The sequence below is a fragment of the Mesorhizobium sp. WSM3879 genome (assembly GCF_002294915.1).
Lineage (GTDB): Bacteria > Pseudomonadota > Alphaproteobacteria > Rhizobiales > Rhizobiaceae > Mesorhizobium.
This window is the reverse complement of sequence record NZ_NSFZ01000004.1, coordinates 330536-442172: the sequence shown is the minus strand read 5'-3', so window position 1 is coordinate 442172 and position 111637 is coordinate 330536. Positions and strand designations below refer to the sequence as shown.

110 protein-coding genes, 1 tRNA gene and 2 pseudogenes (1 of these 113 only partly in view) are annotated in these 111637 nt (G+C 63.5%); 69 read left to right on the top strand and 44 right to left on the bottom strand.

The annotated features are described in order from the left end of the window. The first annotated feature begins 221 nt into the window (after positions 1 to 221). The 3 genes from CK218_RS12110 (at position 222) to CK218_RS12100 (ending at position 3231) form a co-directional block, all read left to right on the top strand. Positions 222 to 740 carry a hypothetical protein gene (locus tag CK218_RS12110; RefSeq protein WP_179294479.1) on the top strand — a complete coding sequence of 173 codons (519 nt, stop codon included), beginning with the start codon at positions 222 to 224 and terminating at the stop codon, positions 738 to 740. A gap of 118 nt (positions 741 to 858) precedes the next feature. After that, positions 859 to 1926, top strand: a complete 1068-nt coding sequence (locus tag CK218_RS12105; RefSeq protein WP_095827831.1) for an aldo/keto reductase — start codon at positions 859 to 861, stop codon at positions 1924 to 1926. A gap of 36 nt (positions 1927 to 1962) precedes the next feature. Continuing rightward, the gene (locus CK218_RS12100; protein ID WP_095827987.1) at positions 1963 to 3231 is read left to right on the top strand and encodes a cysteine desulfurase-like protein; all 1269 of its coding nucleotides are present in this window, start codon (positions 1963 to 1965) and stop codon (positions 3229 to 3231) included. A 1-nt stretch (position 3232) separates the two neighbouring features. On the opposite strand, the gene CK218_RS12095 is transcribed toward CK218_RS12100, so the two are convergent. The 4 genes from CK218_RS12095 to CK218_RS12075 all read right to left on the bottom strand — a co-directional run bounded on the left by CK218_RS12095 (position 3233) and on the right by CK218_RS12075 (position 8004). Further along, on the bottom strand, positions 3233 to 4261 hold the full coding sequence (locus CK218_RS12095) for a histone deacetylase family protein (RefSeq protein ID WP_095827830.1): 1029 nt from the start codon (positions 4259 to 4261) through the stop codon (positions 3233 to 3235). Continuing rightward, positions 4258 to 4755 (bottom strand): GNAT family N-acetyltransferase, encoded by a 498-nt coding sequence (locus CK218_RS12090; RefSeq protein WP_095779627.1) that lies wholly within the window; start codon positions 4753 to 4755, stop codon positions 4258 to 4260. Before CK218_RS12090 ends, CK218_RS12095 begins: the two co-directional genes overlap by 4 nt. Positions 4756 to 4979: 224 nt before the next feature. Then, a complete protein-coding gene (locus tag CK218_RS12080) occupies positions 4980 to 6362 on the bottom strand; it encodes an aspartate aminotransferase family protein (protein WP_095827828.1) in 1383 nt (460 codons plus the stop codon). Between the two features lies 1 nt (position 6363). After that, complete coding sequence (locus tag CK218_RS12075) at positions 6364 to 8004, bottom strand: N,N-dimethylformamidase beta subunit family domain-containing protein (protein WP_095827827.1); 1641 nt, start codon at positions 8002 to 8004, stop codon at positions 6364 to 6366. A gap of 144 nt (positions 8005 to 8148) precedes the next feature. Here CK218_RS12075 and CK218_RS12070 point away from each other — a divergent pair, with 144 nt between their 5' ends. The 3 genes from CK218_RS12070 (at position 8149) to CK218_RS12060 (ending at position 9274) form a co-directional block, all read left to right on the top strand. Continuing rightward, entirely contained in the window at positions 8149 to 8397 is a 249-nt protein-coding gene (locus CK218_RS12070; protein ID WP_066995224.1) for a ParB N-terminal domain-containing protein, read from the top strand. A gap of 129 nt (positions 8398 to 8526) precedes the next feature. Continuing rightward, positions 8527 to 8922 carry a GFA family protein gene (locus CK218_RS12065; protein ID WP_095827986.1) on the top strand — a complete coding sequence of 132 codons (396 nt, stop codon included), beginning with the start codon at positions 8527 to 8529 and terminating at the stop codon, positions 8920 to 8922. A gap of 139 nt (positions 8923 to 9061) precedes the next feature. Then, positions 9062 to 9274, top strand: coding sequence for a hypothetical protein (locus CK218_RS12060; protein ID WP_095827826.1), 213 nt, complete (start codon positions 9062 to 9064; stop codon positions 9272 to 9274). 40 nt (positions 9275 to 9314) lie between these two features. Here CK218_RS12060 and CK218_RS12055 read toward each other — a convergent pair whose 3' ends face one another. Next, entirely contained in the window at positions 9315 to 10226 is a 912-nt protein-coding gene (locus CK218_RS12055) for a hypothetical protein (protein ID WP_066995234.1), read from the bottom strand. Between the two features lie 188 nt (positions 10227 to 10414). Here CK218_RS12055 and CK218_RS12050 point away from each other — a divergent pair, with 188 nt between their 5' ends. From CK218_RS12050 to CK218_RS12035, 4 genes are all read left to right on the top strand, one after another. Further along, complete coding sequence (locus tag CK218_RS12050; RefSeq protein WP_095827825.1) at positions 10415 to 11287, top strand: undecaprenyl-diphosphate phosphatase; 873 nt, start codon at positions 10415 to 10417, stop codon at positions 11285 to 11287. A gap of 54 nt (positions 11288 to 11341) precedes the next feature. After that, on the top strand, positions 11342 to 12127 hold the full coding sequence (locus CK218_RS12045; RefSeq protein ID WP_095827824.1) for a phosphodiester glycosidase family protein: 786 nt from the start codon (positions 11342 to 11344) through the stop codon (positions 12125 to 12127). A gap of 212 nt (positions 12128 to 12339) precedes the next feature. After that, the gene (locus CK218_RS12040; protein ID WP_095827823.1) at positions 12340 to 13479 is read left to right on the top strand and encodes a GH25 family lysozyme; all 1140 of its coding nucleotides are present in this window, start codon (positions 12340 to 12342) and stop codon (positions 13477 to 13479) included. Between the two features lie 138 nt (positions 13480 to 13617). Next, positions 13618 to 14100, top strand: coding sequence for a DUF2314 domain-containing protein (locus CK218_RS12035; protein ID WP_095827822.1), 483 nt, complete (start codon positions 13618 to 13620; stop codon positions 14098 to 14100). Positions 14101 to 14301: 201 nt separating this feature from the next. On the opposite strand, the gene CK218_RS12030 is transcribed toward CK218_RS12035, so the two are convergent. Both CK218_RS12030 and CK218_RS12025 read right to left on the bottom strand, forming a co-directional pair. Beyond that, positions 14302 to 14673, bottom strand: coding sequence for a VOC family protein (locus CK218_RS12030; protein WP_095827821.1), 372 nt, complete (start codon positions 14671 to 14673; stop codon positions 14302 to 14304). A 160-nt stretch (positions 14674 to 14833) separates the two neighbouring features. Continuing rightward, positions 14834 to 18625 carry a vitamin B12-dependent ribonucleotide reductase gene (locus tag CK218_RS12025; RefSeq protein WP_095827820.1) on the bottom strand — a complete coding sequence of 1264 codons (3792 nt, stop codon included), beginning with the start codon at positions 18623 to 18625 and terminating at the stop codon, positions 14834 to 14836. Positions 18626 to 19347: 722 nt separating this feature from the next. Between CK218_RS12025 and gltX the strand changes: the two genes are divergently transcribed. Continuing rightward, entirely contained in the window at positions 19348 to 20721 is a 1374-nt protein-coding gene (gene gltX, locus CK218_RS12020) for a glutamate--tRNA ligase (RefSeq protein WP_095827819.1), read from the top strand. On the opposite strand, the gene CK218_RS12015 is transcribed toward gltX, so the two are convergent. The 3 genes from CK218_RS12015 to CK218_RS12005 all read right to left on the bottom strand — a co-directional run bounded on the left by CK218_RS12015 (position 20639) and on the right by CK218_RS12005 (position 25232). Continuing rightward, a complete protein-coding gene (locus CK218_RS12015; RefSeq protein ID WP_095827818.1) occupies positions 20639 to 21847 on the bottom strand; it encodes a DUF2865 domain-containing protein in 1209 nt (402 codons plus the stop codon). The two genes, gltX and CK218_RS12015, sit on opposite strands and share 83 nt — an antisense overlap. A 122-nt stretch (positions 21848 to 21969) precedes the next feature. Continuing rightward, complete coding sequence (locus tag CK218_RS12010) at positions 21970 to 24291, bottom strand: NADP-dependent malic enzyme (RefSeq protein ID WP_095827817.1); 2322 nt, start codon at positions 24289 to 24291, stop codon at positions 21970 to 21972. Between the two features lie 161 nt (positions 24292 to 24452). Next, complete coding sequence (locus CK218_RS12005; protein ID WP_067328390.1) at positions 24453 to 25232, bottom strand: SDR family oxidoreductase; 780 nt, start codon at positions 25230 to 25232, stop codon at positions 24453 to 24455. A 117-nt stretch (positions 25233 to 25349) separates the two neighbouring features. Between CK218_RS12005 and CK218_RS12000 the strand changes: the two genes are divergently transcribed. Together CK218_RS12000 and CK218_RS11995 are read left to right on the top strand one after the other, a co-directional pair. After that, positions 25350 to 26180, top strand: a complete 831-nt coding sequence (locus CK218_RS12000) for a UDP-2,3-diacylglucosamine diphosphatase (protein ID WP_082980470.1) — start codon at positions 25350 to 25352, stop codon at positions 26178 to 26180. A gap of 142 nt (positions 26181 to 26322) precedes the next feature. After that, positions 26323 to 27537 (top strand): MFS transporter, encoded by a 1215-nt coding sequence (locus CK218_RS11995; protein WP_095780590.1) that lies wholly within the window; start codon positions 26323 to 26325, stop codon positions 27535 to 27537. On the opposite strand, the gene dgcA is transcribed toward CK218_RS11995, so the two are convergent. Beyond that, positions 27508 to 28491 (bottom strand): N-acetyl-D-Glu racemase DgcA, encoded by a 984-nt coding sequence (dgcA, locus tag CK218_RS11990; protein WP_095780589.1) that lies wholly within the window; start codon positions 28489 to 28491, stop codon positions 27508 to 27510. The two genes, CK218_RS11995 and dgcA, sit on opposite strands and share 30 nt — an antisense overlap. A 76-nt stretch (positions 28492 to 28567) precedes the next feature. On the opposite strand from dgcA, the gene CK218_RS11985 reads away from it, so the two are divergent. From CK218_RS11985 to CK218_RS11970, 4 genes are all read left to right on the top strand, one after another. Further along, positions 28568 to 29755 carry an ABC transporter permease gene (locus CK218_RS11985; protein WP_095780588.1) on the top strand — a complete coding sequence of 396 codons (1188 nt, stop codon included), beginning with the start codon at positions 28568 to 28570 and terminating at the stop codon, positions 29753 to 29755. 1 nt (position 29756) lies between these two features. Further along, on the top strand, positions 29757 to 30575 hold the full coding sequence (locus CK218_RS11980; protein ID WP_067328403.1) for an ABC transporter ATP-binding protein: 819 nt from the start codon (positions 29757 to 29759) through the stop codon (positions 30573 to 30575). Between the two features lie 14 nt (positions 30576 to 30589). Further along, positions 30590 to 31963, top strand: coding sequence for an MlaD family protein (locus CK218_RS11975; RefSeq protein WP_095827816.1), 1374 nt, complete (start codon positions 30590 to 30592; stop codon positions 31961 to 31963). A 79-nt stretch (positions 31964 to 32042) separates the two neighbouring features. After that, complete coding sequence (locus CK218_RS11970; protein ID WP_245434994.1) at positions 32043 to 32642, top strand: ABC-type transport auxiliary lipoprotein family protein; 600 nt, start codon at positions 32043 to 32045, stop codon at positions 32640 to 32642. Positions 32643 to 32675: 33 nt separating this feature from the next. On the opposite strand, the gene CK218_RS11965 is transcribed toward CK218_RS11970, so the two are convergent. Both CK218_RS11965 and CK218_RS11960 read right to left on the bottom strand, forming a co-directional pair. Next, positions 32676 to 33290 (bottom strand): 3'-5' exonuclease, encoded by a 615-nt coding sequence (locus CK218_RS11965; RefSeq protein WP_095827814.1) that lies wholly within the window; start codon positions 33288 to 33290, stop codon positions 32676 to 32678. A gap of 106 nt (positions 33291 to 33396) precedes the next feature. Then, positions 33397 to 39600 carry a kinesin gene (locus tag CK218_RS11960; RefSeq protein WP_095827813.1) on the bottom strand — a complete coding sequence of 2068 codons (6204 nt, stop codon included), beginning with the start codon at positions 39598 to 39600 and terminating at the stop codon, positions 33397 to 33399. 291 nt (positions 39601 to 39891) lie between these two features. Here CK218_RS11960 and CK218_RS11955 point away from each other — a divergent pair, with 291 nt between their 5' ends. The 3 genes from CK218_RS11955 to CK218_RS11945 all read left to right on the top strand — a co-directional run bounded on the left by CK218_RS11955 (position 39892) and on the right by CK218_RS11945 (position 41811). After that, complete coding sequence (locus CK218_RS11955) at positions 39892 to 40260, top strand: Hpt domain-containing protein (RefSeq protein ID WP_095827812.1); 369 nt, start codon at positions 39892 to 39894, stop codon at positions 40258 to 40260. 107 nt (positions 40261 to 40367) lie between these two features. Next, entirely contained in the window at positions 40368 to 40688 is a 321-nt protein-coding gene (locus tag CK218_RS11950) for a 2Fe-2S iron-sulfur cluster-binding protein (protein ID WP_095780582.1), read from the top strand. 91 nt (positions 40689 to 40779) lie between these two features. Continuing rightward, a complete protein-coding gene (locus CK218_RS11945) occupies positions 40780 to 41811 on the top strand; it encodes an NAD(P)/FAD-dependent oxidoreductase (RefSeq protein WP_095827985.1) in 1032 nt (343 codons plus the stop codon). Positions 41812 to 41816: 5 nt separating this feature from the next. Here the strand turns inward: CK218_RS11945 and CK218_RS11940 are convergent, their stop codons facing one another. Both CK218_RS11940 and CK218_RS11935 read right to left on the bottom strand, forming a co-directional pair. Next, a complete protein-coding gene (locus CK218_RS11940; RefSeq protein WP_095827811.1) occupies positions 41817 to 43304 on the bottom strand; it encodes an MDR family MFS transporter in 1488 nt (495 codons plus the stop codon). A gap of 219 nt (positions 43305 to 43523) precedes the next feature. Then, entirely contained in the window at positions 43524 to 44144 is a 621-nt protein-coding gene (locus tag CK218_RS11935) for a DUF922 domain-containing protein (protein WP_067319718.1), read from the bottom strand. Positions 44145 to 44228: 84 nt separating this feature from the next. Here CK218_RS11935 and folP point away from each other — a divergent pair, with 84 nt between their 5' ends. Genes folP through folK form a run of 3 tightly spaced genes read left to right on the top strand, consistent with a single transcriptional unit; the run spans position 44229 to position 45938 of the window. Next, positions 44229 to 45080: a dihydropteroate synthase gene (folP, locus tag CK218_RS11930; RefSeq protein WP_095825308.1), complete on the top strand. Its 852-nt coding sequence runs from the start codon at positions 44229 to 44231 to the stop codon at positions 45078 to 45080. A gap of 2 nt (positions 45081 to 45082) precedes the next feature. Beyond that, positions 45083 to 45442: a dihydroneopterin aldolase gene (folB, locus tag CK218_RS11925; RefSeq protein WP_066992392.1), complete on the top strand. Its 360-nt coding sequence runs from the start codon at positions 45083 to 45085 to the stop codon at positions 45440 to 45442. Continuing rightward, entirely contained in the window at positions 45426 to 45938 is a 513-nt protein-coding gene (gene folK, locus CK218_RS11920; protein WP_095827810.1) for a 2-amino-4-hydroxy-6-hydroxymethyldihydropteridine diphosphokinase, read from the top strand. Before folB ends, folK begins: the two co-directional genes overlap by 17 nt. Position 45939: 1 nt before the next feature. Here folK and CK218_RS11915 read toward each other — a convergent pair whose 3' ends face one another. The 3 genes from CK218_RS11915 to CK218_RS11905 are packed head-to-tail and all read right to left on the bottom strand — an operon-like array spanning position 45940 to position 48600. Then, positions 45940 to 46179, bottom strand: coding sequence for a hypothetical protein (locus tag CK218_RS11915; RefSeq protein WP_095827809.1), 240 nt, complete (start codon positions 46177 to 46179; stop codon positions 45940 to 45942). A 26-nt stretch (positions 46180 to 46205) separates the two neighbouring features. Continuing rightward, positions 46206 to 46754 carry a DUF924 family protein gene (locus CK218_RS11910; RefSeq protein ID WP_095827808.1) on the bottom strand — a complete coding sequence of 183 codons (549 nt, stop codon included), beginning with the start codon at positions 46752 to 46754 and terminating at the stop codon, positions 46206 to 46208. 10 nt (positions 46755 to 46764) lie between these two features. Next, on the bottom strand, positions 46765 to 48600 hold the full coding sequence (locus CK218_RS11905) for a monovalent cation:proton antiporter-2 (CPA2) family protein (protein WP_095827807.1): 1836 nt from the start codon (positions 48598 to 48600) through the stop codon (positions 46765 to 46767). A 222-nt stretch (positions 48601 to 48822) separates the two neighbouring features. On the opposite strand from CK218_RS11905, the gene CK218_RS11900 reads away from it, so the two are divergent. Next, entirely contained in the window at positions 48823 to 49140 is a 318-nt protein-coding gene (locus CK218_RS11900; protein WP_245433041.1) for a hypothetical protein, read from the top strand. 68 nt (positions 49141 to 49208) lie between these two features. Here the strand turns inward: CK218_RS11900 and CK218_RS11895 are convergent, their stop codons facing one another. The 4 genes from CK218_RS11895 to CK218_RS11880 form a co-directional block, all read right to left on the bottom strand. After that, positions 49209 to 49736, bottom strand: a complete 528-nt coding sequence (locus tag CK218_RS11895; RefSeq protein WP_245299552.1) for a hypothetical protein — start codon at positions 49734 to 49736, stop codon at positions 49209 to 49211. Positions 49737 to 49862: 126 nt separating this feature from the next. Continuing rightward, complete coding sequence (locus CK218_RS11890; protein ID WP_095827806.1) at positions 49863 to 50942, bottom strand: TIGR01620 family protein; 1080 nt, start codon at positions 50940 to 50942, stop codon at positions 49863 to 49865. After that, a complete protein-coding gene (locus CK218_RS11885; RefSeq protein ID WP_095827805.1) occupies positions 50939 to 52408 on the bottom strand; it encodes a YcjX family protein in 1470 nt (489 codons plus the stop codon). Before CK218_RS11885 ends, CK218_RS11890 begins: the two co-directional genes overlap by 4 nt. Before the next feature lie 63 nt (positions 52409 to 52471). After that, positions 52472 to 52975, bottom strand: coding sequence for a histidine phosphatase family protein (locus CK218_RS11880; RefSeq protein WP_095827804.1), 504 nt, complete (start codon positions 52973 to 52975; stop codon positions 52472 to 52474). Between the two features lie 255 nt (positions 52976 to 53230). Between CK218_RS11880 and dksA the strand changes: the two genes are divergently transcribed. Continuing rightward, complete coding sequence (gene dksA / locus CK218_RS11875) at positions 53231 to 53647, top strand: RNA polymerase-binding protein DksA (protein WP_040972254.1); 417 nt, start codon at positions 53231 to 53233, stop codon at positions 53645 to 53647. Positions 53648 to 53731: 84 nt separating this feature from the next. Here dksA and CK218_RS11870 read toward each other — a convergent pair whose 3' ends face one another. After that, positions 53732 to 54442 (bottom strand): flagellar biosynthetic protein FliO, encoded by a 711-nt coding sequence (locus CK218_RS11870; RefSeq protein WP_095827803.1) that lies wholly within the window; start codon positions 54440 to 54442, stop codon positions 53732 to 53734. 208 nt (positions 54443 to 54650) lie between these two features. Between CK218_RS11870 and CK218_RS11865 the strand changes: the two genes are divergently transcribed. After that, positions 54651 to 57230, top strand: a complete 2580-nt coding sequence (locus CK218_RS11865; RefSeq protein ID WP_095827802.1) for a PAS domain-containing sensor histidine kinase — start codon at positions 54651 to 54653, stop codon at positions 57228 to 57230. Positions 57231 to 57406: 176 nt separating this feature from the next. After that, positions 57407 to 58114 carry a purine-nucleoside phosphorylase gene (locus tag CK218_RS11860; RefSeq protein WP_066992426.1) on the top strand — a complete coding sequence of 236 codons (708 nt, stop codon included), beginning with the start codon at positions 57407 to 57409 and terminating at the stop codon, positions 58112 to 58114. Between the two features lie 96 nt (positions 58115 to 58210). On the opposite strand, the gene CK218_RS11855 is transcribed toward CK218_RS11860, so the two are convergent. Continuing rightward, complete coding sequence (locus CK218_RS11855) at positions 58211 to 58603, bottom strand: hypothetical protein (protein WP_095827984.1); 393 nt, start codon at positions 58601 to 58603, stop codon at positions 58211 to 58213. Positions 58604 to 58868: 265 nt separating this feature from the next. Here CK218_RS11855 and CK218_RS31465 point away from each other — a divergent pair. Together CK218_RS31465 and CK218_RS11845 are read left to right on the top strand one after the other, a co-directional pair. Beyond that, positions 58869 to 59202 (top strand): annotated as a pseudogene (locus CK218_RS31465) (ATP-binding cassette domain-containing protein); the annotation flags it as partial. A 353-nt stretch (positions 59203 to 59555) separates the two neighbouring features. Then, positions 59556 to 59732: a hypothetical protein gene (locus CK218_RS11845; RefSeq protein ID WP_082953673.1), complete on the top strand. Its 177-nt coding sequence runs from the start codon at positions 59556 to 59558 to the stop codon at positions 59730 to 59732. A 108-nt stretch (positions 59733 to 59840) separates the two neighbouring features. Here the strand turns inward: CK218_RS11845 and CK218_RS11840 are convergent, their stop codons facing one another. From CK218_RS11840 to CK218_RS11800, 9 genes and pseudogenes are all read right to left on the bottom strand, one after another. After that, positions 59841 to 60095, bottom strand: a complete 255-nt coding sequence (locus tag CK218_RS11840; protein WP_067320133.1) for a hypothetical protein — start codon at positions 60093 to 60095, stop codon at positions 59841 to 59843. Between the two features lie 209 nt (positions 60096 to 60304). Further along, positions 60305 to 61108 carry a DUF72 domain-containing protein gene (locus tag CK218_RS11835; RefSeq protein ID WP_095827801.1) on the bottom strand — a complete coding sequence of 268 codons (804 nt, stop codon included), beginning with the start codon at positions 61106 to 61108 and terminating at the stop codon, positions 60305 to 60307. 30 nt (positions 61109 to 61138) lie between these two features. Further along, positions 61139 to 61602: pseudogene (locus tag CK218_RS11830) on the bottom strand (GNAT family N-acetyltransferase). Positions 61603 to 61637: 35 nt separating this feature from the next. Further along, a complete protein-coding gene (gene uvrA, locus CK218_RS11825; RefSeq protein ID WP_095827800.1) occupies positions 61638 to 64559 on the bottom strand; it encodes an excinuclease ABC subunit UvrA in 2922 nt (973 codons plus the stop codon). A gap of 748 nt (positions 64560 to 65307) precedes the next feature. Then, positions 65308 to 65574: a hypothetical protein gene (locus CK218_RS11820; RefSeq protein WP_245434991.1), complete on the bottom strand. Its 267-nt coding sequence runs from the start codon at positions 65572 to 65574 to the stop codon at positions 65308 to 65310. 81 nt (positions 65575 to 65655) lie between these two features. Beyond that, on the bottom strand, positions 65656 to 66261 hold the full coding sequence (locus CK218_RS11815; RefSeq protein WP_095780566.1) for an ATP-dependent Clp protease proteolytic subunit: 606 nt from the start codon (positions 66259 to 66261) through the stop codon (positions 65656 to 65658). A 23-nt stretch (positions 66262 to 66284) separates the two neighbouring features. Further along, positions 66285 to 66776, bottom strand: coding sequence for an SRPBCC domain-containing protein (locus tag CK218_RS11810; RefSeq protein ID WP_095827798.1), 492 nt, complete (start codon positions 66774 to 66776; stop codon positions 66285 to 66287). Beyond that, positions 66773 to 67087: a metalloregulator ArsR/SmtB family transcription factor gene (locus CK218_RS11805; RefSeq protein ID WP_067319753.1), complete on the bottom strand. Its 315-nt coding sequence runs from the start codon at positions 67085 to 67087 to the stop codon at positions 66773 to 66775. The genes CK218_RS11810 and CK218_RS11805 overlap by 4 nt, the downstream gene beginning before the upstream one ends. A 44-nt stretch (positions 67088 to 67131) precedes the next feature. Then, a complete protein-coding gene (locus CK218_RS11800) occupies positions 67132 to 67506 on the bottom strand; it encodes a cupin domain-containing protein (protein ID WP_245434988.1) in 375 nt (124 codons plus the stop codon). A 195-nt stretch (positions 67507 to 67701) separates the two neighbouring features. Here CK218_RS11800 and CK218_RS11795 point away from each other — a divergent pair, with 195 nt between their 5' ends. From CK218_RS11795 to CK218_RS11785, 3 genes are all read left to right on the top strand, one after another. Beyond that, entirely contained in the window at positions 67702 to 68220 is a 519-nt protein-coding gene (locus CK218_RS11795; RefSeq protein ID WP_067319755.1) for a single-stranded DNA-binding protein, read from the top strand. A 34-nt stretch (positions 68221 to 68254) separates the two neighbouring features. Beyond that, entirely contained in the window at positions 68255 to 68653 is a 399-nt protein-coding gene (locus tag CK218_RS11790; RefSeq protein WP_095777763.1) for a DUF2306 domain-containing protein, read from the top strand. A gap of 103 nt (positions 68654 to 68756) precedes the next feature. Continuing rightward, entirely contained in the window at positions 68757 to 69182 is a 426-nt protein-coding gene (locus CK218_RS11785) for an OsmC family protein (protein ID WP_095777762.1), read from the top strand. Between the two features lie 17 nt (positions 69183 to 69199). Here CK218_RS11785 and CK218_RS11780 read toward each other — a convergent pair whose 3' ends face one another. The 3 genes from CK218_RS11780 to CK218_RS11770 all read right to left on the bottom strand — a co-directional run bounded on the left by CK218_RS11780 (position 69200) and on the right by CK218_RS11770 (position 70861). Next, positions 69200 to 69829: a MarC family protein gene (locus CK218_RS11780; RefSeq protein WP_066992466.1), complete on the bottom strand. Its 630-nt coding sequence runs from the start codon at positions 69827 to 69829 to the stop codon at positions 69200 to 69202. 91 nt (positions 69830 to 69920) lie between these two features. Then, positions 69921 to 70298 carry a VOC family protein gene (locus CK218_RS11775; RefSeq protein WP_095780564.1) on the bottom strand — a complete coding sequence of 126 codons (378 nt, stop codon included), beginning with the start codon at positions 70296 to 70298 and terminating at the stop codon, positions 69921 to 69923. Between the two features lie 32 nt (positions 70299 to 70330). Next, positions 70331 to 70861, bottom strand: coding sequence for a hypothetical protein (locus CK218_RS11770; protein ID WP_095780563.1), 531 nt, complete (start codon positions 70859 to 70861; stop codon positions 70331 to 70333). An 85-nt stretch (positions 70862 to 70946) separates the two neighbouring features. On the opposite strand from CK218_RS11770, the gene CK218_RS11765 reads away from it, so the two are divergent. Together CK218_RS11765 and gyrA are read left to right on the top strand one after the other, a co-directional pair. Beyond that, positions 70947 to 71783 carry an AraC family transcriptional regulator gene (locus tag CK218_RS11765; RefSeq protein ID WP_095780562.1) on the top strand — a complete coding sequence of 279 codons (837 nt, stop codon included), beginning with the start codon at positions 70947 to 70949 and terminating at the stop codon, positions 71781 to 71783. 187 nt (positions 71784 to 71970) lie between these two features. Continuing rightward, on the top strand, positions 71971 to 74766 hold the full coding sequence (gyrA, locus tag CK218_RS11760; protein WP_066992478.1) for a DNA gyrase subunit A: 2796 nt from the start codon (positions 71971 to 71973) through the stop codon (positions 74764 to 74766). A gap of 49 nt (positions 74767 to 74815) precedes the next feature. Here gyrA and CK218_RS11755 read toward each other — a convergent pair whose 3' ends face one another. After that, the gene (locus tag CK218_RS11755; protein WP_082953674.1) at positions 74816 to 74968 is read right to left on the bottom strand and encodes a hypothetical protein; all 153 of its coding nucleotides are present in this window, start codon (positions 74966 to 74968) and stop codon (positions 74816 to 74818) included. A gap of 193 nt (positions 74969 to 75161) precedes the next feature. On the opposite strand from CK218_RS11755, the gene coaD reads away from it, so the two are divergent. From coaD to tgt, 7 genes are all read left to right on the top strand, one after another. Continuing rightward, positions 75162 to 75662: a pantetheine-phosphate adenylyltransferase gene (gene coaD, locus CK218_RS11750; protein WP_066992481.1), complete on the top strand. Its 501-nt coding sequence runs from the start codon at positions 75162 to 75164 to the stop codon at positions 75660 to 75662. A gap of 167 nt (positions 75663 to 75829) precedes the next feature. Beyond that, entirely contained in the window at positions 75830 to 76327 is a 498-nt protein-coding gene (locus CK218_RS11745; RefSeq protein WP_245418596.1) for a peptidylprolyl isomerase, read from the top strand. A 29-nt stretch (positions 76328 to 76356) separates the two neighbouring features. Then, positions 76357 to 76869, top strand: a complete 513-nt coding sequence (locus tag CK218_RS11740) for a peptidylprolyl isomerase (protein ID WP_095827797.1) — start codon at positions 76357 to 76359, stop codon at positions 76867 to 76869. Positions 76870 to 76880: 11 nt separating this feature from the next. After that, positions 76881 to 77330 (top strand): DMT family transporter, encoded by a 450-nt coding sequence (locus CK218_RS11735; RefSeq protein ID WP_066992491.1) that lies wholly within the window; start codon positions 76881 to 76883, stop codon positions 77328 to 77330. After that, complete coding sequence (queA, locus tag CK218_RS11730) at positions 77330 to 78418, top strand: tRNA preQ1(34) S-adenosylmethionine ribosyltransferase-isomerase QueA (protein ID WP_095827796.1); 1089 nt, start codon at positions 77330 to 77332, stop codon at positions 78416 to 78418. The genes CK218_RS11735 and queA overlap by 1 nt, the downstream gene beginning before the upstream one ends. Beyond that, positions 78408 to 78677 (top strand): hypothetical protein, encoded by a 270-nt coding sequence (locus CK218_RS11725; RefSeq protein ID WP_095780556.1) that lies wholly within the window; start codon positions 78408 to 78410, stop codon positions 78675 to 78677. Before queA ends, CK218_RS11725 begins: the two co-directional genes overlap by 11 nt. Next, positions 78670 to 79800 (top strand): tRNA guanosine(34) transglycosylase Tgt, encoded by a 1131-nt coding sequence (tgt, locus tag CK218_RS11720; protein WP_095780555.1) that lies wholly within the window; start codon positions 78670 to 78672, stop codon positions 79798 to 79800. The genes CK218_RS11725 and tgt overlap by 8 nt, the downstream gene beginning before the upstream one ends. Before the next feature lie 6 nt (positions 79801 to 79806). Here the strand turns inward: tgt and CK218_RS11715 are convergent, their stop codons facing one another. Then, entirely contained in the window at positions 79807 to 80226 is a 420-nt protein-coding gene (locus CK218_RS11715) for a DUF4864 domain-containing protein (RefSeq protein WP_066992501.1), read from the bottom strand. 278 nt (positions 80227 to 80504) lie between these two features. Between CK218_RS11715 and CK218_RS11710 the strand changes: the two genes are divergently transcribed. From CK218_RS11710 to CK218_RS11635, 16 genes are all read left to right on the top strand, one after another. After that, positions 80505 to 80741, top strand: a complete 237-nt coding sequence (locus tag CK218_RS11710) for an Lrp/AsnC ligand binding domain-containing protein (RefSeq protein WP_066992504.1) — start codon at positions 80505 to 80507, stop codon at positions 80739 to 80741. A gap of 168 nt (positions 80742 to 80909) precedes the next feature. Continuing rightward, positions 80910 to 82322 (top strand): circularly permuted type 2 ATP-grasp protein, encoded by a 1413-nt coding sequence (locus CK218_RS11705; protein ID WP_066992507.1) that lies wholly within the window; start codon positions 80910 to 80912, stop codon positions 82320 to 82322. Positions 82323 to 82540: 218 nt separating this feature from the next. Then, positions 82541 to 83482: an alpha-E domain-containing protein gene (locus CK218_RS11700; protein ID WP_066992511.1), complete on the top strand. Its 942-nt coding sequence runs from the start codon at positions 82541 to 82543 to the stop codon at positions 83480 to 83482. 20 nt (positions 83483 to 83502) lie between these two features. Continuing rightward, complete coding sequence (locus CK218_RS11695; RefSeq protein ID WP_095827795.1) at positions 83503 to 84297, top strand: transglutaminase family protein; 795 nt, start codon at positions 83503 to 83505, stop codon at positions 84295 to 84297. Positions 84298 to 84327: 30 nt separating this feature from the next. Continuing rightward, on the top strand, positions 84328 to 85059 hold the full coding sequence (locus CK218_RS11690; protein WP_066992517.1) for a peptidase: 732 nt from the start codon (positions 84328 to 84330) through the stop codon (positions 85057 to 85059). 99 nt (positions 85060 to 85158) lie between these two features. Continuing rightward, entirely contained in the window at positions 85159 to 86586 is a 1428-nt protein-coding gene (locus tag CK218_RS11685; RefSeq protein WP_095827794.1) for a pyridoxal-dependent decarboxylase, read from the top strand. A gap of 110 nt (positions 86587 to 86696) precedes the next feature. Continuing rightward, positions 86697 to 87464, top strand: coding sequence for a DeoR/GlpR family DNA-binding transcription regulator (locus CK218_RS11680; RefSeq protein WP_066992523.1), 768 nt, complete (start codon positions 86697 to 86699; stop codon positions 87462 to 87464). Between the two features lie 126 nt (positions 87465 to 87590). Then, positions 87591 to 89117, top strand: a complete 1527-nt coding sequence (gene glpD, locus CK218_RS11675) for a glycerol-3-phosphate dehydrogenase (protein ID WP_067319781.1) — start codon at positions 87591 to 87593, stop codon at positions 89115 to 89117. Positions 89118 to 89156: 39 nt separating this feature from the next. Continuing rightward, the gene (locus CK218_RS11670) at positions 89157 to 90236 is read left to right on the top strand and encodes an ABC transporter ATP-binding protein (protein ID WP_095827793.1); all 1080 of its coding nucleotides are present in this window, start codon (positions 89157 to 89159) and stop codon (positions 90234 to 90236) included. A 10-nt stretch (positions 90237 to 90246) separates the two neighbouring features. Continuing rightward, positions 90247 to 91314, top strand: a complete 1068-nt coding sequence (locus tag CK218_RS11665) for an ABC transporter ATP-binding protein (RefSeq protein ID WP_095827792.1) — start codon at positions 90247 to 90249, stop codon at positions 91312 to 91314. Continuing rightward, a complete protein-coding gene (locus CK218_RS11660; protein ID WP_066992534.1) occupies positions 91315 to 92181 on the top strand; it encodes a sugar ABC transporter permease in 867 nt (288 codons plus the stop codon). Between the two features lies 1 nt (position 92182). Beyond that, positions 92183 to 93091, top strand: a complete 909-nt coding sequence (locus CK218_RS11655; RefSeq protein ID WP_066992537.1) for a carbohydrate ABC transporter permease — start codon at positions 92183 to 92185, stop codon at positions 93089 to 93091. A gap of 3 nt (positions 93092 to 93094) precedes the next feature. Then, positions 93095 to 93382, top strand: a complete 288-nt coding sequence (locus CK218_RS11650; RefSeq protein ID WP_067319787.1) for a DUF2160 domain-containing protein — start codon at positions 93095 to 93097, stop codon at positions 93380 to 93382. Between the two features lie 77 nt (positions 93383 to 93459). Further along, positions 93460 to 95190 (top strand): ABC transporter substrate-binding protein, encoded by a 1731-nt coding sequence (locus tag CK218_RS11645; protein ID WP_066992542.1) that lies wholly within the window; start codon positions 93460 to 93462, stop codon positions 95188 to 95190. 90 nt (positions 95191 to 95280) lie between these two features. Further along, positions 95281 to 96774, top strand: coding sequence for a glycerol kinase GlpK (gene glpK / locus CK218_RS11640; RefSeq protein ID WP_067319790.1), 1494 nt, complete (start codon positions 95281 to 95283; stop codon positions 96772 to 96774). A 32-nt stretch (positions 96775 to 96806) separates the two neighbouring features. Then, complete coding sequence (locus CK218_RS11635; RefSeq protein ID WP_067319793.1) at positions 96807 to 97286, top strand: DUF6882 domain-containing protein; 480 nt, start codon at positions 96807 to 96809, stop codon at positions 97284 to 97286. Between the two features lie 67 nt (positions 97287 to 97353). Here CK218_RS11635 and CK218_RS11630 read toward each other — a convergent pair whose 3' ends face one another. Continuing rightward, entirely contained in the window at positions 97354 to 97809 is a 456-nt protein-coding gene (locus CK218_RS11630; RefSeq protein ID WP_095777749.1) for a BA14K family protein, read from the bottom strand. A 284-nt stretch (positions 97810 to 98093) separates the two neighbouring features. Here CK218_RS11630 and CK218_RS11625 point away from each other — a divergent pair. From CK218_RS11625 to CK218_RS11610, 4 genes are all read left to right on the top strand, one after another. Continuing rightward, positions 98094 to 98169: transfer RNA gene (locus CK218_RS11625), tRNA-Lys, on the top strand. A gap of 471 nt (positions 98170 to 98640) precedes the next feature. Then, positions 98641 to 99180: a J domain-containing protein gene (locus CK218_RS11620; protein ID WP_095827791.1), complete on the top strand. Its 540-nt coding sequence runs from the start codon at positions 98641 to 98643 to the stop codon at positions 99178 to 99180. A gap of 183 nt (positions 99181 to 99363) precedes the next feature. Beyond that, positions 99364 to 99549 carry a hypothetical protein gene (locus CK218_RS11615; RefSeq protein WP_066992556.1) on the top strand — a complete coding sequence of 62 codons (186 nt, stop codon included), beginning with the start codon at positions 99364 to 99366 and terminating at the stop codon, positions 99547 to 99549. A gap of 100 nt (positions 99550 to 99649) precedes the next feature. Beyond that, positions 99650 to 100795 (top strand): hypothetical protein, encoded by a 1146-nt coding sequence (locus tag CK218_RS11610; RefSeq protein ID WP_095827790.1) that lies wholly within the window; start codon positions 99650 to 99652, stop codon positions 100793 to 100795. 33 nt (positions 100796 to 100828) lie between these two features. Here CK218_RS11610 and dprA read toward each other — a convergent pair whose 3' ends face one another. The 4 genes from dprA to CK218_RS11590 are packed head-to-tail and all read right to left on the bottom strand — an operon-like array spanning position 100829 to position 104838. Next, positions 100829 to 101956 (bottom strand): DNA-processing protein DprA, encoded by a 1128-nt coding sequence (dprA, locus tag CK218_RS11605; RefSeq protein ID WP_095825355.1) that lies wholly within the window; start codon positions 101954 to 101956, stop codon positions 100829 to 100831. Further along, positions 101953 to 102534 (bottom strand): glycerol-3-phosphate 1-O-acyltransferase PlsY, encoded by a 582-nt coding sequence (gene plsY / locus CK218_RS11600; RefSeq protein ID WP_067319814.1) that lies wholly within the window; start codon positions 102532 to 102534, stop codon positions 101953 to 101955. Before plsY ends, dprA begins: the two co-directional genes overlap by 4 nt. 55 nt (positions 102535 to 102589) lie before the next feature. Continuing rightward, a complete protein-coding gene (locus CK218_RS11595; RefSeq protein WP_095827789.1) occupies positions 102590 to 103876 on the bottom strand; it encodes a dihydroorotase in 1287 nt (428 codons plus the stop codon). After that, positions 103873 to 104838, bottom strand: coding sequence for an aspartate carbamoyltransferase catalytic subunit (locus CK218_RS11590; protein ID WP_066992572.1), 966 nt, complete (start codon positions 104836 to 104838; stop codon positions 103873 to 103875). Before CK218_RS11590 ends, CK218_RS11595 begins: the two co-directional genes overlap by 4 nt. A gap of 182 nt (positions 104839 to 105020) precedes the next feature. Here CK218_RS11590 and CK218_RS11585 point away from each other — a divergent pair, with 182 nt between their 5' ends. The 3 genes from CK218_RS11585 to CK218_RS11575 all read left to right on the top strand — a co-directional run bounded on the left by CK218_RS11585 (position 105021) and on the right by CK218_RS11575 (position 107705). Further along, positions 105021 to 106649 (top strand): DNA alkylation response protein, encoded by a 1629-nt coding sequence (locus tag CK218_RS11585; RefSeq protein WP_095827982.1) that lies wholly within the window; start codon positions 105021 to 105023, stop codon positions 106647 to 106649. A gap of 154 nt (positions 106650 to 106803) precedes the next feature. After that, complete coding sequence (locus tag CK218_RS11580) at positions 106804 to 107364, top strand: hypothetical protein (RefSeq protein WP_095827788.1); 561 nt, start codon at positions 106804 to 106806, stop codon at positions 107362 to 107364. After that, a complete protein-coding gene (locus CK218_RS11575) occupies positions 107364 to 107705 on the top strand; it encodes a DUF6105 family protein (RefSeq protein WP_066992578.1) in 342 nt (113 codons plus the stop codon). The genes CK218_RS11580 and CK218_RS11575 overlap by 1 nt, the downstream gene beginning before the upstream one ends. On the opposite strand, the gene ruvX is transcribed toward CK218_RS11575, so the two are convergent. Then, positions 107647 to 108129, bottom strand: a complete 483-nt coding sequence (gene ruvX / locus CK218_RS11570) for a Holliday junction resolvase RuvX (RefSeq protein ID WP_095827981.1) — start codon at positions 108127 to 108129, stop codon at positions 107647 to 107649. The two genes, CK218_RS11575 and ruvX, sit on opposite strands and share 59 nt — an antisense overlap. Before the next feature lie 107 nt (positions 108130 to 108236). Between ruvX and CK218_RS11565 the strand changes: the two genes are divergently transcribed. From CK218_RS11565 to CK218_RS11545, 5 genes are all read left to right on the top strand, one after another. Beyond that, entirely contained in the window at positions 108237 to 108944 is a 708-nt protein-coding gene (locus tag CK218_RS11565; RefSeq protein WP_095827787.1) for a metal-dependent hydrolase, read from the top strand. A gap of 137 nt (positions 108945 to 109081) precedes the next feature. Continuing rightward, positions 109082 to 109369: an Asp-tRNA(Asn)/Glu-tRNA(Gln) amidotransferase subunit GatC gene (gene gatC, locus CK218_RS11560; RefSeq protein WP_095827786.1), complete on the top strand. Its 288-nt coding sequence runs from the start codon at positions 109082 to 109084 to the stop codon at positions 109367 to 109369. A gap of 7 nt (positions 109370 to 109376) precedes the next feature. Further along, positions 109377 to 109835: a GNAT family N-acetyltransferase gene (locus CK218_RS11555; RefSeq protein ID WP_095800779.1), complete on the top strand. Its 459-nt coding sequence runs from the start codon at positions 109377 to 109379 to the stop codon at positions 109833 to 109835. Next, a complete protein-coding gene (locus CK218_RS11550; protein WP_095827785.1) occupies positions 109835 to 111400 on the top strand; it encodes an amidase family protein in 1566 nt (521 codons plus the stop codon). Before CK218_RS11555 ends, CK218_RS11550 begins: the two co-directional genes overlap by 1 nt. 82 nt (positions 111401 to 111482) lie before the next feature. Then, positions 111483 to 111637 carry the beginning of a YdcF family protein gene (locus CK218_RS11545; protein WP_095827784.1) on the top strand. The gene runs 643 nt beyond the window's last position, so the window shows 155 of its 798 coding nt (coding positions 1-155); the start codon lies at positions 111483 to 111485; the stop codon falls past the right edge of the window.

The window sequence follows — 111637 nt, the reverse complement described above, 5'->3', positions numbered from 1 at the left end:
ATCGCTTCTCTTCTGAAACTTTTGCGGAAACTCGACCGTACGCCACGGTCCTGGCCCCCAGGCGGGCTTTTCCTCGCCACTCTGGCGACCTGCCGGTCTGTATCAAATGCAGCGCGGCTTTGATCTTTCCCGCCGGAGTCTGCAGCTGCAACACCCGCAATCGTTAATGTCGTCGGCATTCATTTTTAACGACAGCGATCTATGGTAGACGGCAACAATGAATGCCGTTGCGACAGGAGGAGGCTGAGATCGGCACCGGGAACAAGCTGGATTTCGCTTCGTTGCTCGACGACCTCATCATCGCTTCCGAGAAGGGCGAAGACGGGGGCGCCCGGCCCTCGATTCCATTCGACTATCTGTCGGTGGCGGACGAGCTTCACTCCGGCCGCATCAAGGTCGCCGGCGAAAGTGTCGCCGCCGAGTACCGCGAAGCGGGCGCCGACCTTGCCGCCGAGTTCGCCGCGCTTCTCGACCAGGCCAAGCTGGCTCTCGCTGAGGAAGAGCATCGCCCTGAGGAAGAGCTGGCGCCGATCGACCCTGAATCGATTGCCGGCGAGCTCGGCCTCGATCGCCCTGCGAAGGATACCGATTTCGGCCGCATTCGCCGCAATTTCGCCTTCGCCAACCATCCGGACCGCGTCGCCCCGCATCTGCGTCAGCGCGCCATGATCCGCATGCAGGTGGCCAACATGCTGATCGACGAGGCCAAGCGGCGCGCGCTGGCCGCGGCACGACGCTAGCCGGTTTCCGAATTCACGCAAAAGTCGCCAGGACCGGCTTGGAGAAAATCCGGCCTATGCCTTATGCTTGAATTCCTCCCCGCGCAGCCGCGCGCCCACCTCCCGCCGGAGACATTTCATGCAAAAACGCCGCCTCGGTCGGACAGACCTCCTTGTTTCGCAAATCTGCCTCGGTTCGATGACCTGGGGCCAGCAGAACACCGAAGCCGAAGGCCATGCGCAGATGGATCTGGCCTTTTCGCGCGGCGTGAATTTCATCGACACCGCCGAGCTTTACCCGATCCCGCCCAAAGCCGAGACGCAAGGGTGGACCGAGAGGATCATCGGCAGTTGGATGAAGATCAAGGGCAACCGCGACACGGTCATCATCGCCTCGAAAGTGGTCGGCCGCACGGCCAACGCCTGGTTTCGCGGCGACCGGCCATCGAAGCTTGTGCGCGCCGACATTTTCGATGCGGTCGAGAAGTCGCTCGCCAAGCTCCGCACCGATTACATCGATCTCTACCAGATCCACTGGCCGGACCGGGACATTTCCTGGGGTTCGAACCCGACGCGGGTCGGGGCGGTAGCGCGGCGGGCTGATGCTGTCGGCACGCCGGCGGACGAGACGCCGATCGCCGAGACGCTCGCTGTTTTCGAGGAACTGGTGAAGGCGGGAAAAATACGCCATTTAGGCCTGTCGAACGAAAGCTCGTGGGGCGTCATGCGTTTCCTGGCCGAGTCCGACAAGGGCGTCGGCCCGCGCGTCGCCTCGCTGCAGAACGCCTACAATCTCGTCAACCGCACCTTCGAGGTGAACCTGGCCGAAGTCTGCCAACGCGAAGAGATCGCGTTTCTACCTTATTCTCCGCTGGCGCAGGGCTACCTCACCGGCAAATATGATCACGGCGCGCGGCCGCAAGGCTCGCGCACGCAGCTCTTCAATCGCGGCCAGCGCTACGAGACGCCGAATGCGGCGGAAGTGCTGCTCCAATACAGTGAGCTGGCGCGCTCCTTCGGCATGGAGCCGGCGCTCTTCGCCAACGCCTATGTGACGAGCCGGCCTTTTGTGACCGCGAATATCGTCGGCGCCACCAGCGTCGCCCAGCTCGACATGGCGCTGTCTTCGGTCGAGGTCCGCTGGACGGAGGAGATGCAGAAGGCGGTCGACGCCATCCACCAGCGCGTCGGCAACCCTTGCCCGTGACTGGAAATCATTGAGAAGGACGGAGGGATGGAGGCGATGGCAGATTTTCCGATCGAGCTCGTGCGCGGACGGTTTCCAGCACTTTCGCTGACGGACAAGGGCCGCCGTCGCATCTATCTCGACAATCCCGCCGGAACCCAGGTGCCGCGGGCGGTGGCGGATGCGGTCTCGCGCTGCCTGCTAACGACAAACGCCAACCTCGGCGGCTTCTTCGAAACGACGCTCGCGGCGCAGCAGGTGGTCGATGATGCGCATGCGGCGATGGCCGATTTTCTCGGTGCGGCGAGCGTCGAGGAAATCATCATCGGCGCCAACATGACGACGCTGACCTACCACATGTCGCGCACCCTCGGCCGGACGATGAAGCCGGGAGACGAGATCATCCTCACCCGCATGGACCACGAGGGCAATGTCTCGCCCTGGCTGCAGCTTGCAGAGGATCTCGGCCTCGTCGTGCGTTTCCTGCCCTTCGACGAGAAGAGCTGGCAGGTCGAGGAAGCGGGGCTGAAGGCGCTGCTTTCGGAAAGGACGCGGCTTGTGGCGCTGAACTATGCCTCGAACCTCACCGGCTCGATCAACCGCGTGAGGGAGCTGACGACACTCGCCAAGCAGGCCGGGGCGCTGGTCTATGTCGACGCGGTGCAATTCGCGCCGCACGGGCCGATCGACGTTCAGGCGCTGGGCTGCGATTTCCTGGTCTGCTCGGCCTATAAATTCTTCGGGCCGCATATGGGTATATTGTGGGGCCGTCGCGACGTCATCGATGCGCTGAAACCCTACAAATGCCGCTGCTCGTCCAACCACCTGCCGGAAAGGTTCGAGCTCGGCACGCCGCAGATCGAGCTGATGGCTGGGTTGACCGCAGCGGTCGACTACTTCGCCGATCTCGGCGCCGCAGCCGGCGAGGGCGGTTCGCGGCGGCAGCGGATAGCGAGAGCCTTCGAAGTGTCGATCGCTTACGAGAATACGCTCGCCCGGAAGTTGATCGAGGGCCTGTCGAACATCGAGGGATTGACCATCCGCGGCATCACCGACCCGGAACGTTTCGGCGATCGCGTGCCGACAATTTCCTTCACGGTAGAGGGCATCGCGCCGGAAACGATCGTTCGACAGATGAATGCCGAGAACATCTTCCTGTGGTCCGGCCACAACTATGCATGGGAGATCGTCCACCAACTCGGCATTCCGCCGGAGCAGGGCGTCGTGCGCATCGGCATCGCGCATTACAACACAGCCGCAGAGATCGACGAGACGCTGGAAAGCGTACATCGCGTCATTGCAATGCTGAGGCAGGAGCGCGCCTGAACTATCCTTTCTTCCCGCCAAAGCTGGTCAGGAAAGCGGTGAGGTTGTCGCCGAGCGCATCGCAGAGGTAGCCGCCCTCCTGGACGATGACCGTCGGCAGGCCAAGGCCGGCGATCGCCTCGCCGATGCGCGCGAAGCCGGGCGTCGTCACCGAAAGGCCTCCGAACGGATCGCCTTCGAATGCGTCGAGCCCGAGCGCGACAACCAGCGCTTCCGGCGCGAAGGCACGGATGCGCCGGAAGGCTGTTTCCAATCCTTCCAGAAAGGCCGCGTCGCCGGATTTGCGCGGCAGTGGCAGGTTGAGGTTGTAGCCGAGGCCCGCCCCTTCGCCGCGCTCGTTGGCATGGCCCCAGAAGAAGGGATAGAAGCGCACCGAATCGGCATGCAGCGAGACAGTGAGAACATCCGGCCGGGCGTAAAAAATTCCTTGCGTGCCGTTGCCGTGATGCAGGTCGACATCGAGTATGGCGACACGTCCCGCGTCCTTTCTCAGCACCTGCGCGGCGACCGCCGAATTGTTGATGAAGCAGAAGCCGCCCGCCACGTCGGCAAAGGCGTGATGGCCGGGCGGGCGGCAGAGCGCGTAAGCCGCCGTCGCGCCGGCCATCACGGCTTCGGCGGCTTCCACTGCGCTCCAGGCGCTCCAGAGCGCACTGTTCCAGGTCTCTGCCGAGATCGGGCAGGCGGTGTCGGCCATATGATAGCCGGCCTGGCCGACCGCCGAGGCCGGGTAGGAGCCGCCGCGGCCGATTGGATGAATGTTCGGGATGACCTCCGCCGAGGCGCCTTCGATGCGTTGCCAGCGCGCGAAGATGTGCTCGAGAAAGTCGAGATATTCGGGCGTATGCACGGCGGCGATCGGCCCAAGGCCATGGTCCTTCGGCCTCTCAATCGTCACGCCGGCCGATCTTGCGCCGGCTAGCAATCTCTCGACCCGTTCCGGCTTTTCCGGATTGGGCTGCGGCGCGCCGCTGGAAAGGAAGGCCTTCGGGTCATGGCGCTTCTGTTCCTCGGCATAGAAGGCTTTCATCGTTCGTCCTCCAGCGCGTCGGCAAAGGCAAAAAAGGCCTCGCCGACAATCTTCTGCACCTGCTCGTAGCTCGACCAGCCGATACCGAGCTTTTCATAGAACGTCTTGGCGGTCTCGTTATCGGTGTCGACGGAGAGCCTGAGATAGACGCCGCCTGCAGCGCGACACTCCTTGGCCACGCGCCGCAACAGCTTCTCACCGATGCGGCGGCCGCGAAAGCGGTCCTCGACATAGAGGTCCTGCACAAAGACCCCGGGCCGGCCCATCCAGGTCGAAAAGATCGGGAAGTGCAGGCAGAGCCCGGCGAACTCGCCGTCGACCTCGGCGACCAAGGTCGAAAAGGCGGGGTTTGCGCCGAAGCCGTAGCGGCGGAGGTCATCCGGTGTCGAGGTGATCTCTTGATGCGCGCCGATGTGGGTGCCGAGGCGCAGCAAGGCGGCATGGATGGTCTCGGCATCCTCGATCCGGCCGGGACGGAGGATAATCGTGCTCACGACAAGTAGGGCGCCCGGGCACCCCCCTCTGTCCTGCCGGACATCTCCCCCGCAACGGGGGAGATCAGCAGGTGCACCGACGGCGCTGTTCCTGCAACGTGGGCGATTGGCGAAGGCGACAGCGACATCGGATCTTCCCCCTCGCGGGGGAGATGGCCGGCCGGCCAGAGGGGGGAGCGAAGGATCGCGAACATCTCAGGACGTCTCAAAGCGCCATTTCACCCTCAGCCGGCCACTGGCAGATCGAGTTCCTCCGCCAGCGCCTCAAGCGAGTCGCCGATGATTGCGATCATCTCGCCGATCTGCTCGCGCGTGATGATCATCGGCGGCGCCACCATGAAATTGTCGCCGTCGACGCCCCCCTTGACCTTGCGGCCATAGATGATCAGGCCGCGCGCATAGGCGTGGTCGAGCAGGCGCTGCGTTGCCTTTTTCGCCGGCGCGATCGGCGTCAGCGTCTCCGGATCGGCGACCATCTCGGCGCCGAGCAGCAAGCCCTTGCCGCGCACGTCGGCGATGAAAGGGAAACGCTTCTGCAACGCCTTCAATTCTGCGATCAGCACATCCTCCATGGTCGCGGCGTTGGCGATGAGATCGAGCCGGTCCATTTCGCTCAGCACCGCAAGGCCTGCCGCACAGGCAAGCGGATTGCCGGCATAGGTGTGGCCGTGCTGGAAGCCGCCGGAGGCGAGCAGCGGCTCGACCAGTCGCATGGGAGCAGCCAGCGCGCCGAGCGGCGCATAGCCGGAGCCCAGCCCTTTCGACAGCGCGACGATGTCCGGCTTGCAGTTCCAATGGTCGCCGCCCAAAAATTTGCCGGTGCGGCCGGCACCGCTCATCACCTCGTCATGGATGAGCAGGATGCCGTAGCGGTCGCATATCTCGCGGATGCGCGCATAGTAGCTGTCGGGCGCGACAAGGGCTGCCGTCGCCGCGCCGCCGACGGGTTCCATGATGAAGGCGAGCACGCTTTCCGGGCCCTCGGCCTGTATCTTGTCTTCGAGCATGTCGGCATAGCGGATGCCGCGCTGCTCCATCGAGAGGTTGTCGCGATCGCGCCAGGCGGCCGGCGCCGGCACCGTCGGCATCACCCGCATCAGCGGCGTAAATGTCTCGGCAAGCGCGTCGTCGCCGGTGATGGCGAGCGAACCCAGCGTGCCACCGTGATAGGACGGGAAGCGGGTGATCACCTTCCAGCGCTTCGGCTGACCGGTGGCGACCGCCCATTGCCGGGCGAGTTTGATGCAGGATTCGGTCGCTTCCGAGCCGCCCGAGACGAAGAAGATGCGGTCCATGCCTTCGGGCAGCTTGTGAGACAGTGCCCGCGCCAGTTCTTCCGCCGGTTCGTTCTCGAAATGAAGCCGATAGGCGAAGGTGGTCTTGTCCATCTGCCGCTTCATGGCGTCGAGCACGTTGCGGTTGGAATGGCCGATATTGGCGACCATCGGTCCGCTTGAACCGTCGATGAAGCGGCGGCCGTCCTTGGTCCAGAAATAGATGCCCTCGGCGCGGTCGACGAGTGGCCGGCGCAGGCTGGAGAGATAGAACAAATGCGACGGCGGCCGCGCTTCGGCTTCAGGCGAGGGCTGCACTTCCGGTGTCGGCATATCAGGACTTTCCGAGATAGCGGTCGAGAACATTCTTGGTGACGCGTTCGACCATCGCGTCCTGCCTTAGCAGGCCGGCGACCCATTCGCAGCTTCCGGCGTGGAAGACTTCGCCCTTGCCGCGCGGGAAATTGACGATCATGCCGTTGCCGCGCTTGACCTTGTCGAGATTGGCGTCGCTGGCCTCGCCGAACAAAGTCTCGGCGGTGAAGCGGCCGTCCTCGTCGGTGAGGAACTGGTCTTCGATCGGAATGTCGGCGCTTTCCTCGACCTGACTCGCCAGGCCGACGGCCAGCACCTGCAAGCCGTCCGGCGCTCCGCTCTCCGCAGTCGGGTAGGGCAGGCCGCCGCGTATCTCGAAATCGAGCCCGTCGACCTCATAGCCATAGACATGGCTGTCGGCGCCAAGCAGGTCGCCATAATAGATGCCGGTGCCGGCGAAGGCCCAGTGCTCGGGGCGGTAAACAGGGAAGCCGCGCACGCCGCGCGGCGCGCAGCCGCCCCAGCCGGCATAGACGCCACGCGTCGCGTTGAGGCCGAAGGTAGCGCTGCCCGGACGCCCGATCTCCGGCGCTTCCCAGGAATTGGTGGCGCGGGTGATGTCGACGCCGCGATAGGCCGGGTCTTCGGCCCGCGCCCGGTATTTGTAGCAAACCTGGCGGCGGCCCTCGTCCTCCAGCCTGGTCTGCCACATGAAATTGCCGGCGAAGCGCGCCGCGTGGCCACCGCGCTCGACATAGGCGTCCACCGCGTCGCGCATCTCCCAGGTCCAGTATTCGTCGTGGCCGACGAAGACGACGCAATCATAGCCGTCGAGGATTTCCGGCGAGAAGTGCAGCTCGTGCTGGCTGGCGAGGTCGACCTGATATCCGGCGCGTTCGGCAAAGCGGAAGAAATGGCTGTCGTAGCTTGCCCAGCCGGAAGACGCGTATTTCTTCGAATGTCCCGTGGCAAAGGCCCATTCCATATGCGGATAACGCGGCACGGTCTTCGGCGGCATCGCGACTTCCAGCGGCACGCGCGGTGCATCCTTGGGCAGCACGACGAAGCCGCGGCACCAAGGGCGTTGCGTGGAGACCATCGTCGCATATCGGTCGCGGTTCGGGCCGGTGATGCCCTGATAGTGGTTGGAGCCGCCCCAGGTGTTATAGGCGAGCCAGGTGCCGGTCGCGGCGATCTGCAGCAGGCGACCAGGCTTGCGGCCGGGCAGGGGCGCGACGATGAAGAGGTGGTGGCTCTCGATCGGCGTGCCGTCCGGCCCTTCAGCCGAAAGCCTGACACGGTAAGCTCCCGACGGCCAGTCATCGCCGATGCGGAATTCGAACGAGGCTTCCCAGCCGCAGCCGTCGACCGAACATTGCTCGGGCGTTTCCTGCCAGCGCGCCGACAGTCCCGACCCATCGAAGACCTTGGTTTCATCGCCGCCGTCGCGGACGATGACAATCCTGAATTGCGGGGCCGTCGAGCTGACGAAAAGCGTCACCGTCTCGCCCGGACGATAGGAAAAGCGGTCGCTATAGCACCAGATCTCGCCGCTCGAGCCATCCATGCCGGGCCACTCGTAATAATGCCCGCGCACCGCCTCCCGGCGCTGCTCGGGCGTCAGTCCGAAATCGGGAAAGTCGGCGGGCCGTTGCGTCATGGAAAAACCGAAACCAAGAGGTCGCCATTGAGACCGTAGGGCGGCCAAGCGTCAAATGGAAACGATCGGGCCAGCAGGCGCTTGGCCTTATCCGGCAAACGGCTTATTTGATCTTCAGGCGATGTTTGAACGCCGGGAGCCAAGATGCTGCGCGTGCAAAGGGTCAAGGTCGACGACATCTATGTGCCGATGGCGAGGCGCAAGACGCTGCATCCGGAGACGGTGCGCCATCTTGCCGAGGATATCCTCGAGAACGGCATGAAGATGCCGATCCAGGTGCGCCACGACGGCAAGCGTCATGTCCTGGTTGAAGGGCTGCACCGGCTGGAAGCCGCCAAATGGCTCGGCGAAACCGAGATCGACGCCTACCTCGTCCAGGCGCGGCGCCACTGACGCCATCCTATCTGTTGCCGTGTCAGCCCGGCATCACCGTGAGCGATCGCGTCCTATCAATGCTTTTTAATTGACGCTCCGATGTTCGCCGCTACCGTGCCGGCCTTCCTGTCAATCGGGTACTTGGAAATGGCGAAATACCAGGGCGGATGCCTGTGCGGCGCAGTGCGCTATCGCGCCGAGGCTGAACCAATCAACGAGCGCGTCTGCCATTGCCGGCTGTGCCAGAAGGCGATCGGCGCCGCCTTCAATGCGCGGCTCCTGTTTAGCATCGATGACGTCACGATCCAGGGACCGGTGGCGACAATCAATTCTTCGCCGGACCTCAAGCGCGGTTTCTGCTCGGTCTGCGGCACGACGATGTTTTCGCGACGTGACTCCAGGGGCATTCTCGGCATCACATCCGGCTCGCTCGACGATCCGTCCGCGTTCAAGCCCGACATGCATTTCTGGACCGCTTCGAAGCAGCCCTGGCTGCAGCTGGATGACGGCCTGCCGCAATATGAGGGCGCGCCTCCCGCTTAACCTTCTTCAGCAAGAGAAGGTTAACGCCTGCACAAAGATTTCATCTTCGATTCACGAGATAGCCGGCAAAGCGTCATTGGCGGGCCATCATTGGCTGCCTATCTAAGCGCCACGCGGCAAGGCATCGAGGAGGTGACGGATGAGCGAGAGCAGCAACACCCTGGACGAGCTTTTGAACGACCCGATGATCCAACTCGTGATGGAGCGTGACCGCGTGCGCCCGGCCGAGCTTCGCCTGCTCTTGGAAAAGGCTCGCGAAAGGGCTGCCGACGATTCCCGCATCGACCAGCCGGTGCTGCCGCCGGCGCATATCGTGGCCAGAAGCTGCCTGAAGCAATGGCTGTACCGCTAAAGCGCGTCGCGCTGAACTGACGCGCTTTAGGTCTTTCCGATCAGCTCGAATGCGCCGGCAAATAGCTGTAATGACTGCGGAGATAGGCAATTTTGAAGCCGAGCCGGGCGTGGTTGCGGTAGGCCGGACCGTCGCGTTCGGGGCTCGGCGCCTCGATGTCGGCGACGAACAGTCTTGCGCCGGCGGCTATGCCGTCGCGGACCAGCCTTTCGCCAAGCATGGCGTCGAGGTCGAAGCTCGGCGCCATGATGCCAGGCACCGGGGCGTCGATCCCGCTCCAGGCGGCGCCATCCGAGATGAACATTGAACGCACGGCAGCCACGGCGCCATCGCGTTTCAGCATGTAGTGACGCCAGCCCTCGCGGCCGACCAGGGCCATGAGCCAGGGCGAGGTGGGCAGCCTGTACCTCGCATCGATGAAGGAAGCCCATTCGGGAGCGGTCTTGGACGTAACCTCTTCGACCGACAGATCGTCTGCCGGGAACAGCGGCTCGGCAGGCAGCGGCGTTGCGTCGCGAAAAATTCGTTCCCAGCCGCTCTGATGCTGGAGCCCGCGCGCTTCCAGCCAGCAGCGCAGCCGGGAAGGCTCGGTGTGCGGGCTTGTGCAGAACCACGGCCGCAAGATGCCGGCAGCGCGGTAATGCGCCAGCAGCGAATCGAGCTGATCTTCCGTGGCCGGGCCGTCGACGCCGATGTTCTTCACGCAGTTGAAATGGATGAACGGGATCGTCGTGCAGGTGGTCCAGACGAGGTCGCCGTCGCGGGCGATCGACAAGCCGTGCCGCGCGGCGAATTCCGTGGGCGCGGCATCGTAGAGATCGAGCCAGGCATTGACCTCTGCGCGCTCGATGGCGCGGCTCAAATCACGCGAGACCTCCTCGATCCCGATTTCCGGATGGTGCGACACCGGCGGGACGACCGGCTGCAGTTCCGAGAGGGCGGCAGTCGACATGCTAGTCCTCCTTCGATCTGCCTTACAGTGTAAGATTAGCGCATGATAATATGGAAGCGCCTGTTGTCAAGCAGGATAAGCGGCACCTTACAAATCCGTGAATTGGCTTCGCCGTACCATGAGGCTAAGCCTGCCCTTGAGGGGCTTTGCGCATAACAATTCATTTTTTCGCCGGGAAAAGGACAGGGATGACGGACGTCTGCACGCAGGGATTGGACACCGGCTTTGTCAGCCTGGGCTACGCCAAGGTGGCGTTTCTCGGCATCGTGCAAGGCATCACCGAACTGCTGCCGATCTCTTCGACGGCGCATATGCGCGTCGTGCCCGCCGTGCTTGGCTGGCAGGACCCGGGCTCGGCCTTTTCTGCGGCTATGCAACTCGCGGCCCTTGCCGCGGTGATCAGCTATTTCTGGAGCGATGTCAGGGAAGTCGCGGTGGGGTCGCTGGCGGCGCTCACGCGCCGCGACTATGCCAACCGCTATTTCCGCCTGGCGATCGGCATCGTGCTTGCCACCGTTCCGATCGTCATCGCCGGCCTCGCGCTATCCAGCGTGCTCAATGCCTGCAACTCGCCGCTGCGCGGGCTGGCCGTGATCGGCTGGGCCTGCATCGCCATGGCCGTGCTGCTTGCGCTGTCGGAAATCTATGCCCGCCACAGGCTGACCCTGGACAAGGTGTCCGTGCTCGACGCCTTGCTCGTCGGCGTGGCCCAGGTCGGCGCGCTCATTCCCGGCGTGTCGCGCTCGGGATCGACGCTGACGGCGTCGCTGGGTCTTGGCTATGCCCGCCCGGAGGCGGCGCGGCTTTCCTTCCTGCTCGGCCTGCCGGCCATCGCGTTGGCAGGCCTGAAGGAGCTTTGGGAACTGCACAAGATTCACCTCGGCGCTTATGGCTGGTCGGTCCTGGCGGTCGGCCTCGTCGTCGCCTCGATTTCCGCCTTCTTCGCCATATGGGGACTGATGCGCGTGCTCGAGCGCTTTTCCGCCTGGCCCTTCGTCATCTATCGCGGCCTGCTCGGCGTCGTGCTGCTGATCGGCGTCGCCGTCGGCTGGCTGAGCTAGAGGCTTTCACCGAATCCGCTATACCGGCACCTGAACCTTGCTTCGGGTGCGCCTATGGACATTGCAACGCTGCTGCAATCGCTGCCGTTGCTGGCAGCGCTGGTGAAATCGGCGGTGCCGGCAGTGGTCGGTGCGGGCCTGGGGCTCAGCCAATGGGTCGCAGCGCTGCCGCCATGCCGCACTCACACCTTCGAGACCGCGACCTATCTCGTCTGCGAGACGGACCCGAAGCATTACTCGATCGAGCTGTTCTGGAAGGATCCCGACGGCAAGCTCTACCAGTCGCTGCACAATCTTCGAAGCGCCCAGCAGGCCGCCGGACGCACCATGCTCTTCGGCATCAATGCCGGCATGTACCATCCCAATCTCGCGCCGGTCGGTCTCTATGTCGAGCGCGGGCAGCAGATCGCGTCGGCGAAGATTGGGGCCGGCTCCGGCAATTTCTCGATGCAGCCCAACGGCATCTTCTATCTTAGCGACCGCAAGGCCGGCGTTCGCGCGACGAAGGATTATTTGAAGCGTTCCCCGAAGGTGGACTATGCCACCCAGTCCGGGCCGATGCTGGTCATCGACGGCAAGCTGCATCCGAAATTCCAGGCCGACAGCCCTTCGCGAAAAATCCGCGACGGCGTCGGCGTGCGTGGCGACGGCGTCGTCGTCTTCGCCATCTCGAACGACGTGGTGACTTTCCACGAATTCGCGCGCCTGTTCCGCGACGAGCTCGGCTGTCCCAACGCGCTCTTCCTCGACGGCTCGATCTCCAGCCTCTATGCGCCGGCCATTGGCCGCAACGACGATTTCTGGAATCTCGGGCCGATGATCGGCGTGTTTAGGCGCTGAGCAATTCGAGGAAAACCGAGAAGCGGGTTTGCCGTTCGGAAATTGCGTGGAAACAAAGGCGGAGTTTTTATTGTCGGCTTGCCTGGCGAATCGCCCCGCCGAACCAAAGGTAAATTTTGATTCAAACTTTGTTGGTAATTTCTCATTAGGAATGGGGCTCCCGGCGGCGCTGTTCCGGCCGTCGGTCTGTTTTGTTTTGCGTACAGGTCAAGATGCGGATTTTTGGCGTCGTCAGTTTCGTGCTTGCAGGGCTTTGCCTTGCCGACTGCTCGTCTACCTCGGGCGTCGATGCCTTGCAGATGCCGTCGAACGAGACGACCAGTTCGGTCGTGCGGCCGAGCGCGCCGGTGACGAAGGCAGCGAAGACCGCCGACGCCGCGATGACGGTGGAGACCGTTTCCATGGCGGGCGCGGCGCGCATCAGGCCGCCGGCGTCGCTCCCTGGCGACCAGAATGCTCGTGTTGACGAGGACAACGCGCGTCCAGGGGACGAGAATTCGCGTCCCTTTGGCTTGGCCGAGGAAGAGACGGTGGCATTCCCGGCGCCGGACCTGCCGGATACGGTCGAGCCTCCGGTCGAGGCCGCAGCACTCGTCTCGCCGCCGAAGCGGCTGTCGCGCGCAGCGCCCGCGATGCTTGCTGGCCCTGTTACCCGCTATGCCTTTCGCGATGCCAAGCCGATCAATTTCGGCCGCGCCTCGCCCAGGCACCTTGCCGTCCATGGCGTCGACGTGTCGCGCTGGCAGGGCAATATCAACTGGCAAAAGCTGCGCGCCCAGGGTGCCAACTTCGCCTACATCAAGGCGACCGACGGCGGCGACCATCTCGATCCGATGTTCATGAAAAACTGGCGCGGCGCCGATGCCGCCGGGCTGAAGCGCGGCGCCTATCATTTCTTCTACTGGTGCCGTACCGCCGGCGAACAGGCCGACTGGTTCATCCGCAACGTGCCGCGGGTCCAAGGCGCGCTGCCGCCGGTCATCGATGTCGAGTGGAACGGCGAGTCCTCCTGCAAGCGCCGGCCTTCGCGCCAGAAGGTGCTGGAGAAGATGCAGGTGTTCATGGACAAGCTGGAGCGCCATTACGGCCAGCGGCCCATCATCTACACGTCGCCGGATTTTTATCGTGACAATCTGCGCGGCGCATTCCTCGACTATCCGTTCTGGCTGCGCGCGGTGGCCGCCCATCCGTCAAAGGTCTATCCGGGCCGCAACTGGCTGTTCTGGCAATATTCGGGCTCCGGCCTCTCGCATGGCGTGAGCGGCCGCATCGACCTCAATGTCTTCCACGGCGACGAGCGGCAGTGGCGCAGGTGGCTGGGCGGCGGCGAGATGGTGGCCGACGCGAATTGAGGCCGTATGCTTCACCCGGCGCGGGGCGGCGATCGACGGCAATTTCAGGATTTCTCTAACCATCGACTCACCGTCTCCCTTAGCGGCGCGGCAACGGCCTTCCGGTAACGTGTCCGTGATCGCGTCTTGGAGGGGTCTATGCGCAAACTGATTGTCACTGCCGCTGTGGTGGCCGCCGTCGGCTACGGATTTTTCAATTCGCACCTGCGCGGCAATACGCCCAACGCCAATGTGGTCGCCTATTCAACCACCGACGAGGCGATGCAGGGCGCTAAGGCCAAGGGCCACTCGACGCTACCCCGCTTCCATGAGTTGATGGCCGCCCGCACGCCTGGCACCTATACGGTCAAGTTCCCGCTGACCCAGAACGGCGCCACCGAGCATATCTGGATGCAGCTTGTGGCTTTCAGCGACGGCCGCTTCGTCGGATTGCTGGCCGACAAGCCGGTCAACGGCAACCAATACAAGATGGGCGACCGCATGACGGTTGCCGAGGCCGATGTCGAGGACTGGATGATCCGCAACGGCGGCGACGTCTATGGCGGCTACACGGTGCGCCAGGCGCTGGCCGACATGCCGAAGGAACAGGCGGCGAAATACGGGATCACGTTCAAGGATTGAGTGGGTCCCCTTCTCCCCTTGTGGGAGGAGGTGTCGCCGAAGGCGACGGATGAGGGGTGCTCCAGCTTGACGCAGACCTTCGCCAACGTTGGGCACAGCGACAGGATCGCAGCGTCTCACTCCGCTGGAACACCCCTCATCCGTCTCGGCGCTGCGCGCCAATCCACCTTCTCCCACAAGGGGAGAAGGAGAGGGCGCGCGCTACCCCTCGTTGATCATCGCCTCGATGTTGTAACCGTCGGGATCGAGCACGAAGCAGGCGTAGTAGTTCGCCGCGTAGTCCGGACGCGGCCCGGGCGCGCCATTGTCCGCGGCACCTGCCTCCAGCGCCGCCCGATAGAACGCATCGACCTCCGCCTTGCTCTTCACCCGGAAGGCAACGTGCAGATGGGTGAGCGGCGGCTTCTCGCCCGCGCGCTGGATTTCGAACAGGCAGCCATTGCCGACATCGAAGGCCCAGAACACGCCCTCCTTGCCGAAGGAGAGGCTGTAGCCCAAGGGCGCAAAAGCCTTTTCGTAGAAGAGCTTGCTCTTCTCGAGGTCGCTGACTTCGATGGTGATGTGGTCGATCATGGAAGGTCTTGGATAATCAGGCCAGTGCGGCCGGCCACGATGACGCGGCCGGCTTTGATCTATATTGGCGATGGCTGCATTTGGTTGCAACCAGATACCAGCCATCGGCCTTCAGCTTGCGAATAACTTCGCTGACTGTCAGCCTTGGCGGCATCGGGCCTCAGCTGCACCCGCTCGTCGAACCACACGTGTCGCACTTCTCGCAGGTGCCGTTCCGCACCATGGTGAAGTTGTGGCACTCCGAACATTCGTTGCCGGTGTAACCCTGGAGCAAGGACTGCTGGCGACGGGTGGCGGCTAGCTTCTTGGCCTCGGCGGCCTCGTTGGCGGCGGCGTCGGTGAAGAGCGCCTCGGCGCCGCCGGCGGCCTCGGCTTCCTCTTCCACCATCTCCTCGGCCAGTTCCCTGGCGCGCTCCTCATAGTCGCGCTTGTAGGCAAGGGCCTCGTCGCTTGCCGGCTTCAATGCCAGCACGTTGGAGCCGGCAAAGGCGGTGGGCGCTGCGCGGGCAGGGGCGGTCGTCGGGGCTGCGCCGCCAAAGCCCTTGGGGTCCGAACCGGCAGCCGACACCAGCTTCACCGGCGAGGCACCGCGATAGAGGCCCTTGGAGAAGGGCGTCGCCTTGCCTTCGGTGATGCCGCGGCCGAGCGCCGTCTTGTCGAAGTCCGACTGGTCGACATGGGCGAGGTCGTGGCGGCCGAGATAGGACACGGCAAGCTCGCGGAACACGTAGTCGAGGATCGACGTCGCGTTCTTGATCGCGTCATTGCCCTGCACCATGCCGGCCGGCTCGAACTTGGTGAAGGTGAAGGCCTCGACATATTCGTCGAGCGGCACGCCATATTGCAGGCCGAGCGAGATGGCGATGGCGAAGTTGTTCATCATGGCGCGGAAGGCGGCACCTTCCTTGTGCATGTCGATGAAGATCTCGCCGAGGCGGCCGTCGTCGAACTCGCCGGTCCTGAGATACACCTTGTGGCCGCCGACGACCGCCTTCTGGGTGTAGCCTTTGCGACGGTTCGGCAGCTTCTCGCGGTCGCGGTAGAGACGCTCGATGACGCGCTCGACGATCTTTTCCGTCACCTGCACGGCGCGCTGCGCGGCGGGCGCCGCAATCAGCTGCTCGACCGCCTCGTCCTCGTCCTCCTCGCCGTCGGCGAGCAGCGAGGCATTGAGCGGCTGCGACAGCTTCGAGCCGTCGCGATAGAGCGCGTTGGCCTTCAGCGCCAGCTTCCAGGACAGCATGTAGGCGTTCTTGGCGTCCTCGACCGTCGCCTCGTTCGGCATGTTGATGGTCTTGGAAATGGCGCCCGAGATGAAGGGCTGCGCCGCCGCCATCATCAGGATGTGGCTCTGGATCGACAGCGAGCGCTTGCCGATCTTGCCGCAGGGGCTGGCGCAGTCGAACACCGGCAGGTGCTCGGCCTTGAGGAACGGTGCCCCTTCGAGCGTCATCGCACCGCAGACATGGATGTTGGCGGCGTCGATGTCCTTCTTGGAGAAGCCCAGCGCCGGCAGCATCTCGAAGGAGAAGTCGGAAAGCTGCTCGTCGGTGAAGCCGAGCGTCTCTTTCACCCAATCGGCGCCGAGCGTCCATTGGTTGAACACGAACTTGATGTCGAAGGCCGACTTCAGCGCCGCATTCAGCGCCGCGATCTTGTCATCGGTGAAGCCCTTGGCCTTCAGCGAAGACGGGTTGATGCCGGGCGCCTGGTTGAGGTTGCCATGGCCGACGGCATAGGCCTCGATCTCGGCAATCTGGCTTTCGGAGTAGCCGAGCGTGCGCAGCGCTTCCGGCACCGCGCGGTTGATGATCTTGAAGTAGCCGCCGCCGGCGAGCTTCTTGAACTTCACCAGCGCGAAGTCGGGCTCGATGCCGGTGGTGTCGCAGTCCATGACCAGGCCGATCGTGCCGGTCGGCGCGATGACGGTCGCCTGCGCGTTGCGGTAGCCATGCTCCTCGCCGAGCTCGATGGCGCGATCCCAGGCGGCGCGGGCATGCTCGGCCAGCGCCTGCTGCTTCAGGTCGGAGGCGACCAGCGGCACCGGATTGACGGCGAGCTTCTCGTAGCCGTCCTTGTCGCCATAGGCGGCACGGCGGTGGTTGCGCATGACACGCAGCATGTTCTGTGCGTTGCGGTCATAGTCCGGGAAGGCACCGAGCTCGGAAGCCATTTCGGCCGAGGTCGCATAGGCGATGCCGGTCATGATGGCGGTGAGCGCGGCGCAGATCGCGCGGCCCGCGTCGGAGTCGTAGGGAATGCCGGACGTCATCAACAGGCCGCCGATATTGGCGTAGCCGAGGCCGAGCGTGCGGTAGTCGTAGGAGAGCTTGGCGATCTCCTTGGACGGGAACTGCGCCATCATCACCGAGATCTCGAGCACGACGGTCCACAGCCGAACGGTGTGCTCGTAAGCGGCGATGTCGATCGTGCCGTCTTCCTTGCGGTAGGGCAGGAGGTTGATCGAGGCGAGGTTGCAGGCCGTGTCGTCGAGGAACATGTATTCCGAGCACGGGTTGGAGGCCCGGATCGCACCGGCGGAGGCGCAGGTGTGCCAGTCGTTCATGGTCGTGTTGAAATGCAGGCCGGGATCGGCGGACGCCCAGGCGGCATAACCGATCTTTTCCCAGAGATCCCGCGCCTTCAGCGTCTTCAGCACCTTGCCGTCCTTGCGGGCCGTGAGCTGCCAGTCGCCGTCGGCCTCGACGGCGCGCAGGAAGTTGTCCTTCAGCGACACCGAGTTGTTGGAGTTCTGGCCGGAAACGGTGAGATAGGCGTCAGAGTCCCAGTCGGTGTCGTAGGTCTTGAACGACATCGAGGTGTAGCCCTGGCGGGCGAACTGGATGACGCGATAGATGTAGTTCTCCGGCACAGCGTCCTTCTTGGCCGCCTTGATCTCGCGCTTCAGCGCGGTGTTGAGGGCCGGGTCGAAGCAGTCGTCGCCATTGCCTTCGCAATTGACGCAGGCCTTCATGATCGCTTCGAGGTGCTTCTTGACGATCTTCGAGCCGGTCACCAGCGAGGCGACCTTCTGCTCCTCATTGACCTTCCAGTCGATGAAGTCCTCGATGTCGGGATGGTCGGCGTCGACGATGACCATCTTGGCGGCGCGGCGCGTCGTGCCGCCCGACTTGATGGCGCCCGCCGCGCGATCGCCGATCTTGAGGAAGCTCATCAGGCCGGACGAGCGGCCGCCGCCGGACAGCTTCTCGCCTTCGCCGCGCAGCATCGAGAAGTTCGAGCCGGTGCCGGAGCCGTATTTGAACAGGCGCGCCTCACGCACCCACAGGTCCATGATGCCGCCCTCGTTGACGAGGTCGTCCTGAACGCTCTGGATGAAGCAGGCATGCGGCTGCGGATGCTCGTAAGCCGACTTCGACTTGGTCAGCTTGCCGGTGAAGGGGTCGACATAGAAGTGACCCTGGCTCGGCCCGTCGATGCCATAGGCCCAGTGCAGGCCGGTGTTGAACCATTGCGGCGAGTTCGGCGCCACGCGCTGAGTGGCCAGCATATAGGCAAGCTCGTCGCGGAAAGCGCGGGCATCTTCTTCGGACTTGAAGTAGCCGCCCTTCCAGCCCCAATAGGTCCAGGTGCCGGACAGCCGGTCGAAGACCTGGCGAGCATCGGTTTCCGAACCATAGCGCTCGGCCTCGGGGAGCTTGGCGAGTTCGGCCTCGTCGGCAACCGAACGCCACAGGAAGGAGGGGACGTCGTTCTCCTCGACCTTCTTCAGGCGCGCCGGGACGCCGGCCTTGCGGAAATATTTTTGGGCCAGGATGTCGGCCGCGACCTGGCTGAACTGCGCCGGCACATCGATGTTGTCGAGGCGGAACACCACCGAGCCGTCGGGATTCTTGATCTCCGACAGGGCCTTGCGGAATTCGATCTCCGCGTAAGCTGCCCCTTCTTGACCTGCTTGGTCTGGCTTGGTGAAGCGACGCTCGATGCGCATTGGTCCGGTCCCTTTTGTCTACATATAGCGCTTTTCCCCAGGGATTGCTGCCCCGCCAGGCGAAAAGCTCGGTCCGCCGTTTGCCGGCATCGCAGGCGACGCCGGCATTCTCCTCGTCGCGGGCAACACCGTGCAGACAAGCAAACGCCCTTCCAAGCGCTCACCCAGGCTGCAGGCCGACCCGCGGGTCCCTCAAAACTGAAACTTTTGTCGATTCCCTCGGAAGAGGGAGGTTCACACTATCTAGGGTCGAGCCTGCCTGCAAACACTAAATATAGTGTTAACAGATCATTTTTTCCAGCCCGACAATTCTCCCTTTCGCCCACCCAAGCCCCATCATACCCAACGCTTCCGCCGGCCTCGTGAACGGGCGGAAATGTGGGCAAAACGCACAAAATCCGGGAAAAAAGACCGGCTTCTGAACTCTCCGGTCACGCCCGCAACAGGAGCGCATGGCCTATAAAAAGCGACTCGTTCTGACCCGTCAAGGATTCGTTTTTGTTGGTTTTGTGACCCCAATATGTTGTGTGTCACATATGTGGATAACGGGGACAGAAAGGCGCATCGAAAAGCCTTTATTTGACGGTCCTTGCGGACGGTTCGTCGGGTTGCCCGGGGCCGGGCCCGACGGGCGGCTTTTCATTTTAGCTGGCTTGGACTATCTGTTGCCCTGCGCGGGGGCGTGTCTTGTCAAGCCTGGAAGCATTCGCTACGCCCCGCTCATGACAGTTACCGTTCGTTTCGCCCCGTCGCCGACCGGCCGCATCCACATCGGCAATGCCCGCACCGCGCTGTTCAACTGGCTTTTCGCCATGAACAACAAGGGCCGCTACATCCAGCGCTTCGACGATACAGACGTTGCCCGTTCGACGCAGGAATTCGCCGATTCAATTCTCTATGACCTGCATTGGCTCGGCATTTTTCCCGACGTTACCGAATACCAGTCGCGTCGCTTTGAAGTCTATGACGCCGCGGTGGAGCGGCTGAAGGCGGCGCGCGTGCTTTATGCCTGCTACGAAACGCCGGAGGAGTTAGACCTGCGCCGCAAGGTGCGCCGCACGCGCGGCCTGCCGCCGGTCTATGGCCGCGAGGCATTGACGCTGACGCCGGAGCAGGTGGCCGAATACGAATCCGACGGGCGCCGGCCGCATTGGCGCTTTCTTTTGCCGAACTTCACCGGCGACCCGCTGCAGCCCGAGCGGACCGAGGTGCACTGGGACGACCTTGTGCGCGGCGAGGAGACCGTCGATCTCGCCTCACTGTCGGACCCGGTCCTGGTGCGTGAGGACGGCACTTATCTCTACACGCTGCCTTCGGTGGTCGACGACATCGAGATGGGCGTCACCCATGTCATACGCGGCGACGACCACGTAACCAACACCGGCGTGCAGATCGCCTTGTTCCAGGCGCTGGGCGCTGAGCCGCCGGTGTTCGGGCACCACAATCTCTTGACCACCGTGTCGGGTGAGGGGCTGTCGAAGCGCACCGGCGCGCTGTCGATAGAAAGCCTGCGCGAGGACGGCATCGAGCCGATGGCTGTCGCCTCGCTTGCCGTGCTCGTTGGCACATCGGAAAATGTCACGGCAGCGCACGATCTCAACCAGCTCGCCAGCCATTTCGACCCGGCCGCGACATCCAAGTCTGCCGCCAAGTTCGATCCCGACGAGCTTTTCGTGCTCAATCGCACGCTGATGCACCAAATGCCGTTCGAGGAGGCGCGCGACCGGCTGATTGTGCTTGGCATTTCCGGCGACAGGGCCGAGCCCTTCTGGCTCGCCGTGCGCGGCAATATCGACCGTTTGTCCGACGCTGTCGCCTGGTGGCGAATCCTGAGCGACGGGCCGCAGGAGCCGGCGGAATTTTCCGGCGAGGACCGTGACTTCCTCCACCAGGCGTTCGACCTGTTGCCGGAAGAGCCTTGGAACGGCACGGTCTGGAAGGATTGGACCGGCAAGATCAGGGAAGCGACGGGCCGCAAGGGCAAGCCACTGTTCATGCCGCTGCGGCTTGCCCTTACCGGGCGGTCTTCGGGGCCGGAGCTTGCAGATCTATTGCCGCTGATGGGTCGGGAAGGAACGCTGGCCCGACGACCCTGACCTTGCGCTGTTCCGGCGGCAGGGCCGAAACCGGTGACGCCGGCACCTTGGCGGTCAGCTGCTTGATAGCCGCGCGGTCGAGCCCGCCTGCAGCGTTGGCGAGCGTTTCGGGATCGGCGCCAGCATCGAGCTTGGCCGCCGGCGCCGGCACGGGGGTCGTCACCCCGCTGTCCGGCTGCGGCTGCTCCGGATTGGGCGGATTACCGCCTATGATCGAGAAGTTTTCGGCCTGGGCGTTGCAGCCGCATTGCGGCGGCCGCGAGTAGTTGGCCTGCTTGTAGAGATAGGCCGTCGGCAGCTCGCTGTAAGGACGGCCGGTCGCCGAGGATGTCATGTTGCCGGCGTCATCGTCCATGCCGCGCGTGTAGAAGACCTGCATTTCGGTGCCGGGGCAGCTCGATTCGCAATTCTTCTGATCGCGCTCGAAATCGCCAACAGAGGCGGCGTTCGACATCGGGAAGAAATAGCCGTCGCAGGTGCGCACGCAGACGGTGCGGAACTCGCCGTTCATCCTCGGCAGATCCATGCCGTCGGATTGCTTGATCACCCGGCGGATGTTGCGCGCGCTGGGATCGTCTGGCGGAAGCGCTTCAGGCGTGTCGAGCGTAGCGATCTCCTCGTCGCCACGGCCGAAGAGCTGCTCGAACAGATTGCCGCCACCATTGTTGCGGGCGGCCTCCTGGATCGGGGCGCGAGGCGGCTCGACTTCATCATCGCGGCAGCCATTGGCGTCGAGCGCGGCAAGAATGCGGCTGCGGTCGCGCCGCGTGCCGCCGCCGGCCAGCCGCTGGCGCTTGGCCTGCAAGATGTCGAGATTGGCGTTCATGCGCTCTATCGAGGCATTGATCGCCGCGCATTGGCCGGCATTGCGCGAAAACAGCGCGAAGCCGCAATTGGCATCACCGGCGCGGCCGCGCGCCTTGGCCAGCTGCTCGCGCTGGCGGGCGATCGCGTCGTCATATTTGCGGATCAGTCCCGGACCGCCGCCACCGCCGCGCGTGGCTGCAAGCTCCGCTTCGAGTTGGCGGCAGGTGCGAGAAGCGGCCTGCGGCTCGGTCACAGCGACAGCCGACGCCGCCAACGCTGCAAGCAGCGCAGCAAGGTGCGTCAGCTTCAACCCCTTCATCCGCCTGGAATCCCGATTGCCGGTGGAAGGCTACCGCGTTCGTGGTTAACTGTTCCCTAGCTTACTACCCAAACACAATTCCGCTGGCGCGAGCTCGCATCAACCCAGAGCTCACCCTCAACTCAGATCGGGGCGAGCGCCTGCGCCTTGTGCGCCGCCTCGACCACCGCCAGCGCCGTCATGTTGACAACGCCGCGCGAGGTCACCGAAGGCGTCAGGATGTGCGCGGGCTTGTCGGTGCCGAGCAGGATCGGCCCGACATGCAGCGCGTCCATCATGGCACGCAGCGCCGTCAGCGTGATGTTGGCCGAATCGAGGTTCGGGAACACCAGCAGATTGGCTTCCCCTTTCAGCCGCGAATGCGGGTAGACGCGCTGGCGCAGATGCTCGGAAAGAGCCGAGTCGGCATGCATCTCGCCATCGCACTGCAGCTCCGGCGCGATGCGGGCGAGGATGGCGGCGGCCTCGCGCATCTTGAGCGCGCCGGGCGAATCGCGCGAGCCGAAATCCGAATGCGACAGCAGCGCAGCCTTCGGCTCGATGCCGAAGCGCTGGATTTCTTCCGCCGCCAGCACCGTCATCTCGGCGATCTCCTCCGCCGTCGGATCGACGGAGACATGGGTGTCGGTGAGAAAGATGATGCCGCGCTGCGAGATCAGCATCGACAGCGTCGAGAGATCGCGGTCCTTGATGCCGGGACGCGGCCCGATGATCAGCGTGACATTGCGCAGATGGCGCTCGAAGCGGCCTTCGAGCCCGCAAATCATCGCATCCGCATCGCCGCGCTTCAACGCAAGCGCGGCGATCACCGTGTTGTTGGTGCGCACCATGGTGCGGGCGGCTTCCGTCGTTATACCGCGGCGGCCGGCGAGCTCGATCAGGAGATCGACATAGTGCCGGTAGCGCGGATCGTCCTCCGGGTTGATCAGGCCGAAATCGACGCCCGGCCGGATGCGCAGGCCGTAACGCTTCAGCCTGACTTCCACGACATGCGGACGGCCGATCAGGATCGGCTCGGCGATGCCTTCCTCCAGGACCACCTGTGCCGCCCGTAGCACGCGCTCGTCCTCGCCGTCGGCGTAGATGACGCGCTTGGCGCTGGCGGCCTTGGCCGAGGAGAACACCGGTTTCATCACCAGGCCGGAGCGGAAGACGAAGCGGTTGAGCTTGTCGACATAGGCCGCGAAATCGGAGATCGGCCGCGTCGCCACGCCGGTGTCGCAGGCGGCTCTCGCCACCGCCGGCGCGATGCGCAGGATGAGCCGCGGATCGAAGGGCGAGGGGATCAGGAAGTCCGGCCCGAAGACCGGCGTCTCGCCGGAATAGGCGCGGGCGGCGACGTCCGAGGGCTCCTCGCGGGCCAGGGCCGCGATCGCTCTGACCGCGGCCATCTTCATCTCCTCGTTGATGGCGCTCGCCCCGCAATCCAGCGCGCCGCGGAAGATGTAAGGAAAGCAGAGCACGTTATTGACTTGATTGGGAAAATCGGAGCGCCCGGTGCAGATCATGGCGTCGGGCCGTGCCGCGCGCGCCACCTCAGGCATGATCTCCGGCGTCGGGTTGGCGAGCGCCAGGATCAGCGGCTTCGGCGCCATGTGCTGCAGGAGTTCTGGCTTCAGCACGCCGGCGGCGGAGAGGCCGAGAAAGACGTCGGCGCCAGGGATGACATCGGTCAGCGTGCGCGCCTGGGTGTCCTTCACATAAGGGTCTTTCCAGCGGTCCATCTCCTCGACTCGGCCTTTGTAGGCGACGCCGAAACGATCGGTGACCCAGATGTTTTCGACATTGGCCCCGAGCGAGACCAAAAGGTTGAGGCAGGCGAGCGCCGCAGCGCCCGCGCCGGACGTGACGATCTTGATGTCGGAGATCGATTTGCCGGCGAATTCCAGCCCGTTGAGCACCGCGGCGGCGACGATGATTGCCGTGCCATGCTGGTCGTCATGGAAAACCGGAATGCCCATGCGGGCCTTCAGCCGCTCCTCGACCTCGAAGCATTCAGGCGCCTTGATGTCCTCGAGATTGATGCCGCCGAAGGTCGGCTCGAGCGCGGCCACCGTCTCGACCATGCGCTCGATCTCGGGAGCATCGATCTCGATGTCGAACACGTCGATGCCGGCGAATTTCTTGAACAGCACCGCCTTGCCTTCCATCACCGGCTTGGAGGCGAGCGGGCCGATATTGCCCAGCCCAAGCACCGCCGAGCCGTTGGAGACAACGCCGACGAGGTTGGCACGCGCCGTGTAGTCGGCGGCGACCGCCGGATCGTCCCGGATCTCGAGACAAGGAGCGGCAACGCCCGGCGAATAGGCAAGCGCGAGGTCGCGCTGGTTGCCCAGCGGCTTGGTCGCCTGGATCTCGAGCTTTCCCGGGGTGGGGTGCTTGTGAAAGAAGAGCGCGGCCTCATCGAGGTCCGATCGGGCCGTTTTCTTGCTCTCGCCGTCCATTCGCGGCCCTCCTGCGCTTCTTGCTTTCGAGCCTTTTAGCATGCAGCGGCGATTCTTCGCGACGCCAAATGTCGGCCCTGGCATTCACGATGCCGAGGCGAAGATAATCAATGCATTTCAGCCTGTTGGCTCGGAAACTTGCGGCTGATTGACGAAGCTCGTCAGAACGCGCTCACGTAGAGGCCACCGTCGACCGGGATGTTCTGTCCAGTGAGATAGCCGGCATGAACCGAGCACAGGAAGGCGCAGATCTGGCCGAACTCTTCCGGCGTGCCGAGGCGCTTTGCCGGTACGTCGGCGCTGATGCGGGCCTTGCGCGCGGCGGCCGCTGCCGGGTCTTCCGGCGTGCCGGCTTCATGCGGGCCACGCAACCGGTCGGTGTCGAGCTTGCCGGGCAACAGGCTGTTGATGGTGACGTTTCGGTCGATGACCGTGCGGGCCACGCCGGCAAGGAACGAGGTCAGGCCGGCGCGGGCGCCCGACGACAGGTCGAGGCCCGGGATCGGCACATAGACCGACAGCGAGGTGATGTTGACGATGCGGCCGAAGCCGCGCTTGGCCATGCCGTCGATGACCGCCTGGATCAGCTCGATCGGCGTCACCATGTTCTGCGTCACGCCTTCGAGGATTTTCGCGCGGTCGAGCTCGCGGAAATCGCGAAGCGGCGGGCCGCCATTGTTGTTGACCAGGATGTCGGGGGCGGGGCAGGCGGCAAGCAATGCCTTCTGCACTTCCGGCTTCGAGACGTCGCCGGCGATCTCGATCACCTCGACACCGAATTTTTCGCGGATTTCCTGCGCCGTCTTCGCCAACAGCTCGGCGTTGCGGCCGTTGACAACAAGGTCGACGCCGGCTTCGGCCAGCGCAATCGCGCATCCGCGCCCCAGTCCCTTGCTCGAGGCGCAAACGATGGCCTTCTTGCCGCGAATGCCGAGATCCATGGTGATTTCTCCTTTTTCGAGGGCGGCAAGGTAGCGCCTGGGCTGGACCAACCGCAACCGTCATACGGTTGTTGCATGAATCGAGGCATAGCACGCCAAAGAAAGGTGGAAATCGCGATGTCCGGTCCAGAGCCCCGCACTTTTCGCACCATGTTCATTTCCGACGTGCATCTCGGCTCGAAAGCGGCCAAGGCCGATTTCCTGATCGATTTCCTGCGCCACCATGACGCCGATACCATCTACCTGGTCGGCGACATCGTCGACGGCTGGCGCCTGCGGCGCAGCTGGCATTGGCCGCAGAGCCATAACGACGTGGTGCAGAAGTTGCTGCGCAAGGCGCGCAAGGGCGCCTCGATCACCTACATCGCCGGCAACCACGACGAATTCGCCCGCCAGTTCCAGGGGGTGCATTTCGGCGGCATCGTCGTTGCCGACCGCGCCATTCATGAGACCGCCGACGGCAGGCGGCTTCTCGTCATCCATGGCGACCAGTTCGACACTGTGGTGCACAATCAGCGCTGGCTCGCTTACCTCGGCGACTACGCCTATGACACGGCAATGCTGGTCAATCGCCTCGTGACGAGACTGCGCCACCTGCTCGGCCTGCCTTACTGGTCGTTCTCTTCCTGGGCGAAGGTCAAGGTGAAGAAGGCGGTGAACTTCATCGGATCGTTCCAGACGGTGCTCTCCGAGGAAGCTCGGCGCTCGCATGTCGACGGCGTGATCTGCGGCCACATCCATCACGCCGCGATCGAAAGCTATGGCGACGTGCAATACATCAACACCGGCGACTGGGTGGAAAGCTGCACCGCGGTGGTCGAGCATTTCGACGGCCGCATGGAGATCCTGACCTGGGCGCATGTGCTGCCCGAAGTTCCGGCCGGCAAGGACGCGCCGGTGCGCGTCGATCTCATCGATCTCAAGGGCAGGGCGGTCAAGGCTGCCTGAGCGCCTTTCCGGCTCCGAGGTTCCTTGTCTTTCAACAGCTTTGGCCAGATCGACTAGTCCAGGCGGTTCCGTCGCGCCTTGCCGCGTGATAGGGATCGAAACGCGTTGCGGGTCGTGGAATGCAGCGTAATTGGATCGATTCATGCCGCTGCCGCCGCTTTCGCCTGAGCAACTCGTCAAGCCCGCCCATTTCGAACTGCGCATGAGCCTGATCTTCGCGACATTGTTCGTGTCGCAGGGGACGCATCTGCCCTATTTTCCGCTCTGGCTGGAGGTGAAAGGCTTCCACGCCGAACAGATCGCAGTCATCCTGGCCGCGCCGATGTTCCTGCGCGTCGTGACGACGCCGATGCTCACCGCGTTTGCCGACCGGGCGAAGGACCGCGCCAATGTCTATATCGCGCTGGTCGCGGCGACGATGATCATTTCGGCCGGCTATTTCCTGCCGGCCACCTATGCGGGCGTGCTGGCCATCTCGCTGTTGCTTTCGATCCCTTGGACGCCGCATTCGCCGATGGCCGATTCGCTGGCTCTGTCGGGCGTCCGCCGCTTCGGCTCCAACTACACCGCCATGCGCAAATGGGGTTCGATCTCCTATTTCTGCGCCAATATAGTCGGCGGCTTCATCCTGGCGGCCACCGGCCCGCAAGCAGTTCCGGCGATCATCTTTGTGGCCCTTGCCGCAGCGCTTGCCGCGGGTTTGTGGGCGCCGCGGATGGGCAAGCCTCGCAAGGCGTCGCCATTATCGGCGACCGACATTCAGCATTCGGCGCCAAGCCTCTTCAACGCCTATTTCCTCTATTTCACGCTGGGTGTCGGCATCATCACCGCCAGCCACGCCTTTCTTTACGGCTTCGTGTCGATCTACTGGAAGTCGATCGGCATCAGCGATTCCGTCGTGGGCCTGCTGTGGGCCTGGGGCGTGGTTGCCGAGGTCTGCATGTTCTTGTTCTTCAACCGCATTTTCGCCTCCGTTTCCGTCGTCAGGGTGATGGTGATCGCCGGCATCGGCTCGATCCTGCGATGGGTCGCCTTTCCGCTGGTCTGGCCGCTGGGCCTCGGGGTCGTCGGCTTCTTCGGCGTCCAGACGCTGCATGCGGTTTCGGTGGCGATGGTGCTGATCGGCCTGCAGAAGATGATCGGCGAAACGGTTTCCGAAGAGCGCACGGGCGCCGCGCAAGGCATCGCCTATTTCTTCAACGGCTTCTTCATGGCCGCGGTCACGCTGGTCTCCGGCCCGCTCTACGATCATCTTGGCGTCGACGGGTTCCTGGCGATGATCCCGATCGCGATCATCGGCCTCGCGCTGATTGGGCTTGCCGCGCGGTCAGCCCCACAGCGCCGGCTGAGGCGGTGAGACCAGCGAGCCCTGGTAGACCAGACCCGGTTCGCGGTCGTGCGCCAAGAGCAGCGGCCCGTCGAGGTCGACGAAATCGGCGCCTTGAGCCAAGAGCACTGCCGGCGCCATGGCGAGCGACGTGCCGACCATGCAGCCGACCATGATGCCGAAACCCAGCTCCCGGGCACGATCGCGAAGGATCAGCGCTTCGGTCAGTCCGCCAGTTTTGTCGAGCTTGATGTTGACGACGTCATAGAGGCCGACCAGCGCTTCGAGGTTCTTCGCCTCGTGCACGCTTTCGTCGGCGCAGATCGGCACGGGATGCGCGATTTCGCGCAAGATGCCATCACGGCCGGCCGGCAGCGGCTGCTCGATCAGCACTATGCCGTGCTCGGCTGCGAATGCGAGATTCTCGACGATGTTGTTATCGGTCCAGCCCTCGTTAGCGTCGAGTATGATGCGGCTTTGCGGGGCGGCTTGCGTCACGGCGCGAATCCTTGCCGCGTCGTTGTCGCCGCCGATCTTGACCTTGAGCAGTGGCCGCGAGGCAGCGGCGCGGGCCTGCGCCGCCATCGCCTCAGGTTCGGCGAGCGACAGCGTGTAGGCGGTTTCAAGCGCCTTAGGCGAAACGACCCCGATCGCGTCCGCCACCGGCCTGGCGCCCAGCTTGGCTTCGAGATCCCACAAGGCGCAGTCGATGGCATTGCGGGCCGCTCCGGCCGGCATGGCCGCGAGCAAGGCGGTGCGGCCGATGCCGTCGATGATCTGGCCGCGCATCGCCTCGATAGCGGCGCGCACGCCTTCCATCGTCTCGCCGTAGCGCCTGTAGGGCACGCATTCGCCGCGCCCGACATGTCCGTTGTCGGCGATCGTCACGGTGATGACTTCGGCCTCGGTTTTCGAGCCGCGCGAGATGGTGAAGGTGCCCGCGATGGGGAATCGCTCCGCCTCGACCGAAATGACACGCGCCATATTTTTCTTCTCCGGCTGTGCGACCCGGTCTCCCGGCAAATCGACACGCCAGTCCCGTCACGCTAAACAGGACGCCATGTTGACCATCCGCAAACGCGACGCAAGCCGCACGCCCGCCGGTGATGCCAATCACCAGCCGCGCATTGCCGTCGGCGAGGAAGGCGACGTGCTCGGCTGCGCTTTTTCGGGTGTCTGGACGACGCGGACCGTGGCATCGGTCGATGCCGAGATGCGCAAGATCGAAAACCGCAACAGCGCCAAGAGGCTGATACTCGACCTTTCCCAGATCGAGAAGATGGACACGGCCGGCGCCTGGCTGATCGATCGGCTGGCGAGCGCTTTCGAGAAGAAAGGCGTCGAAGTCCATGTGCAGGGGCAGAGCGAGATCGCCTCAATCCTGCTCGGCGCGGTGGGCGATGCGGTGCGTCGCGAACCCGAATCGGGGCCGGCCGGACCGCCCAACATCATCCTGCGCGCGCTGGAGCTGGTCGGCCGCCGCGTCTACGAGATGCGCGACGATTTTCTGGCCTCGATGAACATCCTCGGCGCCACCATCCGCGGCGCGCAGATGAAGCTCGGCCGCGGCCATGCCGTCAATCCGGCAGCAATCTTCAACCAGATCGACCGCATGGGCGTCGGTGCCATTCCGGTGGTGGTGCTGATGTCGGCCATCGTCGGCGCCATCGTCGCCCAGCAAGGCGCTTATCAGCTCAGCTATTTCGGTGCCGACATTTTCGTCGTCGACCTCGTCGGCGTGCTGATCCTGCGCGAACTTGGCGTGCTGATGACCGCGATCATGCTGGCCGGCCGCTCGGGCAGCGCCATCACCGCCGAGATCGGCTCGATGAAGATGCGCGAGGAGGTCGACGCGCTGAAGGTGATCGGGTTGAACCCGATCGGCGTGCTGGTGTTTCCGCGGCTCGTCGCCTTGGTGATTGCGCTGCCGTGCTTGACGATCATCGCGAATTTCGCCGCGCTCGGCGGCGGCATCATCGCCGCCTGGCTCTATTCCGACATTCCACCGGCGGCATTTATCGACCGGCTGCGGGTCGCCATCGACCTCAGCACTATTTTTGCCGGGCTGATCAAGGCGCCGTTCATGGCCATGATCATCGGCACCATCGCTTCGGTCGAGGGCATGAAGGTCGGCGGCAGCGCCGAGTCGCTCGGCCAGCACGTGACCGCCTCGGTGGTGAAGTCGATCTTCGTCGTCATCATCCTCGACGGGCTTTTCGCCATGTTCTACGCATCGATTGGGTTTTGAGATGGCGGTTGCAAGCGGCAACGGGGTCAACACGGCGCAGAACGCGGACGAGAGCGAGATCGTGCTTTCGGTCCGTGACGTCACCGTTGCCATCGAAGACAAGCTGATCCTCGACAAGCTTTCGCTCGACATCGAGCGCGGCGAGATCCTGGGGTTCGTCGGCGCCTCGGGCGCCGGCAAGTCGGTGTTGCTGCGCACCATCCTCGGGCTTATGCCGAAGCAATCGGGAACCATCAGGCTGTTCGGCGTCGACGTCGACAAGGCAAGCGAGATCGAGCGCCTGCGCATCGACATGCGGCTCGGCGTCCTGTTCCAGCACGGCGCGCTGTTTTCGGCGCTGACGGTGCTGGAAAACGTGCAGGTGCCGATGCGCGAGTATCTCGACCTGCCGAAGAAGCTGATGGACGAGCTCGCCATGCTCAAGGTCGAGCTGGTCGGGCTGCCGCCGGACGCAGCGCAGAAATTCCCTTCCGAGCTGTCGGGCGGCATGATCAAGCGCGCGGCGTTGGCTCGCGCGCTGGCGCTCGATCCGGACATCGTCTTCCTCGACGAGCCGACCTCGGGCCTCGATCCGATCAGCGCGGCCGAATTCGACGAATTGGTCGTCAAGTTGCGCGATACGATGGATTTGACGGTCTACATGGTCACGCACGACCTCGACACGCTGTTCACCGCCTGCGACCACGTGGCGGTGCTCGGCAAGAAGAGGGTGCTGGTCGAAGGCACGATCGACGACATGCTGAAAAGCGAGGAGCCGTGGGTAAAATCCTATTTCCGCGGAAAACGCGCCCGGCAACTTGATCTTGCGGCTCGCGCATAGCCATAAGTGGGGCAATGGAAACCAGAGCCAACTACGTCATTGTCGGCATTTTCACGCTGGCCGCTATCCTCGCGGCGTTCGCCTTCGTCTACTGGACGGCCGCGATCGGCGAGCGTGGCGAGACGACGCTGCTGCGGGTGCGCATCCCGGGCTCGGCTTCGGGCCTTGGCCGCGGCAGCTTCGTGCTGTTCAACGGCGTCAAGGTGGGCGACGTTAAACGGGTCTATATCGATGTCGACAACCCGACCGTCGCCATCGCCGATACCGAGATCGACCGCATGACGCCGATCACGAAGTCGACGCAGGCCGATATCGGGCTCGCCGGCCTCACCGGCCAGGCCAATATCGAGCTGAAAGGCGCCGATCCCAAGGAAGTGAAGCTGCTCGACCAGGCCGAGAAAGAAGGCAGGGTTCCGGAGATCGTCGCCAATCCGTCGGCCGTGACCAACCTGCTGCAGACGGCGCAGAACATCTTCACTCGTGCCGACAAGGTGCTCACCGAGCTGGAAGGCTTCACCAAGGATGTTCGCGGACCGCTGACGCAGACCGTCAAGAACGTCGAGACCTTCTCCAACGCGCTGGCCAAGAATTCGGACGGTATCGATAAATTCCTGTCCGCCGTGAGCTCGCTTTCGGAGCAATTGCAAAATGTGTCGGGCCGACTCGACAGCACGCTGAAGGCGGCCGAGGGCCTGCTCAATTCGGTCGACAAGGACCGGATCAAGAGCATCGTCGCCAATGTCGACACGGTCACCGCGAACCTCAAGGAAACCAGCGGGCAGTTGGACGACGTGCTGAAAAACGTCGATGCCGCGGTGGGGTCGGTCAACGACTTCGCCAAGCAGACGCAAGGGACGCTCGCCAAGGTCAACGGCGTTCTCGATGGGATAGATCCGGCGGATGTCCGTACGGCGCTCGCCAATATCCAGAAGGCAAGCGACAGCGCCAACAAGGCGGCCGCCGACATCGCCAAGGTCACCGACAAGATCGCCAACCGCTCCGACGACATCAACGATACGATCAAGAATGCCCGCCAGCTTGCGCAGCGCCTCAACGACGCGTCCGTGCGCGTCGACGGAATTCTCGAGAAGGTCGACAAGCTTCTCGGGTCCGGTGAAGCCAATGGCGTGATGGCCGATGCTCGGGCGACGCTGAAATCCTTCAAGCAGGTTGCCGATACGCTGAACTCTCGGCTGGGCACTATCGTCGACAATCTGTCGCGCTTCTCCGGCCAGGGGCTGCAGGATGTCGAGGCGCTGGTCCAGGCCAGCCGGCGCTCGATCAGCCGAATCGAGGAAGCGGTGACAGATCTCAGCCGAAACCCGCAGCGCATACTGACGGGCGGCGAGGGGGAGGTCCGTCAGTTTGACGGCAGGGCACGGCGTTGACTTCCGCTGCTGCGAACGCCAAGAACATGGATTGCAGCTGCAAGTTGATCGTCAGATCCGGGGACAGTGGGGATCGCGCGTGAAGTCAGTGAGAGGGTTGAAGTCCGTTGCTGCCGCGACGCTCGTGTTCACGCTTGCAGGCTGCGCGGTACTGGGGGGCAGGCCGGCGCCGCTCGACACGTTCGAGCTTTCCGCGCCTTCGCTCGACATGCGAGGCCACAGCCGCCGCCAGATCCTGATCGCCCAACCCTCGGCGCTGAAGGCGCTGGACAGCCAGAACATCGTGATCAGGCCGTCCGACCAGTCGATCCAGTTCCTCAAGGGCGCGCAATGGGCGGACCGCCTGCCGCTGATCGTGCAGGCAAGGCTCGCCGAGACTTTTCAGCGCTCCGGCAGCTTTGCCGGTGTCGGCAAGCCGGGCGAGGGTCTGGCGATCGACTACCAGATCATCGTCGAGGTGCGGTCCTTCGAAGTCCGGGTCAATGGGGGCGAACATGCCGATGTGGACCTGTTCGTGCGCATCCTCAACGATCGCAATGGCGAGGTGCGCGCCTCGAAGGACTTCACGGCCGGCGCACCGGTCTCGGGCGGCGGAAACGCCGCTTATGTCGGTGCCCTGGACAACGCGTTCGGCCAAGCGGCGAAGGACATCGTGCGCTGGACCGATTCGGTGATCTGAACGAATGCGCGTGCCTGTGCGGTGCCGCGCAAGCTACAAACACTCGAAGACGTCTGCCTGCAATTTTTCGGATTTCAACAGATGTTGCAGGGTGTAGGTCAGCGATAGCGCATCGTCGAGCGCGTCGTGTGCCCGCAACGGAGCGTGGTCGACGCCATAGTAGTCCGCCAGCTTGTTGCTGGGTGTCCTCGCCAAATCTTCGATCGGCATCCCTGCCGCTAGCAGCAGCTTGACTGCATTGTCGAACCGGTTGGCTGGTATGGAAACGGGAATGCCGGCGATATAACAACTGATCGCGACCATGTTCAGCTCGTCCTCGCCCCAGGACCAAAAGCGCGCACCGTCGGAGAACCGGTCGATGTCGGCAAGAGCTTCTGCCAATCCGACTCCCTCGGTCTCCAGGGTTTCTTCAGTGATGCCGGTGAGCTGGGTGAAAAACGGATCGAGCGCGTCTCCCCGGCCGAATCGGTCAATCGGTTGCACATAGGCGCGGTGCGTGCCTAATAGGGGAAACTCCCCCTCAAGTCCGAGCTTTACTGCGCCGACCTGGGCTATGACCGGATCGGGATCATGAGCCGCGCACCAAAATCTGCGTTGCGAGCCTTCGAGGCAAAGAAATTCGCAGTCGAAGATTATCGCTGTCTTCAAGGCCTTCCCGCCAATTCGAAGATGGGACCTGCGTCAAACTAAAAGTAGATTCTAAAATGAAGAAGCGGAGCAATGGCCCCGCTTCAGTGTCTGACAGGTGCCCCGCTCAGTGCAGGCGGCCGCTGGCGTGGGCCAGCATCGTGTAGACCTTGCCGGTGTCCGACGTGAGATAGGTTTGCGCCATGATGTTGTCGCGGTCGTTGCGCGATACGTCCTTGAGCAGCTTCTCGAAATCGTCGCAGTAGCGGTCGACGGCGGCGCGGAACTCGGCCTCGGCCTGATACTTGCGGCGGATCTCGTCGAAGGTCTGCTGGCCCTTCAGCGTGTAGAGCCGGCGCGTGAACACGTCGCGCTCGCCGCGGCGGTAGCGGTTCCACAGCTCGATCGAGGCGTCATGGTCGATGGCGCGGGCGATGTCGACGGACAGCGAGTTCAGCGATTCCATGACATGCAGCGGCGAACGCTGGGCAGGGGTCGCGCGCGGTGCTTCGGCGGGCGTCGCCGGCTTCAGCTCTTCCTCGCGCGAGGCGTTGGTCAGGAGATCGCGCACCCAGCCGCCCTGCTGCGTGCGGCCGTTCGGATCGCGGCGCGGCGCTTCCGCCGGGCGCTCGAGATCGAGGGTGCCGCGCAGCGTCGTCTCGCCGAGCGGTGCCTGCGGCGCCGGGCGCTCCGGCTGAGGCTGCTGCGGCGCCGGCGGGCGGCGCAGCGGCTGCTCGGCGGGGCGAGCGGGCGACTGCGGCGCGGGGCGCAGGGCGCGCGGCTCGCCGGTCTCGCTGCTGCCGCTGCGGCCGGATTTCGCAACGATATCCGACAGTTCCTTGAGCGCGTTAATCTGCTCGGCGACGGCGCGGCGGATGGCCGAGGTCGATTCCTTCGCCTCCTCCGGCATCTCGATGACGCCTTTCTTGAGCTCGGCGCGGGTGAGGTCCAGCTCGCTCTTGATGGAGCCCGCAGTGCGCCGCATCTCCTCGGTCGCGTCGGCGAAGCGGCGCGTCGCCGAATCGACGACCTCGGCGATGGCGGTGCGAATCTTCTCCGCCGATTCCATCGTCCGGCCCTCGGCATTCTGCATCGTCTGGCCCACAAGAGTCTCGAAGGAGCGCATGACTTTCTCGAGGTCTTCCGACTTCTTGACCAGGCCGACGGCGAGGTCTTCCAGCGACGACTGCCGCTCCAGCGTGTGCTCGAGATTGCTCTGCGCGGAGCTCAGCAGGTCCGAGGCGCTGGACAGCAGGCGGCTGTGCTCGTCGAACTTGGTCGCGATCGAGGCGACCTCGCGCAACGTCGCCGACGACAGATCGGTGAGCCGCGTCGTGTTGGAATCAACGAGGCGCGCCGAGCTGGCAAAGGTCTGGGCCGCCTTCTCGGTGGTCGCCGCGAAGCTCTGCGTGCTGCCGCTCAGGCGCTCCTCGACCTGGCCGAGATTGACGGCCGCCTGGTCGATCAGCTGACTGAGCTGCGCGCTGGAGGTGGTCATGCGGCCGATAAGGTCGGCAACGCTGTCGGCCAGCGTCGAGCGGGCGCCCTCGACCGCCGAGAGCGTCTCCGCGGTACGGTTGGCGAGCGCATTGACGAGGGCCGCGTTTTCGCTGCGCAGCTTCTCGGTCGCCTGTTCGGTGACCTCTTCCATCCTCTTTTGCAGCTCGGAGCCGCCCTGGGCGAAGCGCTCGACCAGCGGACGCGCCGTCTCGTCGAGAATCTTCGACATTTCGGAGGAGCGCGCCGCAAGCATGGTGTTGAGCTCGCGGGTGTTGGCGCCGATGGTCTTTGCCGCCTCGTTGGTGCTCTGGCCGATATGCTGGCCGACCGCGGTGAAGGTTTCGGCAATGACGTTGGCGCGCGAGATGAGCTGCGCCTCGGCGCTGGAGACCTGCTCGTTGAGCTTCTGGCCCATCGTTTCGGCGCCATAGGCGAGCCGGTTCTCGACGCTCGCAACCTGCTCCTCGACACGGGCCGCGGCCGCAGCGGCGCTCGAGGCCAGGCGTTCGTCGGCACCGGCGAGCGCCTGCTCGATCTCGCGGGCGTGGACGGCGAGTTCCTGGCCGGTCTGGCGGGCACGGTCGGCGACGCGCTGCTCGGTGGCGGCGAATGCGCCGACAATGGTGTCGGCATGTTCGCCGATGGTCGAGGTGCTGCTGGCGATGCGCGACACCAAACGGTTGTCGGCGTCGTCGAAGATGCGGGCAATTTCAGACGCCCGCGACGACAGCGCCTCCGAACCTTCGGCAATGCGCGAGATCAGATGCTGGTCGGCGGCGTCGAAGATGCGGCCGAGATCCGAAGCGCGGGCGGCCAGCGCTTCGGCCGATTCGGTGATGCGCATGCTGAGGCGCTCGTCCGCGCCCTCGAAGTTGCGCAGGATGTCGCCGGCGCGGGCTGCGAGCGACTGCGCCGTTTCGACCGCGCGGGCGACCAGTTTCTGGTCGGCGGCGTCGAAGGTGCCGGCGATCTCGCCGGCGCGGGCGGCGAGCTTGTCGGCGGTTTCCTCGGCACGGGCCATGAGCGCGTTGGACGCATCATCGGCGCGGGCCATCAGCATGCTCGAGGTGTCCTGAGCGCGCTCGTGCAGGCGGCGGTCGGCCTGCTCGAAGGCGTTGGCAATCTCTTCGGCCCGGGCGAGCAGCGCAGCCGAAGTCTGTTCGGCGCGTTCGGCGATCTTGCGATCGGCGTCGCTGAAGGCGGCGCCCGCCTGCTCGTGCAGCGTGCTGGTGATTTCCATCACCTTGTCGCGCAGCGCGCCGGCAACGAAGACGGCGGTCTTTTCGAGGACGCCGCGGACATTGTCGACGCCGGCCGAAAGCGCACGCTCCATGGTGCCGGCGCGTTCTTCGATGATGCCGGTCTGGCGGCTGAAGGCCTGCTCGATCTTCTCGACATCGGCAGCGATCGCCGCCGAGATGTCGCTGCTCTTGGCCGCGATCTGGTCGATATGGCCGGACACCGAACGGTCGACGTCCTTGCGCGCTTCGGCGAGCTTGACGAGGTCATCTTCCAGCGCGCGGGCCAGCATGTCGCGGCCTTCGGACAGCTTGCCGATGTGACCGGCGATGACGCCGTCGATCTCCGAGCGGCTTTCCGCCAGCTTCTGCAGATCGGATTCAAGCGCCCGCTTGAGGATGTCGCGACCCTCGGCGAGCTTTTCCACCTGGCCGGAGACCAGCCCGTCGATGCCGGCGCGGCTCTCGGCGAGCTTGGCCAGGTCGGCCTCGAGGGCGCGCGTGAGGACATCGCGGCCTTCCGCGAGCTTGTCCACCTGGGCGGCGACGAGGCCGTCGATCGAGGCGCGGCTTTCGGCGAGCTTGGCGAGGTCCGCTTCGAGCGCACGCTTGAGGATATCGCGGCCTTCGGCCAGCTTCTCCACCTGGCCAGCGACCAGACCATCGATCGAGGACCGGCTTTCGGCCAGCTTGGCGAGATCGTCCTCCAAGGCCTTGGACAGGGTCGAGCGGTCCTGGACCAGCCTGTCGGCGTGGGTCTGCATGAGGCCGCTGGCATTGGCCATGTCGGCATCCAGGACGCGCGACAGCTCGGCGCGATGGTCGGCGATCTTCTGCGAATGATCGACGATGGCGCCCTGGATGGTGTTGAGGTCCGCTTCCAGAGCGCGTTTGAGGATATCGCGGCCCTCCGCAAGCTTCTCGACCTGGCCGGCCACCAAGCCATCGATGCTGGAACGGCTCTCGGCCAGCTTGGCCAGATCGTCCTCGAGCGACTTCGACAGCACGGCGCGGTCCTGGACGAGCCTGTTCTGGTGATCGGAGATCGCGCCGCCGACGGTCTGCAGGTCGGCCTCCAGGGCCTGCGACAGCTGAGCGCGTTCCTCCTGCACCTTCTCGGAGTGTCCCGCAATGGCACCCCTGATGGTGTTGATGTCGGCTTCCAGGGCACGCTTCAAGATATCGCGGCCTTCGGCGAGCTTCTCGACCTGGCCGGCAACCAAGCCGTCGATCGAGGCGCGGCTCTCGGCCAACTTGGCGAGATCGGATTCGAGCGTCTGGGACAGCAGGCTGCGGTCCTCGACAAGCCTGCCGGCGTGGCTGTCGATCAGGCTTCGGATTCCGCTCAGGTCGCCCTCCAGCGCGCGGCTGAGTTCACCCCTGTCCTCCGCGAGCTTGGCCGAATGGCTCTCGATCAGGTCCCTTATCCCGGCGATGTCGGTCTCCAGCGCCTTGGCGAGCACGGCGCGGCCCTCGGCGATCTTCTCGACCTGGCCGGCGACCAGGCCGTCGATCGAGGCGCGGCTGTCCGCCAGTTTGCCGAGATCGGCTTCCAGCGCGCGCGCCAGAATGTTGCGGCCCTCGGCCAGCTTGCCGACATGTCCAGCGACCATTTCGTCAATTATGGTGCGGGCTTGCACGAGTTTGCCGGAGTCTTCGTTCAGCGCCTGGGAGAGGCGGTTGCGACTCTCTTGAAGTTGCTCGAGATGAGCGCCGAGCGAGGCGTCGATGGCCGCGTGGGACTCGTTGACCTTGCGCAGGTCCTCTTCCAGCGCGCGAGAGATAAGGCTGCGGCCCTCGGCCAGCTTTTGGACCTGACTGGCCACGGCCTCATCGATGCCGGCGCGACTCTCGGCGAATTTCGCGAGGTCCTCCTGCATGGCGGCGGCCATACGGTTGCTGCTGTCGGAGAGCTTCCGGCTGTGGTCTTCGATGGCTTCGTCAATGCCGGCGCGAGCATCGGCGAGGCGCTGGATGTCGGAGTCGAAGGCGCGCGACACGACATGGCGGGCCGCCTCCATGCGTCCGGCGAAATCCGTGGCGCGAGCTTCGAGCATGGAAGAGGTCGACGAGATGATGTCGGCCATGTCGGCACCGATCTGGGTCTTGCCCTGATCGATCATCGACGACAGCTGGTCCTTGCTCTCGGCGAAGGTGTTGGCGATCTCGCGCGCACGTTCAACCAGAGTTTCGTTGATCTGGCGGGCACGCGCTTCGAGCGCGGCATTGAGCTTCTGGGTGCCGGTGTCGAGTGCTTCGGCGCGGGTCTGGAACTCGCTGATCAGCGCCTGGCCGCGCTCGGCCAGCGTCCGCTCGATGCCGCTGAGGCTTGCTTCGAATTCGGAGTTCAGCGTGCGGGCGGCGCCGCCGAGTAGCGAAACCATGCCGTTGGTGCGATCGTCAAGAAGATCGGTCAGCGAACGGGTAAGGCCGTCCGTGGTGTCGGTCAGCTTGGCGATGCGGGTGTCGAGCAGGCTGGCGAAGGCCTCGCCCGAGGTCGACAGGCGGTCGGTGATCGTGTCGAGCCGGGTTTCCACCGAGTCGAAGATCGACAGCGAGCTCTCGTTGATGCGATCGATCAGCGTGTCACCCGAATTGTTGATCGTCATCGACAGCTTGGTCGAGGCATTGAGGATCGAATCGCGGATGATATCGCTGGCGGCACCGATCTCGTCGCGCAGAGTCTCGTGCGCGCCGTGGATCGAAGCGCGCACGCGCTCGGCATGGCTAACGACAGCTTCGCGCTCGCTGCCCAGCCCGTCGACCAGCGAGCGGATACGCGCTTCGTTCTCGGAATAGGAGCGCTCGATCTGGTTGACTTCGCTGTGGACGAGGGTTTCGAGCTCGACGGCGCGGGCCAAAGTGCGCTCGATGCCTTCGCCCATGGCGGCGACCTCGCGGCGAACGGCCTGACCGATCATCATGACGCGGTCTTGGGCAAGGTTTTCCGGCTCGGCGAGGCGGAAGGCCACTTCGGTCATGGATTGCGCGGCGATGCGCATTTCCTGCGCGCGCCGGATCATGGCGGCGAAGGCCCAGAACAGGATGACCGGGATGATCGCCGCGACCGCCAGGCCGATCAGCTCGGGGCGGGCGAAGAACTGATCGAGAGTGCGGATCTGCCAAATGCTCGGCCCAAACAGCAGGTTGGCGAGGCCGCCGGCGCCCGCGATCCAGGCGAGTGAAATGAACGCGATCACCCAGTAGACGGTGCTCGAAGCGCGCCGGTTGAGGCCATGCAGAAGCGTCCGGTAATCCTTTTGGCGATCGTCATTGGCCGGCGTGAAACCGGCAGGAGCCGGCGCAAAACCGTTCGGTTGCGAGGCGCGCGATTCGACCGGGCGCAGTTCCACCGGCTTCGGCTGGGGCGCCGCCTTCGCGGCCTGAGGCTCATTTGCCGGCTCGATTCTATGGCTGCGGCCTTCGCGCGCCAGTTCATCCGCGGCCGCCGAAATCTGGGCCTCGAGATCTTCCATCGACGCCGCCATGTCGAGCCCGCCTTCGTCGCCGTTCAGGTCAAGGTCAAGCGCCTTTTCCAGTTCCGCGGCCACGTCGCTCTCGAGAGATTTGGTCGTCGTCGGTTTCTTAGCCATGCCTTCGCTACCCTGTACTAGCTGCCGCGGGACTTATGATTTTGGCCTGATTCTGGCTTGTCTGGTCCCAGACAGGAGGCTGAAAATGGACGTTCGTATCGTAATGACACACACGGGTAAAGAAAACATGCATTCCCGGCGATACGTAAAACTTTAAATATAAGGTTAACGAGAGCGTGATTTGGCTGCCTCCGTGACAACATTTTTCCCCGGCAATCGTTAACCCGTTGGCGACGGGAATCCGCCTATTTTCGGGCCGCCGGCCGGCCCTTTCTTGGAGCAGCAGTGCGTATGCGTGGCGAGATTGGTATTGCGTTTTCCATGCCCGGCGGCGACGTGTCGGGGACGGCAGGTTCGCGACCTGTGGATATGGCCCACCTTGCGCGGCAGACGATGGATGATCGCGCGCTCGAACAGGAGGTGCTGGCGCTGTTCGTGCAGCAGGCGCTTTCGGTGCGCGACAAGATCGTCGATGCGGATGTCAAGGAACGGGTGCTCCTTGCACACGGCCTGAAAGGCTCGGCCCGCGGCATCGGCGCCTTTGCCGTCGCCGAATGCGCTGCAGCCATCGAAAAGCAGCCTGAGGATGGTCACAGCCTGAGGAAGCTGGGCGTGCTGATCGATGAAGTGCGGGACTTCATCGCCGCCATCAGCCGGTAGTCCTCCAGGGAGCACATCCAGAAAAAACGTCATGCGGTGGCGCTTTCGCGCCGCAGTTGACTTGTCCGGCGGAGTGATTATCTCGGCTGCGACTCCTCAGGTGACAAATGGCCAAGCTGACTTACATCGCCAATGACGGTACTCAATTCGACGTGCAGGCCGAGAACGGCTCGACCGTCATGGAAAACGCGATCCGCAACGCGGTGCCCGGCATCGAGGCCGAATGCGGCGGCGCCTGCGCCTGCGCGACCTGTCATGTCTATGTCGACGAGGCCTGGACGGGCGAGGTCGGCGAGCCGGAAGCGATGGAGGAGGACATGCTGGACTTCGCCTACGACGTCCGGCCCAACTCGCGCCTGTCCTGCCAGATCAAGGTGCGCGACGCGCTCGACGGTCTGGTCGTGCGCGTTCCCGAACGCCAGGGCTGAACCAAGTCTCCATTTCCAATTTTGCCGTGGCTGCTTGGCAGCGAGCCAATGCTCATGCACTGTCGCCAGCATTCCCAAAATGGGGGAGCTGATGACGGACACGATCAAGACGGACGTACTCATTGTCGGGGCAGGGCCGGTCGGCCTATTCGCCGTGTTCGAGCTCGGGCTCTTCGACATGAAGTGCCATCTCATCGACATCCTCGACCGTCCCGGCGGGCAATGCGCCGAGCTCTATCCGGAAAAGCCGATCTACGACATTCCCGGCTGGCCGATGATCACTGCCCAGGGTCTGGTCGACAAGCTGCTCGAACAGATCCATCCCTTCAAGCCGGACTTCACTTTCAACCGGATGGTCTCAAGCCTCGAAAAGCTCGAGGACGGCAGCTTCCGCGTCACCACGGACGAGGCTGAGGTGTTCGAAGCCAAGGTGGTGGTGATCGCCGCGGGCGGCGGCTCGTTCCAGCCCAAGCGACCGCCCATCCCGGGCATCGAGAGCTACGAGGGCAAGAGCGTGTTCTATTCGGTCCGGCGCATGGAAGATTTCCGCGGCCACGATCTCGTCATCGTCGGCGGCGGCGATTCGGCGCTCGACTGGACGCTCAACCTGCAGCCGATCGCCAGAAGCGTGACGCTTGTCCACCGGCGTCCGGAATTCCGGGCTGCGCCCGACAGCGTCAACAAGATGTATGCCATGCAGGAGATGAAAGAGCTGGAATTCCTGGTCGGTCAGGTGAGCGGGCTCGCGGGCGCCGACGGCCAGCTCTCGTCCGCCACCATCAAGGGTGGCCCCGATGGCGATATCGAGGTGCCATGCACCCGCATGCTGCCGTTCTTCGGCCTCACCATGAAACTCGGGCCGATCGCCGAATGGGGGCTGAACCTGCATGAGAACCTCATCCCGGTCGACACCGAGAAATTCCAGACGTCGGTTCCCGGCATCTTCGCCATCGGCGACATCAACTGGTATCCGGGCAAGCTGAAGCTGATCCTCTCAGGTTTCCATGAGGTCGCCCTGATGGCGCAGGCTGCAAAACGCATCGTCAGCCCGGGCGAGCGCATCGTCTTCCAGTACACGACCTCGTCGACCAGCCTGCAAAAGAAGCTCGGCGTCCATGATTGACGTGATCATTCGGCGAGCACGGGCGCTGCGTGCTCGTCCTTCCCGCGCAGCGGCTTTTCCGGCATCAGCGCCAGCGCGATCAAGGCCAGAACAAGAGTGATGCCGGCGGTGAGGAAGATCATCACGAACGGCATTGCCGATGTCAGCTCGATATGCGTCTGCGAGCCCTCGGCGGCGAGCGGCAGGCCGTAGCCGAGCGCGACGGCGCCGAGCAGGGCGACGCCAAGCGCGCCGCCCAGTGTGCGCAGGAAGGTCAGGACGCCGGTCGCGACACCGAGATGGGCGCGATCGACCGCGTTCTGGACCGAGACGGTGCTGACCGGGAAGGTCGTGCCACTGCCGAGGCCAATGAGGGTCGTCAGGATTTCGACTTCGAGCAGCGAGGCGTGTGTCGCAATGGCACTCAGCACCCCGATGCACACGATCGCCAAACTGACGCCGACCATGGCAATGCGCTTGTAGTGGACGAAGCGCGGGATCATGCGGCCGCTGAAGGTGGCACCGGCAACGGTGCCGAGCAGCAGACCCAGCATGGCGATGCCGGATTCGCTGACCGAGAGCCCGACGACCGATTGCAGATAGACCGGCAGGTAAACCGACGCCCCGATATTTGCCGCCTGCAGCAGGAACATCGACAACGTGCCGGCGAGCACGATCCGGTTACCCAGCACTTCGAGCGAGATCAAAGGCTCACTGGCCCTCAGCAGCCGCAGCGCGAACAATGCCCAGAACGCGGCCGAGCAGGCCACCAGCCCAAGGATTTCCGGCGAGAACCACGGATAGGTGCTGCCACCCCAGTTGAGCGCCAGAAGCAGCAGCGCCGTGGCGATCACCAAGAGCACTGCGCCCAGCCCGTCGATGCGGTGATGTTTGGCCGCGATCGGCAACTTCTTCAGCGGATTGTTGATGATGGCCATCGCCAGGAAGCCGATCGGCAGGTTGATCCAGAAGATCAACGACCAGTGGAGATGCTCTGCGAAGACACCGCCAAGCAGCGGGCCGGCGACGCTGGCGACCGCCCAGGTGCCGGAGATCCATGCGGCGTAGCGGGCCCGCTCGCGTGGCGGCACCAGATCGCCGATGACGGTTTGCGTCAGCGCGAAAAGGCCGCCGCCGCCGGCCCCCTGGATCGCCCGGCCGATGACCAGCACCAGCATGTTGGGGGCCAGGGCGCTGACCAGCGATCCCAAAAGAAAGATCAGGATGGCGGCGTAGATGACCGGCCGGCGGCCGTAGACGTCGGAAATCTTGCCGTAGAGCGGCGCCATCGCGGTGGCCGTCAGCAGATAGCCGGTCACGATCCAGGGCAGGTATTCGGCGTGGCCGAGCGCGCGCGCGATGGTCGGCAACGCAGGCGACACAATGGTCTGGTCAAGCGCGGCCAGAAGCATCGACAAGAGCACGCCGCCGATGATGGCGTTTTTCTCGCTCTCGCTGATCGACGGCGAGGCCATTGTCCTCATCGTCGTGCGATTGTCGACGGTCTGGTCCATGCGTCACTCTTTCAAGGTCGGTGCGCCGTCGGCAAGAAGCAGCCGGTGCGGGGCGTCCTGCGCCCGTCATTCGTATCTCGGTTTCCACAGTCCGCCGGACGGCGAACCCGATATATGTCGGTCGATATAGGCCGTTTTCGACCGGTGCTCGAAAGTTTTTGGAATCTGGCACCATTGTTTCGGCAGTATTGGCTTTCGCCGGCACCACCGCTCCAATGGTCAAGCCGGTGGCAACCGTCCGCTTTGGGTGCGCTGCATCCGGTAGCGCAGGAGCCGGATGATTCGGCTCTCGAAATTGACGCTTTCGACGCGGTCGAACTGCACCTGGGCGCGATCGTGCTTGGCGAGGATGGCGGCCGAGATCTGGGCGGCCTGGGCCTTCGCGGCTTCGCAGGTCCTTTGCGGATAAGTCGCCTTCAGCGCGTCCTCGAGTTCGCGCGCATGGTTCTTGGCGATCTCGACATGGCGCTCTTCGTGGCGCTTGATGTCGGCCGACAGCGTATCCCAGAACAGCCTGACCTGCGGATCCGCCTTGCGCGGGCGCCGCCATTCCGGGAGGATCACCTTGACCTTCACGGTCACCTGCGCGTTCGCGATCCGGCATGAATTTGCGGTTTGCGCGTAGCTGACGCGGGTGGTGAAAGCCATCTGCGTTGCGCCTGGATGCCGGGAGCCGGTGCTCTTCACTTCCGGTCCGTTTTTCGTCAGCTGTTTTTCGATGTCGTCCAGCGTGCGGCCGCCGACGCTGAAATAGCTGTAGGTCTTCACCAGATTTGCCGCGGCGGCCGGCGTGGCGGCCAGCGTGAGCATGAGGGCGCAGAGCAGGGAACGGTTCATCATGTTGCCTCTTCACGCACCTTGCTTTACGGCCGTTGCCGGCGCAACGAAATTGATTTCGCGCGGATCACGCATGGTTGATGGACAATGACGACAAGGCGGTGGCAGCTCGCGCATGGACGCCATCTCGACCTCGGCCCCAAGTCGGTCGTGGTCGGCATCCTCAACGTCACGCCGGACAGTTTTTCTGACGGGGGATTGTTCATCGCGCCGGAGAAGGCGATAGCCCAGGCGCGCCGCATGGCGGAAGAGGGCGCGGCCATCATCGACATCGGCGGGGAATCGACGCGGCCCGGTTTTGCCCCGATCAGCGCCGAAGAAGAGCAGACGCGGGTGCTGCCGGTCATCGAGGCGCTCGCGGCATCGGGCGAGGCGCTGATTTCGGTCGACACCTATCGCGAGGACACCGCGCGGCGGGCCGTCGCTGCGGGGGCGCATATCGTCAACGATGTCTGGGGACTGCAGCGCGAGCCCGGCATCGCGAGAGTCGCGGCCGAGACCGGCGCCGGCCTCATTATTATGCATACCGGCCGTGAACGCCAGAAGCTGCCGGACGTGATCGAGGACCAGCTTCTGTTCCTCAGCAAATCGCTGGAGATCGCGCGCGCCAGCAATGTTGCCGAGGACCAGATCGTGCTCGACGCCGGTTTCGGCTTTGCCAAGGAAACGACGGAGGAAAATCTCGATCTGATGGCGCGGTTCTCCGAGCTTCAGGCGCTCGGCTTTCCGCTGATGGCGGGAACGTCGCGAAAGCGTTTTATCGGCGGCGTCACCGGGCGCGAGCCCGCTGAGCGCGCTGTCGGCACGGCGGCCACGAGCGTCATTCTAAGGCTCAAGGGAGCCGATCTTTTTCGCGTCCACGATGTCGCAATCAACGTGGATGCGCTAGCGATGGCCGATGCTATGCTGGCGCGAGAAAAACTTTCTCCCGGACGCTGACGATGTATGTCATCCGCATGAAGAACTGCGCCTTCTTTGCCCGGCACGGCGTGCTGGACGAGGAGGAGACGCTCGGTCAGCGTTTTTATGTCGACGCCGAACTCACCGTCGAGCCCAGCCGGCCGCTGGAGGACGATTCGATCGAGGATACCGTCAATTACGGCATCGCCTTCGCGGTCATCGAGAAGATCGTCACCGGGCACCGGCGTTTCCTGATCGAGGCGCTGGCGCTGGAAGTGGCGAAAGCGCTGGCGGCGCGCTTTCCACAGATCAGGAAAGCGGAAATTACCGTGCGCAAGCCGAACGCCCCGGTTCCGGGCGTGCTCGATCATGTCGAGGTGACAGTTGTCTGGCCTCAATAGCGCCGTCTACCTTAGCCTCGGCGGCAATCTCGGCGATCCGGCGAAATCCATGGCCGCGGCGCTGCGCATGCTGGACGGCGACGACAAGACGCGCGTCACCGCTGTTTCCTCACTCTACCGGACGCCGCCGTGGGGCAAGCTCGACCAGCCGGATTTTCTCAATGCCTCCGCCGGGATCGAAACGGCGCTCTCGCCACGCGGCCTGCTCGATCTCTGCCTGGACGTCGAGAGGCGCCTGAAGCGGGTGCGCGAGGAACGTTGGGGGCCGCGCCTGATCGACATCGACATTCTGGTGTTCGGTGACCGGGTGATCCACGAGACGGGTCTTGAGGTTCCCCATCCGCGCATGCTGGAGCGGGCCTTCGTGCTGGCGCCGCTGGCCGAGATCGCGCCCGACCTTGTGGTCGGCAACAAAAGCGTGTCGGAGCGGCTCGGCGCCGTCGATATTTCGGGGATCGAGCGGCTGCCGTCCGGCCGGGAGTGGTGGCTCGCTTAGATTAGCCGAGGGTGGGATTGGTTGGAGGAAAACGGATCTTGGCCGTGGCGATCATCCATTCAACCACTTCCACGGACACTTCAGACTCAAACAGGGTCACGGTCATCTTCCTATCGAAATCCGAAAAGAAAATCTGGCCCACAATGTGCCCGTGTTGGTCGGCGAGTTCCAGATACATGCCATCGCGTTGGACGTCGCTTCCGATCGTGGCTTCGTAGGTCCGCCCTGCTAGCTCGATCATGTGTTGATTATCCGCAGTTTGCCTGTTCAGCCGGAGAAACCGCCGCCCTCGAGAAACGTCTTTTCCTCTGGCGTCGTCTCGCGGCCGAGCATTTTGTTGCGGTGCGGAAAGCGCCCGAAGCGCTGGATGATCTCCAGGTGCTCCTTGGCGTATTTGAGATAATCCGGCGCCCTCGCCGCTGTGAGTTCGAGCGAGCGTTCCTGATCCGCGAGCGACTCCGAATGCTCGAAGGGGAGATAGAGGAAGACACGAAGCGCTTCTTCGAGCTCAAGATCCTGACCGGCTGCGATCGCCCGATCGGCGAAATGCCTGGCCAGCGGATCGGTCGCGTACATATGTCCGGTGCCGCGGAAGCAGTTGCGCGGAAACTGGTCGAGCAGGATCATCAGCGCCAGCGATCCTTCGGCATGCTCACTCCAGTCGTCGCATTCGCGCCGGGCGGCGGCGTGGTGCAGCTCGAGGAAGCAGTCGCGGAAACCCGAGTCGAACGCGTCGTTCTTCTCGAACCAGGCGTCCTCGCCGGCATCGCGCCAGAATTTGGTGACGGCAAGCGCCCGCGGGTCGAGTTCTGCCATGCGTTGCTCCTCAGCTCTTCGTCTCTGCCTTGTTCAGCACGCCGGCCGTCTCTTCGTTCAGCGCCCGGCCGGCGCGGCGCGGCTGCGCGAGCGGGGTCGGGATCGGCGTGCCGATGTTGCCTTTGAGAAAGCGCTGGCCGGCGCGGATACCTTCGGCGAGCTGTGTCTCGATGCGAGCTGTGTCGCGGCGGCGGACGTCCTCGATCACCTCGGCTACCTCTTCCGGATCGACGCCCAGCGCTTCCAGGGCCGAGCCGCCGAAGACCAGCGCCGATTCAAAGGTCTCGCGCAACTGATAGTCGACGCCGGCGCGGATGAGTTGCAGCGCGGTGCCGCGGTCGAAGGCACGCGCCAGGATAGTGACCAGCGGGAATTCGGCCTTGATCAATTGCGCGATGCGCACGGCCACGTCCGGTTTGTCGACGCAGATCAGCACGGCGCGCGCGCGGCCAGCGCCCGCCGCACGCAGGATGTCGAGCCGCGTGCCGTCGCCGTAATAGACCTTGAAGCCGAAATCGGCCGCCGCCTGGATCATCTCGACCTCATTGTCGATGATCGAGACGTCGAGGCCGCGCAAAAGCAGCGGCTGGCTGGCGATCTGGCCGAAGCGGCCGAAGCCGATGATCAGCACGCTGCCGGTTAGCCCGTCGGCGATGTCGACGCCTTCCAGCGATTGCTCGTCGCGCGGGGTGAGGTAGCGCAGTGCCAAGATAGCCACGGGCGTCAGCACCATGGAGATGATGACGATTGCGGTCAGCGTGGAATTGGCCTGGCCGTCGATGATGCCGACGACGGCGGCCGAGGAATAGAGCACAAAGGCGAATTCGCCGCCCTGCGCCATGAAGACGGCGCGCTCGAGCGCCTCGCGATGGCCGCTCTTGAGCATACGCGCGACCAGATAGATGCCGAGCCCCTTCATGACCATATAGGCGACGACATAAATGGCGACCAGGCGCCAGTTCTGGGCGACGAGTTCAAGGTCGAGCGACATGCCGACGGCAAGAAAGAACAGGCCGAGCAGGATGCCGCGAAACGGCTCGATATCGGCTTCGAGCTGGTGGCGGAAGGTCGATTCGGAGAGCAGCACGCCGGCGAGGAACGCACCCATCGCCATCGACAAACCGGAAAGCTGCATGGCTAGCGCCGACCCAAGCACCACCAGCAGGGCGGCGGCCGTCATCACTTCGCGGGCGCGGGCATCGGCTAGGATGCGGAAGAGCGGGTTGAGCAGATAGCGACCGGCCACGACGAGGCCGATGATCGCCGCGATCCCGATCCCCACTTCGGTCAAGCGCTCAGACAGGCTGGTCTCCGCGCCCCCCGGCGCCAGGAACGCCACCAGCGCCAAAAGCGGCACGATCATCAGGTCTTCGAGCAGAAGGATCGAGACGATGCGCTGCCCCTTGGGCGCGGCGATCTCGCCGCGCTCCTCGAGCAGTTGCATGACGATCGCGGTCGAGGTCAGCACAAAGCCGGCGCCGGCGACGAAGGATTGCGCGATCGGAAAGCCTCCGGCCAGGCCGACGAGCGTCAACAGAACGGCGCAGACGCCAACCTGCAGCGCGCCGAGACCAAAGATTTCCCGGCGCAGGCCCCAGAGCCGCGACGGCTGCATTTCCAGGCCGATGATGAACAGGAACATGACGACGCCAAGCTCGGCGACGTGAAGGATGGCTTCCGATTCGGAAAAAATGCGGAGGCCGAACGGCCCGATGACCACACCGGCAGCGAGATAGCCGAGGATGGAGCCCAGCCCGATGCGCTTGAAGATCGGCACGGCGATCACGCCGGCAGCGAGCAGCGCCACTACCTGTACGAGATCGCTGCCCGATGCTTCAGCCGCCATGACTGCCGTCCTTTCGTTTCAGCACTCCTTGCATGCAGCGGGAGTGCGAGGCAAGGGCAGGGGGCCTGGCAGGAAGAGCAGGGGTGTCGGCCCGAAAACGAGCGTGTGCCGTCAGACAAACTCGCGCTGCAGCTTCGTACACAAGTTTACGCAGCCCGGTCGTTGCGCGCCGCCACAATCAAAGGTTAAGGCCGGTAGGCTTTGGCTATGGAGCTTCAGCCATTGGAGGGCAGCGGCGATGGGCCGCTGCCTTTTTTTGAGGAGATGACTGACATGAAGAAGTTTTTGCTCGTTGCCGTTGGCGTTGCGGCGCTGGCCGTTTCGGCCTGTTCGAAGGGACCGGAGTGCACACAGGAGATCGCCGCCAAGAAGGCGCAGGACATGGCTGCCGCGCTTCAGGAAGCAATCACCAAGGATCCAAGCAAGGCGGCTGATCTGACGGCCAAGGTGCAGGCCGTGACGACGAAATATCAGAATGCCACGACGCTGGACGAAGCCTGCAAGGCATATGACGAAGTGACTGCCGCCATCAAGGGTTGAGCCAAGTCAAACGAAAGAAGGCGGTGGCCATTGGCTGCCGCCTTTTGTCTTCCTCGATCGCGCTTTGCTCAGTTCTTCGCGATCGAGCCGACTTCGACCGTGTCGACCCGCTTTAGGCTCATGCCGATGACCGGCACCAGTTGCTTGTCGACGCGCACGGCGACCGTCACGGTCATCGAATTGTCGTCGGGGACGCGCGCCTGCATGACGCCGTTCAACTGGTTGCGGTTAATGGTGAAGACGACCTTCTGGGGATCGACGACATTGCCGCCGACAATGTCCATGCCGTTGCCGGTCGAGCCGCCCATGAAAGTGCCTTTGTAACCATCCCGGCCCCGACGTTCGACCGTCGCCGACATCTTCTGGGTGAAAACGCCGACCCGGCAGTCGCCGTCCAGCGTCATGCCGACCTTGCCGTCCGGCGTGGAACCGTTGAAATTGCAGGTGAATTTCGTGCCCTTGTATTTGCCGGCGATGATTTCGCCAGGGCCGACCCATTTGCCTTCGACCGAGCGGAAAAACTGCTTGTCAGCCTCTGCTCCAAAGGCCCTTTCGACGAGGCCGAGCGGTACGGCGGCCGCAACCGTTGCGGTCATGACGCAGGACAAGATTACGCTTCTCATTGACAACACCCGGCACGAACGAGTCTGCTGTTGGAACCAGAGTGACCATGAAGAAGATTGGTTAATGCTTCGTCACTGGCGACCGTTTCTGCATTTACCTTACTGCTCGCTTTGGCCATCCTTTCGCGACGCGAACGAGGTCAATGCCGAGAGGAAATCGCCTAGCCCCGGTCGCTTTACCGCAATGAACGGCAGCGGGCGCGTCGTTTCCATCGCCGCGATGCCGATGCGCGCCGTCATCATGCCGTTGACGACGCCTTCACCAAGCTTTGCCGAGAGCTTCGCGGCAAGGCCGTGGCCGACGATCTGCTGCATGAAACTGTCGCCGACGGCGATCGAGCCGGTCACCGCGAGATGGGCGAGCACACCGCGCGCCAGGCGGAAGAAGCCCAGCGTACCGGGACGGCCGCCATAAAGTTCCGACAGGCGCCGGATCAACCTGCCGGCTTCGAACACGACATAGGCGACGTCGACCAACGCGCGCGGGCTGACCGCCGTCACCAGCGAGACCCTCTTCGCGGCCTCCAGGATCATCATCTTGGCGCGGGCATCGAGCGGCGACAGGATCTCGGTTTCGGCGAGCCGCACCAGATTGGCGCCATCGATGATCTCGCCGCGCAATTCGGCGAGCGAGCGGCGGCCGGCCGCGGTCTCCGGTTTAGCTGCGACAAAGGCGGAAAGCTCGTCGACCAAAGCGCGCGCGGCCTTGGGGTCGTCGCGCGCAACCGCATCCACGGCCCGTCGCTGTAGTTTCTCGACCTCAGCGAGGCGTGCGATGGCGAGGAACTCGCGGATCAGGACGATAAGCAGCGACAAAAGCGCGATGGCCGCCATGCCGGCCGCCAGCCAGCCCAGCCATTCGGCGCGCGCGAAAAGGTCACGGATGAGCTGATCCATCCACAAGCCGACCGCGAGCGAGACAAGCACGCCGAAAGCTCCGAAAAACAGGCGTGCCAGCAGTGAGCGCCTCCTTGGAGCGGTAGCCGGTGGCGGCGGGGCCTGCTCGATATCCGGCTGGTCGAAAACGTCGATCTCCGAGGGAATGACGACGGCGACATCGGCCCTGGCGGCGCGTGGCCTGCGCACGGGCTGTTCGGCGCCACGCTTCTGCGGCGCCTCGTGCCTTGGCGCGGACTCGGGCTCGATGCGGAAGGCCGCCGGTTTGCGGGGCGGATTCATGCCAGACGATCTCCGATCAGGAACTGAAGCGCGCGGTCGAGGCGAATATGCGGCAAAGACAGCGTGACGCCTTCGGCCGTCCGCTCGAGCTTCGGCGGACGAAAGCGCACGAAACGGATCGCCGGTTCATTGTTTTCCGCCTGCTGCCCGGAAGCGTCGAACACGGGATCGACCTTTTCCGGCAAGTCACCGGGAAATATGGCTGTTTCGGCTTTGCCGTCGAATATCTCGCCGTTGATCTTCTCGCCTCTCAAGGGCGTGCCGATGATCACCGGCAATGTCTCGCGGCCTTGCTTCACGGTGCCCTCGCGGGTCGAGCGCACCGCCGCCATGGCGACCACATCGACATCGGCGCCGCTGAAATTGGCCCGCGCCACCGCCCGATCGGCCAGGCGGCGCACGATCGCCTGCAGCCGGTCATGGCTTTCGTGGTGCAACTGGTCAGCTTTGGTCGCCGCCACCAGGATGCGGTCAATGCGCCTCGAAAACAGGTCGGTGACGAAATTGCCCCGCCCGGGTCGGAAGCAGGAGAGGATTTCGGTGACGGCCCGTTCGAGGTCGGCCATGGCGGCCGGGCCGGCGTTGAGCGCCTGCATGGCGTCTATCAGCACGATCTGGCGGTCGAGACGGGTGATATGCTCGCGAAAGAACGGTTTTACGACATGCGTCTTGTAGGCCTCGTAGCGGCGCTCCATCATCGCCTGCAGCGATCCGGGGCGGCGCCGTTCGGACAATTTCATCAGCGGCGCGAAGGTCAGCGCCGGCGAGCCTTCGAGATCGCCCGGCATCAGGAAACGACCCGGCGGCAGCGTCGACAGCGCACGTTCGTCGAGCTTGCAAGCCTTGAGATAGGCGGCGAAGCTTTCGGCGAGACGGCGCGCCGTCATCTCGTCCGCGTCGGCGTCCGGATCGAGCGAGGAGGCCAGCTCCTGCCACGCCTGTGACAGGTCGGAGCGGACCGGCAGGGCGGCCAACTCCACCGCCTCGCGCGAAAAATCGGCGAAAGATTTACCGAGCAGCGGCAGGTCAAGCAGCCATTCGCCGGGATAATCGACGATGTCGATCGACAGCTTTCCGGCCGAAAACAGCCGGTTCCAGCCGGAGGCCGACTCGTATTCGATGGTCAGCCTCAGTTCTGAAATGGCGCGCGTCGAATCCGGCCAGACACGGTCGTCGACCAGGGCCGCGACATGGTCCTCGTACTGGAAGCGCGGGACGGCGTCGTCCGGCTGCTCCTCGAGCAAGGCGCGGGCGATGCGGCCCGATTTTTGCGCTTCGAACAGCGGCAGCCGCCCGCCATGGATAAGGTTATGCACGAGAGCGGAAATGAACACCGTCTTGCCGGCGCGGGAGAGGCCGGTGACGCCCAGTCGCAGGGATGGGGAGAAGAGCCCGGCGGCCCGGCCCGACAACGTGTCGAGCGCAATCCTCGCCTCGTCGGTGAAAGTGGTCAGCGATGATGCCAAATCTGCCTCTGGGTCGCCCGTCAGGGCCCGATATAGGCCTTGGGCAAGGCGTTTGAAATGGTGTCAGAGATCGGCGGGACTGAGAAAGGCCTCGAGATAACCAAGGCCTTGGCCTGCTTCACCGAGATTGCCGGGAAAACGCACGACGGCGAGTCCGGAAGTAGGAAAGCCGTGGTTGAGCATGCCTCGCGCGGTCTCATCGCCTTCGCCCGACACCGCCATGGCTAGGTCCTCGGTCATCGGATTGTGGCCGATCACCAGCAATGAGCCGGCCCCGCTGTTCTTACGAATGATTTCGAGGTAACCGGCGGCATCTTCGCTGTAGAGTGTGTCGAAGAACAGCACCCGGCCGGTGTCGGTGCGGCCCGCAAGGCCTTCCAGGGTCTGCCGTGCTCGCTTGGCGTTGGAGCAGAGAGTGACATCCGGCACGTAGTCGCGGGCCCGCATGGCGTCACCCATCGCCTCAGCGTCGGCCATGCCCGATTCGTCGAGCGGACGATCGAAGTCACGAACGCCGGGCAGCGCCCATCCGGCCTTGGCATGCCTCAACAGATAAAGTCTGCTCAACCGGCTCCCCCTTTATGTTGAATACGCTGAGCGTTTTGGCGATTAGTCACCAGAACGGTGTCGTGCACAATGGCATAGGACGCGCAACCGCGCCGAATCGCTGATGATTTCGATCTCGACCGTTGAGAAATGGCCGCCGCGAATGCCTGCTGCTGCGAAGACTAACAAATGCGTGAAACTGTTATTGTTTCCGCTTGTGCAGCCCCTTGTCCGCGAATATATAGGCGCCAAATTTGGGGTTGTTGGGTGAGTCGAATGAACGACATCGTTACCGCCGATTACGTACCCTCCGAAGACGAGCCGTTCATGAACGAACGGCAGAAATCATACTTCCGCCAGAAGCTTATCACATGGAAGAATGACATCCTTCGCGAAGCGCGTGAAACACTCGAAATCCTCCAGCAAGAAAACGCCAACCATCCCGACCTAGCCGACCGCGCCTCTTCCGAAACCGACCGAGCCATCGAACTGCGCGCCCGCGATCGCCAGCGCAAGCTCATCTCGAAAATCGACTCCGCGCTGCAGCGCATCGACGAAGGCACCTATGGCTATTGCGAGGAAACCGGCGAGCCGATCGCGCTGAAGCGGCTCGACGCCCGCCCGATCGCGACGCTGTCGATCGAGGCGCAGGAGCGCCACGAACGCCGCGAGAAGGTCTACCGCGACGACTGACGCGGGTTGGGACAGACGCAGGTTTTGCGAAAATGGCCGGATCTTTCCGGCCATTTTCTTTTTTGAGCGGCAATCGTTTGGGGGTCAGCGTTTGTGGCTGGCCAGCTCGCCGAGAAGCTTGGTCATCTCGTCATCGAGCGAGGGCTTCGCCGCCGGCTTGCTTGCCGGTTTGGAATGGGACTCCTCCAACGATGCCTCGAGCTCGTGCATCAGTGTGTCGTCGATCGAGTCGTTGGAGGGCTGCGGCGGGGCCTGCCGGCCAGTGCCATTCGTCCCATACGCAGGGAGCGGCATGACTTTCGCGGCCGGGGGAGGCGGTACCAGCGGCTTTGCCGGAGGGGGCGCCGCGCGCGGGCGCGACACGGGCTCGCTCACGGGAGCCGGCGCCGGTGCGGTCGGCTGCCGGGCCGCGGCGGGTGCGGGCTGAGGCGCCCGCGGGCGCGGCGCGGCGGTCTGCTGCTGGCCGCTGTCTCCGGTCAGCGCCGGGCGGCGAGGTGCTGCCAGCCTTATGTCGCGCTCGACCACGACATCAGTCGGGCCGCCGATCAGGATGAGGTGTTCGATATCGTCGCGCCGCACCAGCACCAGCCGGCGGTGGCTGTCGACAGCGGTGGCGTCCATGACGGCGAGCCGTGTCTTGCGATTCCGGCCTCCGGCAACGAAGGTGCCGAAAGTCAGGTTGCGGACTACCTTGATGACGAGCAGGACCACGACCAGCAGAACAAGGGCCGCGAACGTCCATAGAATTGCAGCGACGTAACCCGGCCCCGCTACGCTATCCAGCCACTGCAGCATCGGTGCACCCAATCGCCTTTGAAGTGACGCGACACTAGACCTTAGGGACTAGCCTCCGCAAGGCGACATCACCCATCGTGAACAGTTTGAAACATGAATCGTTGATTTTATCGGACATTTGCCGTCCGGGCCTTTTCCGCTACAGGAGAATGTGATTCAACCGGCCGTTCGCGGGTGTCGGGGTATCGGAATCACGAGCAGGGGGCACATGGCCAAGGAAACGCGCGGCGATTTCTATCCGGTACCGATCGTCGACCAAAACACGCGTCCGGGCGCCATCGCCAGGCTCATCATCTTCATCGTCGTTTTGACCGGCGCGGCGGTCGTCTTCGGGTTGTTCCGCGAGCGCCTCGGCGATCCGTTCCTGCTCGGCATGCTTGGCGTGCTCGCCATGATCGGCGTCGGCTTTCTGTTCGCGACGGCGATCGGCTTCGTGCAGATCGCGCCGCGTTCAACCGGAGACGAGCTGTCCAAAGCGTTCGTCGATTCAATGTCGCAAGGCCTCCTGGTCACCGACACCAAGGGTCGCGTAATCTACGCCAACCGGGCCTATGCCGAGATGACGGGTGCCGCTTCGGCGGCCGACCTCAAGACGGTCGAGGGGCTGCTTTCGGACGTCCCCGAGGCTTCAATGACCATCTACCGGCTGGCGTCCGGCCTGCGCGACGGCCAGGCCGGCGACGGTGAATTCCGCCTGGCGCAATCGATCAAGCCTGGGGCCGAGCCGGGCGCGCGCTGGTACCGCGTCCGCGCCCGCGCCTTCAATGTGCCGGGCCAGCGGCTGCCGATGCTTGCCTGGCAGATCGCAGACATCTCGCAGGAGCGGGCGGAACAGGAGCGTTTCTTCCTCGACCTGCAAAAGGCGATAGACCATCTCGACCACGCGCCCGCAGGCTTCTTCTCGGCCGACCAGGAAGGCCGCGTTACTTATATCAATGCGACGCTTGCCGAATGGCTGGGCATCGACCTTGCCAGCTTCACCCCGGGCGCGGTCACGCTGCCGGAGATCGTCGCCGGCGACGGTATGGCGCTCGTCCGCTCGGTCAAGGCTGATCCCGGCGCCACGCGCAACGCCGTCATCGACCTTGATCTGACGACAATGAGCGGCCAGGCACTGCCGGTCCGCTTCATGCACCGCGTTTCGGCAAGCCGCGAAGGAGTGAACGGGCCGACGCGCACCATCGTGCTCAACCGCACCCAGGGAGAGGACGCGTCCGCCGACCTGCGCGCCTCGGAGGTGCGCTTCACGCGTTTCTTCAACTCGACGCCGATGGCGATAGCCGGCGTCGATGCCGGCGGGCGCATCCTGCGCACCAATGCGCCGTTCCTGTCGCTGTTTTCGTCCGTCGTCGACCGAGACGCTGTCGACCGGCGCGTGCGTTTCGAGAGCGTGGTGCATGAACGCGACCGGCCGGCCTTCGCCGCCGCCTTCGAGAAGGCGCGGCAGCGGCAGGCCAATATCGAGCCGATCGACTCGCTGCTACCCGGGCATGAGGAGCGCCACATCCGCTTCTACGTGAATGCCGTCGCCGACGGCGCCGGTAGCGAGGGTGCGGAGGAATCGGCCATCGTCTACGCCGTCGAGACTACCGAGCAGAAGGCGCTCGAGGGCCAGATGGCGCAGAGCCAGAAGATGCAGGCGGTCGGCCAGCTTGCCGGCGGCATCGCGCACGACTTCAACAACGTGCTCACCGCCATCATCATGGCGTCGGACCTCCTGCTCACCAACCACCGGCCGTCGGACCCGTCCTTCCCCGACATCATGAACATCAAGCAGAACGCCAACCGGGCGGCGTCGCTTGTTAGGCAGTTGCTGGCCTTCTCGCGCAAGCAGACCTTGCGGCCGGAAGTTCTCAACCTGACCGATGTGCTTGCCGATCTGCGCATGCTGCTTGCCCGCCTGGTGGGCAACGATATCAGGCTGAAGATCGACCACGGGCGCGATCTGTGGCCGGTCAAGGTCGACATCGGCCAATTCGAGCAGGTGGTGGTTAATCTCGCCGTCAACGCGCGCGATGCGATGCCCACCGGCGGCGATCTTACCGTGCGCACCCGCAACGTCATGGCCGAGGAGTGCAAATCGTTCCCGTATCGCGAGCTTATCCCGGCCGATTATGTGCTGGTCGAGGTCGAGGACACGGGCAGCGGCATCGCGCCGGAGGTGCTGAGGAAGATATTCGAGCCGTTCTTCACCACAAAGGAGGTCGGCAAGGGAACGGGCCTTGGCCTCTCGATGGTGTATGGCATCATCAAGCAGACCGGCGGCTTCATCTACTGCGATTCCGAAGTCGGCAAGGGCACGGTGTTCCGGATCTTCCTGCCGCGTCACGTGACGGAGGTGAAGAAGGCGAGCGAATCTGCCGACACTGCGGCGACGGCAGCTCCAGCCAAGCCGGCCGACACGGCGAAGGACCTCTCAGGTTCGGCGACCGTGCTTCTGGTCGAGGACGAGGACGCCGTTCGCATGGGCGGCGTGAGGGCGCTGACTTCGCGCGGCTACACCGTTCACGAGGCTTCCTCCGGCGTCGAGGCGCTGGAGGTCTTCGAGGCACTCGGCGGCAAGGTCGACATCGTCGTGTCCGATGTGGTGATGCCGGAAATGGACGGGCCGACGCTGCTCGGCGAATTGCGCAAGCGCCAGCCGGACATAAAATTCGTCTTCGTTTCCGGCTATGCCGAGGACGCCTTTGCCAAAAACCTGCCGGCCGACGCGCATTTCGGCTTCCTGCCCAAACCATTCTCGCTCAAGCAACTGGCGACGATCGTCAAAGACGTGCTGGAATCTTAAAGCGCATCGGTGAAGCAGATCAGGCGACGCGCTTCAGATCATTGCTTGATGGAGGTCGTTTCCCCAAAAGCGCTGCGCCCTTTTAGGCGACATGTCTTAAACAGCTATCGCTTGCACATTGCAGCGAGCCTGCCATGATGGCGATCGGATGGGTCCTGTCATGGGGGTGATAGCGCGTGACGCCGCACATCGAGGCGGGCAGGGGAGATTATGCCGAAACGGTGCTGCTGCCGGGCGACCCCGAGCGCGCGCAGTGGATGGCGCAAACTTTTCTGGAGGCGCCGCGCTGCATCAATCTCCGTCGGGGCGCCCTCGGCTTCACTGGCCGTTTCCGCGGCAAGCCGGTCAGCATCCAGGCAACCGGCATCGGCGTCTCTTCTTTCCTGATCTATGCCCATGAGTTGCTGGACTATCATGGCGTGAAGACGCTGATCCGCACAGGAACATGCGGCGCATTGTCGGACGACGTTCCGCTGCGGGGCTTGGTCGTTTCAAGCGCCGTGCGCGCCGAGGGCCCGATCAGCGGGCAGGTGTTCGGACTTTACCAGCCGGCCGGCCCCGATGAGGCGCTCCATGCGCTGGCGCTGCAGCGGGCCGCCGATCTCGGCATTGCCTGCAGCGCCGGCCTGACCGTCTGCAGCGACATCTTCCATCATCCCGATGGCCGCGCCCGCTTCGACGAGCCCAGGGCGCTCGGCGCGCTGGCGGTCGACATGGAAACCAGCGCGCTCTACCGCATCTCGGCGCAGTTCGGCGCGCGCGCCCTATCGCTGCTGACCGTGGTCGACCACGTCGCCGCCGACGAGCAGACCGAGTATTCCGAACGCCAGGCGCTGTTCACCGACATGACCCGCCTGGCACTGGAAGTCGCGGTCACTGCTTAGGCGGTTTCCGCTTCAACTGCCCCTCGGCTGTCGGCCGGCGACCCGCAGATAAAGCGGCAGGTTGTGCGCAGCATCGAAGCGAAGTTCCTTGTTCGATCAATGTTTCGTGCAGGTGGAGGCGGTAAAGGCGCCGTCCTGCTGCTTCATGATGATGTCGAAGGAGGGACCGCCTGGATCGTCGAGCGTCGCCTGTGTCAGCGAGATCGAGTTGCCGCCGCTCGTATAGCCGCCGAGCGGGCCGAGCCAGCTGATCTCGCCATTGGCGTCCATCTGGTAGTTGTAGGTTCCCGACGTGCCGAAGGTCACTGGCCCGCTATAGACATTGCCCTTGATGGTGATGTCGCCGAGATTGAGGAAGAGGCCGAGCAGATAGACCTCGCAATGATAGACGCCGTCCGGAAGCTTGCCTTCGGCGAAGTCCGCGCGGGCCTTGCCCACGGCCGACGCAAGAAGCAGCAAGCTCAGAAGAATGCGAATCGGGAAGGCCATGCGGTCGCTCATTTCGGCGGCGACCTTGCCCCATTTTGCCGCTGCCCCGCAACTGGCCGGCGAGTGCCAGCAGGGAGACGAGATTAAGCATTGGGCAATTTCATAATTTGGGCAAAATCTAGGCAGAGTTGCGCAACGTTTTCTCAAACCCAGGGTGCTTGATCGGCGTCGTTTTATTCGCTTCTCAAGCGCTAAGTGTTTGTATTTAATGACTATTTCTCCTGATCCCCGCATGCGTCCGCGTTTGGCACGTCGCTTGCAACCCAGTTTGATGAGATCGGATCGTCAACCATCACCGGTTGACGAGCGGAAGGGTTGCCTTCGAGGGGAAGGCGCTCGACCGGAGCGCGGCGTATGACCGCGCCCGGTCGGGCATCGCATCGTGCCGCAGGGCAGGGAGATTTCTCCGCTGCTCACGGTCCTCGAAAATCTGAAGTCCGGCTTCGCGCCGCTTCGGCGCGGCGACCGCAACATTCCTTCGCATGTCTTCGAGGTGTTTGCGGTGCTGAGGCAGATGCCTTCGCGGCGCGGCGGCGACCTGTGCGGTGACCAGCGGCAGCTCGCCACTCGGGCGGGCGCTGGTGAAGCGGCCGAAGCTACGCACGCCGTCGCCGGTCTCGCGATGCAGAATAGATTCCTCGTGCGGACGCCTAGATCATTGCGGATTATGCACCGTTAATGACGCTTCCAAGTAACGGAATGGATCCTTGGGTCTTCGCTCCGGTTCGAGTCGTTACGCGGAAGGATGACGAAGTGTTCGACGGCTCTGGCGCGACCAATAGCGCATGCTAGTCTTTCATGGCCTTGGTGAGTCGGGCTCTTTCCGTATCAGTCGAGATGAAGGGGGATGGCGCGGGCTCCGCCCGCAAGGTCCGCGCAAGCAAGCCTGCCTAGCTTTCCCCGCAGTGATTGTCGGTCGATGCGTCCAACAAAAGCTTGCCAGGGGAAGGCGATGGAACGTTTTGTCGAGGACTATCAGAAGCGGCGGCTGACCGAGCGGGTCGATATCATGACGGCGATCAACATCCTGATGTCGCAGGGCTACGACGAGGATGATCTGCTCGGCGAAATAACCAAGGTTTTTTACGTCGACCTCGACGCCTATAACGAAGTGATCGGGCACCACTGACGGTTTGAGCAGCAAGACTTCAACCGTTCCGGAATTGCTCTGAGCTTCAGGCGCTGCGGTGGATGTCGAGCACGCGGCTGCGAGCGAAGACTCCGACATTCCGTAAGGTCAGAGGACGAACACCGACAACAGCAGTATGATGCCGACCGCCATCATCACCAGACCTGGCCAATTCTGAGACAGGCCGAGGAAACGGAGTCCGCGTCGCCGCGGCTCCAGTGTGGGGCCTGGTGTTGCCAGGTTCGGCGCCGGACGGTCCGGCGCTGTAGATGCCGGGTCACTCAGGCGTCCGCGCCTCAAAGTGGCGCCTGCCATGTAGACGACGCCTGCGATGGTAAGCAACGCACCGAGGATGACGGTCATCTTCCCTCGCTCCTTTCCGACGCTGCGGGATGTGGCGAGCGTTTCGCGAGGGTCGCCGTACCGAATCTTTCGGCGAGATAACCCTCCGCCGACCTCGCGATCGGCTGGGACAGAACGGTCAACATGGCCGGCAGGTTCCGACAAGCCAACCGCCGACGGCGTTCCGCGCCGGGCAAACTTCCGGCGTTCCAACAAAGAGCCGCGGCAGTTTAGGCCGCCACCCGCTTCATCAGCGCCATGGCACCGGAGGGCGCGCGCACCTTGCCCTCGCTTATGAAATAGGCGAACACGTCGCGCGGCTTGACCGGCGCGTCGGTCTTGGGATCGGCGCGCGGCAGGTCGGCCGGCTGCCTGCCTTCCGCCCAGGTCTTGACGCGGCCGGCCCATTCGTCGAGCCCTTTCGGCGTGTAGCAATCGGGATTGTCGTCGCTGCCGGTTTGCAGGCGCGCATAGACGAAATCGCCGGTGACGTCGGCGATCGCCGGATATTTGGCGTGGTCGGCATAGACGATGGCGGCATTGTATTTGCGCGCCAGAGCCGGAAATTCCGGCACGATGAAGCTGTCATGCCGCACTTCGAGCGCATGGCGCAGCGGCACGCCGTCCTGTTTCTCGGGCAGCAGCTTCAGGAAGGCCTCGAGATCGTCCGCATCGAACTTCTTTGTCGGCGCGAACTGCCACAGGATCGGTCCCAGTTTGTCGCCGAGCGCGACAATGCCCGAGCCGAGGAAGCGCATTATCGATTCCCCGGCCTCGCCGAGCACGCGGCGGTTGGTGACGAAGCGGTTGCCCTTGAGCGAAAAGACGAAGCCGTCCGGCGTATCGTTCGCCCACTTGACGAAGGTCGGCTCCTTGAAGCTGGAATAATAGGTGCCGTTGACCTCGATGCTCGGCACCTGGCGGCTGGCATAGTGCAACTGCTTGGCCTTGGCTAGCTTGTCCGGATAGAAGGAGGTGTCCCAGGGCTCGAAGGTCCAGCCGCCCATGCCGGAGCGGATCTTGCCTTGGCTCATCGTCTTCCTCCTCCGAGTTTTGAATGCGGCTCAGGCTGCTTTGTCGACCGGCTTGGCCATGTCGACCAATATCCATCCTGGCCGGTAAGGGTTGGCGCGGCGACCCGTTTCCCGATAGCCGTAAGCCGAATAGAGCGCGATGTTCCGCTCCATGCGCGAATTGGTGTAGAGCCGCACCTCCGGCACGCCCCATGACCGCGCCTGCTCGTCGGCGAAGTCGAGCAGCGCGATGCCGAGTTTCCTGCCCTGGAAGGCCGGCGAAACGGCAACGCTGAAGATCATGGCATGATCGTCGTGCCGCTCGAGGACAAGCAGCCCGGCCAGATCGGAACCATCCTCCAGCAGCCAGACCTCGCCGCGCGCAATGCGGGGTGCATAGTCCTCGGTCACCGGGATCGGTGGCGCGCCGAACAGGGCGGTATAGGGGCGTAGGCGTCCGTGGTTATCGCGACGACAGCTTGGAGATCACCTGCAAGCGCTTGCCTGATCTTCATTTGAGACTGTTCCAAACGCTTGCCGACCCACTCGCTCACTCGGCCGCTTCGCGCTTGCCCCCGGGGCGCCGCTCCAGAAGCTCCTTCAGGAACTGGCCGGTGTAGCTGCGCTTTTCGCGCACGATCGCTTCCGGGGTGCCGGAGGCGACCAGCTCGCCGCCACCGTCGCCGCCCTCGGGGCCGAGGTCGAGCACCCAGTCGGCTGTCTTGATGACTTCGAGATTGTGCTCGATCACCACCACCGTGTTGCCCTGGTCGACCAGCTCATGCAGCACTTCGAGCAGCTTGGCGACGTCGTGGAAATGCAGGCCGGTGGTCGGCTCGTCGAGGATGTAGAGCGTCTTACCGGTCGCCTTGCGCGACAGTTCCTTGGCCAGCTTGATGCGCTGCGCCTCGCCGCCGGACAGCGTCGTGGCCTGCTGGCCGATATGGATGTAGCCGAGCCCGACCTGCTTCAGCGTATCGAGCTTGTCGCGCACGCCGGGCACCGCCGAGAAGAACTCGACGCCTTCCTCGACCGTCATGTCGAGCACGTCGGCGATCGACTTGCCCTTGAACAGCACGTCCAGCGTCTCGCGGTTGTAGCGCTTGCCATGGCAGACGTCGCAGGTGACGTAGACGTCGGGCAGGAAGTGCATCTCGATCTTGATGACGCCGTCGCCCTGACAGGCCTCGCAGCGGCCGCCCTTGACGTTGAAGGAGAAACGGCCCGGCTGATAGCCGCGGGCCTTGGCCTCCGGCAGACCGGCGAACCAATCGCGGATCGGCGTGAAGGCGCCGGTATAAGTGGCGGGGTTGGAGCGCGGCGTGCGGCCAATCGGCGACTGGTCGATATCGATGACCTTGTCGAGGAACTCCAGGCCCTCGATGCGATCATGCTCGGCCGGATGCTCGCGCGAGCCCATGATGCGGCGTGAGGCCGCCTTGAACAGCGTCTCGATCAGGAAGGTCGACTTGCCGCCGCCGGAGACGCCGGTGACGCAGGTGAAAGTGCCGAGCGGGATCTCCGCCGTGACGTTCTTCAAATTGTTGCCGCGCGCGCCGATGACCTTGATACGCCGGTTCTTTTTCGCCTCGCGGCGCACCGCCGGCGTCGCGACCTCGAGCTCGCCCGACAAATACTTGCCGGTGATCGAGGCGGGCGTCGCCATGATCTGCTGCGGCGTGCCTTGCGCGATGATCTCACCGCCATGGATGCCGGCGGCGGGGCCGATATCGACGACATAGTCGGCATGCAGGATGGCGTCCTCGTCATGCTCGACGACGATCACCGTGTTGCCGATGTCGCGCAGGTGCTTCAGCGTATCGAGCAGGCGCGCATTGTCGCGTTGGTGCAGACCGATAGACGGCTCGTCCAGCACGTAGAGCACGCCCGTCAAGCCGGAGCCGATCTGCGAAGCCAAACGAATGCGCTGGCTCTCGCCGCCCGACAGCGTGCCGGAATTGCGCGACAACGTCAGATAGTCGAGGCCGACATCGTTCAAGAAACGCAGGCGCTCGCGGATTTCCTTCAGCACCCGGACGGCGATCTCATTCTGCTTCTCGTTGAGCTGCGCCGGCAGATCGGTGAACCACCGGTCGGCCTTGCGGATCGACAGCTCCGTGACCTCGCCGATGTGCCTGCCGGCGATCTTGACCGAGAGCGCTTCCGGCTTCAGCCGGTAGCCGTTGCAGGCGGGGCAGGGGGTGGCCGACATGAAGCGCTCGATCTCCTCGCGCATCCAGGCCGATTCCGTTTCCTTCCAGCGCCGGTCGAGGTTGGGGATGACGCCCTCGAAAGTCTTGATCGTTTTGTAGGAGCGCAGGCCGTCGTCATACTGGAAGGTGATCTCGCGCTCGCCCGTGCCGTGCAGCACCGCCTGCTGCGCCTCGGCGCTCAGATCCTTGAACTTGTCGCCGAGCTTGAAGCCATAGGCCTTGCCCAAGGCCTCAAGTGTCTGCGCGTAATAGGGCGAGGTCGATTTCGCCCACGGGCTGATGGCGCCGTCGCGCAGCGAGACCTTCTCGTCCGGCACAATGAGGTTGGCGTCGATGGCGCGCTGGCTGCCGAGGCCGTCGCAGGTCGGGCAGGCGCCGAACGGATTGTTGAAGGAGAACAGCCTGGGCTCGATCTCGGGAATGGTGAAGCCGGACACCGGGCAGGCGAATTTTTCCGAGAACATGATGCGCTCATGCGTCTCGTTCTTCGACTTGTTGACCGAGTCCTCGCCCGTCTGGCTGGCGTCGAGCGGCTTGTCGGCGAACTCGGCCACCGCAAGCCCGTCGGCCAGCTTCAGCGCCGTCTCCATCGAATCCGCAAGCCGCGTCGCCAGATCGCCGCGAACTACGATGCGGTCGACGACCACGTCGATGTCGTGCTTGTATTTCTTGTCCAGCGCCGGCACGTCGGCGATCTCGTAGAAGACGCCGTCGACCTTGACGCGCTGGAACCCCTTCTTCTGCAGCTCCAGAAGTTCCTTGCGGTATTCGCCCTTGCGGCCGCGCACGATCGGCGCCAGCAGGTAGAGACGCGTGCCCTCGTCCAGCGCCAGCACGCGGTCAACCATCTGGCTGACCGTCTGGCTTTCGATCGGCAGGCCGGTGGCCGGCGAATAGGGAATGCCGACGCGGGCGAAGAGCAGGCGCATATAGTCGTAGATTTCGGTGACGGTGCCGACTGTCGAGCGCGGGTTGCGCGACGTCGTCTTCTGCTCGATCGAGATGGCGGGAGACAAGCCGTCGATCTGGTCGACGTCCGGCTTCTGCATCATTTCCAGGAACTGGCGGGCATAGGCCGAAAGGCTTTCGACATAGCGACGCTGACCCTCGGCATAGATGGTGTCGAAGGCAAGCGACGACTTGCCGGATCCCGACAGGCCGGTCATGACGATCAGGCTGTCGCGCGGCAGGTCGAGATCGACATTCTTGAGATTGTGTTCGCGCGCGCCGCGAATGGAAAGATATTTTTGGTCGGCCATCGCCGGTCGCCGCCTCAGGTCTGGAATTTGCTGGATTGGCGGGTTTGTCCCGGCCATCCCCTATGTAGGTAATCTCGTCGCCGCGTCGAGAGACGCCACAATCTCGACCAAAGCGTTTAACCGCCTTTCGCGCGAGCGGGCAAGCGGAAAGAACAAAGGCCGAACACCCTCCTGACAAAGCGCTGTGGAAACAGCGGCTGCAAAAACCGTCGCGACCGATCAGTCGAAGGCATTCGACTTACCTGGACGTACCTCCGATCGATCACATTTTTCTGTAACCGGCTCTTCAACGGTTGACGTCTCGGACCCATGGGGGCAGTCTCAAAGGCGTCAACGAAGCCGGCCGTCTGTCGATGGCCTCGTCACCCAGAGGTGGCCTGCGAGACGCCGCAGGCTTCAGCGATTTGCGCTTCGGACGACATTGCCACAACGGACCAGGAGCGGAGCATGACGCCACCGGACAGTCCCTTGAGGCTCCACGAAGCGATGGAGCCGCGGCGGGCATAGTGCCAGGGTAGGCGTGAGCGCCTCCCGAAAAACGTGACCTGCCGATTCCTACAATCAGAGACCATAGTCGGATCGTCGGCTGAAAGCCGCGTTGCATCCGAAACAGAACGCCGGCAGTCCACTCCCGGCTAAAATTGGGTTTCAGATCCATGAAAGCCCCGTCCACCTGCGGAAGCAGTGGCGGGGCTTGCATTTTGCGAGCCGGAGATCCGTCGCTGGCGTCCGCAATGCGGGGTAAGCTTCAGTGGTTGGGAGGCCTGATGCCACCCGTTGCCATGTCGATGGTTATGCTGCCCGAAATCCTGACATCGGTGTCGCCGATCTTGAACGTGCCGTTGCTGCCGGCTGGCAGTGAGTCGTCAGGCTCGGGCTGCGGCGCGGGCTTGGCGATACGGTAGTCGCTGCTCACGCCGGGCAGTTTTTGTGTCGAATTGTCGTCGGCAAAAGCGGCGGTGCCGACCGCAAGCACGCCGGCGACTGCGACAACGGCAAAACCCAGATTCGTCAAGGAACGGGCTCGGATCATGCGCGAACTATAGAGGCGCGCCGAAGGCGAGGCCAGACGCGCCGCAATCAATTTGCCGCGCGGTCAGGCCGCCTTCTTGCGCGTGTCGTAGACATGGTCGACGAGGCCCCAGGCCTTCGCTTCCTCGGCGGTCATGAAATAGTCGCGGTCGAGCGTGCGCTCGACCTCGTCATAGCTCCGGCCGCAATGCTTGGCGTAAAGTTCCGTCATGTGGCGCTTGGTGCGCAGGATGTCCTCGGCGTGGCGCTGGATGTCGGAGGCCTGGCCCTGGAAGCCGCCGAGCGGCTGATGCAGCACGATCCTGGTGTTGGGCAGCGCGATGCGCCGGCCGGGCGAGCCTGCCATCAACAGGAACGAGCCCATCGAGGCGGCAAAGCCCATGCACACCGTCGACACTGGGCAGGAGATGTACTGCATGGTGTCGTAGATGGCGAAGCCGCTGGTCACCACGCCGCCCGGCGAGTTGATGTAGATCGATATCTCCTTGTCGGGATGGTCCGATTCCAGCGACAGGAGCTGCGCGCAGACCAGCGCCGACACGCCGTCATTGATCTCGCCGTTGATGAAAACGATGCGTTCGCGGAGCAGCCGCGAGAAAATGTCGAAGGCGCGTTCGCCGCGGCTCGACTGCTCGATCACCATCGGCACGAGATTGGCAAAGGCGCTCATCGCAGATCTCCTCGGTTCTTTGGTCAAGCCGCGCGCAGCATCATGCTTGGCGCGTTGGCGGCAGCTGGGCTCTTGCGCGTGTGGAGCGAAATCCCGCAGCCGGCGCTGGAAACGGCGACGACAGGTTGCGCGACCGTCGCGAAACCATCATGGAGGATGCTGAGATGCGTGCCGCCGGAAACCGTGCGCGCGAGCGTGAAGGTGACAATGCTGTCGAAGATGGGACCGTCGAATGCCGGTAGCCGGTCGGCAGCGTCCTCGCCCGGTCGCTCGCGCCAGGAATAGCGCAGCAGCTTGCCGGGCTCGGCCTCGAGCACTTCGCACTCGATCGGCGCGTTTGGTCCGGCAAAGGCAAAGCGCTCGCCGATCGCTGGCTTGATGTCGTTGGGCATCAGCCAGGCGGCGAGCAGTTCCGGCTCGGTGAGCGCCCGCCAGACTTTTTCCGGCGGATCGGGAAGCTCGCATTCGAAGCTGAGCGGCGCGTTGGCCGCTGCCGGGTGTTTGGTAGTCGTCATTGGTCCATTTCCTTCAGAACCCGCTTCAAACGCTCGATGCGCTCCGGCCAGAAGGCGCGGTAGCGTTCGATCCAGCCGAGCAAGGGATCGAGCCCTTGAGGGTCGGCGCGGTAATAGGCGTTGCGACCGGCGCGCCGCTCGATCACCAGTCCGGCGCCGCGCAGCACGGCAAGATGCTGCGAGACGGCCGGCTGCGACACGCTCACGCCGGCGCGCAGCTCGGACACCGTCAATTCGCCGGCCGCGAGACGCTCGTAGACGGCGCGGCGTGTCGGATCGGCCAGGGCCCGGAAAATCTCTGCTTCGATCATGCGCAAAGCATAAGTCGATACTTATTGGTTTGGCAAGCGCCGTTTTAGGCCGTCCAGCGTCTCACCGGCTCCGCCGCTCCGTCGAAGCTTGCCTCGAAGATTGGCGATGCGAGCACGGCATGAATGTGAAGCGTGCCGGAAGCCACGTTTCCATGCTTGCGGTGCGCGGGAATGATCAGGGACTGCCCGGCGGCAAGCACGGCCCGTCGGTCGTCGACCCACATTTCGGCTTCGCCGGTAATCACCGTCAGTACTTCCTCGACTTTATGCGCATGCGTTGGTGCGCCGGAACCCGGTCCGACCCACTGCTCGAATATGCAAAGGCCAGCCGCGCCATTGGCGGCGGCAACATGCATGCGGGTTTCGATCCCGGCGCGCCACGTTTCGCGCGGCTGATCCTCATGCGAAACAATGTTCATTCCGATGTTCCCCTTTGTTTCCTGCCCAGGAATACTACCTGTTGCTGACATTCCTTGACAGAAACAGCGGTCAAGACTAGAACGAATAGAGAACAAAAACCTTGTGGGAAAAGCCAGCCTTCACGGGCATGGGCGAACCACAGGCTGTAAGGTGAGCGACTTAAAATTTGTTTCGGATGAGCGCGGAGAAGTATGATGGCGGGTAGCGTCAACAAGGTCATTCTGGTCGGCAATCTCGGGGCGGACCCTGAAATCCGCCGCCTGAATTCGGGCGACCCGGTCGTCAACATCCGCATCGCCACGTCGGAAAGCTGGCGCGACAAGAATTCCGGGGAGCGCAAGGAAAAGACGGAGTGGCACAATGTGGTCATCTTCAACGACCAGCTCGCCAAGGTGGCGGAGCAGTATTTGAAGAAGGGCATGAAGGTCTATGTCGAGGGCCAACTGCAGACGCGCAAATGGCAGGACCAGACCGGCAACGATCGCTACACGACCGAGGTCGTACTGCAGAAATTCCGTGGCGAGCTGCAGATGCTCGACGCGCGCGGCGAAGGCGGCGGTCAAGTCGGCAGTTATGCCGGCGGCGGCAACAGCCGGGGTTCCGATTTCGGCCAGTCGGGCCCGAACGAAGGCTTCAGCCGTGGCGGCGGTGGCGGTTCCAGGGGCGGTGGCGGTGGTTCGTCGCGCGAGCTGGATGACGAGATTCCGTTCTGAAGGTCTCGCAATCGTCGTTTGAGGGGAAGGCGCGATGTCGCTCGGACCGTTGCTGACAGCGCCTCCTCCCATTCCATGGCACGCGTTCGCCGCCTTCGCCGCGCTGGCGATAGGCGGGGCGCAACTGGCATTGCCGAAAGGCACGACACGCCACCGCGTCTTGGGCTATGCCTGGGCCGCGCTGATGCTGGTCGTCGCCGTCTCGAGCTTCTGGATCCAGCAGATACGCTTGATCGGGCCGTTCAGCCCGATCCACATCCTGTCGATCCTGGTGGTTGTCACCGCCCCGCTGGCGGTCTGGTATGCGCACACCCATAAAGTGGCCGCGCATCGCAGCGCCATGATCAAGCTCTACCTATTCGCGCTGATCGGCGCCGGCATCTTCACGTTGCTGCCCGGCCGCATCATGCACACGGTCGTATTCGGCCAATAAACAATTTCCAGCGAAAGTGCGTCGCGGTTTTCCGTCCGGAATTGCCTATAGTTGACAGTTGCAGCGATAGTCCGCTGCAAAGCAGCGTTTAAGGAAGATCATCGTGAAAGCACGCGTCAAATGGGTTGAGGAACGCACCTTTGTCGGCGAGTCCGGCAGCGGTCACAAAGTCGTGCTGGGCACGGCGCATGGGCCGGAAGGCCGGACGCCAGGGCCGAGCCCAATGGAGCTGGTGCTGATCGGCACCGGCGGCTGCTCGGCCTACGACGTGGTCCATATCCTCGAAAAAGGTCGCGAGGCGGTCGAGGACTGCGTGGTCGAGCTGGACGCGGATCGTGCCGAGACGGAACCGCGCGTCTTCACCCGCATCCACATGCATTTCATCGTCAAGGGTCGCGCGCTGTCGCGCGACAAGGTGAAAAGGGCGATCGACCTGTCGATCGAGAAATACTGCTCGGCCACCGCCATGATGGCCAAGACGGCGGCCGTCACGCATGATTTCGAGGTGGTCGATACAGCAGTGAAATAAGGCAGTAGGGATGCTGCTCAGGCAGCCATCAGCGCCCTGACGCCGTCGGCGACGAACTGCACCGCAAGCGCCGCCAGGATGACGCCGAGCAGCCTCGTCAGGATCGAGCGGCCGGTCTGGCCGAGGATGCGGTCGATGCGCTCCGCCAGCACGAACACCAGAAAGGTGAGCACAAGACAGATCGCGATGATGCCGACCAGCGCCGCTTGCGCGGCAAAGCCCTCGAAGTGTCCTGACAGCAGCACTGTCGCCGATATCGCGCCGGGACCGGCGATCAGCGGGATCGCCAGCGGAAAGGCGGCGATGTTGTGGATCATGTCCTTGGTGATGGCAACGTCGCCGATCTTCTCCTTGCGGTCCTGACGGCGCTCGAACACCATTTCGAAGGCGATGAAGAAAAGCAGGAAGCCGCCGGCGACGCGGAAGGCCGGCAGCGTGATGCCGAACACCGACAGGATCGACGCGCCGGCTACGGCGAACAACGCCATCACCAGAAAGCCGATCACCGAAGCTCGCACCGAGACCTGCTGGCGCTCGTCCCGGTTCATGCCACGCGTGACGGCGAGGAAGAGCGGTGCCAGCCCGGGCGGATCGATGGTCACCAGGATGGTGACGAAGGCGTTGAACAGGGTGTCGAAGCTCGGCATCGCTGGTCCCCTCCCGCCTGGCGAAGCCCAAGCCCTGCATTCGTAGAGCAAAGCGGGAGCGGTGGGAACAGGACGGGAGGATTTCAGCCGGCTATTCAGCTTTGCTGCAATAAGCCTCGAGCCGGTAGCCGTCGGGGTCGATTACGAAGGCGGCATAGTAGTTGTCGCCATAGGCGGCGCGCAGGCCGGGCCGGCCATTGTCCTTGCCACCCGCAAGCAAGGCCGCCGCATGGAAAGCGTCGACGCCGGCGCGTGTCGGTGCGGCAAAGCAGAAATGCAGGCCGGAGTGCGCGTCGGCCGGGACCGGCCGGCCGGCCTCGTTGACCCAGAGTTCTACGGTCTTGGCGCCGTAGCCGAGCGAGCCGGGTGACTGGCTGAGGCACGAGTAGCCGAGGGGCTCCAAAGCGGCGTCGTAGAACCGTTTCGAGGCGTCGCAGTCGCGGACGCCGATCGAGATATGGTCAAGCATCGTTTTCTCCATGATTACAGGTGGTTGATCGGTCAGGCTGGAGTCGAGCGCCGCGCCAGGAACTCGACCTCCATGCGCCAGGTTTTGCCGCCGTCATGCGAACGCTCGCCAAGCCAGCGGAAGGCGTTCTCGGTGATGTGCGAAAAGCTCCAGCGCACCGAGGAGCCGGTGCCGTCGGCGCCGATCTGCACGATCGTGTCGCCTTCGGCGCGGCCGAGCTGGCGGCTGTAATACTGGTTGCGCGGATCGCTCCAGAAGATATGCCAGGCGTCCGCACCGGGGTCGTAGACGCGCAACGTCATGCCGTAGAAGGTCCATGGCCCGAGAGAGGCTTGCACCCCGGCATTCCGCGCCGGCAGGATCCAGACGTCCTGGACCGCCTTGCCCTCCAGAACCCAGCCGAAATGCACCTCGCCGCGCCCGGTTAGCCTGGTGCCGTCCTCCAGCGTGCGCGTGGCGTCGAACGTCCAGGCGCCGATGAAACGGCCGTAGAGTTTCAGCTTTTCGGCGAGATCCGGATTGGGAGCGTCGCTGTGCAGGGCTTCGGCAAAGGGATCGGTCATGGTTGCTGCCTCGTTTGTCAGGAGAGGCGGAGCAATAGGGGCATGGCGGGGTTCTGGGCTTGGGAAAAATTGCTATTTTTCGGCGATGGCGACGACTGAGAAAAACCTGGCCTCAGGGCATGGCTGGCAGGTATCCGACGTGATCTGCACGGCTCGCGCCGGCGACCGCCCGTTTGAAGAACAGCATCGCGGTTTCTGCGTCGCCGCCGTGACCAGGGGCACGTTCCGCTACCGGACGCGCCAGGGCACGGCAATGCTTGCTCCAGGCGCCATCCTGCTCGGCAATCCGGGCGCCTGCTACGAGTGCGGCCACGAGCACGGCGCGGGCGACCGCTGCCTCTCCTTCCATTTTTCGCCGGCCTATATGGAGCGCGTCGTCGCCGATGTGCCGGGCGCAAGCCGGCTCGGCTTTGCCGACCCACGCCTGCCGCCCTTGCCGGTGCTGGCGCCGTTGCTGGCGCAAGCGGAGGCGGCGCAGCAAACGGGCGACGGCGAGGCGTTCGAGGAACTCGGTCTGCGCATTGCCTGCGCGGTGGTCGGGGCTGCGGCCAATTCGTCCGAGGTTGCCCGGACACCCAGCCCCCGCGACCAGAAACGCGTAGCCGAGGCGGTGCGTTTGATCGAGCTCAACGCCGATCGCCCGCTTTCGCTGACCGAACTCGCCGACGGCACGGCGACCAGCCCGTATCATTTCCTGCGCACGTTCCGTCATGTCGCCGGCATGACGCCCTATCAGTTCCTGTTGAGGACCAGGCTGCATCGGGCCGCGGTGCGGCTGTGCGCGTCGAACGAAGCGATCTCGACAATTGCTTTCGATGCCGGCTTCAACGACCTTTCGACCTTCAACCGGAGGTTCCGGCGCGAGATGGGAGAAGCGCCCGGCGCCTACCGCTGCAAACGGGCGGGCGGACGCGGGCATTAGCCAAGGCCGTTCGAGATCGACTTGGCCTGCGAGCTCAAAGTGTGGCTTCGGCCATATCGTCGCAATCAGCGGTATCCATTTGAAATTGCCGCCGAAATTGTCTTTGGAAAAGTGTCGTAGCCATTGGAGTTTCAGCCCGGCTTCCTATATAAGCGGCGAGTGATTCCCGACTGGATTGTGACCTGATTTGACCGACCAGAAGACACCGCGCGGGCCGGAGGGCGGCCCCACCGGCATCGAGCCGATTTCGATCATCGAGGAGATGCAGCGCTCCTATCTCGATTACGCCATGAGCGTGATCGTCAGTCGGGCGCTGCCCGACGTGCGCGACGGCCTGAAGCCGGTGCACCGCCGCATCCTCTATGCCTCGCATGAGAGCGGCTACCACTGGAACCGCAAATATGTGAAGTCGGCGCGCCCGGTCGCCGACGTGATGGGTAAATACCATCCGCATGGCGATGCCTCGATCTATGACGCGCTGGTGCGCATGGCCCAGGATTGGTCGCTGCGCGTGCCCCTGATCGACGGTCAGGGCAATTTCGGCTCGATCGACGGCGACCCACCGGCGGCGATGCGCTACACCGAGTCCCGGCTGACCAAGGTTGCGCATGAGCTGCTGGAGGACATTGACAAGGAAACCGTCGATTTCCAGGACACTTACGACGCCTCCGCCACCGAGCCCAAGGTGCTGCCGGCCCGCTTCCCGAACCTGCTCGTCAACGGCTCGGGCGGCATCGCTGTCGGCATGGCCACCAACATCCCGCCGCACAATCTGGCCGAAGTCTGCAACGGCGCCATCGCCATCATCGACAATCCGGCGATCGACCTGCCTGCGCTGATGGAGATCGTGCCCGGTCCGGATTTCCCGACCGGCGGCATCGTGCTTGGCCGCTCCGGCATCTACAATGCCTATTCGACGGGCCGCGGCTCGATCGTCATGCGCGGCCGCGTCAACATCGAGGCGCGCGGCAACGACCGTGAATCGATCATCATCACCGAGATTCCCTATCAGGTGAACAAGGCGGCGATGATCGAGAAGATGGCCGAACTCGTGCGCGAAAAGCGCATCGAGGGCATCTCCGACATCCGCGACGAGAGCGACCGCCAGGGCTACCGTGTCGTCGTCGAGCTCAAGCGCGAGGCCGTCGCCGACGTCATTTTGAACCAGCTTTACCGCTTCACGCCGCTGCAGACCTCGTTCGGCGCCAATATGGTCGCGCTGAACGGCGGCAAGCCGGAAGTGCTGACGCTGATCGACATGCTGAAGGCCTTTGTCGGCTTCCGCGAGGAGGTTATCAGCCGGCGCACGAAATATCTTCTGCGCAAGGCGCGCGAGCGCGCCCATGTGCTGGTCGGTCTCGCCATCGCCGTCGCCAACATCGATGAGGTGATCAAGCTGATCCGCACCGCGCCAGATCCGCAGACGGCGCGCGAGCAGTTGATGGAACGGCGCTGGCCATCGCACGACGTCGCTCCGCTGATCCAGCTGATCGATGATCCGCGCCACCGCATCAACGAGGACGGCACCTACAATCTATCCGAGGAGCAGGCCCGCGCCATCCTCGACCTGCGCCTGCAGCGCCTGACCGCGCTCGGCCGCGACGAGATCGCCGACGAGTTGAACAAGATCGGCGCTGAAATCCTTGATTACCTTGACATCTTGTCTTCTCGCGCGCGCATCCAGCAGATCGTCAAGGATGAGCTGATCGCCGTCCGCGACGAGTTCGGCACGCCGCGCCGCACGGAACTCGCCGAGGGCGGGGCGGACATGGAAGACGAAGACCTGATCCAGCGCGAGGACATGGTCGTCACGGTCAGCCATTCCGGCTACATCAAGCGCGTGCCGCTGTCGCTCTACCGGGCGCAGCGTCGCGGCGGCAAGGGCCGCTCCGGCATGTCGACCAAGGAAGAAGATTTCGTCACCCGGCTATTCGTCGCCAACACGCATACGCCGGTGCTGTTCTTCTCCTCGCGCGGCATCGTCTACAAGGAAAAGGTCTGGCGCCTGCCGGTCGGCAACCCACAGTCGCGCGGCAAGGCGCTGATCAACATGCTGCCGCTCGAGCAGGGCGAGCGCATCACCACCATCATGCCGCTGCCGGAGGACGAGACGAGCTGGGGCGAGCTCGACGTGATGTTCGCAACCACGCGCGGCACCGTGCGACGCAACAAGCTGTCCGACTTCGTCCAGGTCAACCGCAACGGCAAGATCGCCATGAAGCTGGAGGAAGAAGGCGACGAAATCCTCGGCGTCGAGACCTGCACGGACAATGACGACGTGCTGCTGACGGCGAATTCCGGCCAGTGCATCCGCTTCTCGGTCTCCGATGTGCGCGTCTTCCAGAGCCGCAATTCCGTCGGCGTGCGCGGCATCGCCATGGCCGAAACCGACCGCGTGATCTCGATGTCGGTGATCGAACATGTCGATGCTTCACCGGCTGAGCGCGCGGCCTATCTCAAGCGTGCGGCATCCGAGCGTCGGCTTGCCGCCGGCGGTGCGGCCGAGGAGGAAGAGATCGCGCTGACCAATGAGGAGATCGGCGAGGAAGCCGAGCTTTCCGACGAGCGCTACGAATTCCTCAAGATGCACGAGCAGCTTGTGCTGACGGTGACCGAATACGGCTACGGCAAGCGTTCCTCGTCCTATGATTTCCGCCTGACGGGTCGCGGCGGCAAGGGCATCCGCGCCACGGATGTCTCGAAAGTGGCCGAGATCGGCCGGCTGGTCGCGACCTTCCCGGTCGGCAACGACGATCAGATCATGCTGGTATCGGATGGCGGCACCGTCATCCGGGTCCCGGTCGATGGCATCCGCTTCGCCAGCCGCGCCACCAAGGGCGTGACCATCTTCAACACCGCCGAGGGTGAGAAGGTGGTGTCGGTCGAGCGGATTTCGGAGCCGCAGTCGGACGAGGAAGCCGAGGAAGCGCCTTCGGGTGAAGCCGACACTGCAGAAGATCCGGGCGAGGGAAATCCCGAATAGCCTTACTGCGCGCCACCGGCCCCCGGGCCGGTGCGATCATGGCTGGAAGTCAGCGGCGATGGTACAGGTTGCGGCCTACGAAGCCATCGAGCCGCTTGGTGTTGGTCTTGATGCGCACCCGTGCCGCTTCCTGGTGCAACCCGAATGCGGTGGCGATCAGCATCACAATGGTCATTGCAGTGGCAAGCATGTAGATCAGCATTTGCGTGTTCTCCTGCGATCACAACGATAAAGATGGTGCTTTGGTTTCATCTCCTGAAGCGGCAAGCTGGTGAATGCTGCGTGAAGCGTTCGTGATTGTCGCATTCGTCTGTCGTTGACGTCCGTGAAAAGGTTCACGACCGGGTGCAGCAATGGGATTTGCCTTTGTCGGAGAGGCTCGCTAGAAGCCTGCCATGACCGAACGCACCGCCCTTTACGCCGGCTCCTTCGACCCGCTGACCAATGGTCACCTCGACGTGTTGAAGGCTTCGCTTGCCGTGGCCGACACCGTCTACGCTGCAATCGGCATTCATCCCGGCAAGACGCCGCTGTTTTCCTTCGAGGAACGCGTGAAGCTGATCGAGGCCGCGACCAAGGCGGAATTCGGCCGCGACAGCGATCGCATCGAGGTCGTCTCCTTCGATGGGCTGGTCATCGACGCCGCCAGGAAGCATGGCGCCTCGATCATCATCCGCGGCCTGCGCGACGGCACCGATCTCGACTATGAGATGCAGATGGCGGGCATGAACGAGACCATGGCGCCGGAGCTGCAGACGGTTTTCCTGCCGGCCAGCCCGTCTGTGCGCACCATTACCGCCACACTTGTCCGCCAGATTGCGTCGATGGGCGGCGACATCCGCCCGTTCGTGCCGGCGGCCGTCGTAGGCGCCCTCACTGCCAAATTCGCGAAATAGTGCATGTCGCCCAAAGGTGAATCCCGGTTTTGGGGCAACGACATGCACCCAAACAAAGACTTTCGGAGAACCTCATGCAGCTGAAAAAGCTCGCTTCGTTGCTTGTCGTGCTTGCCGGCGTTTTGGCGGCGTCCTTGCCGGCCTCGGCCGCCGACAAGGAAAACACCATGATCATCACGCTGAAGGACGGTGACGTGACCGTCGCGCTGCGTCCCGATCTGGCGCCGAAGCATGTGGCGCAGATCAAGAAGCTGGTGCGCGAGGGCGCCTATGACAATGTCGCCTTCCACCGCGTCATCGACGGCTTCATGGCCCAGACCGGCGACGTCAAGTTCGGCAACATGAAGAAGGGTTTCAATCCCGAGGCTGTCGGCACGGGCGGATCCGACCTTCCCGATCTGCCTGCCGAGTTCTCGCAGACCGAGCAATTCACCCGCGGCGTGGTCGGCATGGCCCGCTCGCAGGACCCGAACTCGGCCAATTCCCAGTTCTTCATCATGTTCGCGCCGGCGCCGAACCTCGACGGGCAGTACACCATTGTCGGCAAGGTGGAGAGCGGCATGGATCTGGTGGACAAGATCAAGAAGGGCGATGAGGCGGACAACGGCACGGTCAAGGACCCGGACCGCATGATCAAAGTTCGCATCGCTGCCGACAACAAGTAACTGCTCGATTTTCAAAAGGATTTTCTGACATGGCTGAGATCAAGGACCGCGAGAACGCGCTCATCATGGAAACGACCAAGGGCGAGGTCGTCATCGAAATGTATCCGGACCTTGCGCCCGGTCATGTCGCGCGCATCAAGGAATTGGCGCGCGAGGGCGCCTATGACGGCGTGGTGTTCCACCGTGTCATCGACGGCTTCATGGCGCAGACCGGCGACGTCAAGTTCGGCAACTCCTCGAAGCCGACCTTCGCCCCGTCGCGCGCTGGCATGGGCGGCTCCGACAAGTCGGACCTCAAGGCCGAATTCTCCAACGCCAATCACGGCCGCGGCACCTGCTCGATGGCGCGGGCGCAGAACCCGAACTCGGCGAACTCGCAGTTCTTCATCTGCTTTGACGATGCCTCCTTCCTCAATCGCCAGTACACGGTCTGGGGCCAGGTCATCGAAGGCATGGAGAATGTCGACAAGATCAAGCGCGGCGAGCCGGTGCAGGATCCCGACAAGATCGTGTCGCTGAAGGTCGCGGCCGACGTCAAGTAAGGCATAGTACGATGATGGGCGCAGTCTGGTCCCTGCTCGGCATCCTGTCCGGCGCCTTCATCGCCATCCAGGCGCCGATCAACTCGCAATTGGCGCGCGGTCTCGGCCTTCCGGTCGCGGCCGCCGCTTTCTCGTTCCTGTCGGGCGCCGTCGTTCTCGGTATCATCGCGATCGCCGTGGTGAAGCTGCAGGGCCTCTCGCTCGACTGGAAGGCGCCGGCACCCTGGCTGTTCGTCGCCGGCGGCATGCTCGGCGGATTCTACGTCACGCTCTCCACCATTCTTACGCCGCGCATCGGCGCGGCGGCGCTGATGGCCTTCCTGGTCGCCGGCCAACTGATCGCCGGCATGCTGGTCGACCGGGCCGGCTTCCTTGGTGTTGCCGTGCGCGAGGTCTCGCTTGGCCGCGTGGCCGGCGCCGTGCTGCTGCTCGTTGGAGCGCTGCTCATCCGGCTCTACTGATGCGCGTCGATCTTTTCGACTTCGACCTGCCGGAGGAGCGCATTGCGCTGCGCCCGGCGGAGCCGCGCGACAGCGCCAAGCTATTGGTGGTCAAACCGGGCGAAACGCTGCGCGACCGCACCGTCAGCGATCTGCCGTCGCTGCTGAGAGAAGGCGACGTGCTGGTATTCAACGATACCAAGGTCATTCCGGCCCAGCTGAAAGGCATCCGCAAGCGCGGCGAAGCGATGGCGCAGGTCGAGGCCACGCTGCATATGCGGCTCGCGCCGGACCGCTGGCGGGCCTTCATGCGGCCCGGCAAGCGCATCGCCGTCGGCGACCGCATCCATTTCGGCCACGACCAGAACTCCTGCTTCCTCGGCCAGCTCGACGCGACGGTGATCGAGAAGGGCGAGGCGGGCGAGGTGTTGCTCGGCTTCGACCTCTCGGGCGTCTTTCTCGACGAGGCAATGCACGCCGTGGGCCATATCCCATTGCCGCCATACATCGCCTCGAAGCGAGATGACGACGAGCGCGACCGCAGCGACTACCAGACCATCTATGCCAGGGAAGAGGGCGCGGTCGCGGCCCCCACCGCCGGCCTGCATTTCACGCCGGAGTTGTTTGCAGCGCTCGAAGCCAAGGGCATCGAGCGGCGTTTCGTCACGCTGCATGTCGGCGCCGGCACTTTTTTGCCGGTTAAGGCCGACGACACCGCCGACCATAAGATGCACGCGGAAACGGGTTTGGTGAGCCAAGAGACGGCAGACGCGCTCAACGGTGCAAGGGCGCGGGGAGGGCGGATTGTCGCCGTCGGCACGACCTCGCTGCGCCTTCTGGAAAGTGCCGCGCGTGAGGACGGCAGGATCGAGGCCTGGTCCGGGCCGACCGATATCTTCATCACCCCCGGCTACCGCTTCAAGACAGCTGACATGCTGATGACCAATTTCCACCTGCCGCGCTCGACGCTGTTCATGCTGGTCTCGGCCTTCAGCGGACTGGACGCGATGCGTTCGGCCTATGCGCATGCCATCGAGAGCCGCTACAGGTTCTACTCCTACGGGGACTCCAGCCTGCTTTACCGAGCGGAGACGAGCGATGGACGATGATCTAGAGAGAATGGACCGCGAGGCGCTCATCGCGGAAGTGACAAAGCTGCGCGCCGGTATCCGCGCGCATCGCGATGCGACCGGCCATGATCTCTGCTGGCATCATCCCGACCTCTGGGACCTGCTGCCGGAGAAGACCGAGCCGGCGATCGCCGTGCCGCCGTGGCCGAAATTCATGCGCGGCTGCATCCGCTACCGGCAGTCGCTCGACGAGCAGGCACCCGGCGCCCCGGTGCACGACAAGGAATTCGATGGCTGAGACTTTCTCTTTCAAGCTGCTCGCCACCGACGGTAATGCGCGGCGCGGCCTCATCAGCATGCCGCGCGGCGAGATCCGGACGCCGGCCTTCATGCCGGTCGGCACCGGCGGCACCGTCAAGGCGATGTATATGGATCAGGTGCGCGGCGTCGGCGCCGACATCATCCTCGGCAACACCTATCATTTGATGCTCAGGCCAGGCGCCGAGCGTGTGGCGAAGCTCGGCGGCCTGCATGAATTCGCGCGCTGGCCGCACCCGATCCTGACCGATAGCGGCGGCTTCCAGGTAATGTCGTTGTCGAAGCTGAGGAAGCTTAGCGAAACGGGCGTCACCTTCCGCTCGCATATCGACGGTGCGCGCTACGAGATGTCGCCGGAGCGGTCAATCGAAATCCAGGGGCTGCTCGATTCCGATATCCAGATGCAGCTCGACGAGTGTACGGCGCTTCCCGCCAAGCCGAAGGAAATCGAGCGCGCCATGGAACTGTCGCTGCGCTGGGCCGAACGCTGCAAGGCGGCGTTCGGCGATCAGCCGGGCAAGGCGATGTTCGGCATCGTGCAGGGCGGCGACAGTGCTGTGATGCGCGTGCGTTCGGCGCAGGCGCTGGCGGCGATGGACCTCAAAGGCTATGCCGTCGGTGGGCTGGCGGTCGGCGAGCCGCAGGCGGTGATGCTGGAGATGCTGGACATAACCTGCCCGGAACTGCCGGCCGACAGGCCGCGCTACCTGATGGGTGTCGGCACCCCGGACGACATCTTGAAATCCGTGGCATGCGGCATCGACATGTTCGACTGCGTGATGCCGACGCGCGCCGGCCGCCATGGTCTGGCCTATACGCGCCGCGGCAAGATCAACCTGCGCAACGCCCGCCATGCCGACGATCCGCGTCCGCTGGACGAGGAAAGCGACTGCCCGGCCGCGCGCGACTATTCGCGCGCCTATCTCCATCATCTCGTGCGCTCGCAGGAGTCGCTCGGCGCAATGCTGCTCACCTGGAATAACCTGTCCTACTACCAGAAGCTGATGCAGGACATCCGCGCCGCGATCGAGGCAAAAGCCTTCGAGACGCGCGCTGCCGAGATTTCGGAATGCTGGGCGAGGGGCGATCTGCCGGCGCTATGAACGCTTTTATGTGCTCACCGAAGTCGCGGCGCGCAGGCTGCAGCCGGTGATCTTAAAGCTGCCGTCGGGCTGCTGTTCGAGCGTGTACACCGCCTCATAGTCCTTGCCGTCGGGCCCGACGATCAGCACCTGCTGGACGATCGAGGCCGGCCCGGTCTGCTCCACCTTGCCGAAGGAATAGTTCTGCGGCCTGCGCACCGGCGCATAGCCGTTGGTCACCATGTTCATGAAGGTGTCGACGGTCGGGAAGATCCGCTTCACATTTGGCGCGGCGAAGCTGTAGGCGGTGGCGCCGTCATCGGCGAGAAAGGCCTTGAGCTGGCTGTCGATGACTGTTTGCGCCGCTTTGATCTCGGCGTCACCGGCGAAGGCCATGGATGCAAGAACCATCGGAACGAGAGCGAGTGCGAACAATACGCGGCGCATGGCCTGTCTCCAGAATTCGCGTGGAACAACTATCATACGCTGGCCGGCGTGCCGTGGTTTCACCGTTTCGCAGATTTCTTGAATGCATGGATGCCTCCGCTAGGACCTGACCTGAGGTGTTCCCGAACTGTCCTTGGTGGCGTCCCCGGGCCAGTGTGGCATGCCGATGGCGGAGTTGCGGCAAGCGGCCGCCAAGGCGCGTGCAGCCTGATGCTTGAAAGCCCGTCGCCAGTCTGCCACAAGGGCCGCTCATTCGCGAAGACTGGCAGGACCGGGAAATGAAGGCATTTTTCGTGCAGATAAAGTGCGATCTGGGCAAAGCCTATGAGGTCGCCAGCGCGCTCGCCGATGCCGAGATCGCCTCCGAAATCTATTCGACCGCCGGCAATTACGACCTGCTCGCAAAATTCTATGTCGACGACGAGGAAGACATCGGCCACTTCATCAATGAACGGGTGCAGATCCTGCCTGGAATCAAGGACACCTTCACCATCGTCACTTTCCGGGCGTTCTGATTTGCCGTTTGATGCCCGCTCACCGGGCATGAACTGACCCGGCGTCGCTCCCGCTGCCCTAATCGTAGGCATTTTGCATAGGGCGGCCGCCAGCGCCGCCCAAATCACCGATTGCGCTTGATTTTCTCCAGCCGGGCCAGTGAAATGGCTTCAGAGGGGAGTACGCGATTGGCAGCGTTCGACGAAATGCTTCCGGAAGTCTCCGGATTGAGAAGACCATACCAGGCTTATGATCGCTGGCTGAAGGAACAGGACCCGGCCAGGCTCACCCAGAAAATGGAGGACGCCGAACGCGTCTTCCGCAAGACCGGCATTACCTTCGCCGTCTATGGCGAGCAGGAAGCTTCCGAACGGCTGATCCCCTTCGACATCGTCCCGCGCATCATTTCCGGCCAGGAATGGCGCCGGCTGACGCAGGGCATCGAGCAGCGCGTGCAGGCGCTCAACGCCTTTCTCGACGATATCTACCACCGCCAGGAAATCCTGCGCGCCGGGCGCGTTCCCAAAGAACTGGTGGCGAAGAATGAAGCGTTCCTGCCGGAGATGATCGGTGTGAGACCGCCGGCCGGCGTCTACACCCACATCATCGGCGTCGACATCGTGCGCATCAGCGAGAATGAATTCTACGTGCTCGAGGACAATGCCCGCACGCCGTCGGGCGTCTCCTACATGCTGGAGAACCGCGAGACGATGATGCAGCTCTTCCCGGAGCTGTTCCAGCAGATCAAGGTGCGGCCGGTGGAGAACTATCCGCAACTGCTGCGCCAGTCGCTGGCGGCGGTGCGGCCGCAGAGCGCAAAGGGCGCGCCGACCATCGCGGTGCTGACGCCGGGCAGCTACAACTCCGCCTATTTCGAGCACGCCTTCCTCGCCGACCAGATGGGCGTGCAACTGGTCGAAGGACAGGATCTGCGCGTGGTCGACGGCCATGTCACGATGCGCACCACCGAAGGCTACAAGCAGATCGACGTGCTTTACCGGCGCGTGGACGACGCCTTCCTCGATCCGCTGACCTTCCGGCCGGATTCCGCGCTCGGCGTGCCGGGCATAATGGATGTCTATCGGGCCGGCAACATCACCATCGCTAACGCGCCGGGCACCGGCATTGCCGACGACAAGGCGATCTATTCCTACATGCCCGAGATCGTCGAGTTCTACACAGGCCGCAAGGCGATCCTCGGCAACATCCCGACCTGGCGCTGCTCGGAGCCCGACAGCCTGAAATATGTGCTGGAGCACATCGGCGAGCTTGTCATCAAGGAAGTGCACGGCTCCGGCGGCTACGGCATGCTGGTCGGCCCCGCGGCGACCAAGAAGGAATGCGAGGCGTTCGCCAAGAAGTTGCAGGCCAAACCCGGCAACTACATCGCCCAGCCGACGCTCGCGCTGTCGACATGCCCGATCCTGACCGAGAAGGGGCTGTCGCCGCGCCATGTCGATCTTAGGCCTTATGTGCTGGTTTCGGATCGTATCCAGATTGTCCCGGGCGGCCTGACTCGCGTCGCGCTCAAGGAGGGGTCGCTTGTGGTCAACTCCTCGCAAGGCGGTGGGACGAAGGATACGTGGGTGTTGGATGATTAAAGAGCGAATAGAGAGTAGCGAATAGCGAATAGGGAAAGAGGGGGATCCGGCGCAATCAATTCTTACAGAGACCTAATTGTTTGGAAGGTGGCCAAACTGACGAAATCGGAAAAATGCTGCGATCGATGATCAGGAGCCTTCAACAGAGATCATGAAATCTTTTTTTTGCTACTCGCTACTCACTATTCGCTATTCGCCCGACACCGGAGCAAGCTGACATGCTTCTCGGCCGCACCGCCAACGGTCTCTACTGGATGAACCGCTATATAGAGCGGGCCGAAAACATGGCGCGCCTGGTCGATGCCGGCCTGCGCATGGCGCTGACGCGCACGCAGAACGCGTCGGAGGAATGGAACTCCGTCCTGCTCAGCGCCGGTTCCGACCTGGCCTTCTCGCAGAAATACCAGGACTACACCGTCGCCAACGTCTCGGATTTCCTGCTGCGCGATACTTCGAATCCGTCGAGTACGATGGCCTCGATCGAGACGGCGCGCAACAATGCGCGCATGGTGCGCACGGCGCTGACGCGCGAGACCTGGGAGAGCATCAACGAGGCCTGGATGTCGCTGAAGCGGATGCTGGCACGGCCGATCGACGAACGCGATCTGCCGACGGTGCTCGACGCGATCAAGCGCGAGACCGCGCTGATCCGCGGCTCGTTCTACGGCACGATGCTGCGCAACGAGATCTTCGACTTCTCGCAGCTCGGCACCTATGTGGAGCGCGCCGACAACACGGCCCGCATCCTCGACGTGAAATACTATGTGCTCTTGCCGTCGATCTCCTGGGTGGGCTCGACACTCGACAATTATCAATGGGAATCGATCTTGCGCTCGGTGTCGGCGCACCGCTCCTATCGGTGGGTGTATGACGCGGACTACAAGCCGACCAACATCGCCGACTATCTGATCCTCAATGTCCGCATGCCGCGTTCGCTGACCTTCTGCTATCGCTTCCTGGGCGAGCATCTGAGATTCCTCGCCGACGACTATGGCGAGCGCCATGCCTGCCACGCCACCGCCGAGAAAATTCAGACGATGCTGAAGAAGGGGTCGATCAAGGATATTTTCGACCACGGCCTGCATGAGTTCCTGGCGGAATTCATTCGTGACAACACCAGGCTGGGGGATGAGATCGCCCTGGACTACCGGTTCTACTGAGCGCTGGAGAGACAGGCGCCATGCGGCTCAAGATCACACACCGGACCGAGTACCGCTACGATGCACCGGTGCAGTACCTGTTGCAGCGGCTGCGCCTGATGCCGGTTAGCGGATCGACTCAGACGGTCGCGTCCTGGGTGATCAAAATCGACGGCGCGCGAGAGGAGGTTCGCTTCACGGACCATTTCGGCAATGACACGCGGGTGGTGAGCGCCGAGGGCGGCCAGCACACCATCATAGTCGAGGCGGCGGGCGAGGTGACGACGCGCGACACCGCCGGTGTGTCCGGTGCGCATCATGGTTTCGCGCCGCTCTGGCTGTTCAGCCAGCAAACGCCGCTTACGACCGTCGGCGACGGCATTCGCGACCTGGCCGCGTCGGTCGGGGAGGGGACGGATATCGACAGGCTGCACAAGCTGATGGGCGCGATCCGGGAGCGCGTCGCCTATAACCCCGGGACGACCAGCGCCGTGACGCCGGCGGAAGAAGCCCTGACGCTCAAGGCCGGTGTCTGCCAGGATCACAGCCACATCTTCACCGCCGTGGCGCGCGTGATGGGCTTCCCCGCGCGCTATATCAGCGGCTATCTGATGATGGATGCCTCGGTCGAGCAGGCGGCAAGCCATGCTTGGGCCGAAGCGCATGTGCCGGGCCTGGGGTGGGTTGCCTTTGATCCCGCCAACGGTATCTCTCCCGACGAACGCTATGTAAGAGTGGCGACGGGTCGGGACTATCGCGATGCCTCGCCTGTGTCGGGAATACTGCTGGGGCAAGCGGAAGAGAAGCTTGCCGTCACCGTCACGGTAGAGCAGTAGTCTCTGCCAAGATTCACCAGAAGAGCGACCATGACCTATTGCGTCGGCCTCAAGATCGATCGTGGACTCGTGTTCATGTCGGACACGCGCACCAATGCCGGCATGGATTCGATTTCGACCTTCAGGAAAATGCATGTCTGGGAAGAGCCTGGCGAGCGCGTCATCGTGCTGATGTCTGCAGGCAATCTTGCCACGACGCAAGCCGTGGTCAGCCTGCTGGACGAGCGCAACAAGGCGGCCGGCGACCGTCACGAGAAGCTGCTCGAGACCCCGTCAATGTACCAGACGGTGCGGCTGGTCGGCGAGACGGTGAAAGAGGTGATCGCACACTCTTCGCCCGCCGGCGATCAGGCGGATTCCTATTTCAACGCCTCCTTCATCCTCGGCGGCCAAATCAAGGGCAGCCAACCCCGGCTGTTCATGATCTATCCCGAGGGCAATTTCATCGAGTCGACCGACGACACGCCATTCTTCCAGATCGGCGAGACCAAATACGGCAAGCCGATCATCATCCGTGCCTATGACCGTACGATGAGCCTGGCCGAGACGGTGAAGCTGCTGTTGGTCTCCTTCGACTCGACGCTGAAGTCGAACCTGTCGGTCGGCCTGCCGCTCGACCTGCTCTTCCTGGAACTGGATGCTTTCAAGGTCGGCCTGAAGAAGCGGATCGGTCATGACGACCAATATTACCGAACCATATCGGATGGCTGGTCCAACGCGCTAAAGGCGGCCTTCGCCAGCCTGCCCGATTTTCCCGGCTAGGGCGTTCGCCTACGAAGCGGTTGCCTCATTATATTTAACATGTTAATTAAAAGTCGAAGTGGCGGGCCGATCAAGGTCCGGCGGCTGCTGAGAGGATACATGGACAAGAAAGAATTCCGCGATTGGTCGAGGCGAGCCGCCGATTGGGGCGTGGACTACCGGTCCAGCCTGCGCGATCGTCCGGTGCGGCCGGCGATCGCGCCCGGCGACATATTCAGGAGCATCGAAGAGTCGCCGCCCGAGACGGCCGAGCCGATGGAAAAAATCTTCGCCGACTTCGAAACGAAGATCGTGCCCGGGATGACGCATTGGCAGCATCCGCGCTTCTTCGCCTATTTCCCGGCCAACGCGGCGCCGGTCTCGGTGGTGGCCGAGTATCTCGTCTCGGCGATGGCCGCGCAGTGCATGCTGTGGCAGACCTCGCCGGCGGCGACAGAACTCGAGACGCGTATCGTCGACTGGATGCGCCAGGCGCTGGGCCTGCCCGAAGGATTCTCCGGTGTCATTCAGGATTCGGCTTCGTCGGCGACGCTTGCCGCGGTGCTCACCATGCGCGAGCGGGCGCTCGACTGGCAGGGAAACACACAAGGTCTCGCCGGCCAGGCGAAGCTGCGTGTCTATTGCTCCAACCAGGTTCACACCTCGATCGACCGAGCGATCTGGGTCGCCGGCATCGGCGAGGAGAATCTCATCCGTATCCCGGTAACCGGTCGTTTTCGCGCGATGGACACGCCGGCGCTCGAGGCGGCAATTATCGCCGATCGCGAGGCCGGCCTGCTGCCGGCGGGCATTGTCGCCTGCGTCGGCGGCACCAGCACCGGCGGCACCGATAACATCGCTGCCGTAGCGACCGTGGCGAAGCGGCACGGCCTTTATCTGCACGTCGATGCGGCCTGGGCCGGGTCGGCAATGATCTGCCCGGAGTACCGGCATTTCTGGGCTGGTGTCGAGAGCGCCGATTCCATCGTCTTCAATCCGCACAAATGGCTCGGCGCGCAATTCGACTGCTCGATCCAGTTCGTCTGCCAACCGGAAGACCTTGTGCGCACGCTGGCCATCAAGCCGGACTATCTCAAGACCAGAGGTCATGACGGCATCATCAACTATTCGGAATGGTCGGTGCCGCTCGGCCGCCGCTTCCGTGCGCTGAAACTCTGGTTCCTGCTGCGCGCCCACGGGCTGGAAGGATTGCGCAAGATGATCCGAAACCATGTAGCCTGGAGCGAGGGACTTGCCGCACGCCTGGCCGGGGAAGCGGATTTCGAGCTCGTCACCGAGCCGATGTTGTCACTGTTCTCGTTCCGCCATCGCGCTCCTCAGGGTGCCGATCCAGACGAGCACAATTTGCGTCTCGTCGATGCCATCAACACGGACGGACGCATCTATTTGACGCAGACGCGCGTCGATGGTCGGGTGGCGATCCGCTTTCAGGCAGGACAGTTCGAGACCACGGCCGGCGATATTGATGCGGCCTTCGATGTCGTCACAGAGATTGCGCGCCGGCTTACCATTGAGGCAACAAACTGATTGCAGACCGGTTTGCCTTTGCGAGAAGGTGAATTTCCTTAGCCGGCTGTCCCTTTCCATCACTTTCGTTTTCCGATATAGACGGAAAAAACGAAAATGAAGGATAGCGGATGTTCCTTTCGCCCCGTCACGCCGAGATCATCCAGATGGCGAAGGACAACGGCCGGGTGCTGGTCGACGACCTGGCGACACATTTCAGCGTGACGCCGCAGACCATCCGCAAGGACCTCAACGATCTCTGTGACCAGCGGCTGCTGACGCGCATCCATGGCGGGGCGCTGTTCCCGTCCGGCATCGAGAACATGGAATACGAGGCGCGGCGCAAAATCGCTGCCGATGAGAAGGAGGCGATCGGCCGCGCGGCGGCCAGGCTCATTCCCGACAACGCCTCGCTGTTCATCAATATAGGCACCACGACGGAAGCTGTCTCAAAGGCGCTTCTCGACCATAACGGGCTTATGGTCATCACCAATAACATCAACGTTGCCAATAGGATGCGGATCTATCCTTCGATCGAGGTGGTGATCGCCGGCGGCGTTGTACGCGGCTCCGACGGCGGCGTCGTAGGTGAGGCCGCGGTGGATTTCATTCGCCAGTTCAAAGTCGACTACGCCGTCATCGGCGCCTCGGCCATCGACCATGACGGCGCGCTGCTCGACTTCGACTTTCGCGAAGTGAAAGTGGCGCAGGCCATCATCGCCAATGCGCGTCATGTGATTCTCGTCTCCGACCGGACAAAATTCGAGCGCACGGCGCCGGTTCGCATTGGTCACCTGTCGCAGGTGAACACCTTCATCACCGACCGTTGCGACATCCCTTCGGTGCGCCGGATTTGCGAGGAAACGGAGGTTCGTTTGATCGAGACAGCGCTCGGATAACGTCTCTTCACGGACATCTCACGCACCTGTGATATTTCGTTTGACATTCGGATCGAGTTCGAAATAATCCCGCCACGGTTTCGCGAAACACAAAAATGGTGCAATGCGAAATCGTGGAGGAACCCTGTGGACGCATCTCCGATCCATGACATTTTTGTCATAGGCGGCGGCATCAATGGCTGCGGCATCGCCCGCGACGCCGTTGGCCGCGGATTTTCCGTATACCTCGCCGAGATGAACGATCTCGCCAGCGGGACTTCCTCCGGCTCGACCAAACTGATCCATGGCGGGTTGCGCTATCTCGAGTTCTACGAATTCCGGCTGGTGCGCGAAGCGCTGATGGAGCGCGAGGTTCTGTGGAAGAACGCGCCGCATATCATCTGGCCGATGCGCTTCGTGCTGCCCTACGCCAAGGGCCTGCGTCCGGCCTGGCTGATCCGGCTCGGCCTTTTCCTTTACGACCATATCGGCGGGCGCAAGCTGCTGCCGGCGACCAAGACGCTGGACATGGCCACCGATCCGGCCGGCAAGCCGCTGAAGCCGCTGTTCCGCAAGGCGTTCGAATATTCGGACGGCTGGGTCAACGATGCCCGCCTCGTGGCGCTCAATGCCCGCGACGCGGCCGACCGCGGCGCCGTCATCCGCACTCGCACCAAGGTGGTCAGCGCGCGCCGCGAGAGCGGGCTGTGGACGATCAAGATCCAGAACGTGCTGACCGGCGAGATCGAGGAAGTCCGCGCGCGTCTTCTCGTCAACGCCGCCGGGCCGTGGGTCGATCAGGTATTGGCAAAAACCGTCGGCCAGAACGATGTGCACAATGTTCGGCTGGTGCAGGGCAGCCACATCGTCATCGGCAAGAAGTTCGACGATCCGCGCGCCTATTTCTTTCAGAACAAGGACGGACGCATCATCTTCGCCATTCCTTACGAAGAAGAGTTCACGCTGATCGGCACCACCGACCGCGACTTTCCCGGCGATCCGCATGAGGTGAAGATCAGCGATACCGAGATCGACTATCTTTGCGCCGCCGCGAGCGAATATTTCGCCCAGCCGGTCAAGCGTTCGGACATCGTCTGGACCTATTCGGCGGTGCGCCCGCTTTATGACGACGGCGCCTCGAAGGCGCAGGAGGCGACGCGCGACTATGTGCTGAAGGCCGATGGCGGGGAGGGTGCCGCCCCCTTGCTCAACGCCTTCGGCGGCAAGATCACCACGTTCCGCCGGCTGGCGGAATCGATGCTGGAGAAGATCGAAGGCTTTCTCGGCAAGCGCGGCAAGCCATGGACCGCCAACGCGCCGCTGCCCGGCGGCGATTTTCCGGCGACCGGGTTCGACGAGCAGGTATCGAGGCTCAAGAACGCCTATCCGTTCCTCGACCAACGGCTGGCACGCAGGTTGACCCGGCTTTACGGCACGCGCGCGGAGAAGCTGCTTGGCCTCGCCAAGTCGAATGCCGATCTCGGCCGCAATTTCGGTGCCGACCTCTACGAAGCCGAGGTGCGCTACCTGGTCGAGAACGAGTGGGCGATCACCGCCGAGGACGTGCTGTGGCGCAGGACCAAACGCGGCCTGCATTTCAGCCGCGAGCAGACGGCGGCATTGGAAGAATTCATGCGCGGGTTAAGCAGCCGCCATGTCGCCGCGGCGGAATGAGGATCGAGCGCTGATGCGCAAGGCCTGGGAGGAGGCGCAATGCTGGAATTGAGGAACGTGACGAAGACGGTCGGCGCGCAGGAGCATATCCGCGATGTGTCGCTGACGCTTCAGCACGGCTCGCTGAATGTCCTGCTCGGGCCGACGCTTTCCGGCAAGACCAGCCTGATGCGGCTGATGGCCGGGCTCGACGCGCCAACTTCCGGCTCGGTCTGGTTCGACGGCAAGGACGTCACCGGACAGCCGGTGCAGAAGCGCAACGTCGCCATGGTCTACCAGCAATTCATCAACTACCCGGCGATGACGGTGTACGAGAACATCGCCTCGCCGCTTCGGGTTGCCGGCATCGAACAGGCCAGGACCGACAAGGAGGTGCGCAACGCTGCGGCACTTCTCAAGCTCACGCCCTATCTCGACCGCACGCCGCTCAACCTCTCGGGCGGCCAGCAGCAGCGCACGGCGCTTGCCCGCGCCATCGTCAAGAACGCCAGCCTGGTGCTGCTCGACGAGCCGCTCGCCAATCTCGACTACAAGCTGCGCGAGGAGTTGCGCGCCGAATTGCCGAAGATTTTCGCCGCGGCGGGCACGATCTTCGTCTATGCCACGACCGAGCCGCACGAGGCGCTTTTGCTCGGCGGCAACACCGCGACGCTTTCGGAAGGTCGCGTCACGCAGTTCGGCCCAACCGTCGAGGTTTTCCGCAAGCCGGTCGACCTGGTGACGGCGCGGACCTTCGCCGACCCTCCGCTCAACACCATTGTGCTCGCCAAGAAGGGATCGGACTTCCTTCTCGAAGGAGGCGTGAAGCTGCCGGTGCCGCCCGAACTGCTCGGCATTCCGGATGCCAGCTACACGATCGGCTTCCAGCCGCACCATTTGTCGCTGGAGCGTCCCAACCCCGGCGCCGTGCCGGTGCGGGCCAAGGTCACCATCACCGAGATCACCGGCTCGGAAAGCTTCGTCCATCTCGACTTCGCCGACGCGCGCTGGGTGATGCTCGCGCACGGCATCCTCGATTTCGAGACCGACGACGAGGTCGAGGTGTTCATCGACCCGCGCCACATCATGGTCTTCGACCAGAACGGCCGCGCGGTGACTGCGTCGAAGCTGGCGGCTTGAGGAGGGAGCGATGGCACGCATCGACGTCAACCACATCCGCCACTCCTACCTGACCAATCCAAAGAAGGATTCGGATTTCGCGCTGAAGGAAGTGCATCACACCTTCGAGGACGGCGGCGCCTATGCGCTGCTCGGGCCGTCCGGCTGCGGCAAGACCACCTTGCTCAACATCATCTCGGGGCTGCTCCATCCCTCGCACGGCCAGCTCCTGTTCAACGGCCGGAACGTGACCAATCTGTCGACGCAGGAGCGCAATATCGCCCAGGTGTTCCAATTCCCGGTCATCTACGACACCATGACCGTCTACGACAATCTGGCCTTTCCGCTGCGCAACCGCCGCGTGCCGGAGGCCGATGTCGACCGCAAGGTGCGCGAGACGCTCGACATGATCGATCTCGCCTCGATGGCGAACCGGAAGGCGCGCCGGCTGACCGCCGACCAGAAGCAGAAGATCTCGCTCGGTCGAGGACTGGTGCGCTCGGACGTCAACGCCATCCTGTTCGACGAGCCGCTCACCGTCATCGATCCGCATATGAAATGGGTGCTGCGTTCGCAGCTGAAGCAGCTGCATCGCCGGTTTGGTTACACCATGGTCTATGTCACGCACGACCAGACCGAAGCGCTGACTTTCGCCGACCGCGTCGTGGTCATGTATGACGGCGAGATCGTGCAGATCGGCACGCCGGCCGAGCTGTTCGAGCGGCCGCGCCACACCTTCGTCGGCTATTTCATCGGTTCGCCGGGCATGAATGTGCTTCCGGTTGCGCTCGAAGGCAGGACGGCGTTGCTAGGCTCGCAGCGCATCGAACTGCCGGGCGCACCCAGGGCCGAAGCCGGTCCCGTCGAGCTCGGCATCCGTCCCGAATATGTCCGGCTCGGCCGCGAGGGCATGGCGGTTTCCGTCAGCAAGGTCGAGGATGTTGGCCGCCACAAGGTGGTTCGCGCCAATCTCGAGGGCAAAGAGATCGCCGCCGTCATCGGCGAGGACGATGAGGTGCCGACCGAACCCAGGGTCCGCTTCGATCCGGCCGGCATCAACATCTATGCCGATTCATGGCGCGTCGAGATGGGGGCGTAGATGGAAAAGACCTGGAACAACAAAGCCTGGTTCCTCGTCCTGCCGGTGTTGGTGCTGGTGGCCTTCTCGGCCGTCATTCCGCTGATGACCGTCGTCAACTATTCGGTGCAGGACACGTTCGGCAACAATGTCTTCTTCTGGGCCGGCACCGAGTGGTTCGAGGAGTTGCTGGCGTCCGACCGCTTCTGGGAAGCGATGGCGCGCAACCTGATCTTCTCCTTCATCATCCTGGCGATCGAGGTGCCGCTCGGCATCTTCATCGCGCTCAACATGCCGAAGAAGGGATGGGGCGTGCCGGTCTGCCTGGTGCTGATGGCGCTGCCGCTGCTCATCCCATGGAACGTTGTCGGCACGATCTGGCAGGTGTTCGGCCGCAACGACATTGGCCTGCTCGGCTACTACGTCAACGCATTCGGCATCGACTACAACTATGTCCAGGATCCGATCGACGCGTGGGTCACCGTCATCATCATGGACGTGTGGCACTGGACGAGCCTGGTCGTGCTGCTCTGCTATGCCGGCCTGGTTTCGATCCCGGACGCCTTCTACCAGGCGGCCAAGATCGACGGCGCCTCGCGCTGGGCGGTGTTCCGCTACATCCAGTTGCCGAAGATGCAGCGCGTGCTGCTGATCGCGGTGCTGCTGCGCTTCATGGACTCCTTCATGATCTATACCGAGCCCTTCGTCGTCACCGGCGGCGGTCCCGGCAATTCGACCACGTTCCTGTCGATCGACCTCGTCAAGATGGCGCTCGGTCAGTTCGATCTCGGTCCGGCGGCGGCCATGTCGCTGGTCTATTTCCTGATCATCCTGTTGTTGTCGTGGGTGTTCTACACCGTGATGACCAACTACGACGCGGAGCGCTGAGATGGCGAGCGCAAACGAGACGACACGCGTAAGCGAAGCGGCGGTCACCGAGGTAGGCAGCACCCTTTCGCAGGACGAGGTGGCGAAGCTGATGCGGCGCCGGGGCGAGGAATCGCGCTGGTGGTGGATTGTGCCGACACTCTACATCGTCGTGCTGCTGCTGCCGATCTACTGGCTCATCAACATGAGCTTCAAGACCAATGCGGAGATCGTCTCGTCGCTGACGTTGTTCCCGCACAATCCGACGCTGGCAAACTACCGCACCATCTTCACCGATGCGTCCTGGTATTCGGGCTACATCAATTCGATCACCTATGTGGTGATGAACATGGTGATCTCGGTGGCCGTGGCGCTGCCCGCGGCGTACGCCTTCTCGCGCTACCGCTTCCTCGGCGACAAGCACCTGTTCTTCTGGCTGTTGACGAACCGCATGGCGCCGCCGGCGGTGTTCGCCCTGCCGTTCTTCCAGCTCTATTCGGCCTTCGGCCTGATCGACACGCATATCGCGGTGGCGCTGGCGCACTGTCTGTTCAACGTGCCGCTGGCGGTGTGGATCCTGGAAGGCTTCATGTCCGGGGTGCCGAAGGAGATCGACGAGACCGCCTATATCGACGGCTATTCCTTCCCGCGCTTCTTCGTAAAGATATTCATGCCGCTGATCGCGAGCGGCATCGGTGTCGCCTGCTTCTTCTGCTTCATGTTCTCTTGGGTGGAGCTTTTGATCGCCCGCACGCTGACGACGACCGACGCCAAGCCGATCGCGGCCACCATGACCCGCACCGTCTCGGCCGCCGGCATGGACTGGGGGCTGCTCGCCGCAGCCGGCGTGCTGACGCTGATCCCCGGCGCGCTGGTGATCTGGTTTGTGCGCAACTATATCGCCAAGGGCTTCGCCCTGGGGAGGGTGTGATCGATGAACCTCGACTTCTCCTGGATGGCGTGGACGTTGCCGACGGCGGCTTTCTTCGGAACCGTATTGCTGCTGCTGGTCGGCATGGCGGCCTGGGAATATGCCTCGCCGGGCGGCAATCCGCGCGTCGGTATCCTGCGCTTCGAAACGACGCGCGGCGACCGCCTCTTCCTGTCGCTGCTCGGCAGCGCCTTTATCCATCTCGCTTGGCTGGGTCTCGTTGGACCCAACCTGTGGTGGGCTCTCGCTCTCTCCGTGGTCTACGCGATCGGCGTATTCCGATACGTATAGAGGGGGAAATAGTTGGAGCGGCCGCGTGCCTGCGGCCGCTCCAGATCGCACTTGCAACCTAAGACTGGAGGAAACACATGCGACGGCAAATTTTTACATCAACGACAGCCATTGCACTATTGCTGGGCGTAGGTAACGCCTATGCCGGTATGGACGAGGCAAAAGCCTTTCTCGACAAGGAGATAGGTGATCTGTCGACGCTTTCGCGCGCCGATCAGGAAAAGGAAATGCAGTGGTTCATCGACGCAGCCAAGCCGTTTGCCGGCATGGACATCAAGGTCGTGTCGGAAACCATCGCCACCCATTCCTATGAATCGCAGGTGCTGGCGCCGGCCTTCTCGGCCATCACCGGCATCAAGGTCACCCACGACACGATCCAGGAAGGTGATGTGGTCGAGAAGATCCAGACCCAGATGCAGACCGGTCAGAACCTCTATGACGGCTGGGTCAACGACTCCGACCTGATCGGCACGCACTGGCGCTACCAGCAGGTGCGCAACCTGACCGACTGGATGGAAGGCGACGGCAAGGACGTCACCAATCCGAATCTCGACCTGAAGGACTTCATCGGCACCTCGTTCACGACGGCACCCGACAAGAAGCTCTATCAACTGCCGGACCAGCAGTTCGCGAACCTCTACTGGTTCCGCTACGACTGGTTCAACGACGAGAAGAACAAGGCCGACTTCAAGGCCAAGTACGGCTACGACCTCGGCGTTCCCGTCAACTGGTCGGCCTATGAGGACATCGCCGCGTTCTTCACCGGCCGCGAAATCGATGGCAAGAAGGTCTACGGCCACATGGACTACGGCAAGAAGGACCCATCGCTCGGCTGGCGGTTCACCGACGCCTGGCTGTCCATGGCCGGCAACGGCGACAAGGGCATTCCGAACGGCCTGCCGGTCGACGAATGGGGCATCAAGGTCGACGAGAATTCGCGGCCCGTGGGCTCCTGCACCGCGCGCGGCGGCGACACGAATGGTCCGGCTGCCGTCTACTCGATCCAGAAATACCTCGACTGGCTGAAGGCTTACGCTCCGGCCGAAGCGCAGGGCATGACCTTCTCCGAATCCGGCCCGGTTCCGGCGCAGGGTGGGGTGGCCCAGCAGATCTTCTGGTACACCGCTTTCACCGCCTCGATGGTCGACGCCAGCGCCAAGGCGGTGCTGAACGACGACGGCACGCCGAAGTGGCGCATGGCGCCGTCGCCGCACGGCGTCTACTGGAAGGACGGCATGAAGCTCGGCTACCAGGACGTGGGTTCCTGGACGCTGATGAAGTCGACGCCGACCGACCGCGCCAAGGCCGCCTGGCTTTACGCCCAGTTCGTCACCTCAAAGACCGTCGACGTGAAGAAGAGCCATGTCGGCCTGACCTTCATCCGCGAGAGCACGATCCACGACAAGAGCTTCACCGAGCGCGCTCCGAAGCTCGGCGGCCTGATCGAGTTCTACCGCTCGCCGGCCCGCGTGCAGTGGTCGCCGACCGGCACCAACGTGCCCGACTATCCGAAGCTCGCTCAGCTTTGGTGGCAGGCGATTGGCGATGCGTCGTCGGGCGCCAAGACCGCGCAGGAAGCGATGGACTCGCTTTGCGCCGAGCAGGAAAAGGTCATGAGCCGCATCGAAAAGTCGGGCGTCCAGGGCGATATCGGCCCGAAGATGGCCGAAGAGCATGATCTCGAATACTGGAACAAGGACGCGGTCTCGAAGGGCAACCTTGCGCCGCAGTTGAAGATCGAGAACGAAAAGGAAAAGCCGATCACCATCAACTACGACGAGTTGGTGAAGAGCTGGCAGCAGCAGTAACTGCATGACGCAGGCCCGCGAGCCTGTGTAGGAAATGCAGGGGAGGCGGCTTGGCCGTCTCCCCTGTTGCATGAGAAGTGGAGGGACGGAATGAGCGGTTTTGTGCTGGCCATCGACCAGGGAACGACCTCGACCAGGGCGATCGTCTTCGACAGCGAAATGAAAGTCGCCGGCACGGGCCAGCAGGAATTCACGCAGCATTATCCGGCTTCCGGCTGGGTCGAGCATGATCCGGAAGACATTTGGGCAAGCGTGCTCGCGACAGTGAAGGCGGCGCTGAAGGCTGCCGGTTGCGCAGCATCGGATATGGCCGCGATCGGCATCACCAACCAGCGCGAGACGGTGGTCATCTGGGACAAGGCGACGGGAAAACCGATCCACAACGCGATTGTGTGGCAGGACAGACGAACCGCGCCGCTTTGCCAGAAGCTCAAGAAGCAAGGGCTGGAGAAGACGTTCACGAAAAAGACCGGGTTGCTGCTCGATCCCTATTTCTCCGGCACCAAGATCGCCTGGATGCTGGACAAGGTGAAGGGCGCGAGAAAGCGCGCCGAGAAAGGCGAATTGCTCGCCGGCACGATCGACAGTTTTCTCATCTGGCGCCTGACCGGCGGCAAGGTACACGCCACCGATGCCACCAACGCCTCGCGCACGCTGGTCTACAACATCGAGAAGAATGTCTGGGACGACGAGCTGCTGTCCATCCTGAACATACCGGCCGCGGTCCTGCCGCAGGTGAAGGACTGCGCCGATGATTTCGGTGTCACAGAAAAGAGCCTTTTCGGCGCCGAGATGAGGATTCTCGGGGTCGCCGGCGACCAGCACGCAGCGACCATCGGCCAGGCCTGTTTCGAGCCGGGCATGATGAAGTCCACCTACGGCACCGGCTGCTTCGCGCTGCTGAACACCGGCGCCGATCTGGTGCGCTCGAAGAACCGGCTCTTGACCACCATCGCCTATCGGTTGAACGGCAAGACCACCTATGCGCTGGAGGGCTCGATCTTCATTGCGGGTGCCGCCGTGCAATGGCTGCGCGACGGCATCAAGGTGATCGGCAAGGCCGAGCAGAGCGGCGCGCTGGCGGCGACCGCCGATCCGGCGCAACAAGTCTATCTGGTGCCGGCCTTTGTCGGCCTGGGCGCGCCGCACTGGGACGCGGATGCCCGCGGCGCGATCTTCGGCCTGACGCGCAATTCAGGCCCGGCCGAGTTCGCGCGCGCGGCGCTCGAATCCGTCGCCTTCCAGACGCGCGACCTGCTCGACGCCATGCGCAAGGATTGGAAGGGCGCTTCCGCCAAGACCGTGCTGCGGGTCGACGGCGGCATGGTCGCATCGGATTGGACCATGCAGAGGTTGGCCGACATCCTCGACGCGCCGGTCGATCGCCCGACCATCCTGGAAACGACCGCGCTGGGTGCCGCCTGGCTTGCCGGATCCAAAGCCGGCGTGTGGCCGAAGGCGAAGGAGTTTGCCAAGACCTGGGCTCTCGATAAGCGCTTCAAGCCGGATATGGACGCCGCCACCCGTTCCGCCAAGCTGAGTGGCTGGCGCGACGCAGTGCGCAGGACGCTGAGTGTGCAATGAGGGGCGCGGGAGACACGGCAAGGCGAGGGGGCATGAAGCATCCGGACTGGTACCCCGCATGGCGTGACGAGGCTTTCGACCAACTGAACGCCAAGAACCATCGTTTGGAGGATGAATTCCGCCTCGGCAGCTGGCAGCGCTACGACTATGACTTAACCACCGGAAAACTGCTTTTTTCGGCAGATGGTGTCGTCAAGGTGGTCGCTCACATACAGATTGCCGGCTCTACAAGCGCCAAGGCGGACAACTGGCTATGGGCTTGGGCAAATTCAAATTTGCCGGGCGATCTTCTCAGCGACGCCAAACTGGTTCGGTCATTCGGCGAGGAGAAGGGCATAGACGAACTGGCGCAGGCTTATGTGCTCGACGTGGCCGATGACCTCGAAGCGCTTGGTTGGGGACTGACCGGTGCCATGGTTCGGATTTGCAACGCGCTTGGAGCCTATCGCTCACCCCGAGGGGAAGGCGGGGGCCTGTACCTGATATTGAAAAGCGTCAACTGGGCCAGCTGAACGAACAGAGAGCCCGTGCCTTGCGGCACGGGCTCGGTCAACGACCCTGGATACTGACTGGAGGCTGTCAGTAGGGCGAAACGCACTGCTGACGCGGGCCGTTGTAGGGCTGGAAAGTGTTGTCCGAGGCGCGATAAGACCGATAACGGTCATAGCACCACTGCACATGCGCATCGCCGCCACGATAGACGCGGTTCTGGCTGTTGATGATGGCGCCGGTAATCAGCGCGCCGGTGGCGAAGGCAGCGAGCGGGAACCAATAATCGCCATGCCGGCGATAGCCGCGGCGATATTCACGGTAGCCGCGATGGCCATTCCAGTAGACGACGCCGTCGCGACGCGAGAAATCGCGGTTGAAGCTGCGGTGTCGTCTCCAATCCCGATACTGCACGGTCTGGACATCCGACCAGAGGCCCTGGGATTGTGGCACATAAGCTGGCTGAGCGTTGACCGGCACCACCTCCGCCGCGATGAACGACGCCGAGAGGGCGGCTGCCATCAGGCCTGATGCGATCCTTTTCATCGATGTACTCCTCAAGGGTTTGGTAATCGTCCCTGTGTTGCGAAACGGGTCTGGGTTGCAATGGTTCCCGCTTCCCCATCAACCTGTTGTTATCGTAGGGCTTTCTGAAGCAGCCCGGGTCCGGGTGATTGGCGGAGGCACCGAAAGCTTCTCCCGGGCACCTTAACCGCTCCTTTGGAATCCGTTCAAAATCCGCCTTGGAAGCTGGTGTTTTTCCGGTTGACCGGTCGCGGCACTCTCCCTATGTTCCGCGCAATTTCGAGGGCGGTGTTTTGAGCCCGCGGGAGCGCGTAGCTCAGCCGGTAGAGCAACTGACTTTTAATCAGTAGGTCATGGGTTCGAATCCCATCGCGCTCACCAAATTTCCAACCCATTTCAACGAGATAAGGTTTCGACTTCGAGACGGCAGACCGCTTCTCACGCCCCGGCTTATCTGTGGCTGCCAGATTCGTGATTGGCACCGAGAAAGCCCGGCAGCCGAAACGACCCGACCAGGTGGCATTTGGTCTTCCTGTCTCGTTTCAGGACGGGAATGCTTGGCATCGGCTTTGCACCGCAGACATGGCCGGTTTGATCCCCGGCAGCTCGTCGGGCTTGAAGGCCGTTGTTGGGGGCCTCGCCCGGCGAGTTCTTCCCAAAGCGACCCTGTCGGCGCCGCTGCTGCCTTCCGCCTAGGCTCAACAGCCTTCCGTGAATTCTGACTGCCAGGTTCCGCAAGATCGCTTGCGGCGAGTCCCTCATGCTCGGTATGCGGCTTGCGCGGGCAGGACGGTTGCGCGATGCTGCCGTTGGGGAGTGGTGTCGCAATATCGATTCTGTGGAATCACCACTATGTTCGTTGACTACTATGAGCTGCTCGAGATCAGCCCGAACGCGAATTCGGAAACGATCGAGCGGATATTTCGTTACTTTGCCATGCGCTACCATCCCGACAATCGGGATACCGGCAATGAGTCACGCTTCAGCGAAATCGTAGAAGCCCATAATACGCTCAAGGATCCAGTCAAACGCGCCCAATACGATGTCCAGTATAGAGACCATTTCAGCGTTCGCCGCGAGCTCGCCGAAGAAGCCAGCGATGCCAAAGGGCTTGAACGGGACGTTGTCATCCAGGCCAAGCTGCTGTCGCTTCTCTATGTAAAACGTCGACAGGACGTCAACAATCCTGGCATCGGCGATGAAGAGCTCGAACGCTTGTCGGGCTGCCCGCGAGAACATCTGGAATTTCATCTTTGGTATCTGAAGGCAAAGAGCTGGATAGCAAGGATCGAAAACGGGATGTTCGCGATCACCGTAGACGGCATCGATCGCGCCAATTCAGAGCATCGCCGTGAAACCGTCGCAACCAGGCTGCTGGATCATGCAACTTGACGATGCCCTCTAATACTGCCGGCTGATCGGTTGCTTTTACATTCGCGAATGCTTGTGTTCGAATTCGCCGGGGCCATGGTTGCCCGGCGAGTAGGATCGATCCGGTGTGGGCCGGCCGCGCCATGCCTGGTTCCGTGCAACCTGGCAGGTAGCGTCAGGATGGCGGCCCAAGGGGAGGATAAATTGCCCGAGAAGAAGGTGATTGCCGTCAAAGACTGGACTTGCGCCATGAGTGACGAACTCGGCCGCGTGGCCCTGACCGTCAATCCGACAGACGGTGAGCCGATCCTGGTCTTGCTGACGATCTTTCAGGCGGCAAAGATGGGGCGCGAGCTGCAGTCGCCGAAACGCGTTCAGTTTTCCATCTAACTGGGGATCGAGACGTCGGCAAAGGCTGGAGCGGCACCCCAACCTTGTCGCCAGGCGGGGTGGCGGCTAAGCTCGATCCTTCCCGAAGGAGAGCTCGACCATGGCACTTGACCTTTCGGTGGATGCTTCAGCCGCCAAAGCGGCGACGCTGCCTGGCAAATATCTGTTTGGCCCGGTCGCCGATTTCCTCATGCTCGGCGGCAGCGCGTTTCTGATCCTGCCCACCCTGTTCCTGGTGCCGCTCGAATATGAAGGCCTCGTCGCTGCAACCATGGTCGTCGTGGCATATCTGGTCAACTACCCCCACTTCGCCCACTCGTACCAGATTTTCTATCGCAATTTCGGGCGCAAGGTGAGGGGCAACGGATACGAGAAGAGCCTGCAGCTTCGCTATATTTTCGCGGGCATCGTCGTCCCCCTGATCATGGCCGCGTTCTTTGCATATGGCGCGGCAAGGGCGGACACTCGGCTGCTGGGATACGCAGCCAACGCCATGTTCTTCTTCGTCGGTTGGCACTACGTCAAGCAAGGCTACGGCATGCTGATGGTCGACGCCGTGCTGAAGCGTAAATTCTTCGACGATCGTGACAAGAAGGTGCTGCTGGTCAACAGCTATGTCGTGTGGATCCTGGCATGGCTCCAGACGAACACGGCGGTGACCCAGGGGAAATATTACGGCCTGGAATATTACACATTCGCGGCCCCTTCCTGGATAACCAACATTGCCCTGCTGGCGGCCGTCGCCTCGACGGCGGCCACGGTTCTGATGCTGATCAACCGCTGGCACAGAAATGGTCATGCGCTGCCGTATAACGGCATCGTAGCCTATGTCGCGTCGCTCTATCTGTGGATCCTGATTGCGAGGATAAACCCGCTCTGGCTGCTAGTGGTGCCGGCGCTCCACTCGCTGCAGTATCTGGCCGTGGTCTGGCGCTACCAGACGAACGTCGAGCGCGACGTCGCGGATGCCGCACAAAATCCGCAACCGAAGGTACTGTCCTTTCTCGGACCTCTCTACAGGCTTAGGGTTCTGGGATTCATCGTCGGGGGTGGTGCGCTCGGATATCTCGGCTTCTGGCTTATGCCGATGGCGATGACTGCCTTGATCCCCTACGACAAGCAAGTCCTCGGGTCCTCGCTGTTCTTCTTCATCGTGCTGATCTTCATCAACGTGCACCACTATTTTCTGGACAACGTGATGTGGCGCCGAGGCAATCCTGAAGTGTCCAAATATTTGTTCCGCTAACGCTGAAGCCGCAGGTCGGAGCAGCAGCCGGGTTCACGCCACCAGCGACACGTTCCCGCCGGCATGGCGCTCGAGGCGTCCGGCGAGGTCGAGCTCCAACAGCACCATGGCGATCTGCGCGGCGCTCAAGCCTGTGTGGCGGATGATCTCGTCGACCGCGATCGGCGTCGGGCCGAGCGCTTCCAGCACGTCGGCGCGTTCGTCGTCGCCGGGCGGCGGCATTGCCGACAAGTCGGGCGCCTCGGCGAGCGGCATGGTCCTTGGCGGGCGAGTGCCAGCCAGCGGTGCCAGCGCGCCCAGAATGTCGGCCGCTTCGGTGACGAGCGTGGCGCCGTCCTTGAGCAGCGCATTGCTGCCGGCGGCACGCGGGTCGAGCGGCGAGCCCGGAACCGCGAAGACCAGTCGGCCCATCTCGCCGGCCAGCCTGGCGCTGATCAGCGAACCCGAGCGCTGTGCGGCTTCGACCACGACGAGCCCGAGCGCAATGCCGGCGACGAGGCGGTTGCGGCGCGGGAAATCCTGCGCTCGCGGCTGCCAGCCGAAGGGCATTTCCGAAACGATGGCGCCGCCGCGCTCGGCGATGTCGTCGCACAGACCGGCATTTTCCGGCGGGTAGGGCACATCGAGGCCGCCGGCCAGCACTCCGACCGTGCCGGTCGAAAGGCTCCCCTGATGCGCCGCGGTGTCGATGCCGCGTGCGAGGCCGGAGACGATGGCGTAGCCCTCGCGACCGAGGTCGCTCGCCAGCATTCTCGCCATCTTGATGCCGGCGAGCGAGGCGTTGCGGGCGCCGACGATCGCCACCGCAGGGAGACGGAACACCGCGCCTTCACCCTTCACCGCCAACAGCGGCGGCGGGTTGTCCAGGGTCTTCAGCAAAGCGGGATAGTCTGCTTCGCCGATGCCGACGAACCGGGCGCCGGCGCGCCGGGCCGCTTCCAACTCCGCCTCGGCTTCGCCGGCGGAGGGAATGCGAGCGATGCGGTTGGCGCCGCCCGAGATCATCAGCTCGGGCAGCATTTCGAGCGCGGCTTCGGCCGAGCCGAAGCGATTGATCAGTTCGCGAAAAGAGGCAGGGCCGACGTTCGGCGTGCGGATCAGGCGAAGCCAGGCAAGCCGTTGCCGCTCGCTAAGGCGCGGGCCGGTGACCGGAGCACTCACCCCTTCGCCCCGATCTTGCCCTCGGTGCCGGCGAGCAGCCGCGAGATGTTGGCGCGGTGCTTGACGAAGACGATCAGGCTCATCAGCGCGAACAGGCCGGCGATCTGAGGCGTGCTGATGAAGTAAAGCGCGATCGGCACGACCACCGTCGCCGCGAGCGCCGCGAGCGAGGAGTAGCGGAACAGGAAGGCCATGGCGAGCCAGACAACGGCGAAGACAACCATGCCCTGCCAGGCAAGCCCGAGCAGCACGCCGAGGTAGGTGGCGACGCCCTTGCCGCCCTTGAATCCTAGCCAGACCGGAAAGAGATGGCCGAGGAAAGCGCCGAAGCCGGCGAGCAGTCCGAAGTCCGGCGAGAAATGTCCGGCGATCAGCACTGCCGCGGTGCCCTTCAGCGCATCGAGCAGCAGCGTCGCAGCGGCGAGCCCCTTGTTGCCGGTGCGCAGCACATTGGTCGCGCCGATGTTGCCTGAACCGATCTGGCGGACATCGCCGAGACCGGCCGCGCGGGTAATCAAAAGCCCGAACGGGATCGAGCCGAGCAGGTATCCGAAGATCAGTGCGAGCCCGTAACCCATTGTCCCCCACCTATTTCAGCCGATCCAGCTGCTTCCGGCTTTGGTCGATTGATGTTCAGGCCGAAAACACTGTGCGGCCCGCTACCATGGTTTGCAAGACTTTGCCCTGAAGGCGCGCGCCTTCGAAACAGGTGTTCTTCGACCGCGAGTGCAGGCCGCTCTCGCTGACGATCCAGGGCTCGTCAAGATCGACCAGCGCAAGATCGGCCGCGGCACCCGGCTTCAGCGTGCCGCCGGGCAGGCCGAACAGTCTTGCCGGCGCGGTGGACAGGGTCTCAACCAGCCTGAGCAGCGGCACATCGCCATTGTGGTAGAGCCGAAGTGCTGCGCCAAGCAGCGTCTCCAGCCCGATCGCCCCGGCGGCGGCATCCGCGAAAGGCAGTCGCTTGGTATCGACATCCTGCGGGTCGTGCGAGGAGACGATGAGATCGATCGTGCCGTCCTTGATCGCCTCGACCATCGCCATCCGGTCGTCCTCGGCGCGCAAGGGCGGGGTGAGCCGGAAGAAGGTGCGGTATTCGCCGACATCGTTCTCATTGAGCGACAGATTGTGGATGGCGACGCCCGCCGTGACATTGGCGCCGTCGGCCTTTGCCCGGCTCACCGCGCCAACCGCCATCGCAGTCGAGATCTTGGCGGCGTGATAGGCGCCGCCGGTCAGCCGCGCCAGCGCCAGGTCCCGCTCCAGCGGGATGAGCTCGGCCTCGCGCGGGATGCCGGAAAGGCCGAGCCAGCTCGCATAAAGGCCCTCGTTCATCACGCCGGCCGAGGCAAGGTCGGCATCCTGGGTTTCATGCGCGATCACGCTACCGAAATCGCGGGCATAAGTCAGCGCGCGGCGCATGACCAAGGCGTTGGCGATCGTGTGTCGACCATCGGTGAAGGCCACGGCGCCGGCTTCGCGCAGCAGGCCGAACTCGGTCATCTCGCGGCCGTCGAGACCCTTGGTGATTGCCGCCGCCGGGAAGATGTTGACGCTTGCCGTGTCCCTTGCCGTGCGCAGCACGAATTCGACCAGCGCCACATTGTCGATCACCGGATTGGTGTCAGGCATCATGACGATGGAGGTGACGCCGCCGGCTGCCGCAGCGACGCTTGCCGAGGCGATGGTCTCGCGGTGCTCACCGCCGGGTTCGCCGATGAAGACGCGGGCATCGATGAGACCCGGAATAATCGTCTTGCCGGCGCAGTCGATGACGACAGTGCCTTCGGGCGCGCCTTGGTTCAGCGCCGCCTTGCCGGCGGCGGCGATCCGGCGGCCGTCGACGATGACGGCGCCGATCTCGTCGACACCGCGCGAGGGGTCGACGATGCGGGCCTTGTTGAAGAGCGTCACGCTCATGCGCCGCTTCCCTCCTGGTTGCGGCGCGGATCTAACAGGGCTTGCATAACCGCCATGCGCACGGCTACGCCCATCTCGACCTGTTCCTGGATGACGCTCTGCGGCCCGTCGGCGATCTCCGAGGCGATCTCGACGCCGCGGTTCATCGGCCCGGGATGCATGACCAGCGCATCCTCCTTGGCCGCTTTCAGCTTCTCGGCGTCGAGACCGAAATAGCGGAAATATTCACGGATCGACGGCACGAAAGCGCCTTCCATGCGCTCGCGCTGCAGGCGCAGCATCATCACGACGTCGGCGTCCTTCAGTCCTTCCGCCATCGAGCGCGACACGATCACGCCCATCCTGTCGATGCCCGCGGGCAGCAGCGTCGAGGGTGCGACCACCCGCACCTGCGCGCCGAGCGCGTTCAAGAGCATGATGTTGGAGCGGGCGACGCGCGAATGCAGAATGTCGCCGCAGATCGCCACGATCAGCTTCGACAGCGGTCCCTTGGCGCGGCGTATGGTCAGCGCGTCGAGCAGCGCCTGCGTCGGGTGCTCATGCGCGCCGTCGCCGGCGTTGACCACCGAGCAGCCGACCTTTTGCGCCAAAAGTGCTGCCGCGCCCGCCGACTGATGGCGGATGATCAGGATATCCGGACGCATGGCGTTGAGCGTCATGGCGGTGTCGATCAGCGTCTCGCCCTTCTTCACCGAAGAGCTCGCCACCGACATGTTCATGACGTCGGCCCCGAGCCGTTTTCCGGCGAGCTCGAAGGACGATTGCGTGCGGGTCGAGGCCTCGTAGAAGAGGTTGATCTGTGTCCGGCCGCGCAGCGTCGAAGTCTTCTTTTCAGATTGCCGCGAGATCGAGACGGCCCGGTCGGCGCGATCGAGCAGCAGCTCGATATCAGCGGGGGAAAGATCGCGGATGCCTAGAAGATGGCGGTGAGGGAACAGCGGCAGGGACGAAGCGTCGGTCATCTCAAGGCGCTGCTATAGGGTGCGGTCAGGCCAGCCGCAAGCGCCAGCTTTGGATTGCGCGCGTTCTCCCCGGTATTTTCGTCGCGCGCCTTGCATTGCTTGGCTATAAGGCCCGATGGCTTCGGATTCGCGACCGCGGCCTTGAGATGGTAAGGACCTCTCTGCCAACTGAAGGATTGGGCGTGACCGACGAGGTGATCAACCAGCCGCCGCCACTGACGGGCGGCAACGCATGGCGGGGCGATCCGTTGCTCATCCAGCTTGCCGAGCGTTTTTCCGATTCCGTCCGCAAGGATCTGGACGGGCTCGGCAGGTTCGTCATGACGCAGGAGGCACAGGAACTTGCCCGGCTGGCCAACACCGACACACCGAAGCTCAGGACGCATGACCGCCAGGGCCGACGCGCCGATCTGGTCGAATTTCATCCCGCTTATCATGCGCTCATGCGACGCTCGGTTGCCGGCGGCCTGCATTCCTCGGTTTGGGAAAACGGCGATGCCGAGATCGGCCGCCGGCATCAGGTGAGGGCGGCGCGCTTCTACCTGACCGCGGAGCTTGAGACCGGACATCTTTGCCCCATCACCATGACCAGCGCTTCGCTGGCGGCGCTGATGGCGAGCCCAAAGCTGTTCCGCGAATGGGCGCCGCGCGTGACAACGCGCAAATACGACCAGAGCCAGAAGCCGCCGGTGCAAAAGACCGGGCTTACCCTCGGCATGGGCATGACCGAGAAACAGGGCGGCACCGACGTGCGCGCCAATGTCACAAGAGCCGAGCGCGCGGGAAACGGCTTCTATCGGCTGACCGGGCATAAATGGTTCATGTCGGCGCCGATGTCCGACGCCTTTCTCGTGCTCGGCCAGGTGCCGGAGGGGCTTTCATGCTTCCTGGTTCCGCGCATTCTGGGCGACGGCTCGGGCAATGGCTTCCGTTTCCAGCGCCTGAAGGACAAGCTCGGCAACCGCTCCAACGCCTCGTCGGAGGTCGAGTTCGCCAATGCCATCGGCGAGATGGTCGGCGAGCCGGGCGCCGGGATCAAGACGATCATGGACATGGTCACGCTGACCAGGCTCGACTGCGCCGTCGCTTCGTCAGCGCTCATGCGCGCCGGGCTGGCCGAAGCCGTCCACCACGTGCGCCATCGCCAGGTGTTCGGCACCAGTCTGGTCGATCAACCGCTGATGCAGCGGGTCCTTGCCGACATGGCGCTCGACGTTGCCGCCGCGACGGCGCTGTCGTTCCGGCTGGCGCGTTCCTTCGACGAGGCGGCGAGCGATCGCGGCGAGGCGGCCTTTGCCCGCGCCATGACGCCGGTGGTCAAATACTGGGTATGCAAGATCGCGCCGGCCTTGCTTTACGAGGCGATGGAGTGCCTCGGCGGCAACGGCTATGTCGAGGAAGCGCCGCTTGCCCGCTATTACCGTGAGGCTCCGGTCAACGCGATCTGGGAAGGCTCCGGCAACGTCATGGCGCTCGACGTGCTGCGTGTGCTTGGCCGCGCGCCAGGCCTGTTCGAGGAGGTGCTGGCCGGCATCGACCGCGACCTCGGCGCCGGCGGGCGGGGCACCATCAGCGTGCTCAACGCGGCCATGCAGGTGGCTTCGACCGACCAGGGCTCTGCTCGCCTGCTGACCGAACAGCTGGCGCTTTCGGCGGCGGCGGCGGAGCTGCGCCGGCTGGGGGCAGGGCGGATCGCCGACGCCTTCGTCGAAACAAGACTCGGCGGCCAATGGCGCACCACCTACGGCATGCTCGATTCGCGCCATGACGCGCGCATGATCATCGACACGCTCTACCCGCCACTGAGCTGAGCAGCCTGAAAGGCGTTCGATCGCCGGCCTGTGGATTGTCGTTAACCTTAACGAATGGTTTCCATTGCGGGGAGGCTTCGCGGAGCCCACTCTGTCCACCGGAGTAGGGAAATGTTAACCATGGCGATCCCGTGCTCCCCTAGGCAGGAAGCGCATGCGGCACGTTTTGACATCATTTCTGGCCTTGCATTGGGCGCTCGTCTTCGCCCTGCTGGCCTACATCTGCATGGATGGCAATCGCGGCATCGCGTCGGCGCTCGGCGTGCTTGGCGTCTCGCTGCAAAGCAGCCGTTTCCCGGATCTCGATCATGCTCTCGTCGTGGCGCCGCTCGCGGTCGCTATGCTGATCGTCGCGCTGCTGTTCTGCTGGGCCTTCGTCGAGACGCTGCTCAACATCGCGACAAGGCCGGATGCGGGCGATACGGTAGTGCGAATAGCCTTCATCTCCTCCTCCTTCCTGCTTTCGGTGATTCTCGTCGGCGGCGCCGCGCAAGGCATCAACGGGTTGTTCATGGTCGTCGCCATCCAGATGACGGCGCTGCTCGCCTCTTATGTCGCGGTGCTCGCCGAGCGACGCTCGGCTCTCGCCGCTATGACCTTGCATGAAAGCGAAGCCCGCCTGGTTTCCCATCGCATGGCAGCGGGCGTCGCGCACAGCTCGCTCCTGTCCCGCATCTCCAGCCGGCCGGAAACCAGACCCGGAGGTCGCCGCTGATGCGCGCCTTGTTCGCATTCTGGGCGGCTCCGCTGGTCCTGTTCTGGGGCTGGTTCTTCCTGTCTCTCAACGACATCAATTTCGGCTACGTGATGCTCAGCCGCCAATTGCACGACCTGGTCTTCCAACTCTACGGCCAGATGCTCGGCGTCGATCCGGGAATCATCCCCGGTATGGTGGCGCGGGCCTGCGTGTTCGACAGTTTCCTGCTGCTCGGGCTGGTGGCATTCCGCCGCCGGCGCCAAATCGCCGAATGGATCAGGCGGCGCCGGGAAGGCCCTGTCAGCCCCGATCAGCTCGGTCGAGCGACTGGAGTCGGTCCAACGCTCCCTGCAGAATAAAGGCCGCCGCCGCCGAATCGATCTTGCCGGCGCGCTTCTTGCGCGAGAAATCCATCTCGATCAGCGTTCGTTCCGCCGCGACCGTCGACAGCCGCTCGTCCCACAGCACGAAGGGCAGGTCGGACAAGGCGGCCAGGTTGCGCGCGAAGGCGCGGGATTTCTGGGCGCGCGGTCCTTCCGATCCGTCCATGTTGACGGGAAGGCCGAGCACGATTGCGCCGACATTGTCCTTCTCGAGCTGAGCCAGCAACTGGGCGGCATCGAGCGAAAACTTCTTGCGCAGGATGACCGGGCGCGGATGCGCGAAGGACAGGCTTCGGTCCGACACCGCCACGCCGATCGTCTTGTCGCCCAGATCAAGCCCGGCGAGCGTGCGGCCGCCCGCGAGAAGTGCCGGCAATTCCTCAATGCTTATGATGCCCAACAGCTCGTCCTGGTCAGTCTCCGCGCGGCTTTTTGATCGGCCGCGGACTTTCAATTTGCTTTCGGCGTTCTATCCTTTGGCAACGAGAAAATCGAGGAATCCCTTCAATGAAACTGACCTGGTATGGACATTCGGCATTCCGCATCGAGACCAAGGACGCCAACATCCTCATCGACCCGTATCTGGTCGGCAATCCGTCATGGACGGGCGGCTGGGAAAATCCAGCCGAAGGGGTGACGCATGTTCTTCTGACCCATGGCCACAGCGATCATATCAGCGGCGCCGCCGAGGTGCTGAAGAAGAGCGGCGCCATGCTTGTCGCCAATTTCGAGATCTGCATGTATCTCGTCGGCAAGGGCGTCAGCGATAAGAAGATAAATCCCGGCAATATAGGCGGTACCGTCGATTGCGGTCCCTTCACCACCACTTTCGTCCAGGCTTTGCACTCCTCTTCGTTCGGCGGACAAGACGGTACCAACACCTATCTCGGCAATCCGGGCGGGCTCGTGCTGCATTTCCCGGAGGACAAGACGCTCTACCACATGGGCGACACCGACATTTTTTCCGATATGGGGCTGATCAACGAATTGCATGAACCGAAGATCGGCATCGTGCCGGTCGGCGATCGCTTTACCATGGGCGGCGCGGTGGCTGCCCTAGCCTGCCGCCGCTTTTTCCGCTTCGATACGGTCGTTCCCTGCCATTTCGGCACCTTCCCGATGATCGACCAGACCGCCGACAAATTCGTCGCCGGCATGGAGGGATCCGGGGTCAAGGTGGCGCTGCCCGAGATCGGCAAGGCGATCACGATCTAGGCGTTCGCCCTATGTAGTAGGGTACACTACCTAGAGCGGCGCCCGAAGCACCGCATCCCGGTCGGCGGCATGATCTATGTTGCGCCGCAAGCGCGGCGCCGCTATAGCCCGCACTGGTTTTCCCGAGGCAAATAGACATGTCCGTTGATCTTCAGACCGTGAAGCGCGTCGCGCACCTTGCCCGCATTGCGGTGAGCGAGCTGGATGCCGAGCGCATGACAGGCGAGCTGAACGCCATCCTTGGCTTCGTCGAGCAGTTGAACGAGGTGGACGTCTCCGGCGTCGAACCGATGACTTCGGTCACGCCGATGGAGATGAAGAAGCGGCAGGATATGATCACCGACGGCAACAAGGCGGTCGACATCGTCGCCAACGCGCCGGCCACGGAAGAGAATTTCTTCCTCGTTCCCAAGGTCGTGGAGTAAGGGCAGGATGGCCGTCGAAATCGGCGTCGAGACGCCCTTGCAGGACGACGTGCGCGCGCTGGTCGCAGAACTCAACACCGCGCTGCTCGAACTGACGCCGCCGGAACATTGCTATCACCTCACCGTCGAGCAGATGGCTGGCCACGACACGACCGTGTTCGTCGCCCGCGACGCTGGCCTTGCGGTCGGCTGCGGCGCGCTGAAGCGTCATGCGGACGCGGTCGGCGAGGTCAAGCGCATGTACACGCGGCCGACGCATCGCGGCCAGAAGATCGGTGCCCAAATCGTTGCGCGGATCGAGGGTCTGGCGCGGCAGGAAGGCCTGAAGCGCCTGGTTCTGGAGACCGGCGATCGCCACCCTGCCGCCTGGGCCGTCTACGAACGCGCCGGGTTTTCGCGTTGCGGCCCGGTGCTGGATTATCCCGACTCGGAATGGTCGGTGTTTTACGAAAAGAGCCTTGCCTGATGAGCGACCTCACACATCTCACCATTTCCGAGGCCCGCGCCAAGCTGCGCGGCAGGGAGATTTCGGCTGCCGAGATCACCGAAGCCTATCTCTCGGCGATCGAGCGCGCCAATCCGGTGCTCAATGCCTATGTCGCGGTGACCGGCGACAAGGCGCGCGAGATGGCCAAGGTTTCCGACGCGAAGCTCGGCAAGGGCGAGGGCGGGGCGCTCGAAGGAATTCCGCTCGGCATCAAGGATCTGTTCGCCACCGAAGGCGTCCACACCCAGGCCTGCAGCCATGTGCTCGACGGTTTCCAACCGCGCTACGAATCGACCGTCACATCCAATCTGTGGGCCGACGGCGCCGTTATGCTCGGCAAGCTCAACATGGACGAGTTCGCCATGGGCTCCTCCAACGAGACCTCCTATTACGGCCCGGTCATCAATCCTTGGCGGCGCTCGCGCCTCGACACGGTGGTGACGCCGACGACGCATCAGGGCGACGGCGGGTTTGTCTCGGCCGGCGGCGCGAAGACCGCGCGGACGTTGGATAACGCCCAGCTGGTGCCGGGCGGCTCCTCCGGCGGATCGGCTTCCGCGGTCGCCGCCTTCCTCTGCGCCGGCGCCACCGCGACCGATACCGGCGGCTCGATCCGCCAGCCGGCAGCCTTCACCGGCACCGTCGGCATCAAGCCGACCTATGGCCGCTGCTCGCGCTGGGGCGTGGTCGCTTTCGCGTCCTCGCTCGACCAGGCCGGTCCGATCGCGCGCGATGTGCGCGACGCCGCGATCCTGTTGAAGTCGATGGCCTCCTCCGACCCGAAGGACACGACGTCGGTCGACCGGCCGGTGCCGGACTACGAAGCGGTGATCGGCAAGCCGATCAAGGGCATGAAGGTCGGCATTCCGAAGGAGTACCGCGTCGACGGCATGCCCGAGGATATCGAGGCGCTCTGGCAGAAAGGAATTGCCTGGCTGAAGGATGCCGGCGCGGAGATCGTCGATATCTCGCTGCCGCACACCAAATACGCGCTGCCGGCCTACTACATCGTGGCGCCGGCCGAGGCCTCGTCCAACCTCGCCCGCTATGACGGCGTGCGCTACGGGTTGCGCGTGCCCGGCAAGGACATCGTCGACATGTATGAGAAGACGCGCGCCGCCGGCTTCGGCCGCGAGGTCAAGCGCCGCATCATGATCGGCACCTATGTGCTTTCCGCGGGTTACTACGACGCCTACTACCTGCAGGCGCAGAAGGTGCGCACGCTGATCAAGCGCGATTTCGAGACCGTCTTTGCTGCCGGTGTCGAGATCATCCTGACCCCGGCCACACCGTCGGCTGCCTTCGGCGTCGCCGACGAGGACATGAACGCCGATCCGGTGAAAATGTATCTCAACGACATCTTCACCGTGACGGTGAACATGGCCGGGTTGCCGGGGATATCGGTGCCCGCCGGCCTCGACGGCAAAGGCCTGCCGCTCGGCCTGCAGCTCATCGGCAGGCCGTTCGACGAGGAAACGCTGTTCCAGACCGCCCACGTCATCGAACAGGCCGCGGGCAGGTTCCAGCCGGACAAGTGGTGGTAGCGTTGTCTCTCATTTAGTCCGTTAGCGTTGTGGCGTCCTTTGCGCGCCCAAAGGACGCGCGGCGCCGTAATGGGGTGACGGAATGTTCTACTATCTTTCCAAGATCCTCTGGTTTTTCGTCCAGCCGCTCAATCTGGCGATCTTCCTGCTGCTCGCCGGTCTGCTGGCGGCGCTCTTCCGCCGCCCTCGGCTGGCCGGCACCGGCAGCGTGCTCGCCTTCCTGATCCTCGCGCTTTC

Excerpts from the sequence above, each read along its gene's own strand:
- CK218_RS12110 (WP_179294479.1), top strand. The coding sequence starts at position 222 with ATGCCGTTGCGACAGGAGGAGGCTGAGATCGGCACCGGGAACAAGCTG.
- CK218_RS12105 (WP_095827831.1), top strand. The coding sequence starts at position 859 with ATGCAAAAACGCCGCCTCGGTCGGACAGACCTCCTTGTTTCGCAAATC.
- CK218_RS12100 (WP_095827987.1), top strand. The coding sequence starts at position 1,963 with ATGGCAGATTTTCCGATCGAGCTCGTGCGCGGACGGTTTCCAGCACTT.
- CK218_RS12095 (WP_095827830.1), bottom strand. The coding sequence starts at position 4,261 with ATGAAAGCCTTCTATGCCGAGGAACAGAAGCGCCATGACCCGAAGGCC.
- CK218_RS12080 (WP_095827828.1), bottom strand. The coding sequence starts at position 6,362 with ATGCCGACACCGGAAGTGCAGCCCTCGCCTGAAGCCGAAGCGCGGCCG.
- CK218_RS12075 (WP_095827827.1), bottom strand. The coding sequence starts at position 8,004 with ATGACGCAACGGCCCGCCGACTTTCCCGATTTCGGACTGACGCCCGAG.
- CK218_RS12070 (WP_066995224.1), top strand. The coding sequence starts at position 8,149 with ATGCTGCGCGTGCAAAGGGTCAAGGTCGACGACATCTATGTGCCGATG.
- CK218_RS12065 (WP_095827986.1), top strand. The coding sequence starts at position 8,527 with ATGGCGAAATACCAGGGCGGATGCCTGTGCGGCGCAGTGCGCTATCGC.
- CK218_RS12060 (WP_095827826.1), top strand. The coding sequence starts at position 9,062 with ATGAGCGAGAGCAGCAACACCCTGGACGAGCTTTTGAACGACCCGATG.
- CK218_RS12055 (WP_066995234.1), bottom strand. The coding sequence starts at position 10,226 with ATGTCGACTGCCGCCCTCTCGGAACTGCAGCCGGTCGTCCCGCCGGTG.
- CK218_RS12050 (WP_095827825.1), top strand. The coding sequence starts at position 10,415 with ATGACGGACGTCTGCACGCAGGGATTGGACACCGGCTTTGTCAGCCTG.
- CK218_RS12045 (WP_095827824.1), top strand. The coding sequence starts at position 11,342 with ATGGACATTGCAACGCTGCTGCAATCGCTGCCGTTGCTGGCAGCGCTG.
- CK218_RS12040 (WP_095827823.1), top strand. The coding sequence starts at position 12,340 with ATGCGGATTTTTGGCGTCGTCAGTTTCGTGCTTGCAGGGCTTTGCCTT.
- CK218_RS12035 (WP_095827822.1), top strand. The coding sequence starts at position 13,618 with ATGCGCAAACTGATTGTCACTGCCGCTGTGGTGGCCGCCGTCGGCTAC.
- CK218_RS12030 (WP_095827821.1), bottom strand. The coding sequence starts at position 14,673 with ATGATCGACCACATCACCATCGAAGTCAGCGACCTCGAGAAGAGCAAG.
- CK218_RS12025 (WP_095827820.1), bottom strand. The coding sequence starts at position 18,625 with ATGCGCATCGAGCGTCGCTTCACCAAGCCAGACCAAGCAGGTCAAGAA.
- gltX (WP_095827819.1), top strand. The coding sequence starts at position 19,348 with ATGACAGTTACCGTTCGTTTCGCCCCGTCGCCGACCGGCCGCATCCAC.
- CK218_RS12015 (WP_095827818.1), bottom strand. The coding sequence starts at position 21,847 with ATGAAGGGGTTGAAGCTGACGCACCTTGCTGCGCTGCTTGCAGCGTTG.
- CK218_RS12010 (WP_095827817.1), bottom strand. The coding sequence starts at position 24,291 with ATGGACGGCGAGAGCAAGAAAACGGCCCGATCGGACCTCGATGAGGCC.
- CK218_RS12005 (WP_067328390.1), bottom strand. The coding sequence starts at position 25,232 with ATGGATCTCGGCATTCGCGGCAAGAAGGCCATCGTTTGCGCCTCGAGC.
- CK218_RS12000 (WP_082980470.1), top strand. The coding sequence starts at position 25,350 with ATGTCCGGTCCAGAGCCCCGCACTTTTCGCACCATGTTCATTTCCGAC.
- CK218_RS11995 (WP_095780590.1), top strand. The coding sequence starts at position 26,323 with ATGCCGCTGCCGCCGCTTTCGCCTGAGCAACTCGTCAAGCCCGCCCAT.
- dgcA (WP_095780589.1), bottom strand. The coding sequence starts at position 28,491 with ATGGCGCGTGTCATTTCGGTCGAGGCGGAGCGATTCCCCATCGCGGGC.
- CK218_RS11985 (WP_095780588.1), top strand. The coding sequence starts at position 28,568 with ATGTTGACCATCCGCAAACGCGACGCAAGCCGCACGCCCGCCGGTGAT.
- CK218_RS11980 (WP_067328403.1), top strand. The coding sequence starts at position 29,757 with ATGGCGGTTGCAAGCGGCAACGGGGTCAACACGGCGCAGAACGCGGAC.
- CK218_RS11975 (WP_095827816.1), top strand. The coding sequence starts at position 30,590 with ATGGAAACCAGAGCCAACTACGTCATTGTCGGCATTTTCACGCTGGCC.
- CK218_RS11960 (WP_095827813.1), bottom strand. The coding sequence starts at position 39,600 with ATGGCTAAGAAACCGACGACGACCAAATCTCTCGAGAGCGACGTGGCC.
- CK218_RS11955 (WP_095827812.1), top strand. The coding sequence starts at position 39,892 with ATGCGTGGCGAGATTGGTATTGCGTTTTCCATGCCCGGCGGCGACGTG.
- CK218_RS11950 (WP_095780582.1), top strand. The coding sequence starts at position 40,368 with ATGGCCAAGCTGACTTACATCGCCAATGACGGTACTCAATTCGACGTG.
- CK218_RS11945 (WP_095827985.1), top strand. The coding sequence starts at position 40,780 with ATGACGGACACGATCAAGACGGACGTACTCATTGTCGGGGCAGGGCCG.
- CK218_RS11940 (WP_095827811.1), bottom strand. The coding sequence starts at position 43,304 with ATGGACCAGACCGTCGACAATCGCACGACGATGAGGACAATGGCCTCG.
- CK218_RS11935 (WP_067319718.1), bottom strand. The coding sequence starts at position 44,144 with ATGATGAACCGTTCCCTGCTCTGCGCCCTCATGCTCACGCTGGCCGCC.
- folP (WP_095825308.1), top strand. The coding sequence starts at position 44,229 with ATGACGACAAGGCGGTGGCAGCTCGCGCATGGACGCCATCTCGACCTC.
- folB (WP_066992392.1), top strand. The coding sequence starts at position 45,083 with ATGTATGTCATCCGCATGAAGAACTGCGCCTTCTTTGCCCGGCACGGC.
- CK218_RS11915 (WP_095827809.1), bottom strand. The coding sequence starts at position 46,179 with ATGATCGAGCTAGCAGGGCGGACCTACGAAGCCACGATCGGAAGCGAC.
- CK218_RS11910 (WP_095827808.1), bottom strand. The coding sequence starts at position 46,754 with ATGGCAGAACTCGACCCGCGGGCGCTTGCCGTCACCAAATTCTGGCGC.
- CK218_RS11905 (WP_095827807.1), bottom strand. The coding sequence starts at position 48,600 with ATGGCGGCTGAAGCATCGGGCAGCGATCTCGTACAGGTAGTGGCGCTG.
- CK218_RS11895 (WP_245299552.1), bottom strand. The coding sequence starts at position 49,736 with ATGACCGCAACGGTTGCGGCCGCCGTACCGCTCGGCCTCGTCGAAAGG.
- CK218_RS11890 (WP_095827806.1), bottom strand. The coding sequence starts at position 50,942 with ATGAATCCGCCCCGCAAACCGGCGGCCTTCCGCATCGAGCCCGAGTCC.
- dksA (WP_040972254.1), top strand. The coding sequence starts at position 53,231 with ATGAACGACATCGTTACCGCCGATTACGTACCCTCCGAAGACGAGCCG.
- CK218_RS11870 (WP_095827803.1), bottom strand. The coding sequence starts at position 54,442 with ATGCTGCAGTGGCTGGATAGCGTAGCGGGGCCGGGTTACGTCGCTGCA.
- CK218_RS11865 (WP_095827802.1), top strand. The coding sequence starts at position 54,651 with ATGGCCAAGGAAACGCGCGGCGATTTCTATCCGGTACCGATCGTCGAC.
- CK218_RS11855 (WP_095827984.1), bottom strand. The coding sequence starts at position 58,603 with ATGGCCTTCCCGATTCGCATTCTTCTGAGCTTGCTGCTTCTTGCGTCG.
- CK218_RS11845 (WP_082953673.1), top strand. The coding sequence starts at position 59,556 with ATGGAACGTTTTGTCGAGGACTATCAGAAGCGGCGGCTGACCGAGCGG.
- CK218_RS11840 (WP_067320133.1), bottom strand. The coding sequence starts at position 60,095 with ATGACCGTCATCCTCGGTGCGTTGCTTACCATCGCAGGCGTCGTCTAC.
- CK218_RS11835 (WP_095827801.1), bottom strand. The coding sequence starts at position 61,108 with ATGAGCCAAGGCAAGATCCGCTCCGGCATGGGCGGCTGGACCTTCGAG.
- uvrA (WP_095827800.1), bottom strand. The coding sequence starts at position 64,559 with ATGGCCGACCAAAAATATCTTTCCATTCGCGGCGCGCGCGAACACAAT.
- CK218_RS11815 (WP_095780566.1), bottom strand. The coding sequence starts at position 66,261 with ATGAGCGCCTTTGCCAATCTCGTGCCGATGGTGATCGAGCAGTCGAGC.
- CK218_RS11810 (WP_095827798.1), bottom strand. The coding sequence starts at position 66,776 with ATGACGACTACCAAACACCCGGCAGCGGCCAACGCGCCGCTCAGCTTC.
- CK218_RS11805 (WP_067319753.1), bottom strand. The coding sequence starts at position 67,087 with ATGATCGAAGCAGAGATTTTCCGGGCCCTGGCCGATCCGACACGCCGC.
- CK218_RS11800 (WP_245434988.1), bottom strand. The coding sequence starts at position 67,506 with ATGAACATTGTTTCGCATGAGGATCAGCCGCGCGAAACGTGGCGCGCC.
- CK218_RS11795 (WP_067319755.1), top strand. The coding sequence starts at position 67,702 with ATGGCGGGTAGCGTCAACAAGGTCATTCTGGTCGGCAATCTCGGGGCG.
- CK218_RS11790 (WP_095777763.1), top strand. The coding sequence starts at position 68,255 with ATGTCGCTCGGACCGTTGCTGACAGCGCCTCCTCCCATTCCATGGCAC.
- CK218_RS11780 (WP_066992466.1), bottom strand. The coding sequence starts at position 69,829 with ATGCCGAGCTTCGACACCCTGTTCAACGCCTTCGTCACCATCCTGGTG.
- CK218_RS11775 (WP_095780564.1), bottom strand. The coding sequence starts at position 70,298 with ATGCTTGACCATATCTCGATCGGCGTCCGCGACTGCGACGCCTCGAAA.
- CK218_RS11770 (WP_095780563.1), bottom strand. The coding sequence starts at position 70,861 with ATGACCGATCCCTTTGCCGAAGCCCTGCACAGCGACGCTCCCAATCCG.
- CK218_RS11765 (WP_095780562.1), top strand. The coding sequence starts at position 70,947 with ATGGCGACGACTGAGAAAAACCTGGCCTCAGGGCATGGCTGGCAGGTA.
- CK218_RS11755 (WP_082953674.1), bottom strand. The coding sequence starts at position 74,968 with ATGCTGATCTACATGCTTGCCACTGCAATGACCATTGTGATGCTGATC.
- coaD (WP_066992481.1), top strand. The coding sequence starts at position 75,162 with ATGACCGAACGCACCGCCCTTTACGCCGGCTCCTTCGACCCGCTGACC.
- CK218_RS11745 (WP_245418596.1), top strand. The coding sequence starts at position 75,830 with ATGATCATCACGCTGAAGGACGGTGACGTGACCGTCGCGCTGCGTCCC.
- CK218_RS11740 (WP_095827797.1), top strand. The coding sequence starts at position 76,357 with ATGGCTGAGATCAAGGACCGCGAGAACGCGCTCATCATGGAAACGACC.
- CK218_RS11735 (WP_066992491.1), top strand. The coding sequence starts at position 76,881 with ATGATGGGCGCAGTCTGGTCCCTGCTCGGCATCCTGTCCGGCGCCTTC.
- queA (WP_095827796.1), top strand. The coding sequence starts at position 77,330 with ATGCGCGTCGATCTTTTCGACTTCGACCTGCCGGAGGAGCGCATTGCG.
- CK218_RS11725 (WP_095780556.1), top strand. The coding sequence starts at position 78,408 with ATGGACGATGATCTAGAGAGAATGGACCGCGAGGCGCTCATCGCGGAA.
- tgt (WP_095780555.1), top strand. The coding sequence starts at position 78,670 with ATGGCTGAGACTTTCTCTTTCAAGCTGCTCGCCACCGACGGTAATGCG.
- CK218_RS11715 (WP_066992501.1), bottom strand. The coding sequence starts at position 80,226 with ATGCGCCGCGTATTGTTCGCACTCGCTCTCGTTCCGATGGTTCTTGCA.
- CK218_RS11710 (WP_066992504.1), top strand. The coding sequence starts at position 80,505 with ATGAAGGCATTTTTCGTGCAGATAAAGTGCGATCTGGGCAAAGCCTAT.
- CK218_RS11700 (WP_066992511.1), top strand. The coding sequence starts at position 82,541 with ATGCTTCTCGGCCGCACCGCCAACGGTCTCTACTGGATGAACCGCTAT.
- CK218_RS11695 (WP_095827795.1), top strand. The coding sequence starts at position 83,503 with ATGCGGCTCAAGATCACACACCGGACCGAGTACCGCTACGATGCACCG.
- CK218_RS11690 (WP_066992517.1), top strand. The coding sequence starts at position 84,328 with ATGACCTATTGCGTCGGCCTCAAGATCGATCGTGGACTCGTGTTCATG.
- CK218_RS11685 (WP_095827794.1), top strand. The coding sequence starts at position 85,159 with ATGGACAAGAAAGAATTCCGCGATTGGTCGAGGCGAGCCGCCGATTGG.
- CK218_RS11680 (WP_066992523.1), top strand. The coding sequence starts at position 86,697 with ATGTTCCTTTCGCCCCGTCACGCCGAGATCATCCAGATGGCGAAGGAC.
- CK218_RS11670 (WP_095827793.1), top strand. The coding sequence starts at position 89,157 with ATGCTGGAATTGAGGAACGTGACGAAGACGGTCGGCGCGCAGGAGCAT.
- CK218_RS11665 (WP_095827792.1), top strand. The coding sequence starts at position 90,247 with ATGGCACGCATCGACGTCAACCACATCCGCCACTCCTACCTGACCAAT.
- CK218_RS11660 (WP_066992534.1), top strand. The coding sequence starts at position 91,315 with ATGGAAAAGACCTGGAACAACAAAGCCTGGTTCCTCGTCCTGCCGGTG.
- CK218_RS11655 (WP_066992537.1), top strand. The coding sequence starts at position 92,183 with ATGGCGAGCGCAAACGAGACGACACGCGTAAGCGAAGCGGCGGTCACC.
- CK218_RS11650 (WP_067319787.1), top strand. The coding sequence starts at position 93,095 with ATGAACCTCGACTTCTCCTGGATGGCGTGGACGTTGCCGACGGCGGCT.
- CK218_RS11645 (WP_066992542.1), top strand. The coding sequence starts at position 93,460 with ATGCGACGGCAAATTTTTACATCAACGACAGCCATTGCACTATTGCTG.
- glpK (WP_067319790.1), top strand. The coding sequence starts at position 95,281 with ATGAGCGGTTTTGTGCTGGCCATCGACCAGGGAACGACCTCGACCAGG.
- CK218_RS11635 (WP_067319793.1), top strand. The coding sequence starts at position 96,807 with ATGAAGCATCCGGACTGGTACCCCGCATGGCGTGACGAGGCTTTCGAC.
- CK218_RS11630 (WP_095777749.1), bottom strand. The coding sequence starts at position 97,809 with ATGAAAAGGATCGCATCAGGCCTGATGGCAGCCGCCCTCTCGGCGTCG.
- CK218_RS11620 (WP_095827791.1), top strand. The coding sequence starts at position 98,641 with ATGTTCGTTGACTACTATGAGCTGCTCGAGATCAGCCCGAACGCGAAT.
- CK218_RS11610 (WP_095827790.1), top strand. The coding sequence starts at position 99,650 with ATGGCACTTGACCTTTCGGTGGATGCTTCAGCCGCCAAAGCGGCGACG.
- plsY (WP_067319814.1), bottom strand. The coding sequence starts at position 102,534 with ATGGGTTACGGGCTCGCACTGATCTTCGGATACCTGCTCGGCTCGATC.
- CK218_RS11595 (WP_095827789.1), bottom strand. The coding sequence starts at position 103,876 with ATGAGCGTGACGCTCTTCAACAAGGCCCGCATCGTCGACCCCTCGCGC.
- CK218_RS11590 (WP_066992572.1), bottom strand. The coding sequence starts at position 104,838 with ATGACCGACGCTTCGTCCCTGCCGCTGTTCCCTCACCGCCATCTTCTA.
- CK218_RS11580 (WP_095827788.1), top strand. The coding sequence starts at position 106,804 with ATGCGGCACGTTTTGACATCATTTCTGGCCTTGCATTGGGCGCTCGTC.
- CK218_RS11575 (WP_066992578.1), top strand. The coding sequence starts at position 107,364 with ATGCGCGCCTTGTTCGCATTCTGGGCGGCTCCGCTGGTCCTGTTCTGG.
- CK218_RS11565 (WP_095827787.1), top strand. The coding sequence starts at position 108,237 with ATGAAACTGACCTGGTATGGACATTCGGCATTCCGCATCGAGACCAAG.
- gatC (WP_095827786.1), top strand. The coding sequence starts at position 109,082 with ATGTCCGTTGATCTTCAGACCGTGAAGCGCGTCGCGCACCTTGCCCGC.
- CK218_RS11555 (WP_095800779.1), top strand. The coding sequence starts at position 109,377 with ATGGCCGTCGAAATCGGCGTCGAGACGCCCTTGCAGGACGACGTGCGC.
- CK218_RS11550 (WP_095827785.1), top strand. The coding sequence starts at position 109,835 with ATGAGCGACCTCACACATCTCACCATTTCCGAGGCCCGCGCCAAGCTG.